Origin of the sequence: Aquipuribacter sp. SD81, from assembly GCF_037153975.1 — a bacterium.
Lineage (GTDB): Bacteria > Actinomycetota > Actinomycetes > Actinomycetales > JBBAYJ01 > Aquipuribacter.
The window spans coordinates 1-113,530 of sequence record NZ_JBBAYJ010000004.1; the positions used below are offsets into that span (position 1 = coordinate 1).

Annotated in this window: 110 protein-coding genes and 1 tRNA gene (1 of these 111 cut by a window edge); 49 read left to right on the top strand and 62 right to left on the bottom strand. The window is 76.6% G+C overall.

The genetic code is table 11. The annotated features are described in order from the left end of the window. The 3 genes from WAA21_RS03075 to WAA21_RS03085 form a co-directional block, all read left to right on the top strand. A partial coding sequence (locus WAA21_RS03075) for a sucrase ferredoxin (protein ID WP_336921283.1) occupies positions 1-952 on the top strand: 952 nt, incomplete at its 5' end. Between the two features lie 87 nt (positions 953-1,039). Continuing rightward, positions 1,040-1,984, top strand: a complete 945-nt coding sequence (locus tag WAA21_RS03080) for a hydroxymethylglutaryl-CoA lyase (RefSeq protein WP_336921284.1) — start codon at positions 1,040-1,042, stop codon at positions 1,982-1,984. Between the two features lie 25 nt (positions 1,985-2,009). Beyond that, complete coding sequence (locus WAA21_RS03085; RefSeq protein WP_336921285.1) at positions 2,010-2,948, top strand: hypothetical protein; 939 nt, start codon at positions 2,010-2,012, stop codon at positions 2,946-2,948. Here WAA21_RS03085 and WAA21_RS03090 read toward each other — a convergent pair. From WAA21_RS03090 to ftsH, 4 genes are read right to left on the bottom strand one after another with little or no spacing between them, the layout of a single operon-like run. Next, complete coding sequence (locus tag WAA21_RS03090; RefSeq protein ID WP_336921286.1) at positions 2,930-3,427, bottom strand: DUF3180 domain-containing protein; 498 nt, start codon at positions 3,425-3,427, stop codon at positions 2,930-2,932. The two genes, WAA21_RS03085 and WAA21_RS03090, sit on opposite strands and share 19 nt — an antisense overlap. Before the next feature lie 10 nt (positions 3,428-3,437). Next, a complete protein-coding gene (folK, locus tag WAA21_RS03095) occupies positions 3,438-4,409 on the bottom strand; it encodes a 2-amino-4-hydroxy-6-hydroxymethyldihydropteridine diphosphokinase (RefSeq protein ID WP_336921287.1) in 972 nt (323 codons plus the stop codon). Next, positions 4,406-5,305 carry a dihydropteroate synthase gene (folP, locus tag WAA21_RS03100; RefSeq protein ID WP_336921288.1) on the bottom strand — a complete coding sequence of 300 codons (900 nt, stop codon included), beginning with the start codon at positions 5,303-5,305 and terminating at the stop codon, positions 4,406-4,408. Before folP ends, folK begins: the two co-directional genes overlap by 4 nt. Positions 5,306-5,310: 5 nt before the next feature. Continuing rightward, positions 5,311-7,482: an ATP-dependent zinc metalloprotease FtsH gene (gene ftsH, locus WAA21_RS03105; protein WP_336921289.1), complete on the bottom strand. Its 2,172-nt coding sequence runs from the start codon at positions 7,480-7,482 to the stop codon at positions 5,311-5,313. A gap of 364 nt (positions 7,483-7,846) precedes the next feature. On the opposite strand from ftsH, the gene WAA21_RS03110 reads away from it, so the two are divergent. Continuing rightward, positions 7,847-12,019, top strand: coding sequence for an OmpL47-type beta-barrel domain-containing protein (locus WAA21_RS03110; RefSeq protein ID WP_336921290.1), 4,173 nt, complete (start codon positions 7,847-7,849; stop codon positions 12,017-12,019). Positions 12,020-12,134: 115 nt separating this feature from the next. After that, the gene (locus tag WAA21_RS03115) at positions 12,135-12,581 is read left to right on the top strand and encodes a response regulator (RefSeq protein WP_336921291.1); all 447 of its coding nucleotides are present in this window, start codon (positions 12,135-12,137) and stop codon (positions 12,579-12,581) included. On the opposite strand, the gene WAA21_RS03120 is transcribed toward WAA21_RS03115, so the two are convergent. The 6 genes from WAA21_RS03120 to WAA21_RS03145 all read right to left on the bottom strand — a co-directional run bounded on the left by WAA21_RS03120 (position 12,491) and on the right by WAA21_RS03145 (position 19,235). Continuing rightward, positions 12,491-14,305: a PAS domain-containing sensor histidine kinase gene (locus WAA21_RS03120; RefSeq protein ID WP_336921292.1), complete on the bottom strand. Its 1,815-nt coding sequence runs from the start codon at positions 14,303-14,305 to the stop codon at positions 12,491-12,493. The two genes, WAA21_RS03115 and WAA21_RS03120, sit on opposite strands and share 91 nt — an antisense overlap. Further along, the gene (locus WAA21_RS03125) at positions 14,302-14,979 is read right to left on the bottom strand and encodes a response regulator transcription factor (RefSeq protein ID WP_336921293.1); all 678 of its coding nucleotides are present in this window, start codon (positions 14,977-14,979) and stop codon (positions 14,302-14,304) included. The genes WAA21_RS03120 and WAA21_RS03125 overlap by 4 nt, the downstream gene beginning before the upstream one ends. 68 nt (positions 14,980-15,047) lie before the next feature. Further along, complete coding sequence (gene hpt / locus WAA21_RS03130) at positions 15,048-15,599, bottom strand: hypoxanthine phosphoribosyltransferase (protein WP_336921294.1); 552 nt, start codon at positions 15,597-15,599, stop codon at positions 15,048-15,050. Beyond that, positions 15,586-16,650, bottom strand: coding sequence for a tRNA lysidine(34) synthetase TilS (tilS, locus tag WAA21_RS03135; RefSeq protein WP_336921295.1), 1,065 nt, complete (start codon positions 16,648-16,650; stop codon positions 15,586-15,588). Before tilS ends, hpt begins: the two co-directional genes overlap by 14 nt. Further along, positions 16,626-17,741: a zinc-dependent metalloprotease gene (locus WAA21_RS03140; RefSeq protein ID WP_336921296.1), complete on the bottom strand. Its 1,116-nt coding sequence runs from the start codon at positions 17,739-17,741 to the stop codon at positions 16,626-16,628. Before WAA21_RS03140 ends, tilS begins: the two co-directional genes overlap by 25 nt. Positions 17,742-17,810: 69 nt before the next feature. After that, a complete protein-coding gene (locus WAA21_RS03145) occupies positions 17,811-19,235 on the bottom strand; it encodes a D-alanyl-D-alanine carboxypeptidase (protein WP_336921297.1) in 1,425 nt (474 codons plus the stop codon). 165 nt (positions 19,236-19,400) lie between these two features. Between WAA21_RS03145 and WAA21_RS03150 the strand changes: the two genes are divergently transcribed. Then, entirely contained in the window at positions 19,401-19,901 is a 501-nt protein-coding gene (locus WAA21_RS03150; protein WP_336921298.1) for an inorganic diphosphatase, read from the top strand. 24 nt (positions 19,902-19,925) lie between these two features. On the opposite strand, the gene WAA21_RS03155 is transcribed toward WAA21_RS03150, so the two are convergent. From WAA21_RS03155 to WAA21_RS03165, 3 genes are read right to left on the bottom strand one after another with little or no spacing between them, the layout of a single operon-like run. Next, a complete protein-coding gene (locus tag WAA21_RS03155) occupies positions 19,926-21,224 on the bottom strand; it encodes a bifunctional alpha/beta hydrolase/OsmC family protein (RefSeq protein WP_336921299.1) in 1,299 nt (432 codons plus the stop codon). Positions 21,225-21,229: 5 nt separating this feature from the next. Then, the gene (locus WAA21_RS03160; protein ID WP_336921300.1) at positions 21,230-22,210 is read right to left on the bottom strand and encodes a prolipoprotein diacylglyceryl transferase; all 981 of its coding nucleotides are present in this window, start codon (positions 22,208-22,210) and stop codon (positions 21,230-21,232) included. A 51-nt stretch (positions 22,211-22,261) separates the two neighbouring features. Continuing rightward, entirely contained in the window at positions 22,262-23,053 is a 792-nt protein-coding gene (locus WAA21_RS03165) for a phosphatase PAP2 family protein (protein ID WP_336921301.1), read from the bottom strand. Positions 23,054-23,115: 62 nt separating this feature from the next. On the opposite strand from WAA21_RS03165, the gene def reads away from it, so the two are divergent. Then, positions 23,116-23,601 (top strand): peptide deformylase, encoded by a 486-nt coding sequence (gene def, locus WAA21_RS03170; RefSeq protein ID WP_336921302.1) that lies wholly within the window; start codon positions 23,116-23,118, stop codon positions 23,599-23,601. A gap of 68 nt (positions 23,602-23,669) precedes the next feature. Here def and WAA21_RS03175 read toward each other — a convergent pair whose 3' ends face one another. Then, on the bottom strand, positions 23,670-24,266 hold the full coding sequence (locus WAA21_RS03175) for a VTT domain-containing protein (protein WP_336921303.1): 597 nt from the start codon (positions 24,264-24,266) through the stop codon (positions 23,670-23,672). Between the two features lie 4 nt (positions 24,267-24,270). Next, positions 24,271-25,269: a methylated-DNA--[protein]-cysteine S-methyltransferase gene (locus WAA21_RS03180; protein ID WP_336921304.1), complete on the bottom strand. Its 999-nt coding sequence runs from the start codon at positions 25,267-25,269 to the stop codon at positions 24,271-24,273. A 138-nt stretch (positions 25,270-25,407) separates the two neighbouring features. Between WAA21_RS03180 and WAA21_RS03185 the strand changes: the two genes are divergently transcribed. Together WAA21_RS03185 and WAA21_RS03190 are read left to right on the top strand one after the other, a co-directional pair. Beyond that, positions 25,408-27,174, top strand: a complete 1,767-nt coding sequence (locus WAA21_RS03185) for an alpha-amylase family glycosyl hydrolase (RefSeq protein ID WP_336921305.1) — start codon at positions 25,408-25,410, stop codon at positions 27,172-27,174. A gap of 302 nt (positions 27,175-27,476) precedes the next feature. Further along, positions 27,477-27,665 (top strand): DUF2795 domain-containing protein, encoded by a 189-nt coding sequence (locus WAA21_RS03190; protein WP_336921306.1) that lies wholly within the window; start codon positions 27,477-27,479, stop codon positions 27,663-27,665. A 36-nt stretch (positions 27,666-27,701) separates the two neighbouring features. On the opposite strand, the gene WAA21_RS03195 is transcribed toward WAA21_RS03190, so the two are convergent. The 7 genes from WAA21_RS03195 to WAA21_RS03225 form a co-directional block, all read right to left on the bottom strand. Next, a complete protein-coding gene (locus WAA21_RS03195) occupies positions 27,702-28,385 on the bottom strand; it encodes a hypothetical protein (RefSeq protein WP_336921307.1) in 684 nt (227 codons plus the stop codon). 107 nt (positions 28,386-28,492) lie between these two features. Further along, positions 28,493-30,202, bottom strand: coding sequence for a thiol reductant ABC exporter subunit CydC (gene cydC / locus WAA21_RS03200; protein ID WP_336921308.1), 1,710 nt, complete (start codon positions 30,200-30,202; stop codon positions 28,493-28,495). Next, positions 30,199-31,911 (bottom strand): thiol reductant ABC exporter subunit CydD, encoded by a 1,713-nt coding sequence (gene cydD, locus WAA21_RS03205; protein WP_336921309.1) that lies wholly within the window; start codon positions 31,909-31,911, stop codon positions 30,199-30,201. Before cydD ends, cydC begins: the two co-directional genes overlap by 4 nt. Beyond that, positions 31,904-32,959, bottom strand: coding sequence for a cytochrome d ubiquinol oxidase subunit II (gene cydB, locus WAA21_RS03210; RefSeq protein ID WP_336921310.1), 1,056 nt, complete (start codon positions 32,957-32,959; stop codon positions 31,904-31,906). Before cydB ends, cydD begins: the two co-directional genes overlap by 8 nt. Positions 32,960-32,987: 28 nt before the next feature. Beyond that, entirely contained in the window at positions 32,988-34,418 is a 1,431-nt protein-coding gene (locus tag WAA21_RS03215; protein WP_336921311.1) for a cytochrome ubiquinol oxidase subunit I, read from the bottom strand. Positions 34,419-34,567: 149 nt separating this feature from the next. Beyond that, entirely contained in the window at positions 34,568-35,341 is a 774-nt protein-coding gene (locus tag WAA21_RS03220) for a hypothetical protein (protein WP_336921312.1), read from the bottom strand. Between the two features lie 41 nt (positions 35,342-35,382). After that, entirely contained in the window at positions 35,383-35,718 is a 336-nt protein-coding gene (locus tag WAA21_RS03225; protein WP_336921313.1) for a YnfA family protein, read from the bottom strand. Between the two features lie 59 nt (positions 35,719-35,777). On the opposite strand from WAA21_RS03225, the gene WAA21_RS03230 reads away from it, so the two are divergent. Together WAA21_RS03230 and WAA21_RS03235 are read left to right on the top strand one after the other, a co-directional pair. After that, complete coding sequence (locus WAA21_RS03230; protein WP_336921314.1) at positions 35,778-37,241, top strand: cytochrome P450; 1,464 nt, start codon at positions 35,778-35,780, stop codon at positions 37,239-37,241. 79 nt (positions 37,242-37,320) lie between these two features. Continuing rightward, positions 37,321-39,492 (top strand): cation:proton antiporter domain-containing protein, encoded by a 2,172-nt coding sequence (locus WAA21_RS03235; protein ID WP_336921315.1) that lies wholly within the window; start codon positions 37,321-37,323, stop codon positions 39,490-39,492. 12 nt (positions 39,493-39,504) lie between these two features. Here the strand turns inward: WAA21_RS03235 and WAA21_RS03240 are convergent, their stop codons facing one another. Further along, positions 39,505-39,714 carry a DUF2945 domain-containing protein gene (locus tag WAA21_RS03240; RefSeq protein WP_336921316.1) on the bottom strand — a complete coding sequence of 70 codons (210 nt, stop codon included), beginning with the start codon at positions 39,712-39,714 and terminating at the stop codon, positions 39,505-39,507. A 115-nt stretch (positions 39,715-39,829) separates the two neighbouring features. On the opposite strand from WAA21_RS03240, the gene WAA21_RS03245 reads away from it, so the two are divergent. Both WAA21_RS03245 and glsA read left to right on the top strand, forming a co-directional pair. Further along, the gene (locus WAA21_RS03245; RefSeq protein WP_336921317.1) at positions 39,830-40,243 is read left to right on the top strand and encodes a hypothetical protein; all 414 of its coding nucleotides are present in this window, start codon (positions 39,830-39,832) and stop codon (positions 40,241-40,243) included. A gap of 62 nt (positions 40,244-40,305) precedes the next feature. Further along, positions 40,306-41,625: a glutaminase A gene (glsA, locus tag WAA21_RS03250; protein WP_336921318.1), complete on the top strand. Its 1,320-nt coding sequence runs from the start codon at positions 40,306-40,308 to the stop codon at positions 41,623-41,625. 13 nt (positions 41,626-41,638) lie between these two features. Here the strand turns inward: glsA and WAA21_RS03255 are convergent, their stop codons facing one another. Further along, on the bottom strand, positions 41,639-42,595 hold the full coding sequence (locus WAA21_RS03255) for an alpha/beta hydrolase family protein (protein ID WP_336921319.1): 957 nt from the start codon (positions 42,593-42,595) through the stop codon (positions 41,639-41,641). Positions 42,596-42,648: 53 nt separating this feature from the next. On the opposite strand from WAA21_RS03255, the gene WAA21_RS03260 reads away from it, so the two are divergent. Then, on the top strand, positions 42,649-43,185 hold the full coding sequence (locus tag WAA21_RS03260) for a helix-turn-helix domain-containing protein (RefSeq protein WP_336921320.1): 537 nt from the start codon (positions 42,649-42,651) through the stop codon (positions 43,183-43,185). Between the two features lie 32 nt (positions 43,186-43,217). Here the strand turns inward: WAA21_RS03260 and WAA21_RS03265 are convergent, their stop codons facing one another. From WAA21_RS03265 to WAA21_RS03280, 4 genes are all read right to left on the bottom strand, one after another. After that, positions 43,218-43,802: a hemerythrin domain-containing protein gene (locus WAA21_RS03265; protein ID WP_336921321.1), complete on the bottom strand. Its 585-nt coding sequence runs from the start codon at positions 43,800-43,802 to the stop codon at positions 43,218-43,220. Positions 43,803-43,867: 65 nt separating this feature from the next. Then, positions 43,868-44,071 carry a hypothetical protein gene (locus WAA21_RS03270; protein ID WP_336921322.1) on the bottom strand — a complete coding sequence of 68 codons (204 nt, stop codon included), beginning with the start codon at positions 44,069-44,071 and terminating at the stop codon, positions 43,868-43,870. 134 nt (positions 44,072-44,205) lie between these two features. Beyond that, the gene (locus WAA21_RS03275) at positions 44,206-44,946 is read right to left on the bottom strand and encodes a maleylpyruvate isomerase family mycothiol-dependent enzyme (RefSeq protein WP_336921323.1); all 741 of its coding nucleotides are present in this window, start codon (positions 44,944-44,946) and stop codon (positions 44,206-44,208) included. A gap of 3 nt (positions 44,947-44,949) precedes the next feature. Continuing rightward, the gene (locus tag WAA21_RS03280) at positions 44,950-45,267 is read right to left on the bottom strand and encodes a putative quinol monooxygenase (RefSeq protein ID WP_336921324.1); all 318 of its coding nucleotides are present in this window, start codon (positions 45,265-45,267) and stop codon (positions 44,950-44,952) included. Positions 45,268-45,304: 37 nt separating this feature from the next. On the opposite strand from WAA21_RS03280, the gene WAA21_RS03285 reads away from it, so the two are divergent. Further along, entirely contained in the window at positions 45,305-45,952 is a 648-nt protein-coding gene (locus WAA21_RS03285) for a uridine kinase (RefSeq protein ID WP_336921325.1), read from the top strand. On the opposite strand, the gene WAA21_RS03290 is transcribed toward WAA21_RS03285, so the two are convergent. The 3 genes from WAA21_RS03290 to WAA21_RS03300 form a co-directional block, all read right to left on the bottom strand. Beyond that, positions 45,942-47,807, bottom strand: a complete 1,866-nt coding sequence (locus tag WAA21_RS03290; RefSeq protein WP_336921327.1) for a sensor domain-containing diguanylate cyclase — start codon at positions 47,805-47,807, stop codon at positions 45,942-45,944. The two genes, WAA21_RS03285 and WAA21_RS03290, sit on opposite strands and share 11 nt — an antisense overlap. Before the next feature lie 113 nt (positions 47,808-47,920). Then, positions 47,921-48,955: a helix-turn-helix transcriptional regulator gene (locus WAA21_RS03295; protein WP_336921328.1), complete on the bottom strand. Its 1,035-nt coding sequence runs from the start codon at positions 48,953-48,955 to the stop codon at positions 47,921-47,923. Beyond that, positions 48,952-49,947, bottom strand: a complete 996-nt coding sequence (locus tag WAA21_RS03300) for a helix-turn-helix transcriptional regulator (protein ID WP_336921329.1) — start codon at positions 49,945-49,947, stop codon at positions 48,952-48,954. The genes WAA21_RS03295 and WAA21_RS03300 overlap by 4 nt, the downstream gene beginning before the upstream one ends. Positions 49,948-49,976: 29 nt before the next feature. Between WAA21_RS03300 and WAA21_RS03305 the strand changes: the two genes are divergently transcribed. Together WAA21_RS03305 and WAA21_RS03310 are read left to right on the top strand one after the other, a co-directional pair. Next, entirely contained in the window at positions 49,977-50,837 is an 861-nt protein-coding gene (locus WAA21_RS03305) for a hypothetical protein (protein ID WP_336921330.1), read from the top strand. Between the two features lie 56 nt (positions 50,838-50,893). Next, a complete protein-coding gene (locus WAA21_RS03310) occupies positions 50,894-51,355 on the top strand; it encodes a DUF2231 domain-containing protein (RefSeq protein ID WP_336921331.1) in 462 nt (153 codons plus the stop codon). A gap of 37 nt (positions 51,356-51,392) precedes the next feature. Here the strand turns inward: WAA21_RS03310 and WAA21_RS03315 are convergent, their stop codons facing one another. Together WAA21_RS03315 and WAA21_RS03320 are read right to left on the bottom strand one after the other, a co-directional pair. Continuing rightward, positions 51,393-51,557 (bottom strand): hypothetical protein, encoded by a 165-nt coding sequence (locus WAA21_RS03315; RefSeq protein WP_336921332.1) that lies wholly within the window; start codon positions 51,555-51,557, stop codon positions 51,393-51,395. After that, a complete protein-coding gene (locus WAA21_RS03320; RefSeq protein ID WP_336921333.1) occupies positions 51,554-52,153 on the bottom strand; it encodes a CDP-alcohol phosphatidyltransferase family protein in 600 nt (199 codons plus the stop codon). Before WAA21_RS03320 ends, WAA21_RS03315 begins: the two co-directional genes overlap by 4 nt. On the opposite strand from WAA21_RS03320, the gene WAA21_RS03325 reads away from it, so the two are divergent. Genes WAA21_RS03325 through WAA21_RS03345 form a run of 5 tightly spaced genes read left to right on the top strand, consistent with a single transcriptional unit; the run spans position 52,133 to position 56,601 of the window. After that, the gene (locus WAA21_RS03325) at positions 52,133-53,188 is read left to right on the top strand and encodes a dehydrogenase (protein WP_336921334.1); all 1,056 of its coding nucleotides are present in this window, start codon (positions 52,133-52,135) and stop codon (positions 53,186-53,188) included. The genes WAA21_RS03320 and WAA21_RS03325 overlap by 21 nt on opposite strands. Continuing rightward, positions 53,185-53,658, top strand: coding sequence for a 6-pyruvoyl trahydropterin synthase family protein (locus WAA21_RS03330; protein ID WP_336921335.1), 474 nt, complete (start codon positions 53,185-53,187; stop codon positions 53,656-53,658). Before WAA21_RS03325 ends, WAA21_RS03330 begins: the two co-directional genes overlap by 4 nt. Beyond that, complete coding sequence (locus tag WAA21_RS03335; protein WP_336921336.1) at positions 53,643-54,731, top strand: glycosyltransferase family 4 protein; 1,089 nt, start codon at positions 53,643-53,645, stop codon at positions 54,729-54,731. Before WAA21_RS03330 ends, WAA21_RS03335 begins: the two co-directional genes overlap by 16 nt. Next, the gene (locus WAA21_RS03340; protein WP_336921337.1) at positions 54,728-55,621 is read left to right on the top strand and encodes a class I SAM-dependent methyltransferase; all 894 of its coding nucleotides are present in this window, start codon (positions 54,728-54,730) and stop codon (positions 55,619-55,621) included. Before WAA21_RS03335 ends, WAA21_RS03340 begins: the two co-directional genes overlap by 4 nt. Next, positions 55,618-56,601 (top strand): lysylphosphatidylglycerol synthase domain-containing protein, encoded by a 984-nt coding sequence (locus tag WAA21_RS03345; RefSeq protein WP_336921338.1) that lies wholly within the window; start codon positions 55,618-55,620, stop codon positions 56,599-56,601. The genes WAA21_RS03340 and WAA21_RS03345 overlap by 4 nt, the downstream gene beginning before the upstream one ends. Here WAA21_RS03345 and WAA21_RS03350 read toward each other — a convergent pair. After that, entirely contained in the window at positions 56,515-57,387 is an 873-nt protein-coding gene (locus WAA21_RS03350; RefSeq protein WP_336921339.1) for a RibD family protein, read from the bottom strand. The two genes, WAA21_RS03345 and WAA21_RS03350, sit on opposite strands and share 87 nt — an antisense overlap. Before the next feature lie 130 nt (positions 57,388-57,517). Between WAA21_RS03350 and WAA21_RS03355 the strand changes: the two genes are divergently transcribed. After that, positions 57,518-58,693: a methyltransferase domain-containing protein gene (locus WAA21_RS03355; RefSeq protein ID WP_336921340.1), complete on the top strand. Its 1,176-nt coding sequence runs from the start codon at positions 57,518-57,520 to the stop codon at positions 58,691-58,693. A gap of 110 nt (positions 58,694-58,803) precedes the next feature. Here the strand turns inward: WAA21_RS03355 and WAA21_RS03360 are convergent, their stop codons facing one another. The 3 genes from WAA21_RS03360 to WAA21_RS03370 all read right to left on the bottom strand — a co-directional run bounded on the left by WAA21_RS03360 (position 58,804) and on the right by WAA21_RS03370 (position 61,372). Beyond that, the gene (locus WAA21_RS03360) at positions 58,804-59,532 is read right to left on the bottom strand and encodes a hypothetical protein (RefSeq protein ID WP_336921341.1); all 729 of its coding nucleotides are present in this window, start codon (positions 59,530-59,532) and stop codon (positions 58,804-58,806) included. Continuing rightward, positions 59,529-60,107: an RNA polymerase sigma factor gene (locus tag WAA21_RS03365; RefSeq protein ID WP_336921342.1), complete on the bottom strand. Its 579-nt coding sequence runs from the start codon at positions 60,105-60,107 to the stop codon at positions 59,529-59,531. Before WAA21_RS03365 ends, WAA21_RS03360 begins: the two co-directional genes overlap by 4 nt. A gap of 161 nt (positions 60,108-60,268) precedes the next feature. Beyond that, a complete protein-coding gene (locus WAA21_RS03370; protein ID WP_336921343.1) occupies positions 60,269-61,372 on the bottom strand; it encodes an FUSC family protein in 1,104 nt (367 codons plus the stop codon). Between the two features lie 160 nt (positions 61,373-61,532). On the opposite strand from WAA21_RS03370, the gene WAA21_RS03375 reads away from it, so the two are divergent. Further along, a complete protein-coding gene (locus WAA21_RS03375) occupies positions 61,533-63,041 on the top strand; it encodes a DEAD/DEAH box helicase (protein ID WP_336921344.1) in 1,509 nt (502 codons plus the stop codon). Between the two features lie 224 nt (positions 63,042-63,265). Here the strand turns inward: WAA21_RS03375 and WAA21_RS03380 are convergent, their stop codons facing one another. Beyond that, complete coding sequence (locus WAA21_RS03380) at positions 63,266-64,390, bottom strand: hypothetical protein (RefSeq protein ID WP_336921345.1); 1,125 nt, start codon at positions 64,388-64,390, stop codon at positions 63,266-63,268. A 100-nt stretch (positions 64,391-64,490) separates the two neighbouring features. Between WAA21_RS03380 and WAA21_RS03385 the strand changes: the two genes are divergently transcribed. The 9 genes from WAA21_RS03385 to WAA21_RS03425 all read left to right on the top strand — a co-directional run bounded on the left by WAA21_RS03385 (position 64,491) and on the right by WAA21_RS03425 (position 68,499). Further along, positions 64,491-65,051 carry an RNA polymerase sigma factor gene (locus WAA21_RS03385; protein WP_336921346.1) on the top strand — a complete coding sequence of 187 codons (561 nt, stop codon included), beginning with the start codon at positions 64,491-64,493 and terminating at the stop codon, positions 65,049-65,051. Between the two features lie 7 nt (positions 65,052-65,058). Continuing rightward, a complete protein-coding gene (locus WAA21_RS03390) occupies positions 65,059-65,529 on the top strand; it encodes a hypothetical protein (protein WP_336921347.1) in 471 nt (156 codons plus the stop codon). Between the two features lie 106 nt (positions 65,530-65,635). Next, positions 65,636-66,118 carry an Asp23/Gls24 family envelope stress response protein gene (locus WAA21_RS03395; protein WP_336921348.1) on the top strand — a complete coding sequence of 161 codons (483 nt, stop codon included), beginning with the start codon at positions 65,636-65,638 and terminating at the stop codon, positions 66,116-66,118. Then, entirely contained in the window at positions 66,115-66,429 is a 315-nt protein-coding gene (locus tag WAA21_RS03400; protein ID WP_336921349.1) for a hypothetical protein, read from the top strand. The genes WAA21_RS03395 and WAA21_RS03400 overlap by 4 nt, the downstream gene beginning before the upstream one ends. Further along, positions 66,426-66,698, top strand: a complete 273-nt coding sequence (locus tag WAA21_RS03405; protein WP_336921350.1) for a hypothetical protein — start codon at positions 66,426-66,428, stop codon at positions 66,696-66,698. Before WAA21_RS03400 ends, WAA21_RS03405 begins: the two co-directional genes overlap by 4 nt. A 32-nt stretch (positions 66,699-66,730) precedes the next feature. Next, positions 66,731-66,910: a DUF2273 domain-containing protein gene (locus WAA21_RS03410; protein WP_336921351.1), complete on the top strand. Its 180-nt coding sequence runs from the start codon at positions 66,731-66,733 to the stop codon at positions 66,908-66,910. Continuing rightward, positions 66,903-67,274, top strand: a complete 372-nt coding sequence (locus WAA21_RS03415; RefSeq protein WP_336921352.1) for an Asp23/Gls24 family envelope stress response protein — start codon at positions 66,903-66,905, stop codon at positions 67,272-67,274. Before WAA21_RS03410 ends, WAA21_RS03415 begins: the two co-directional genes overlap by 8 nt. Further along, positions 67,271-67,909 (top strand): DUF6286 domain-containing protein, encoded by a 639-nt coding sequence (locus tag WAA21_RS03420; RefSeq protein WP_336921353.1) that lies wholly within the window; start codon positions 67,271-67,273, stop codon positions 67,907-67,909. Before WAA21_RS03415 ends, WAA21_RS03420 begins: the two co-directional genes overlap by 4 nt. Beyond that, complete coding sequence (locus WAA21_RS03425; protein ID WP_336921354.1) at positions 67,906-68,499, top strand: hypothetical protein; 594 nt, start codon at positions 67,906-67,908, stop codon at positions 68,497-68,499. The genes WAA21_RS03420 and WAA21_RS03425 overlap by 4 nt, the downstream gene beginning before the upstream one ends. A 25-nt stretch (positions 68,500-68,524) precedes the next feature. Here WAA21_RS03425 and WAA21_RS03430 read toward each other — a convergent pair whose 3' ends face one another. The 7 genes from WAA21_RS03430 to WAA21_RS03460 form a co-directional block, all read right to left on the bottom strand. Beyond that, complete coding sequence (locus WAA21_RS03430) at positions 68,525-68,689, bottom strand: hypothetical protein (RefSeq protein ID WP_336921355.1); 165 nt, start codon at positions 68,687-68,689, stop codon at positions 68,525-68,527. A gap of 17 nt (positions 68,690-68,706) precedes the next feature. After that, complete coding sequence (locus WAA21_RS03435; RefSeq protein ID WP_336921356.1) at positions 68,707-69,807, bottom strand: 2Fe-2S iron-sulfur cluster-binding protein; 1,101 nt, start codon at positions 69,805-69,807, stop codon at positions 68,707-68,709. A 2-nt stretch (positions 69,808-69,809) separates the two neighbouring features. Beyond that, on the bottom strand, positions 69,810-70,331 hold the full coding sequence (paaD, locus tag WAA21_RS03440) for a 1,2-phenylacetyl-CoA epoxidase subunit PaaD (RefSeq protein WP_336921357.1): 522 nt from the start codon (positions 70,329-70,331) through the stop codon (positions 69,810-69,812). Positions 70,332-70,339: 8 nt separating this feature from the next. Continuing rightward, positions 70,340-71,167, bottom strand: a complete 828-nt coding sequence (gene paaC / locus WAA21_RS03445) for a 1,2-phenylacetyl-CoA epoxidase subunit PaaC (RefSeq protein ID WP_336921358.1) — start codon at positions 71,165-71,167, stop codon at positions 70,340-70,342. Beyond that, a complete protein-coding gene (gene paaB / locus WAA21_RS03450; RefSeq protein ID WP_336921359.1) occupies positions 71,164-71,448 on the bottom strand; it encodes a 1,2-phenylacetyl-CoA epoxidase subunit PaaB in 285 nt (94 codons plus the stop codon). The genes paaC and paaB overlap by 4 nt, the downstream gene beginning before the upstream one ends. Further along, the gene (gene paaA / locus WAA21_RS03455) at positions 71,445-72,491 is read right to left on the bottom strand and encodes a 1,2-phenylacetyl-CoA epoxidase subunit PaaA (protein WP_336921360.1); all 1,047 of its coding nucleotides are present in this window, start codon (positions 72,489-72,491) and stop codon (positions 71,445-71,447) included. The genes paaB and paaA overlap by 4 nt, the downstream gene beginning before the upstream one ends. Positions 72,492-72,648: 157 nt before the next feature. After that, complete coding sequence (locus WAA21_RS03460) at positions 72,649-73,674, bottom strand: NAD-dependent epimerase/dehydratase family protein (protein ID WP_336921361.1); 1,026 nt, start codon at positions 73,672-73,674, stop codon at positions 72,649-72,651. 298 nt (positions 73,675-73,972) lie between these two features. On the opposite strand from WAA21_RS03460, the gene WAA21_RS03465 reads away from it, so the two are divergent. The 6 genes from WAA21_RS03465 to WAA21_RS03490 all read left to right on the top strand — a co-directional run bounded on the left by WAA21_RS03465 (position 73,973) and on the right by WAA21_RS03490 (position 80,961). Beyond that, positions 73,973-74,611, top strand: a complete 639-nt coding sequence (locus WAA21_RS03465; RefSeq protein WP_336921362.1) for a TetR/AcrR family transcriptional regulator — start codon at positions 73,973-73,975, stop codon at positions 74,609-74,611. A gap of 95 nt (positions 74,612-74,706) precedes the next feature. Next, positions 74,707-76,620, top strand: coding sequence for a 3-hydroxyacyl-CoA dehydrogenase (locus tag WAA21_RS03470; protein WP_336921363.1), 1,914 nt, complete (start codon positions 74,707-74,709; stop codon positions 76,618-76,620). Beyond that, entirely contained in the window at positions 76,617-77,831 is a 1,215-nt protein-coding gene (gene pcaF / locus WAA21_RS03475) for a 3-oxoadipyl-CoA thiolase (protein WP_336921364.1), read from the top strand. Before WAA21_RS03470 ends, pcaF begins: the two co-directional genes overlap by 4 nt. A gap of 11 nt (positions 77,832-77,842) precedes the next feature. After that, the gene (gene paaZ / locus WAA21_RS03480) at positions 77,843-79,873 is read left to right on the top strand and encodes a phenylacetic acid degradation bifunctional protein PaaZ (protein WP_336921365.1); all 2,031 of its coding nucleotides are present in this window, start codon (positions 77,843-77,845) and stop codon (positions 79,871-79,873) included. Positions 79,874-79,876: 3 nt separating this feature from the next. Continuing rightward, positions 79,877-80,182 (top strand): hypothetical protein, encoded by a 306-nt coding sequence (locus WAA21_RS03485; protein ID WP_336921366.1) that lies wholly within the window; start codon positions 79,877-79,879, stop codon positions 80,180-80,182. Then, positions 80,179-80,961: a dimethylarginine dimethylaminohydrolase family protein gene (locus WAA21_RS03490; RefSeq protein ID WP_336921367.1), complete on the top strand. Its 783-nt coding sequence runs from the start codon at positions 80,179-80,181 to the stop codon at positions 80,959-80,961. The genes WAA21_RS03485 and WAA21_RS03490 overlap by 4 nt, the downstream gene beginning before the upstream one ends. Here WAA21_RS03490 and WAA21_RS03495 read toward each other — a convergent pair. The 3 genes from WAA21_RS03495 to WAA21_RS03505 all read right to left on the bottom strand — a co-directional run bounded on the left by WAA21_RS03495 (position 80,942) and on the right by WAA21_RS03505 (position 83,941). After that, on the bottom strand, positions 80,942-81,757 hold the full coding sequence (locus WAA21_RS03495; protein ID WP_336921368.1) for an MBL fold metallo-hydrolase: 816 nt from the start codon (positions 81,755-81,757) through the stop codon (positions 80,942-80,944). The genes WAA21_RS03490 and WAA21_RS03495 overlap by 20 nt on opposite strands. Positions 81,758-81,805: 48 nt before the next feature. Beyond that, a complete protein-coding gene (locus WAA21_RS03500; protein WP_336921369.1) occupies positions 81,806-82,870 on the bottom strand; it encodes an aldose epimerase family protein in 1,065 nt (354 codons plus the stop codon). Positions 82,871-83,050: 180 nt separating this feature from the next. After that, positions 83,051-83,941 carry a hypothetical protein gene (locus WAA21_RS03505; RefSeq protein WP_336921370.1) on the bottom strand — a complete coding sequence of 297 codons (891 nt, stop codon included), beginning with the start codon at positions 83,939-83,941 and terminating at the stop codon, positions 83,051-83,053. Between the two features lie 202 nt (positions 83,942-84,143). On the opposite strand from WAA21_RS03505, the gene WAA21_RS03510 reads away from it, so the two are divergent. Together WAA21_RS03510 and WAA21_RS03515 are read left to right on the top strand one after the other, a co-directional pair. Then, the gene (locus WAA21_RS03510) at positions 84,144-85,286 is read left to right on the top strand and encodes a methyl-accepting chemotaxis protein (protein ID WP_336921371.1); all 1,143 of its coding nucleotides are present in this window, start codon (positions 84,144-84,146) and stop codon (positions 85,284-85,286) included. 162 nt (positions 85,287-85,448) lie between these two features. Further along, on the top strand, positions 85,449-87,320 hold the full coding sequence (locus WAA21_RS03515) for an acyl-CoA dehydrogenase family protein (protein WP_336921372.1): 1,872 nt from the start codon (positions 85,449-85,451) through the stop codon (positions 87,318-87,320). 52 nt (positions 87,321-87,372) lie between these two features. On the opposite strand, the gene WAA21_RS03520 is transcribed toward WAA21_RS03515, so the two are convergent. Then, entirely contained in the window at positions 87,373-89,013 is a 1,641-nt protein-coding gene (locus tag WAA21_RS03520; RefSeq protein ID WP_336921373.1) for a peptide chain release factor 3, read from the bottom strand. 59 nt (positions 89,014-89,072) lie between these two features. Continuing rightward, entirely contained in the window at positions 89,073-90,119 is a 1,047-nt protein-coding gene (locus WAA21_RS03525) for a glutathione S-transferase family protein (protein WP_336921374.1), read from the bottom strand. A gap of 175 nt (positions 90,120-90,294) precedes the next feature. Between WAA21_RS03525 and WAA21_RS03530 the strand changes: the two genes are divergently transcribed. Then, on the top strand, positions 90,295-90,573 hold the full coding sequence (locus tag WAA21_RS03530) for an HU family DNA-binding protein (protein ID WP_336921375.1): 279 nt from the start codon (positions 90,295-90,297) through the stop codon (positions 90,571-90,573). A gap of 90 nt (positions 90,574-90,663) precedes the next feature. Here the strand turns inward: WAA21_RS03530 and WAA21_RS03535 are convergent, their stop codons facing one another. From WAA21_RS03535 to WAA21_RS03545, 3 genes are read right to left on the bottom strand one after another with little or no spacing between them, the layout of a single operon-like run. Further along, entirely contained in the window at positions 90,664-91,572 is a 909-nt protein-coding gene (locus WAA21_RS03535; RefSeq protein ID WP_336921376.1) for an NERD domain-containing protein, read from the bottom strand. A gap of 52 nt (positions 91,573-91,624) precedes the next feature. Beyond that, positions 91,625-92,590: an alpha/beta fold hydrolase gene (locus tag WAA21_RS03540; RefSeq protein ID WP_336921377.1), complete on the bottom strand. Its 966-nt coding sequence runs from the start codon at positions 92,588-92,590 to the stop codon at positions 91,625-91,627. Between the two features lie 48 nt (positions 92,591-92,638). Beyond that, entirely contained in the window at positions 92,639-93,373 is a 735-nt protein-coding gene (locus WAA21_RS03545; RefSeq protein ID WP_336921378.1) for a hypothetical protein, read from the bottom strand. Between the two features lie 210 nt (positions 93,374-93,583). Here WAA21_RS03545 and WAA21_RS03550 point away from each other — a divergent pair, with 210 nt between their 5' ends. The 3 genes from WAA21_RS03550 (at position 93,584) to WAA21_RS03560 (ending at position 97,380) form a co-directional block, all read left to right on the top strand. After that, complete coding sequence (locus tag WAA21_RS03550; protein WP_336921379.1) at positions 93,584-95,737, top strand: putative bifunctional diguanylate cyclase/phosphodiesterase; 2,154 nt, start codon at positions 93,584-93,586, stop codon at positions 95,735-95,737. A 70-nt stretch (positions 95,738-95,807) separates the two neighbouring features. Further along, positions 95,808-96,101 carry a DUF1330 domain-containing protein gene (locus WAA21_RS03555; protein WP_336921380.1) on the top strand — a complete coding sequence of 98 codons (294 nt, stop codon included), beginning with the start codon at positions 95,808-95,810 and terminating at the stop codon, positions 96,099-96,101. A gap of 190 nt (positions 96,102-96,291) precedes the next feature. Next, the gene (locus WAA21_RS03560) at positions 96,292-97,380 is read left to right on the top strand and encodes a M15 family metallopeptidase (RefSeq protein WP_336921381.1); all 1,089 of its coding nucleotides are present in this window, start codon (positions 96,292-96,294) and stop codon (positions 97,378-97,380) included. Between the two features lie 528 nt (positions 97,381-97,908). On the opposite strand, the gene WAA21_RS03565 is transcribed toward WAA21_RS03560, so the two are convergent. Together WAA21_RS03565 and WAA21_RS03570 are read right to left on the bottom strand one after the other, a co-directional pair. After that, positions 97,909-97,981, bottom strand: a tRNA-Thr gene (locus WAA21_RS03565). Positions 97,982-98,021: 40 nt separating this feature from the next. Continuing rightward, entirely contained in the window at positions 98,022-98,153 is a 132-nt protein-coding gene (locus WAA21_RS03570; RefSeq protein WP_336921382.1) for a hypothetical protein, read from the bottom strand. A 430-nt stretch (positions 98,154-98,583) separates the two neighbouring features. Here WAA21_RS03570 and WAA21_RS03575 point away from each other — a divergent pair, with 430 nt between their 5' ends. Continuing rightward, the gene (locus tag WAA21_RS03575) at positions 98,584-100,971 is read left to right on the top strand and encodes a putative bifunctional diguanylate cyclase/phosphodiesterase (protein ID WP_336921383.1); all 2,388 of its coding nucleotides are present in this window, start codon (positions 98,584-98,586) and stop codon (positions 100,969-100,971) included. Here WAA21_RS03575 and WAA21_RS03580 read toward each other — a convergent pair. The 5 genes from WAA21_RS03580 to topA all read right to left on the bottom strand — a co-directional run bounded on the left by WAA21_RS03580 (position 100,965) and on the right by topA (position 110,274). After that, positions 100,965-102,620 carry an alpha/beta hydrolase gene (locus WAA21_RS03580; RefSeq protein WP_336921384.1) on the bottom strand — a complete coding sequence of 552 codons (1,656 nt, stop codon included), beginning with the start codon at positions 102,618-102,620 and terminating at the stop codon, positions 100,965-100,967. The two genes, WAA21_RS03575 and WAA21_RS03580, sit on opposite strands and share 7 nt — an antisense overlap. Beyond that, positions 102,617-103,762, bottom strand: coding sequence for a DNA polymerase III subunit delta' (locus WAA21_RS03585; protein WP_336921385.1), 1,146 nt, complete (start codon positions 103,760-103,762; stop codon positions 102,617-102,619). Before WAA21_RS03585 ends, WAA21_RS03580 begins: the two co-directional genes overlap by 4 nt. Beyond that, a complete protein-coding gene (gene tmk, locus WAA21_RS03590) occupies positions 103,759-106,503 on the bottom strand; it encodes a dTMP kinase (RefSeq protein ID WP_336921386.1) in 2,745 nt (914 codons plus the stop codon). Before tmk ends, WAA21_RS03585 begins: the two co-directional genes overlap by 4 nt. A 150-nt stretch (positions 106,504-106,653) precedes the next feature. Continuing rightward, entirely contained in the window at positions 106,654-107,223 is a 570-nt protein-coding gene (locus tag WAA21_RS03595; protein WP_336921387.1) for a hypothetical protein, read from the bottom strand. A gap of 216 nt (positions 107,224-107,439) precedes the next feature. Then, positions 107,440-110,274 (bottom strand): type I DNA topoisomerase, encoded by a 2,835-nt coding sequence (gene topA / locus WAA21_RS03600; protein ID WP_336921388.1) that lies wholly within the window; start codon positions 110,272-110,274, stop codon positions 107,440-107,442. A 225-nt stretch (positions 110,275-110,499) separates the two neighbouring features. On the opposite strand from topA, the gene WAA21_RS03605 reads away from it, so the two are divergent. Continuing rightward, positions 110,500-111,804: an MFS transporter gene (locus WAA21_RS03605; RefSeq protein ID WP_336921389.1), complete on the top strand. Its 1,305-nt coding sequence runs from the start codon at positions 110,500-110,502 to the stop codon at positions 111,802-111,804. A 31-nt stretch (positions 111,805-111,835) separates the two neighbouring features. After that, positions 111,836-112,174, top strand: a complete 339-nt coding sequence (locus WAA21_RS03610; protein WP_336921390.1) for a hypothetical protein — start codon at positions 111,836-111,838, stop codon at positions 112,172-112,174. Here WAA21_RS03610 and WAA21_RS03615 read toward each other — a convergent pair. Further along, positions 112,134-112,829 (bottom strand): TetR/AcrR family transcriptional regulator, encoded by a 696-nt coding sequence (locus WAA21_RS03615; protein ID WP_336921391.1) that lies wholly within the window; start codon positions 112,827-112,829, stop codon positions 112,134-112,136. The two genes, WAA21_RS03610 and WAA21_RS03615, sit on opposite strands and share 41 nt — an antisense overlap. An 83-nt stretch (positions 112,830-112,912) precedes the next feature. Between WAA21_RS03615 and WAA21_RS03620 the strand changes: the two genes are divergently transcribed. Beyond that, entirely contained in the window at positions 112,913-113,257 is a 345-nt protein-coding gene (locus tag WAA21_RS03620) for a DUF2834 domain-containing protein (RefSeq protein WP_336921392.1), read from the top strand. Between the two features lie 11 nt (positions 113,258-113,268). Here the strand turns inward: WAA21_RS03620 and WAA21_RS03625 are convergent, their stop codons facing one another. After that, positions 113,269-113,530: the final stretch of a GXWXG domain-containing protein gene (locus WAA21_RS03625; RefSeq protein WP_336921393.1), read on the bottom strand. 278 nt of this gene lie beyond the right edge of the window; only the last 262 of its 540 coding nucleotides appear in the window; its start codon lies off the right edge, out of view; it ends in the stop codon at positions 113,269-113,271.

The window sequence follows — 113,530 nt, forward strand, 5'->3', positions numbered from 1 at the left end:
TTGGCCTCCCACTTGCTGCGCCGACGCCGCCGAGGAGCGGTGCGACCCGCGCACCGGCACCGCGGCCCCGGCGGCGCGGTGGCTGCTCGTGGAGCAGCCGGGCCCGTGGGGCCGCGACGCGCTCACGCAGTCGCGCCTCGACGCACGCGTGGGCGCCGAGCTCGCCCGGCGCGGGGCCGCTGCGGGCCTGCGCGTGCAGGTGGTGCGCCGGCACGGCCGGGTGGGCCACCACCCGCAGGGACGGCGGCACTGGGCGCTCGTCGACTCCCGCCCGGGGCACGAGGCCGCACGCTGGGGCCGCTTCGAGCACGACGTCGAGCTGCTCGACGTCGACCTGACCTCACCCGTCACGCCGGTGCCCGGTGAGGCTGTCCGGCCCGTGTACCTGGTGTGCACGCACGGTCGGCACGACACGTGCTGCGCGGTCCGCGGCCGCGACGTCGCGGCCGCGCTCGAGCCCCTCGCACCCGGTCGGGTGTGGGAGTGCTCGCACGTCGGCGGGTGCCGATTCGCCGCGAACGTCGTCGTGCTGCCGCACGGGCTGTACTACGGCGGGGTGACGCCCGCGCTCGCCACCGAGCTCGTCGACGCGACGGAGGCGAGCAGGCTCGTGCCCGACCTGCTGCGCGGGCGCAGCACCGGCGGCCCCGCCGAGCAGGCCGCCGAGCACCACGCCCGCCTCGGGCTCGACGGCGACGGCCGGACCAGGCTCGGCGCGCTCCGGCCCGTCGCCACGGAGCCGACGGCCGACGGCGCCGTCCGGGTCGTGCTCGCGCGCGACGACGCGCAGGAGGCCCTCGCGGTCACCGTGCGGCGCGTCGCCGCGGGCCCGCCCGCCCTGCTCACGTGCGCCGCGCGGCGCGCGAGCCCGCCCCAGGCCTGGCAGCTGGTCGACGTCCGCCCCGCACGACCCGCCGAGGGGTCGCTCCCGGCGCACGCCGATGGCCCCTGAGGTGCCCCGACCGTCCCCTCGGCGGGGCCCGGCGGCGGCGCGGGGGTCGGCGGGAGCGCGGGCACCGGGTGGGGCAGGCTGGTCCGCATGAGCGACAGGGCTGTCGACACGGCCGTCGTCCCCCGTCCCGCCGGCGTGCACGTCGTCGAGGTGGGTCCGCGCGACGGCCTGCAGAACGAGCGCCGGGTGCTCGACGTCGCCACGCGCGTCGAGCTCGTGCGCCGGCTCGTGGCGGCCGGCGTCCGCCGGTTGGAGACGGTGAGCTTCGTCAACCCCGCCCGCGTGCCGCAGATGGCGGGCGCGGAGGAGGTCATGGCCGCGGTGCCGCGCACCGCGCCCGACGGCTCCCCCGTCGCCCACATCGGGCTCGTGCTCAACGAGCGCGGGCTCGAGCGCGCGCTCGCGGCGGGGGTCGACGAGGTCAACCTCGTCGCGATCACGACCGAGACCTTCTCCCGCCGGAACCAGGGCGCGGGGGTGGACGACGTGCTCGCGGCGACCGTCCGCATGCTCGAGGCGTCGCGGACGGCGGGGGTGCCCGCGTCGGTGACGGTGTCGGCGTCGTTCGGCTGCCCGTTCGAGGGCGAGGTGAGCACCGAGCAGGTGATGCGGGTCGTGCGGGCGGTGCTGCCGGCCCGGCCGGTCGAGGTGGCGCTCGCCGACACCATCGGCGTGGGCGTCCCGGGCGACGTCCGACGGCTCGTGCGGGCCGTGGGTGCGGAGTCCGACGTGCCGCTGCGTGCGCACTTCCACAACACGCGCAACACCGGCTACGCCAACGCCCTCGCTGCTGCGGAGGAGGGCGTGCTCGCCCTCGACGCGAGCATCGGCGGGTACGGCGGCTGCCCGTTCGCCCCGAACGCGACGGGCAACATCGCGACGGAGGACCTCGTGTACGCCCTCGGCCGCTCGGGGCACGACGTCGGCCTGCGGGTCGACGACCTCGCCGACCCCCGCGACTTCGTCACGCAGGCCCTGGGCGCCGGTGAGGCGCCCGGGCTGCTCGGCCGGGCCGGGAACTGGCCCGGCTGAGAGATCCGCCCTCGTCCGGTCACACGTGCCGGAGACGCCGTACCTGTCCGTGGCGATGGACGGGTGCACGGCAGGAACAGGACGGACGGTCGGCGGGGTACGTGCGGCGGTGGGGGTGCTGCTCGTTCTCCTGCTGGCCGGCTGCGGTGGCGAGGCACCCGGCGCCGTCGCGACCTCCGGCGGCACGGGTGCCGGCCGCACGGGCGTCACCGTGTCGGCGGTCGGCCCCTCGGCGGGCGGCACGCCGCCCGCCGAGGGCGCCACCGCCGCGACCGGCGAGGAGGAGCCGGCGACGTCACCGCTCGCGGAGGCGCACCCGGAGGACGAGCCCACCGACGCGACCCGCACCCTGTCGACGAGCACGCCCTACGCCCTCGACCCGTGCGAGCGACCCGTCCGGCTGCAGCGGCGTGAGCACGTGCTCACGTCCACGTGGCGCGCCGACGGCCACACGCACGTGCGGCAGGTCGCCCTGCTCGACACGGTGGGCGGCGGGGCGAGCGAGTACGCATGGCTGCTGTCCGGTCTGCGCAGCTGCGTCGCGGCGCCGCCCGAGGCGCTCTGGGACGAGGACCGGGTCGCCTACATCCGGCAGAAGTCGGAGTGGGACATCAGCCTCGGGTGGGACGACGAGGCGCCGGACGACATCGACGCCTTCGCGGGCATCGTGCCGGGTCCGGGGGCGAGCTCGGACCTCCACTTCGTCATGCGCCGCGGCCGCGTCGTCACCGTCGCCACGGTGCGCACCCTCGAGGAGCGGCCGCACGGCGGCCTCGGCTCCGACGACGGTGACCTGGTGCTGGAGGACACCCTGGGTCCTCGGCTCAAACCCATGATCGAGGCGATGCACCCGCTGCTGTTCGAGCTGGCCGGGGACGAGGTGCCGCAGCTGTGGCCGGACGATCCCGAGGACGCGCCGACGGACCAGGACACCGGCGCAGGCGATCAGGCGGGGCTTGCCTGACCGCCCCCGTGACCGTGCCGGTCCTCGTCGTCGTCCTCGGGCGGGATCATGCACCAGCGCTCGGCGACGAGACCGGCGACGAGCAGCGCGAGCGAGGCGAGCAGCACCGCGGCCGTGGTGGCGACCCGCTCCGGCTGCGTCGGGATGGTGACGAGCGGCACGGCGACGACGGCGAAGCCCGTCCAGGCGCCCGTCATGACGGACCCCGCGAGCGCAGCGGACTTGGCGAGCGCCACGGTCCGCGCCGCCCGCAGCGGGTCCAGCGCGCGGTCCCGCTCGCCGGCGTTCCAGCGGCGCACAGGCCATGCCACGACGAGCACGGCGGCGGCGAGGGCCGCGAGGACGACCGCCGACACCGCGGGCGGCGTCGCCACCGCGCCGCCGCCGGCGCTGCGCACCTGGAGCACGGCGACGGTGAGCGCGAAGGCGACCGCCGCCAGCAGGAACAGCGGCGTCGCGCGCGTGGGAGCGAGCCTCACACCGACCGCCTCACCCGTTCGTCGGCAGCCGGAACGGGAGGGCGAGGTCCTCGCGGACGACGACGGCGTCCTCGTCCCCGTCCTCGGCGAGGTCGTCGAGCAGCTCGCGCACCGCCCGCTCCTCCCCCCACCACCACAGCCGGTCGTCCGGGGCGACCGCGGCCCACGGCGCCAGCACGAAGGCCCGGTCACCCGCCCGCGGGTGCGGCACGTCGAGGTCGGGAGCCGCGACGACGACGGGCGTGCCGTCCGCCTCGCGCAGCGCGACCACGTCGACGTCGAGGGTCCGGGCACCCCACCGGATCCGACGCGTGCGGCCGTGAGCCTTCTCGACGTCCTGGCACGCGTGCAGCAGCGCCCGCGGCGACAGCGTGGTCCGGACCAGCAGCACCGCGTTGAGGTAGCGGCCCTGCTCGGGTCCGCCGACCGGGGCGGTGTCGACGACCGGGGACGCCTCGAGCACCTCAAGGCCGTCGACCGCGGCGAGGTCGAGCACCGCCTGGTGCAGCGTGGCGTACGGGTCGCCGAGGTTCGCCCCGAGCGCGAGCACGCCGAGCAGCGGGGCGTCGGGCACGGCGTCGGCGACCGCGTCGTCCCGGGTACGCACGACGCGGACCGTCACGTCGTCGAAGGGGACGCCGACCGGCGCCTGCGGCTTGTGCACGACGACCGTCACGGCCTCGACCCGCTCGTCGGCGAGCACGGCGGCGGCGATCCGTTCGGCGACGGCCTCCACCAGGTCGAGCGACGGCCCGGCGAGCACGTCGTACGCCTTCCGGGCCACGACGGAGTAGTCGACGGCGTCGGCGAGGTCGTCGCTGCGCCCGGCCCGCGAGCGCGCCAGGTGCAGGTGGACGTCGCACGAGAAGTCCTGGCCGTCCCGCTTCTCCTCCGGCAGCACGCCGTGGAACCCACGGGCCCGGATGCCGGTGACGCTCACGCGGTCCAGCGCGCCGGTCGCGTCGTCGAGGTACTCGCTCACGGCGACCGATCCTGTCCGTCCTGACCTTCCCGCGCACGGCGCCAGGCCGCGCCCACCCTCACCGCGTCGGCCGTGGCCCGGGCGGTGTGCGAGCGGACGCCCCACACCCCGTGCGCGGCGAGCAGCGCCGCGGCGGCGTGCGACGCGTCGTCGCGCTGCTCGACCGGGCGCGGGCTGCCGTCCGGCGCGGCGAGCAGGGCACCGAGGAACCGCTTGCGGCTGACGCCGACGAGCACGGGCAGGCCGAGGCGGTCGAGGTCGTCGAGCGCCCCGAGCAGCGCCCAGTTGTGCCCGGCGTCCTTGGCGAAGCCGATGCCCGGGTCCACGACGAGCCGGTCGTGGCGGACCCCTGCCGCGACGAGGTCCTCGATGCGGGAGCGCAGCTCGGCGACGACCTCGGCGACCGGGTCCGCGTAGCGGGCGTGCTCCGCCATCGCGCGGGAGTGCCCCCGCCAGTGCATGACGACGAACGGGCAGCCGGCCTCGGCGACGACGCGCGCCATGTCGGGGTCGGCGGCGCCGCCGCTCACGTCGTTCACCAGCACCGCGCCGGCGTCCAGCGCCGCCGCGGCCACTCCCGACCGCATGGTGTCGACGCTGACCGGGACCCCTGCCGCCGCCAGCCTCCGCACCACGGGCACGGTCCGCCGGAGCTCCTCGTGCTCGGGCACGCGGTCGGCACCGGGCCTCGTCGACTCCCCGCCCACGTCGACGGCGTCGGCGCCCGCCGCGACCAGAGACAGGCCGTGCGTGACGGCCTCGTCCTCGCCGGCCCACAGGCCGCCGTCGCTGAAGGAGTCGGGGGTGACGTTGAGGACGGCGAGGACCGCCGGGCGCCCGAGGTCCGTGAGGCGCGCCCGGGCCGCGGCGGGAAGCCCCGCCGGACCCGCGTGCACCACGGTCAGGGACGCGGCCCGGGCGCGTCGCCGGGCGACGACCCGGGCGGCGACCACGACGGGGGCTGCGCCCCGGGGGCACCTGCGCCGCCGGCCGGGCTGCCGCCGGGCGTGCCGACGCCCTGGGAGCCGGTACCGGCGCCGTCGGTCGCGCCGCCGGCGGAACCGCCGTCCGCCGGGTGCGGACCGCCGTTGCTGCCGCCGTTCGAGCCGCCGTTCGACGAGCCGTTCGCGCCCGCGTGGGAGCCGTTGAGGCTGCCGTTCACCACCGTGCGCGGGGGCACTGCGACCGGCGGCTGGTCGGACACGGCCCGCCGGTCGCTCGACAGCCAGACCGGGCGCGAGGGTCGCTTGACGACGTCGTGGAAGACGGCCGCGATCTGCTCGGCGTTGAGCGTCTCCTTCTCCAGCAGCTCGGTGACGAGCCGGTCGAGGACCGCACGGTGCTCGACGAGCACCTCCCACGCCTCGTCGTGCGCGGCCTCGATGAGGCGTCGTACCTCGCGGTCGACCGTCGCGGCGACGGACTCGGAGTAGTCGCGCTCGTGGCCCATGTCGCGGCCGAGGAACACCTCGCCCGAGCCGGAGCCCAGCTTGATGGCGCCGATCGCCTCGCTCATGCCGAACTGCGTGACCATCTTGCGCGCGAGGGCGGTCGCCTTCTCGATGTCGTTGGCCGCCCCGGAGGTCGGGTCGTGGAAGACGAGCTCCTCGGCCACGCGACCACCGAGGGCGTACGCGAGCTGGTCGAGCATCTCGTTGCGGGTCGTCGAGTACTTGTCCTCGGTCGGCAGGACCATCGTGTACCCGAGGGCGCGGCCGCGAGGCAGGATCGTGATCTTGGCGACGGGGTCGGTGTTGGGCAGGGACGCCGCCACCAGGGCGTGGCCGCCCTCGTGGTAGGCGGTGATGAGCCGCTCCTTGTCGTTCATCATCCGCGTGCGCTTCTGCGGCCCGGCCATGACGCGGTCGATCGCCTCGTCGAGCGTCGTGTCGTCGATCTGCTGCTTCTCGCTGCGGGCGGTGAGCAGCGCGGCCTCGTTGAGGACGTTGGCGAGGTCGGCGCCGGTGAAGCCGGGCGTGCGGCGGGCGATCGACTCCAGGTCGACGCCCTCGGCGAGCGGCTTCCCCTTGCCGTGCACCTGGAGGATCTTGAGCCGGCCCTGCATGTCGGGGGCCTCGACGGTGATCTGCCGGTCGAAGCGGCCAGGACGCAGCAGTGCCGGGTCGAGGATGTCCGGGCGGTTCGTGGCGGCGATGAGGATGACGTTCGTCTTGACGTCGAAGCCGTCCATCTCGACCAGGAGCTGGTTGAGGGTCTGCTCGCGCTCGTCGTGGCCGCCGCCCATGCCGGCACCGCGGTGGCGACCGACGGCGTCGATCTCGTCGACGAAGATGATCGCAGGAGCGTTCTGCTTGGCCTGCTCGAACAGGTCGCGGACGCGGCTCGCGCCGACGCCGACGAACATCTCGACGAAGTCCGAGCCGGAGATGGAGTAGAACGGCACGCCCGCCTCACCCGCCGTCGCGCGGGCGAGCAGCGTCTTGCCGGTGCCGGGCGGGCCGTACAGCAGCACGCCCTTGGGGATCTTGGCGCCGACGGACAGGAACTTCTGGGAGTCGGAGAGGAACTCCTTGATCTCCGTCAGCTCCTCGACGGCCTCCTGGGCGCCGGCGACGTCGGCGAAGGTGACCTTCGGCATGTCCTTGTTGACGAGCTTCGCCTTGGACTTGCCGAACTGCATGACGCGGTTGCCGCCGCCGCTCATGCGCGTGAGCACGAACCAGAACAGTCCGAGGATGAGCACGAGCGGGAGGATCGTGAACAGCAGCCCCGTGAGGACGGAGCTCTGCGGGTTCTCCTCGTCGACGCCCTCCGGCGGCGGGAACCGGTCGAGAAGGTCGAGGATCTCCTCGCCGCGCGGGGCGATGTAGTTCGCGCGGACCGTGGTCGCGCCGTCCACCTCCTCGCCCTCGACGAGGGTGAGGTCGAGCCGCTGCTCCTGGTCGACGACGAGGGCGGAGGCGACCCGCTCGTCGCGGATCAGCTGCAGCGCCTCGCTCGTGTCGACCTGCGTGACGCGGTCGCTGGTGATGAGCCGCGCGCCGAGGAGCACGATCACGATGGCGAGGACGATCCAGATCGCCCCGCTGCGGAGGAACCCGCGCATCTTCATGTGGTCACCAACGGGGTGCGAGCCCCGTCCTCCCTGCTCTCCGTGTCCGAACGGCCGGCACGTCCTGCCCGCGGCGTCCCTCGTCGAGGGTACAGCGGGCCGTGCGGACGCACCCGGTCGTGACGGCGGGGCCTCGTGCCCGCCACCTGCTCCAACGGGGGGTACGGCGCAGGCGTTCCGGCCGGGTGCGGTGTTCGCCGGGGGCGAAGGGCGGCACCCGGCATCGTCCGGACGGATGAGTCCGGTATCCGCTGCTCGTACCGACCTCGTGGGTCTTCAGGGGAACTTCCACCCGCCTTCAACCGACCTTCAGGCTCGGCTCACAGGGTCGGCGTGACAGGACCCCCATGTGAAGGAGACGCCCGTGCGTCACGCTCTCTCCCGCGGCCGATGGCGACCGCTGGCCGCAGCCCTGAGCCTCGCCGTCGTCGGCTCGGCGCTCACCGTCATGCCGGCCGCGAGCGCGGCCACCATCACCGGCGCGACATTCAGCGGCAGCGCCGGAACCGTCGTGTACGACGGCACCCTCTACGCCCGGACGGGCAGCCCGCTCACGCTCACGGTCGCCACCGGCGACGGTGCGAGGTGCGTCGAGGTGTCGAACCCGCACGCCGGGACGCAGACGACCAACAACGCCCGGACGAGCTGGACCTTCACGATGAGCGCGCTGGCGGGCGAGGGCGCGAAGAACGTGACCGTGGCGGCGCGGGACACCTTCAACAACAACGGGCAGTGCACCTCGCAGCAGGTCTCCACGCAGGCCGCCTACACGGTCGACAACACCGGTCCCGTCGTCACCGGCGTCGTCTCGCCGGCCCCGAACGCCGCGGGCTGGGTCAAGGAGAACGCGACCGTGACCTGGTCGGCAGTCGACCTGGGCTCCGGCGCCCCGTCCGGGCCGACGCCGTCGACGACGACCGTCTCCGAGAACACGGGCACGTCCGGCCGCGTCGTCACCGCCACGGCCACCGACCGCCTCGGCAACGCGGGCAGCGGGTCCGTGACGGTCCGCGTCGACAAGGCCACCCCGACGATCTCCGCGGCTCAGACCGAGAACGCCGACGGGACGACGACAATCACCTTCACGTGCGCGGACGCGCACTCCGGCATCACCTCGTGCCTGGCGTCCGGCTCGACGACGAACGCGCGGACCGTGCCCGGCGGCACGACCGTCACCGGCACCGCGACCGACGCCGCGGGCAACACGACGACGCTCGCCTCGACCGCGCCGGTGCGCGACACCACCGGACCGGTGCTGACCGGCACGCCCCGCGCGGCGCCGAACGAGGCGGGCTGGTACCGCGGCGACGTCGTGGTCGGCTGGACCGCGTCGGACCCGGAGTCGGGCGTCGTCGCCACGCCCGCCGACACCACCATCACCGGTGAGGGCCGCGGCCTCACGAGCTCCGCGACCGCGACCAACGGCGTGGGCCTCCGCACCACCGCAGAGAGCAGCCCCGCCGTCGACATCGACCGCACCGCGCCGACCACCACGGTCACCGGCGCCTCCGACGGCTGGACGAACGGCAGCGTCACCCTCGGGCTGTCTGCGAGCGACGCCCTGTCCGGCGTCGCCACGACCACGTACTCCGTGGACGGCGGCGAGACCCGCACCGGCACGTCGGTCGTCCTCGACACCGAGGGCCAGCACACCGTGCGCTACGCCAGCACCGATAAGGCCGGCAACACCGAGGCCGAGCGCAGCGTCACGGTCCGCATCGACCGGACCGCGCCGAGCATCGCCCGCTCCTTCACCCCCGGCGACTACGCGGACGGGAGCTGGACGAACGGCGACGTCAGCGTCACCTTCACCTGCTCCGACGAGGGCGGCTCCGGCCTCACCTCGTGCAGCGCCCCGGTGACCCTGACCGCCGAGGGCGAGCACCCGGTGACGGGCACCGCCGTCGACGGCGCGGGGAACACCGGGACGGCGACCGCGTCCGTCCGGATCGACCGCACCGCGCCGGTGGTCTCCGCCTCGCTCGACCGCGAGCCGAACGAGGCCGACTGGTTCCGCCAGCCCGTCACCGTCTCCTTCTCCGCCGAGGACGCGCTGTCCGGCGTGGTCCGCAGGGACGAGCCGGTCGAGCTCGGCGAGGGTGAGGGGCAGTCGGCCACCGGGACCGCCACCGACGCCGCCGGGAACACCGGGTCCGCGACGGTCGGCGGCATCGACGTCGACCTCACCGCTCCGACGCTCGTCGGCACCGCGCCGGAGCGCTGGTCGCGCGGCGACGTCACCGTGACGTGGGCCTGCGCCGACGCGCTGTCCGGTCCCACCGGCGACCCGGCCGACACCACCGTCACCGGCGAGGGTGACGACCTCACCGCGACCGCGTCGTGCACCGACGTCGCGGGCAACGGGACCTCTACGACGGTCAGCGGCATCCAGATCGACCGCACCGCGCCCGTCACGACGGCCTCGGCCGCCGGCTCGCCGGTCAACGGCTGGTACGCCGCTCCGGTCGAGGTGACCCTCGCCGCGAGCGACAACCTGTCCGGCGTCGACAAGACGACCTACCGCGTCGACGGCGGTGAGCCGCAGCCCTACGAGGGGTCCTTCACGGTCTCCGGTGACGGCAGCCACCACGTGACGTTCTCCAGCACCGACGTCGCGGGCAACGAGGAGGAGGTCGGCACGCCCCTCGCCTTCCGGATCGACACCACCGACCCCGTCACCACCGTCCTCCAGCCGCAGAGCCCGACGGGCGGCTGGTTCACCACCAGCGGCATCCCCGTCGCCTTCTCGGTCGCTGAGAACGGCTCGGGCGTCGCGGCGACCTACTACCGCATCGACGACGGCGAGGTCCGCACGTACGGGAAGCCCTTCACCGAGTCGCTCGCCGACGGCGTCCACACCATCCAGTACTGGACGGTGGACATCGCGGGCAACGAGGAGGGCCGCAAGAGCGTCAAGGGCACCGTGACGGTGAGCGTCGACACGACCGCGCCGTCCGTCACCCCGGGCGACGTCGAGGACACGACGTGGCGGAACACGCCCCGCAGCGCCTCGTTCTCGGCCTCCGACGCGGGCTCCGGCCTCGCCGACGACGCGGACAGGGCGTTCACGCTGACCGCCTCCTCCGAGTCGACCCGAGACGCTAACGGCACCGTGGTGCCGACCCAGGTCGAGCGCGCCGTGCGCGACGTGGCCGGCAACACCACCACCCGCCGGCTCTCCGCCCTCATCGACACCACCCGTCCCGTGATCAGCGGGACCGACGTCGACGACACCACCTGGCGGAACACCGCCCGCTCGCAGGCCTTCACCGCCGACGACGCCCTGTCCGGGCTCGCCGACCCCGCGGACGCGGCCTTCGAGCTCACCGCCACCGAGGAGTCCACCAAGGACGCGAACGGCAACGTCGTGCCCACCCGGGTCCGGCGCACCGTCACCGACAAGGCCGGCAACTCGAGCACCCGCTCCGTCTCCGTGCTCATCGACACCACCCGTCCCGTGATCAGCGGGACCGACGTCGACGACACCACCTGGCGGAACACCGCCCGCTCGCAGGCCTTCACCGCCGACGACGCCCTGTCCGGGCTCGCCGATGAGCGCGACGCCGCCTTCGAGCTCACCGCGACCGCCGAGTCGACCAAGGACAACAACGGCACGGTCGTGCCCACCCAGGTGCGGCGCACCGTCACCGACAAGGCCGGCAACACCAGCAGCCGCGTCCTGTCCGCCCGCATCGACCGGACGAACCCGGTCATTAGCGGCAGCGACGTCACCATCGCCGCCTGGCAGAACACGCCGCTGACGCGGGCGTTCACGGCCTCCGACGCCCTGTCCGGGCTGAAGGACGACCGCGATGCCGCCTTCGAGCTCACCGCCTCGGCGGAGTCCACGAAGGGCGCGAACGGCACCGTCGTGCCCACCCGGGTCCAGCGCACCGTGGCCGACGAGGCCGGCAACACGAGCACCCGCTCGGTGTCGGCGCTCATCGACCTCACGGGTCCGACCGGGGTCAGCTTCGTCGGCGGTCCCGCGGCGGGCGCCCGGTACCTCACGAGCACCGTCCCGGCGGCACCGACGTGCGAGGCCGTGGACGCGCTGTCCAGCGTGAGCTCGTGCGTCGTCACCGGTTGGTCCACGGTCGCCGGGGAGCACACGCTCACCGCGACGGCCAAGGACGCGGCTGGCAACGTGACGACGGCGACGCGGACCTACACCGTCCGCAACTGGACGACGGCCGGGTTCTTCGCCCCCGTCGACATGGGCAGCGGCGTCTGGAACACCATCAAGGGCGGCAACACCGTCCCGCTGAAGTTCCGGGTCTTCGACGACGGCCAGCAGCTGACGTCGACCTCGGCGGTCAAGGGCTTCTCCGCGCTCAAGGTCAGCTGCACGGGCGGCACCGAGGACGCGATCGAGGTCTTCAGCACGACCGGCGCCACCGAGCTCCGCTACGACACGACGGGCCAGCAGTTCGTCCAGAACTGGAAGACCCCGACCGGCAGCGGCTGCTACAAGGTCACTCTGTCGCTGGCCGACGGGTCAACGACGGTGGTCGCGAGCTTCATGACCAAGAAGTAGTCCGCACCGCCCCCACGAGGCCCCGCCCGGCGAACCGCCGGGCGGGGCCTCCGCCGTCGGCGGTGCCGACGGCCGGCTTCAGCCCGCGTTAAGCCCGGACTGCCACCCTGGGGCGATGGGAACGCTGCGAGGGGTCGTCGCCGACGACCGTGCGGCGACGCGCCGCGTCCTCGCCGCCGTCCTCACCCGTTGTGGCCTCGACAACGCCGGCGAGTCCGCGGACGGGCAGGAGCTGTCCGAGGTCATCGCGCGCTCCGGCGCGGACGTCGCCGTCGTCACCGTGCCCATGGCCGGCCTGCAGGACCTCGCCTCGGTGTCCGCGCTGCACCGGAGGCACCCGCACTGCCGGCTCGTCCTCGTCTCGCCCTTCCGCTCCCTCGCCGCCGCGGCCAGGGCGGCGGGCGCGACCGCCCTCGTCGCCGACGACGACCTGCCGGCTCTCGTCGCTCTCCTCAGCGGGCTGCTGCCCGCTCAGCCGTCGGCCACCGCCGCGGGGTCGCTCGGCACGGTCGAGGACCTGCCTTCGCCTCGGCCGGGCCTCTCGGGCGTGGTGGCCCCCTGAGCCGGCAGGCTCAGCACGAAGCCGCCGTCGCACACGAGGTCGCCGCCCATCGCCCGCGCGAGCCCCCGGGCGATGGGCAGCCCGAGCCCCGACCCGCCGCGCCCGTCGAGGCTCGCGAACCGCTCGAAGACGAGGTCACGGTGCTCGGGCGCCACGCCGGGGCCGTCGTCGCGCACCGCCACCACCACGCACCCGTCACGCGCGGACACCTCGTAGCGGACGGTCGTGCGGGCGTGCCGCCGGGCGTTGTCGCCGAGGTTGGACAGCACCTCCTCGCACGCGGCCCGGTCGGCGAGCGCCCGTACCCCGTCCGCGCCGGCCCCGACGCGGACGTCGAGGTCCGGCGCGAGCAGGCCGAGCCGCTCCGCGTCGGCGCGGCACAGCGCGACGAGGTCGACGTCCTCCGACGCGAGCTCGACCCCCCGGTCCAGGCGGGCGACCCGCAGCAGCGAGGCGATGAGGCGGGCGGCGCGGGACGTCTCGCGCACGAGCGTGACGAGGAGCCGGTCGGCGTCCTCGCCACCGACGCCGCGGAGCAGCGCCTCGGCGCTCGCGCGGATGCCCGCCATGGGGGTGCGGAGCTGGTGGGCGGCGTCGGCGAGGAAGCGCCGCGCGGCCTCCTCCGCCGCCCGGGCCTCGTCGGCGGCGGCCTGCAGCCGGGCGAGGGTCTCGTCGAGCGTGGCGGCGAGCCACCGCTGCTCGGTGACGTCGCGGGCGCCCACGGCGATGGCGGTGATGGTCCCCTCCTCGTCGCTGACCGGGGACAGCCGGACGGACACCGGCAGCAGCTCGCCGCCGCGCGTGGTGTGCCGGGCCTCGTACCCGCGGACCCCGGCTCCCGCCGCCACGAGCTCGGCGACGAGCGAGGAGTGGGTGCCGAGCGCGTCGGCCGGGACGAGCTCCGACACGTGGCGCCCGACCGCCTCCTCCGCCGTCCACCCGTACACGAGCACCGCGGCCGGGTTCCACGTGAGGACCGTGCCGTCGAGGCCCTGCACGAGGATGGCGTCGGTGGAGCCGTCGACCACCGCGGCAACGAGCGAGCGGGCGCGCTGCGCGGCCCGCGCCTCGTCGAGGCTCGCCTCGAGCGCGTCGAGCATGCGGTCGTACGACGTCGCCATGCGCCCGAGCTCGGTGCCGGGCCGGTCCGGGCGCAGCCGCTCCCCCACGCTCCCGGCTGCCGTGCGGGCGGCGGCCGCGGCGACCTCGGACACGGGGCCGAGGGCACGCCGGGCGGCCAGAGCCAGCAGCGCCGCGGCAACCGCGAGCCCGACGAGCGACACGATCACCTGCAGCACGAGCAGCTGGCGCAGCGCGTCGGACACCCCGCCGACCCCGACGAAGACCTCGACCGTCGTCCCGTCGTCGAGCTCGACGACCCGGCTGCGCTGCGCCTGGCCCCCGGTCGAGGGCAGGCCGCCCTGGACCACCGGCGACGCGGGTGCCGCCTCGACGGTCGTGCCGTCCGGGCCGCATACCACGGCGCGCAGCCCACGGCCCTGCAGCCGGGCCGCGAGCTCGGCGGGCCCGCCGCCGGAGGCGGTCACGTCCGCCCCCTCCGCGCGGACCACCTGCTCGCGCTCGAGGAGCAGCTCGGTGACCGTGCCGTCGAGCCGCTCGGCGAGCAGCGTGTGGACCACGACGTTCACCGCGACGAGGACGAGGGCCGTCACGAGCACGCCCCACACGACGACCGTGCGGACGAGCGGTGGGGTGCGGGTCATGCCCGCAGCACGTAGCCGGCGCCCCGCACCGTGTGGACGATCCGCGGCCCCGCCGCCTCGAGCTTGCGCCGCAGGGCGCTCGTGTGGACCTCGACGAGGTTGGTGTCGTACGCGTCGAAGCCCCACACCTGGCTGAGCAGCTGGGTCTTGCTCAGCACCGTCCCCACGTGCCGGACGAGCACGACGAGCAGGTCGTACTCGGTCCGCGTCAGATCCAGGGCCGTCCCGGAGCGCGTGACGGTGCGCGCGCTGTCGTCCACCACGAGGTCACCCACCTGCCACGTGGCCGACACCAGCCGCCCCGACCGGCGCAGCATGGACCGGACCCGCGCGAGCAGCTCCGCGACGGAGAACGGCTTGACGACGTAGTCGTCGGCGCCCGCCTCGAAGCCGGCGAGCCGGTCCTCGACGGCGTCGGCCGCCGTGAGGAAGCAGATCGGCAGGGTGCTGCGCGCCCGCAGCGTCCTCGCGACGGCGTAGCCGTCGGGCCCCGGGCCGAGCCGCACGTCGAGGACGGCGACGTCCGGACGGAAGTCGGCTGCGGCCGAGGCGACCGTCGTGCCGTCGGGGAGGGCGAGCACCTGGTAGCCCTCGGCGCGCAACGCCACCTGGAGCGCGTCGCGGATCGGCCCGTCGTCCTCCACGACGAGGACGCGGGGCTGCTGCGTCACCACGTGCCCGACTCTCGCACGAGGCGGCCCGTCACCTGTCCCGTTCGCAGGACCCGCCCGCGCGCCCCCCGTCAGGAGTAGACGTGCTCCGCGAGGACCCCGATGTCGCGGAGGTTGCGGTAGCGCTCGGCGTAGTCCAGCCCGTAGCCCACGACGAACTCCTCGCCGATGTCGAACCCGACCCACGACACGTCGACGTCGACCTTCGCGGCGGTCGGCTTCCGCAGCAGGGTCGCGATGCGCACCGACGCCGGGCCGCGCGAACCCAGGTTGGCGCTCAGCCACGACAGCGTGAGCCCGGAGTCGATGATGTCCTCGACGATGAGCACGTGCCGGCCGGTGAGGTCGGTGTCGAGGTCCTTGAGGATCCGCACCACCCCGGACGACTTGGTGCCCGAGCCGTAGCTCGACACCGCCATCCAGTCCATGGTCACCGGCACCGTCAGCGCCCGGGCGAGGTCGGCCATCACCATGACGGCGCCCTTGAGGACACCGACGAGCAGCACCTCCTGGCCCGCGTAGTGGGCGTCGATCTCCGCCGCCATCTCGGTGAGCCTCGTCTGCACCTGCTCCTCGGTGAGGAGCACGCGGTCGAGGTCGTGACCGGCGTCACGCGCGTCCATGGGGGTCCTCTCCGGGACTCGGGGTGGGCGTCGCCCGAAGCCTGCCACAGCCGTCGTGACCGCTCACCCGGCGGACCCCGACGCCGCCCGGCAGCGCGACCTGCCCCTGCCCGCGCCACGCCGCGACGAGCGCGTCGAGCGCCGCGGTGTGCGCGGCGGTGAGCCCGCCGGCGCCCGCCGCGGCCGCCAGCAGGCGCAGCACCCGGCGCCGGACGGCCGGCGGCAGGTCGGTCAGGCCGTCGACCGGCGTGCCCTCGAGGAGCGGGGGCAGCCCGGCGGCCACCTCCCCCGCCCACGCGTCGAGGGCGTCCGCGTCGGCGCGGGCGAGGTCGGCGCTGCGTGCGAGCCCCGTCACCGCACCGGCCCCGAGCACGTCCTCGAGCACGGGCAGCGCCCGCGCACGGACGTCGGCCCGCAGGTGGGCGGGGTCGGTGTTCGCCGGGTCGGTCCACGGCAGCCCGAGCGGCGCGAGGACGTGCCGCAGCGCCTCGCACGCGGCCGCGGTGGTGGCGCGCCGCACGCCCAGCAGCGGGCGGACGACCCGGCCGCGCACCGCGGGCATGCCCGCGAGGCTGCGGGTGCCGGAGCCCCGGGCGAGGCCGAGCAGCACCTGCTCGGCCTGGTCGTCGAGGGTGTGGCCGAGCAGGACGGCCGCCGCCTCGTCGCGGGCCGCAGCGCCCAGCAGCGCCGCATACCGCGCCGTGCGTGCCGCCTCCTCCGGCCCGCCTGCACCGGCACCGCCGCCGGGCCGGGACGGCACGACCCGCACGACGCGCACGGGACCGGCCCCCAGCGACAGGGCGGCGCGGGCCGCGCGTGCGGCGACGTCAGCGGTACGTGGGTGCCAGCCGTGGTCCACGACGACCGCACCGACGCGGCGCGAGAGCCCGTTGGCCACGTCGAGCGCCCCGGCGAGCAGCGCGCACGAGTCGGGCCCGCCGGACAGCCCGACGAGCACCGGCCCGGCGGGCAGGTCCCGCAGCGCCGACCGGACCGCGAGCGCCACCTCGCGTCCGGCGCCGGCGCTCAGCCGTGGACCCGGGCCACCCACGCCGACGGCTCGCGGAGCTCCGCGGCGCTCGGCAGCGCCTCCGGACCGCCCCACACCGCGTTGAAGCCGCCGGTGCCGACCCGGTCGGTGACGGCGCGGACGAAGCGGGCCCCGTCGCGGTACTGCGCGGCCTTGGCCTCCAGCCCCAGCAGGCGCCGCACCACCCGGTCCACCGGGCCGGTCCCGCGGCGGCGGGCGTCGAAGCGCGAGCGGATCTGCGCGACGGTGGGGACGACGGCGGGGCCGACCTCGTCCATGACGACGTCCGCGTGGCCCTCGAGGAGGCTCATGACGGCCGTGAGCGCGTCGAGCCGCTCCTTCTGCTCCGGCGTCTGCACGAGGTCGAGGAGGCCGCTGGAGGCGGAGCCCGCCGGGGCTCCGGGGCCGGGGGCCGGGGCCCGCAGCAGGTCGGGCAGGCGCCCGAGACCCTCGAGCAGCCGCTCGACGCTGGACGTGGGGTCGGCGAGCAGGTCGTCGAGCAGCGCGACGACCTGCTCCCGGAACCACGACGCGAGCCACGGGTTGGCGCCGAACTGCACGCGGTGGGTCTCCTCGTGCAGGCACACCCACAGCCGGAAGTCCGAGGGGACCGCGCCGATCTCCTGCTCGACGTGCGCGACGTTCGGCGCGACGAGGAGCAGCCGGCCGCCGTCCGGGGCGAGGACGTCGTACTGGCCGAGCACCTTCGTGGCCATGAAGGCGAGCAGGCCGCCGGTCTCCGCCGCGTTGAGCACCCGGCTCACGCGCAGCACCGGGTCCGGCACGCCCCGGCCCTTCTTCCTCTCCTGCTCCTGGACCGCTCGGCGGAGCACCGGGTCCATGAGGTGGCCGAAGGAGCGGGCGTTCGCGCGCGCCCAGCCGGCCCGGTCCACGACGAGGACCTCGCCCGCGTCGGCGCCGGCCTCGAGCTCCGCGGTCTCCGCGACCGGGTCGACGGCGAGACCCGCGCACTCGCGCAGCTCGGCGACGAGGTCGGCGATCTCCTCCCGCGTCAGCGGCGGTCCGGGCGGGGCGAGGGCGGCCGCCGCGTCACCCGCCGCGGCCCAGTCGACCAGCGACCGGCTGCCCGGCGGGCTCGTGGTGGCCGTCATGCACCGAGGGTAGGCGCTGCCCCCGTCGGCCTCACGACCGCTCCGGGGAGCGCCCGTCCGCCGGGCCGCTCAGCAGCACGCGGCGACGGCGGCGGCGATGCGGTCGGCGGCCACCCGCGCCGCGACCGTGTCCGTGGCGGGCACCTCGTCGGTGAGGACCGCGAAGGCGAGCCCGCGCCCGTCGGCGCTCGTCACGACCCCGCTGAGGGAGGTGGTGCCGGTCAGCGTGCCGGTCTTCGCGCGCACGACCCCGCGTCCGGGCGCCTGCAGCGTGCCCCGCTCGAAGCGCCCGGCGAGCGTGCCCTCGAGCCCGGCGACCGGCAGCAGCTGCGGCAGCAGCACGAGGTCGCTGTCGTCGGGGGCGGCGGCGGCCACCGCGAGCAGGCCGCTGAGCGCGGCGGCGGTCGTCACGCTGCCGTCGGACAGCCCGCTGCCGTCGACGAGGCGGGTGGGACCGAGCGCGACGCCGAGCCCGGCGACCACGGCGGCGACCTCGGCCCCGGCCGTCGCGAGGCCCGGCCCCGCCCCCCGCTCGGCGGCCACGAGCCCGGCGACGCCGTCGGCGAGGGTGTTGTCGCTGGTCACGAGGAGCAGGGCGAGCACGTCGACGAGGTCGGCCGAGCGTCCCTCGGCGAGCGCCACGGGCGTCGCGACGGGCTCCGTGACGACGTCGACCGTCCCCACCTGCGGTGCGCCCGCTCCGAGGACGTCGGTGAGCGCGGCGCCCAGCGCCGACGCGAAGGCGTCACCGGCGGTGCCGGCCGGGTCGCCGTCGCGGCCCTCGCCCGCGCCGCGCCGTCCCGCCGCGACGGCGAGCGAGGCGGGCGGCGAGGCGAAGAAGGCGTCCCCGGCGGAGCGGCCCGGCAGCGCCTGCGGCGCCCCGAGCAGGGAGTCGTCCACGACGACGTCGACCTCGGTCGTGCCGGGGGCGAGCAGCCTGGCAGCCTCGCCACCCTCGGCCAGGGCGAGCACCGCGGAGCGTGCGAGGTCGGCGAGCCCCACGCGCCCGTCGACCGCCGTGGGGTCGCCCTCACCCGCCGCGAGCAGCAGGTCGCCCCCGCCCACGAGCACGACGGCGGGGCGTCCGCCCGGGCGCTGCCCGGCCGGCACCCAGCCGACGCGCGTCACGCTCCGGTGCTCCGCGCCCAGCACCTCCAGCGCCGCGGCGGCCGTCAGGAGCTTGAGCGACGACGCCGGCTCGACGGGCTCGGCCGAGCCGCGCTGCACGACCTCGGCCCCCGTGGCGAGGTCGCGGACGCTGACGCCGGGCGAGGGACCGAGGGCGGGGTCGCCGACCAGCGGCCCGAGGGCGGCGGCGAGCACCGCGGCGTCGACGGGCTCGGGCGCCGCGGGGTCCAGCGCGGCGTCCGCGGGCGGGTCGAGGGTCACCTCCGGCGCGTCGAGGACCGGCTCGCCGTCGGCTCCGCCGGCCCACAGCACGACCGCCAGCAGGGGCGCGAGCGTGAGTCCCGCCACTGTGCGACGTGCGGCCATGCGCTCCCCTCCGCGGCTGCGCCACAATGGGCCGCCCGGTCACGGTGAGCCCCGTGCCCGCCCACGGCCGGGCGACGGTCCGACCGCACCGTACCGGCGTGCGGGTGCCGCCGTGGCCGCGCAGCAGCGACCGACGGGTACGACGAGGAGAGGGTCCGCACGGACATGGAGTTCGACGTCACCGTCGAGGTGCCCAAGGGGCAGCGCAACAAGTACGAGGTGGACCACGCCTCCGGCCGGATCCGGCTGGACCGCATGCTGTTCACCGCCACCCGCTACCCCGCCGACTACGGCTTCATCGAGGGGACGCTCGGTGAGGACGGCGACCCGCTGGACGCGCTGGTGCTGCTCGACGAGCCCACGTTCCCCGGGTGCCTCATCGCGTGCCGGGCGATCGGCATGTTCCGCATGCGCGACGAGGCCGGCGGCGACGACAAGGTGCTGTGCGTGCCCTACAACGACGTGCGCATGGCCCACATCCGCGAGCTGAGCGACGTCGCGGACTTCCACCGCCTCGAGATCCAGCACTTCTTCGAGACCTACAAGGACCTCGAGCCGGGCAAGAGCGTCGAGGGCGCGCACTGGACGGGCCGCGAGCAGGCCGAGCGCGAGGTGCAGCGCTCGGTGGTCCGGGCGCGCGAGGCGGGGTACTCCACCTCGCACTGACCCACCCGGACGGGCGGGCGACCCTCAGGCGAGGCTCGTCCGCACCGTCACGCCCTGCTCGAGGGTGCGGTGCACCGGGCACTTGTCGGCGATCTCCAGCAGGCGCCCGCGCTGCTCCTCGTCGAGGTCGCCCTCGACATCGACGACGCGGTCGAACTCGCGCGCGCAGCCGTCCTGCCCCGCGACGCACGCCGTGGCGTCGTCACCGTGCCGGTGCTCCTGGGTGAGGCGGACCGTCACCTTGCGCAGCGGCCACTTCTTGCGGTCGGCGTACATGCGCAGCGTCATCGCGGTGCAGGCGCCGAGGCCCGCGAGCAGCTGGTCGTAGGGGGTCGGCCCGGTGTCGGTGCCGCCCGGCACGTCCGGCGGCTCGTCGAGGGTCCACACGTGCCGGCCGGCGCGGACCTCCTGCGCGAAGGGGCCCTCTCCCGTCTCGGTGACGACGACCTCGCCGGCCGAAGTCGCCTTCGCGGGGTCAGCCGGCGCCGCCCCGGGCCTGCCCGTCGTACCCTCCGACGGCGCGCTCGCGGTCGAGGTGCCCGACACGGTCCGCTGCGGCGGGGTCACCGGGACGTAGCGCGAGGCCCACGCGCTGATGACGTCGGCGGCGTACAGCGAGTCCTCGCGGCGCGACAGCAGGTGGTCGGCGTCGTCGAGGGAGACGTAGGAGCGCGGGTGGCGCGCGGCGGCGAAGATCCGCGCGGCGTTGTCGACGCCCACCTCCTCGTCGAGCGGGGAGTGCAGGACGAGCAGGGCCGCGTCGAGGTCGCCGACGCCCTCGAGCAGCCGCTGGTCGCGCAGGTCGTCGACGAGGCCCTGCCGCACGCGGAACTCGCGGCCGGCAATCCGGACGCACGCGCTTCCCTCGGCCCGCAGCTCCTCGCTGTCCGCCGCGAGCAGGCGCGTCACGTGCTCGGGGTCCGCGGGGGCCGCGATCGTGGCGACCGCGCGGACGGAGGCCAGGCGCGGGGCGGCCGCGAGGACCGCGGCCCCGCCCAGGGAGTGCCCGACGAGCAGCGACACCTCGCCGCGCCGCTCGCCGAGCCACGTCGCGGCGGCGACGAGGTCGGCGACGTCGCCGCTGAACGTCGCGTCGGCGAACTCGCCGTCTGACTCCCCGAGGCCGGTGAAGTCGTAGCGCAGCACGCCCGTACCGCGCTCGGCGAGGCCGCGGGAGATGCGCGTCGCGGCGTGGCTGTCCTTGCTGCACGTGAAGCAGTGGGCGAACACCGCCCACGAGCGCACGGGCCCGTCCGGCAGCTCCAGCACCCCGCTCAGGGTCTGCCCGTGGGCCCCCTGGACGTCGACCTGCTCGCGCGCCACGACGGTCAGTCCTTCCGCTCGGTCGGGACCTCGTTCCGCTGCTCGTCGCCGGTCGCGACCTCGTCCGACGACGACTCGCGCGCGTCGGTCACGGCGACCCGCTCGGCCTCCTCGGTGGCTGCCTCCGCCCGCAGCCGCGCCTGGTACAGCGCGGGGCTCTCCCGGTGGCGCGCGGCCCGGAGGAACCACATGCCGACCGGGAACAGCAGCAGGCACATGTACTGCGCGCCCGTCAGCCCGTAGAACGTGTCGTCGTAGGTGCGCAGGAAGTCCGACGCGAAGCGCGTCACCGCGTAGCCGACGCTGAAGACGCCCGCGAGCGTGCCCGCCCCGGCCTCGCCGGTGCGGTCGACGAGCAGCATGACGAGCAGCACGACGCCCACGTAGAGCATCTCGATGATGGGCAGCGCCCAGTACGTCTCGCCGGGCACGAGCGGGCCCTCGACGGTGTCGCCGGGGGTCCCGCGGTAGGTGATGCCGAGCGGGAACGACGTCGTGCCGCCGAGGTGCTCCCCCACCGCCAGGCAGCCGACCCGACCGACGATCATCCCGATGGCCAGGCCGATGGCGGCGCCGTCGAGCAGGTGCCAGCGCTGCTCCTTCGACATGTTGCGCACGAGGAAAGGCGACAGCAGCAGGGCGGCGATGAACCCGCCGGAGAACTGCAGCCCGCCGTCCCACACCGCGACGACGTCGATCGGGGACCGGATCTGGTCGAGGTTCGTCAGCACCCACAGCAGCCGTGCCCCGACCACGCCGACGAGCACGAGGGCGATGACGATCTTCTCGGTCTGCTCGGTGGGGATGCCGAGGCGGGCGTTGCGCCGGGCCGTCACCCAGCCGCCCAGCAGCACCCCGACCGCCACGCACAGGCCGAACACCTGGATGGTGACCGGACCGAGCTCGATCGTCGGGAACGGCTCGTAGGGGATGCCCGCGGGCACGGCGGACACGACCGGCAGGACGGCCGGGAGGGCAGGGCTCACGCGGCAACGGTAACCGCGCCGCCTGGGAGCCCGGTGGCAGCGGCCTCGGCGTCAGCCGGTGCCCGGGCGCCGGGACCGGCGCCCGGTGCGGGCCAGGACGAGCTGGTGGACGGCGACCACGAGCGCGAGCCAGCCGATGCCGAGCACCCACGCGACGACGACGTCGGTGAACCAGTGGTGGGCGAGGTACACGCGTGACATGCCCATGAGCACCGCGTGGACGACGGCGCCGACAAGGACCAGGACGCGCACGAGCCGCGAGCGGACGTGCATCCACACGAGGTAGGCGATCGTGAAGGCGATGACCGTGGCGTTGAGGGTGTGCCCGCTGGGGAACGCGGCCGAGGTCTCGAAGGGCGGCACGGCGAGGGAGGTGTCGGGCCGCGCGCGGGCGACGACGACCTTGCCGACCGACGTCATCGTGAGCGAGCCCGCGGTGGCGACCACCATGAGCACGACCGGGGTCCACGACCGCCAGAGGACACCCAGGCCCACGACGAGCAGGAGCGTGAACACCGGCGCCCACACCGTCCCCCCGAGGTCGGTGTAGAGCGTGACGGCGCGGTCGAGCTCCGGGGTCCGCCACGCGAGGAACGTGTCGAGCAGCGGCTGGTCCACCGCGGCCAGGTCGTCACCGTCCTGGACGGCCTCGTAGATCTCCTCGGCCGCCGCCACCATGGCCCCGAAGACGCCCAGCGCCACGACCAGCAGCAGCACGAGGTGCCACTGCGAGCGCAGCACCTCCACGACGCGTTCCCACCCGGTCGCCACCTCCTGCGGGGTCGGCGGCTGCTGCAGGCCCGGGGCGTCCGGGCCCGCTCCCTCCCTGGTGCGCTGGGTCATGAGGTCTGGGGTACCCCGTGAGCGGCCGGGCGCAACGTCCCGGCCGACGCCAGGATGGACAGGTGCCCACGCCCTCGACCGCGATACGCCACGTCGGCGACCCGGTGCTGCGGACGCGGGCGACGCCCGTCACGGCGTTCGACGACCGGTTCCGCGCCCTCGTCGCGCGCATGTTCGAGGCGATGGCCGCCGCCGACGGCGTCGGGCTGGCCGCCAACCAGGTCGGCAACGACCTCGCCGTCTTCGTGCTCGACTGCGACGGCGTGCGCGCGGTCGTCGCGAACCCCGAGCTCGAGCTCGTCGGGGACCTCGTCGAGACCGAGCCGGAGGGCTGCCTGTCGGTTCCGGGGCACTCGTGGCCGACCCCGCGTCGTGCCCGGGCGACGGTGAGGGGCCAGGACGAGCACGGCCGTCCGGTCGTCCTGGCGGGCGAGGGGCTGCTCGCGCGCTGCCTGCAGCACGAGGTCGACCACCTGGCCGGGCGCGTCTACCTCGACCGGCTGCCCGGCCCGCTGCGCCGACGGGCGTGGGCCGCCGTCACGGGCTGAGCCGGCCGCAGGCGCGGCGCCCGCACGTGCGTCTGCGTCCCTGTCGACGGCCGACACGCGCGTCTGCCTCAGAAGGGCCAGAGCGCGAGCAGCGACGGCGCGGCGAGCGCGAACAGCAGGAAGCGGACGAGGCGGCCGAGGAACGTCGCGGTGAGGAAGTGCCAGTAGGGCAGGCCGGCGGTGCCTGCGACCAGGCCGGCCACGTCGAAGGCCGGGTTGGGCACGGCCGCCAGGCCCGCGAGGGCGAAGAAGGCGGGCACCCGCCGCTCGCTCAGCGCGTGCAGCCGGCGGACGACCCGGCCCGCCCGCCCCTGCTGCGGCAGCACCGCCCGCCCCCGGCTGCCGACCCACCAGCCGGTCGACTCCCCGAGGGCCGCGCCTGCGGCTGCGAGCACGGCGACGAGCACCGGCCACTGCACGGTCGTCATGAGCTGCAGCACGACGGGGTTGTACGGGACGGGCACCGCGACCGTGAGGTTCGTGACGAGCGAGAGCACGAAGGAGCCCGCGTAGGAGTACTCCTCGACCGCGCGCAGCCAGCCGCGGACCGTCTCGGTGGCGAGCAGCGCGTACGCGCCGACGTTGAGGGCCACCACGAGCACGACGAGCGCCCACGCCCGCAGGCGGCGCGAGCGGCCCGGAGCCCGCGCCGCGACATCGCCCACCGGCTCAGCGTAGGGTCGCGCGCTCGCGCTCCGCGTCGAGCAGCGACTGCTTGACCGCGAGCCCCCACCGGTAGCCGGCGAGGGAGCCGTCGGAGCGGACGACGCGGTGGCAGGGCACGACCAGGGCGACCGGGTTGGTCGCGCAGGCCCGCGCCACGGCGCGCACGCTGGTGGGGCTGCCGATGCTGCGGGCGACCTCGGTGTACGTGCGCGTCTCGCCGGCGGGGATCTCCTGCAGGGCCCGCCACACCCGCGCCTGGAACGCCGTCCCGGCCACGTCGAGCGGGAGCCCGGACCCGGACCCGTCGCCCCGGTCGGCGGCGCGCCCGGCGGCGAGCGCCCGGACGGCGTCGAGGACGTGGACGAGAGCCGCGTCGTCGCGGTCCAGGTGCGCGTGCGGCAGCTCGTCGGCGACCTCGGCGAGCAGGTCCGCGACGGCCTCGTCCGCCCCGGCCCCGTCCGCGACGGCCTCGTCCGCCTCGGCCGCGCCGGGCAGGCCGGTCGCGGGGGCGCCGATGCGGACGGCGCAGATGCCGTCCGGGCTCACGACGACGAGGACGGGCCCGACGGCCGTCGGCGTCCAGGACCACTGCAGGTGCCGCCCGCGCCCGCCGTCGGCGTACTCCGCCGGGCTCATCCCGAGCCGGCGGCCGACCTCCTCGTAGAAGCCGCGCGCCGAGCCGTAGCCGGCCTCCCACACGGCGTCGCCCACGCTGCCGGCGGCGCGCAGGACCTCGCGGGCCCGACCCGTGCGGACGGCCCGGCCGTACTGCAGCGGGCCGACGTCGAGCACGGCGGCGAAGGCGCGGTGCAGCTGGCGCGGGCTGCACGCGGCCGCCCTCGCGAGGTCGGCGGCCGGGACCGGGCCGCCCGCGTCGTCCATCACCCGGCAGGCCGCCGCGACCCTCGCCCGGTCGTCGGCCGCCGCGCCGCGCGCCCCGGCGCCCGCCGCGCCGGTCGCGGGGCTCGGCGCGGCAGCAGGGGCGGGGCTCGTCGTCGTCACGTCGTCGACGGTAGGCCCGTCGGGGCGCGTCTCCCTCCCGATCTCCGCCGTCCGGCTTGACCGACGGCGCGTTCCTGCCGTTATGTAGGCGGTGACCCCCATCCCTGCCCAGGCTGCCGCACGGGACGTGCTCGTAACATGACGGAAACATCTCTCGGGCGCGCGCTCGCGCCCGCCCGCGACCGCGTCCGCGCGACCGCCGGCTCGCGCCGGCGGCACCTGCTGGGGCTGCTGTACGGCGACCACCTCGACGCCGCCGGGCTCGACGCGGTGGCCGACCGCCTCGACGCGCTGCTGCTCGAGGCGCCGCGGCCGACGCCGACGCGGCCGCTGGACGAGACCGACGCGTGGCTCATCGCCTACCCGGACCACGTGCGGGACACCTCCGGGGCCCGCAGCCCGCTCACGGCCCTCGCCGAGCTGGTGGACGCGCACCTGTCGCCCGCCGTCACGGGCGTGCACACGCTCCCGCTGCACCCGTCGAGCTCCGACGGCGGCTTCGCCGTCATGGACCACTCGCTCGTCGACCCCGCCCACGGGACCCGGCAGGACGTGCGCCGCCTCGCCGCGGGCGCCACGTGGATGGCGGACGCGGTCGTCAACCACGTGTCGGCGCAGGGCACGTGGTTCCGCGGCTGGCTCGCGGGCGACCCCGCCTACGACGGCTTCTTCCTCGTCCTCGACGACGCCACCGACACGCGCGCGGTGACCCGTCCCCGCACCAGCCCGCTGCGCACGGTCGTCGACCGGGTCGACGGCTCGACCGGGGTGTGGACGACCTTCTCCGCCGACCAGGTCGACCTCGACTACCGGGAGCCGCGGGTCCTGCTCGCCATGGTGGGCGCGCTGCTGGACTACGTCGGCCAGGGGGCGCGCGCCATCCGGCTCGACGCGATCGGCTTCGCGTGGAAGGACCCGGCGACGTCGTCGCTCAACCTGCCGGGCGCGCACCACCTCGTGCAGCTGTTCCGGGCGTGCCTGGACGAGGTCGACCCGGGGCTCGTGCTCGTGACCGAGACCAACGTCCCGCACGCGGAGAACGTCGCCTACCTGGGTCTGGACGGCGAGCGCGAGGCGCAGGCCGTCTACCAGTTCGCCCTGCCGCCGCTCGTGCTGCACTCCTTCGTGTCCGGCGACGCGCGCGTGCTGCGGCGCTGGGCCCGCGACCTGTGGTTCGCGGGGCCCGGCCGCACGTACCTCAACTTCCTCGCGAGCCACGACGGCATCGGCGTGCGCGCGGTCGAGGGCCTGCTCGACGACGAGGAGGTGCGGGCCCTCGTCGCCGCCACCGAGCGCGCGGGCGGTGCCGTCAACGCCCGTGCCCTGCCGGACGGGACCACCCGCCCCTACGAGCTCGCCACCACATGGGCGGCGGTCATCGGGGCGGGCCACGACGAGGCGACGGCGATGCGGCGGCACCTGTCGTCGTACGCGCTCGCGCTCGCGCTGCGCGGCGTGCCGCTGGTGTACCTGGGCGCTCTGCTGGCCGCCGGCAACGACACCGCGACCGCGGCGCGCACCGGCCACGCGCGCGACCTCAACCGGGCCCGCTGGGACGCCGCGGACCTCGAGCTGCTCCTCACCACCCGCGGCACGCGCGAGGAGGCGTCGCTGGCCGGGCTCAGCGACATGCTCCTGCTCCGTCGCTCCTACGCGGCCTTCTCCCCCGACGCCGAGCAGCGCGTGCACGGCGAGGACCCGGCGATCGTCGTCGTGGAGCGGGTGCCGCAGAGCGGCTGCCGCGCCGTCGTCGTCGTCAACACGGGCGACCGGGCGGTGCCGCTGGAGCTGCCCGAGGGCCGGTGGGCGCGCGTCGACTCCGGGGCGGACTTGCCCGGCGCGGCGCTCCTCGCCGGCGACCCGCTCGAGGCGTGGGGCAACGCCTGGTTCGTCGAGGTCCGCTGAGACGAGGGTCCCGACGGTGCCCGACGGGCCGTGACGGCGCTCGACGGCGCCCGGCGTCGGCGGCCGGTCCGTCGCGATCGGTCGTGGACGACCGGTTGCGGGACCACCTGTCCCGCCGTCGGTCACGCACGACCGTCTCGCGCACGACCGGCTCGCGCACGACCGGCTCGCGCACGCCACGGTCGTGCGTGAGGGACGGCCGTGCGCACCTCCACCACCCGTGGTCGTGCACGACCTACCCGCGCACCGGCACCTGGGCACGGGCGGGTGTACGGCGGCACCGGCCGGGGTAACCCCCCGCCATGGCGAACGCGATCGACGTGCAGAAGTACCTCTCCGGGGTCGACTACCCCGCCGACCGGGACGCGCTGGTGGCCCACGCGCGCGACAACGGCGCCCCCGACGACGTCGTCAGCCTCATCCAGGGCATCGACGACCGGGAGTACGACGGCCCGAGCGGCGTGAGCGGGCAGCTCAGCGGGGTGAGCTGAGCCCGTCGCGGACCACGCCGGCAGCCCGGTCGCCGGTCACCCGGACGCCTGCTCACGCAGCCCCATGAGCACCGTCTCGGTGCCGTAGACGACGAGCGAGTCCCCGGGTGAGAGGTGGGCGTCCCGTGCGGGCGCCCCCTCCCACCGACCGTCGGCGTGCTCGGTGCCGAGCACCGTGACCCCGTCGTCGGTGAGGCCGAGGTCGGCCAGCGGGGCGGCGGCGAGGCGGTCGCCCTCCGCGACCCTCACCTTGGCGACGCCCCACGGCCCGCGGAGGTGCAGCAGGGCGGTGTAGTCGCGCACCTCGAGGTCGGTCCAGCGCGTCAGGAGCCGGCGGATGACGCTCTCGAGCACGCGCCCGACCAGTCGGCTCCGCGAGAGCCAGACCAGCGCCGAGAGCGAGACGAGCAGGACCGCCACCCGCCGGAGACCGCCCACCGCCGTGTCGACGCCGGCGAACCCGAGCACGACGGCGCCGACCGCCGACACGGCGCCGGCGCCACCCAGCAGCATGAGGACCATGACGATGCGCCGCCGGGCCGGGTGGCCGACCACCGCCTCGGCCTCCGTCGTCGTGAAGCCCGTGCCCGTCAGCGCCGAGCGCGCCTGGAAGCGCGCCGTGTCGGGTGACATGCCGGTGAGGATGAACGCGATCGTCGCGACGCGCGTGATGACCATGCCGAGGACGGCGACGACGACGACGAGCAGGACGGCGGTCACGGGGCTCCCTCCCTCGGGCCTGCGGACACCCTGACCGCCGCAGCGCCTCGGCCGTCACCACGACACGCCGGGCCGGCGCGAGGCGGGGGCCGCTCACGACCCCACTGTCACCGCGGCGCGCCGGCAGGGGCGGCCGACAGGCGCCCGTCCAGGCGCCCGTCGCGGACCTGCACCACCTCGTCGAGCAGGCCCTCGGCGCGCAGCGCGTCGAGGTCGTCGAGGCGGTGGGTGACGAGCACGACGGTCCGGTCGCGCGCCGCGTCGAGCAGGTCCCGGACGAGGGCGTCCGCCGTCGCGGGGTCGAGGTTCGCGGTCGGCTCGTCGAGCACGACGACGGGGGCGTCGGCGAGCAGCACCCGCGCGAGCGCGAGCCGCTGGCGCTGACCACCCGACATCGCCGCGCCCCGCTCGCCGAGCCACGTGCCCAGCCCGTCGGGCAGGCGCTCCACCCACGCCGCCAGCCGTGCCCGGCGCAGCGCGTCCAGCAGGTCGTCGTCGGACGCACCGGGCCGGGCCAGGCGCAGGTTCTCCCGCAGCGTGGAGTCGAAGACGTGGGGCTCCTGCGCGCACAGCCCGACGACGCGCCGGACGTCGTCCCCGGCCACCGTGCGGACGTCGACGCCGTCGACGGTCACCGCCCCGGCCTCGACGTCGACGAAGCGCACGAGCACGGCGGCGAGGGTCGACTTGCCCGCGCCGCTCGGCCCGACGACCGCGACGTGACGACGGGGCGGCAGGTCGAGGTCGACGCCGACGAGGGCGGGCGAAGCCTGCCCCGGCCAGCGCGCGGCGACGCCGCGCAACCGCACGTGCGGCACCCCCGCGGGCTCGAGCGGCCGCGGTGCCGCGGGGTCCGGCACGGGCACGGGCGTGGTGACGACGCCGAGCAACCGGGCTCCCGCGCGGTGCACCCGCCGCCACGACGACAGCACCGCCGGCAGCAGCTGCACGACCTCGAACGCCGCGAGCGGCACGAGCACGACCACCGCGAGCCACACCCCGCCGAGCTCGCCCCCGCGCACGGCCGGCACCGCGACGAGCAGCATGACCCAGACGGTGGCGCCCGCGAGCAGCGCGGCCAGCCCCGCCCCGAGGCCGGCGGCGCCCGCCTGCGTGCCGGTGAGCGCGACGAGCGCGCGGTCACGTCGCTCGAGCGCGTCGAGACGGTCGGCCACCGCACCGGAGACGACGAGGTCGGGCAGGCAGCGCAGCAGCTCGACGACGTCGGCGGCGACCCGGCCGCGCTCGGCCGCGAGCGCGGCGTCGGCCCGCCGCGCGGCCCACGCCGTCGCGAGCGGCACAGAGACCCCCGCGACCACGAGCGCCGCCGCCAGCACCGCTCCCGCGACCGGCAGCACGAGACCGACGAGCAGCACCGACCCCGCCCCGACGACCGCGGCCGTGACGGCGGGACCGACCACGCGCAGCGGCAGGTCCTGCATGGTGTCGACGTCGTCGACGAGCCGGCTCAGCAGGTCGCCGCGGCGGAAGGCGGGCAGCCCGGCGGGTGCGAGCGGCTCGAGAGCGGTGTGCACCCGGACGCGCAGCGCCGCGAGCATGCGGAAGGCCGCGTCGTGCGAGGCGAGGCGCTCGAGGTAGCGGAAGGCCGCGCGCGACAGCGCGAGCGCACGGACGCCGACCACCGCGAAGGTGAGCGTGAGCACCGGCGGCTGCTCCGCGGCACGGGAGATGAGCCACGCCGCGCACGCCATGAGCCCGACCCCGCTGCCGAGCGACAGGACGCCCCACAGCACGCCGACCGCGCCCCGGCGGTGGTCGACGGGCACGAGGGCGAGGAGGCGGCGCAGGTCGCTCACGCGGTCACCGCCGCGACGGGCGTGCGCCCGAGGTCGACGACCCGGTCCGCCGCGGCCGCCACCGCCTCCCGGTGCACGACGACGAGCACGCAGCGCCCCGCGGCGAGCGCCCGGAGCGAGGCGACCACCCGCGCCTCGGTCGCCGCGTCGAGCTGCGACGTCGGCTCGTCGAGCAGCAGGACGTCCGCGCCGCCCGCGACGACCCGGCAGAACGCGCGGGCGAGACCGATGCGCTGCCGCTGCCCGCCCGACACGCCCACGCCGTCCTCCGCGAGCGCGCGGTCGGGGTCGAGGTCCTCGGCGGCCGCGAGCCGCAGCGCCAGGCGCACCGCGTCGTCGCCGGCGTCGGCGAGCCCCAGCCGGACGTTGTCCGCGAGGGTCCCCGCGACGAGGCCGGGTCGCTGCGGCGCCCACGCGACCCGGGCGTGCCACCGTGCGGGGTCCACCGCGGCGAGGTCGGTGGCGCCGAGGCGCACGGTGCCGGACGCGGCCGGCACCAGCCCGAGGACCGCGTGGAGCAGGCTCGTCTTGCCGCACCCGCTCGGGCCGGTGAGCGCGACGACCTCCCCGGGCGAGACGGTCAGCGAGGTCGGCGGCAGCACCGTGCCGCGGCCCTCGAAGGCGACGGACACGCCCTCGACGGCGAGGGCGGCCGAGCCGCGAGGCACGTCGAGCGGGCCGGTGCCGCGCGCCGGGACGGGCAGGTCGAGGACGTCGAGCGCGTGCGCGCTCGCGGCGACGCCCTCCGCCGCGGCGTGGTACGCGGCACCCACCTGCCGCAGCGGCAGGTACGCCTCGGGAGCGAGCAGGAGCACGACGAGCGCGGTGGTGAGCGTGACGTCGCCCGCGGCGAGGCGCAGCCCGACCGAGACCGCGACCAGCGCGACGGACAGCGTCGCCGCGAGCTCGAGCACGAAGGCGGACAGGAACGACACCCGCAGCACCGTCATGGTGCGCTGCCGGTAGTCGTCGGTGACCGCGGCGATGCGGTCGGCCTGCGCGCGGCCGCGCCCGAACGCGCGCAGCGTGGGCAGGCCGTCGACGACGTCGAGGAAGTGCGCGCCGAGCCGCTCCAGCGCCCGCCACTGCCTGCGCTGGGCGACCTGGGTCGTGAGGCCGACCAGCGCGAGGAAGAACGGCACGAGCGGCAGGGTGAGGAGCACGATCACGGCGCTCAGCAGGTCGGCCCACCCCATGGCGAGCAGCACCGCGCCGGGCACGAGGACCGACAGGACGAGCTGCGGCAGGTAGCGGGCGAAGTAGCCGTCGAGGGCGTCGACGCCGCGCCCGGCCACCTGCGCGAGCTCGCCGCTGCGCTGCCCCGACAGCCACGCGGGGCCCAGCCCGACGACGCGGCGCAGCAGCGCCGTACGCAGCTGCGCGCGGACCGCGGCGGCCGCGGCCGCGCTCGCGGCGTCCTGGCCCCACACCAGCAGACCGCGGGCCGCCACGACGACGGCGAGCGCGACCAGCTCGGCGCGCAGGTCACCGACACCCAGGCCGCCGAGGAAGACCTCGCTCAGCACGCGCGCGAGGAGCACGGCCTGCGCGACGACGACGAGCGCCTGCAGCGCCCCGAGCGCGACGGTGCCGAGCAGGAACGGCCACGTCGCGCGGGCGTGCCGCAGCAGCCGCGGGTCGAACGGCCGCCGACGGGCCGTGGGCGTCCCGGTGCCCGCGCCCGCGCCCGTGCTCGTCGCCTCAGGCACGCTGCGCGGGCACCGCGTCCGCCGCCCGCGCCCGCGGCACCAGCCCCGTGGCGGCCGGGATGTGGTCGGGCGCGATCCGGCGCCGGAACACGCGGTAGGTCCACACCTGGTAGGCGAGGACCACCGGCAGCATGACGACCGTCACCCAGGTCATGATCGTCAAGGTGTACGTCGTGCTCGACGCGTTCTCGACCGTGAGGCTGAAGGCGGGGTCGAGCGTGGAGGGCAGGACCGCGGGGAACAGGGCGACGAAGAGCGCCGCAACCGCCGCGAGCACCGTCGCCCCGCTGAGCGCGAAGCCCCAGCCCTCCCGCCGCGCCCACGTCGCGGCGAGCGCCCCGACGAGGCACACCGCGGCGACCCCGGACAGCACGAGCGTGGCCGTCGAGCCGTACGCCAGCGACGTCCACAGCAGGAAGACGACCGCGAGCGCCGCCGCCGCGACCCCGACCCGCAGGGCGACGACGCGGGCGCGCTCCCGCACCGGTCCCTCGGTCCGCATGGCGAGGAACACCGCGCCGTGGGTGAGGAACAGGCTGAGCGTCACGAGCCCGCCGAGCAGGCCGTAGGGGTTGAGCAGCGTGAGCAGCGGGCTGCCGACGTAGTTCATGTCGGCGTCGACGGGCACCCCCCGCACGATGTTCGCGACCGCGACGCCCCACAGCAGCGCGGGGAGCAGGGAGCCCACGACGATCGCGAGGTCCCAGCGGGCACGCCAGCGCGGGTCGTCCACCTTGCCGCGGTACTCGAAGGCGACGCCGCGGGCGATGAGCGCGAGCAGGATGACCAGCAGGGGCAGGTAGAAGCCGCTGAACAGCGTCGCGTACCAGTCGGGGAAGGCGGCGAACATCGCGGCGCCGGCCACGATGAGCCACGTCTCGTTCGCGTCCCACACCGGTCCGATCGTGTTGATCATGACTCGGCGGTCGGTCTCGGTCCGGCCGACGACGGGCAGCAGCCCGCCGACGCCGAAGTCGAACCCCTCGAGGAAGAAGTAGCCGGCGAAGAGCACGGCGACGGCGACGAACCAGATCTCGGGCAGCGACATGTCGGTCCTTCCTGCGGTGTCGTCGGGCTCAGTAGGCGAAGGCGAGGGGACGCCGTGCGCCGGTCCCGTCGGGCTCGTCGGTGTCGTCCTCGGAGGCGGCGGGGCCGCTCTCGAGCACCGGGGGGCCCGCCTTGGCGTAGCGGACGAGCAGCACGCCCTCGACGACGGCGAGCGCGGCGTACACGAGCGTGAACGCGGTGAGCGAGGTCAGCACCATCCAGCCGGCCACGGTGGGGCTCACGCCGTCGCGGGTGAGCTGCAGGCCGAAGACGATCCACGGCTGGCGGCCCATCTCGGTGAAGACCCACCCGATGATCGAGCCGAGCAGCGGCAGCGGGAACAGCCAGACGGCGGCCTTCCAGAACAGCGGGTGCTCGGGCAGCCTCCCGCGGCGCGTGAGCCACAGCCCGAGCGCGGCGAAGGCCACGTTGACCAGGCCGAGGCCGATCATGAGCCGGAACGACCAGTACGTGACGGGCACGATCGGCGCGTAGTCGCCGGGGCCGTACTGCTCCTCGTACAGCGCCTGCAGGTCGTTGATGCCCTCGACCTCGCCGTCGGGCGTGCCGGTCGCCATGAACGACAGCAGGTTGGGCACGCGCACGCTCCACAGCTCCTCGGAGCCGTCGAGCGTGCCGATCGTGAACACGGAGAAGGACGCGCTCTCCTGCGTGTCGTACAGGGCCTCTGCGGCGGCCATCTTCATGGGCTGCACCTGCGTCATGACCCGGGCGAGCAGGTCGCCGGAGGCGGCGAGCCCGAGGCCCGCGACGAGCGCGGTCACCATCGCCATGCGCAGCGAGGTGCGCATGAGGTCGGTCTCGCTGCGCCGCGCGAGGTGCCACGCGGCGACGGCCATGACGAGGGCGGCGGCCACGAGGTAGCACGCGAAGATCGTGTGCGGCCACGTGACGAGCGCGACGGGGTTGGTGAGGACGGCGACGACGTCGGTGAGCTCGGCGCGACCGCGCTCGGCGTTGACGGTGAACCCGACGGGGTTCTGCATCCACGCGTTGGCGGCGAGGATGAAGTACGCGCTCAGCGCCGTGCCGACGGCGACGAGCCAGATGCTCGCGAGGTGGACGAGGCGGGGCAGCCGGTCCCAGCCGAAGATCCACACGCCGAGGAAGGTCGCCTCGAGGAAGAACGCGAGCATGCCCTCCATCGCCAGCGGCGCCCCGAACACGTCGCCGACGAAGCGGGAGTAGTCCGACCAGTTCATGCCGAACTGGAACTCCTGGACGATGCCCGTCACCACGCCCATGGCGAAGTTGATGAGGAAGAGCTTCCCCCAGAACTTCGTCATGCGGAGGTACTTCTCCTGCCCCGTCCGCACCCACAGGGTCTGCATGACGGCGACGAGCCCGGACAGCCCGATCGTGAGGGGCACGAAGAGGAAGTGGTAGATCGTCGTCGCGCCGAACTGCAGCCTCGCGAGGAGCAGCGGGTCGAGGTCCATCGGTCCTCCTGTCGCACGGGCGGGTGGGGCCGGCCCCGTCGGCGACAGGTCCGAGCGTACGCCTGGCTTGTGAATGCATTCACAAGGGGGCTGCCACTCGAAGTGTCGACGGGCCGCCCCGCGTGCGCTCGGGACCTAGGTCCTGTCGATCACCACAGCCGCGCGGCCTCCAGCAGGCCCGCCGGCAGCCCGGCCGTGACGGCGACGAGGCCGACACGTGCCTGCACGTGGTCGAGCAGGTGGTGGGGGTGCCCGCCGCAGCCGGGCAGCCAGCCGGAGTCGTCGGCGACCTGGAGGACACGCTGCCCGTCGAGCAGCAGCGCCCGCGCGCGGCTCAGCACCCCTTCGTCCGCCTGTGCGAGGTCGGCCCGCGCCCACAGGTGGTCGGCGGCGGAGGCCTCCATGACGGCCGCCCCCACGTGAGCGGGCGCCACCAGCGCGTCGCAGCGCAGCGAGTCCGCGACGTCGGCGGCCGCCGGGCGCGCCGCGACGTCCGCCGCCCGGACGGCCTCGTGCACGAGGCGGGAGGCCACCGTGGCCGCGGCCGCGGCCGACACGTGCCAGCCCGCCCCCACGCAGGTCTCGACGGTGTCGGCGAGCCGCGCGTCGTCGGCCGGCCAGTCGAGCACCGCCGGCAGCCCGGCGGCCCGGGCCCGCACCGCCAGCCCCGCGTCGGAGACGAGGTCGGCGGTGCCGACGCCCGAGCAGCAGGCCGGCGCCCCCCACCGGTGCAGCGCGACCACCGCGTCGAGGGCGGAGTCCCCCTGCCACTCCAGGCGCTGGAAGCCGAGGCCCCGCGGGTCGAGCACGAGCGCGGCGTCGGCGTCGGCGACGGCCACGCCGAGCAGCGCGGCGACCCGCTCCCGCTCGGCCGGGGAGACGCCGTCGCGCAACGGACCGGACCGGCTGCCGCGTCGCACCACGCGACCAGCCTGCCAGCCGCCGCCCGCCCGGGCGCCCGCGGTCAGGCCGGGCGGGGCGCGTACATGATGACCGCGACGCCGACGAGGCAGACGGCGGCGCCGGTGAGGTCGTAGCGGTCGGGCCGGAAGCCGTCGACCGCGGCACCCCACGCGAGGGACCCGGCGACGAAGACCCCGCCGTAGGCCGCGAGCACCCGGCCGAAGGCCGCCTCGGGCTGCATCGTCGCGACGAGGCCGTACAGACCGAGCGCGGCCACGCCGAGCCCCACCCACAGCAGGCCCCGCTCCTCGCGCACCCCCTGCCACACGAGCCAGGCGCCCCCGATCTCGCAGAGCGCGGCGAGCACGAACAGCAGCACGGAGCCGAGGACCGTCATGGGCCCAGCCTGGCGCGAGCGCCCCGCTTCGTCCCGTCCCACGGGGGTACCCCGTCACCATGGACGAGCAGACCCACGCGAGCGGCACGACCGACGCGACGTCGCGGACGCCGCACTCCGACCCCGCGGCCCGCGACGCGACAGCCCGCACGGCACCCGGACGCGCCCTCGACGGCGGCACGGGGACCGGCGGGGAGCCGGCGCCGACGCAGCAGGTGCCGCGCGCCTCGTTCCGCGACGGCGTGCGCGCGCTCGCCACGGTGTTCCTCCCCGTCGCGGGCCGGGGCGCCATCACCCGCCGACCCGGCGTCGTCGGCCTCATCGAACGGGTCCAGGGCGACGCCGCCGCCGTCCGCACCATGCAGCACCTGCGCGACACGTACGGCCCCGGGCCCGTGCAGGTGGACCTCCGCCTCCGTCGGCTCGTGTTCGTGCTCGACCCCGGCGACGTCCACCGCGTCCTCGACGGCACGCCCGAGCCGTTCCGGGCCGACACGAGGGAGAAGCGCGCGGCCCTCGGGCACTTCCAGCCCGAGGGCGTGCTCGCCTCCGCCCCCGAGGAGCGCACATACCGTCGGCCCTTCAACGAGGCCGTCCTCCAGTCCGGGCGGACCGTGCACGAGATCGGCGGGCGGACGCGGACGACCGTGGCCGAGGAGGTCGCGGTGCTGCGCGAGCAGCTGCGACACGACCCGGAGCTCGACTGGGACCGCTTCGTCGCCACCTGGTGGCGCGTCGTGCGGCGCGTGGTGCTGGGAGACGGCGCGCGCGACGACGAGGCCCTCACCGACCGCCTGCTCGCGCTGCGCCGCCACGGGAACTGGGCCTACCTGCGCCCGGCGGACCGCACGCTGCGGAACCGCTTCCTCGACGGGGTCCGCTCGCGCGTCGAGGCCGCCGACGACGGGAGCCTCGCGGCGGTGGCCCGGCGCACCCCCGCCCCCGACGGCACCGAGGTGCACCAGCAGGTGCCGCAGTGGCTGTTCGCCTTCGACGCCGCCGCCTGGGCGACCTTCCGCGCCCTCGCGCTGGCCGCGACCCACCCGGAGGCCGTCGAGCGGCTGCGGGGCGAGCTCGACGACGCACCCGACCTGCCCTACGGGCGCAGCGTGGTGCTGGAGTCGCTGCGGTTGTGGCCGACCACGCCGGCGATCCTCCGCGACACCGACGCCGACACCGTGTGGCACGGGCGCACGCTCCCCGCGGGCGCCTCGCTCATGGTCTTCGCCCCGTTCTTCCACCGCGACGGCGAGCGGCTGCCCGAGGCCCACCGCTTCGCCCCCGCGCTCTGGCTGCGCGACCGCGGGCACGACGAGCACCCTCTCGTCCCGTTCAGCGGCGGCGCGGCGATCTGCCCGGGCCGCAACATCACCCTGCTCGTGGCGAGCCAGGTGCTCTCGCAGCTGGTGGCCGAGCACGACCTCCGGCTGCTGCGCGGCCCGCTGCGCCCGGACCGCCCGGTGCCGGCGACGCTCGACCCGTTCCGGTTGCGCTTCGCCCACGCGCCCCGCGCGACCGCCTGAGGCCGGGCGGACCGCTGCCCGCGCTCGCCGACAGCGGAACCCTCTCGACACCCGTCCGCCGGTGGCCTTCACTGCGCCCGTGGAGGCCACCCCGCTCGCCCTGTCCGCCGCCGTGCTCGCGGCCGAGGCGGAGGGGCCCCCACCCTTCCTCGTCTCCACGGCCGTGCTCGTGGTGGCCGCGGCCGTCATCGGCTACGTGTCGGTTCGCGCGAAGGTCGTGCCCATCGTCGGGTTCCTGCTCGCCGGCGTCGTCATCGGCCCCGCCCAGCTCGGCATCGTCGGCGAGGTCGAGACCGTCGAGGCGGCGGCCGAGGTCGGCGTCATCTTCCTGCTCTTCATCATCGGCATCGAGTTCTCCCTCGAGCGCCTCACGGCCATGCGCACGTGGATCGTGCTCGGCGGGCTGCTGCAGGTCGGCCTCGCCGTGGGGGCGGTCGCCGGGATCTGCCTGGCGCTCGGGGTCGGCTGGCGCGACGCGGTCTTCACAGGCTTCCTCGTGTCGCTGTCGAGCACCGCGATCGTGCTCAAGCTGCTGGGCGACGCGCGTGAGACGACGACCGTGCGTGGTCGGCTGGCCGTCGCGCTGCTGGTGTTCCAGGACCTCGCCGTCGTCGCGATGGTCCTGTTCGTGCCGCTGCTCGGCGCGGGAGCCGGCGAGGGCGAGGGCTCCTCGACCGGCGAACTCGTCCTCGCGCTGCTCACGGCGGTCGGCATCATCGCGGTGGTGCTCGTCGGCGCCCGGCGCGTGCTGCCGCCACTGCTGGAGCGCGTGGCGCGCACGTGCTCGCCGGAGGTCTTCCTGCTCACCGTGCTCGCGGTGTGCTTCGGCACGGCGACCCTGACGGCGCTGGCGGGGGTGTCGGTGTCGCTCGGCGCGTTCCTCGCCGGTCTCCTCGTGAGCGAGTCGCGGCTCAGCTCGCAGGCGCTCGGGGAGATCCTGCCCCTGCAGATCCTCTTCTCCGCCGTCTTCTTCGTGTCGGTCGGCATGCTGCTCGACGTCCGCTTCGTCCTCGCCAACCTCCCGGTCGTCGTGGCGGGCGTGCTCGGGCTCTTCGTCGTCAAGCTGCTGACGACGTGGCTCGCGGTCGGGGTGCTGAGACGCGCGTCGAGCGGCATCGGGGCGGGGCCCGCCCTCGGGTCGGCGCTGCTCCTCGCGCAGATCGGCGAGTTCTCCTTCGTGCTGGAGACCGTCGGGCGCACCTCCGGCCTGTCGCCGGCCGGCCTGGGCGAGGACGGCTCGCAGGCGTTCATCGCGGCCTCGGTCATCCTGCTCATCGCCACGCCCGCGATGGCCGCTCTCGGCCGGCGGGTCGAGGCCCGGCTCGAGGGCCGCGACGACGCCCGCCGGCAGGCGGCGGCCGCGGCGGCCCGCGCAGAGTCCCCGGCCGGTCAGGCCGCGGACGACGGCACCGGCTCCCCCGGTGGACCGGGCGACCGGGACGACGGCCAGGTGCTGCTGTCGGGCTGGGGGCCCGCGACCCGGGCGGTCGCGCGGGAGCTGCGGGCCCGCGGGGTCGACCTGACCGTCACGACGCTCAACCCGGACGGGGCGGCGGAGGCCGAGGCGGACGGGCACCGCGTCGTCATGGGCGACTCCAGCAAGCAGGCCGTCCTGGAGATGGCCGGCCTGGAGCGGACGCGGCTGCTCGTCGTGGCCGAGGACGACTCCGAGCAGACCCTGCAGATCGCGGGGGTCGTCGCGGGCCTCGCGCGCTACGACGTACCCGTGGTCGCCCGCCCGCTCGGCGGCACGGACGTCCGCCGGCTCGTCGGGGCCGGCGTGCACCGGGTCGTCGACCCCGAGGGCGCGTCGCGCCACGCCCTCACCAAGGCGGTGCTCAGCGCCCTCGGCGACGCGGGCGGGCCGCTGCCGCGGGTGCTGCTGCCGGTGGCCGGAGAGGCCGGCGAGGGGGCCACGAGCACGGTGGACATGTCCCGGGTCGTCGTCGTCCACCCCGACCCGCAGCAGCCGGCGTGCCGCCACCTCGACCCCGTGCCCCCCGTCCTTCCGACCGCGGTCGGGTGCGAGGAGTGCCTGCGCCTCGGTACGTCGTGGGTGCACCTGCGGGTGTGCACGGCGTGCGGCACGGTCGGCTGCTGCGACTCCTCCCCCGGCCAGCACGCCCGTGGCCACGCCGGCGAGTGGGGCCACCCCGTGGTGGCCTCGCTGGAGCCGGGCGAGACCTGGGCGTACTGCTTCGAGGACCGCATGACCGTCGACGGGCAGGACGGCGGCGCGGGGTCCGCCTAGGAGCCTGGGCGGCTACTCCTTGTCGAGCGAGGACGGCTTGTGCACCGCCTCCTTGCCCGACTTGTCGCTCTTGACGAGGTACTGCGGGTCGTCGTCGGAGGCCTTCACCGTGCGGCCCGCCTCCTCGGTCTCCGAGGTGATCTTCTTCTCCACCTCGCCGTGGGTGGTCGTGCCGTGCGTCTTCCAGCTGACCTCGTCGCCCTTTTTCAGGTTGTCTGCCATGCCAGGGGATACCCCGGGGCCCGCCGGCCGACACACCGGCCCGGGTCCCGGGGTTGTGTCCGGGGTGGGCGGACCCTTGACCACGTCCTGCCGACGCCCCGACCGAGGAGGCCCCGTGCTCCTGCTCTCCGCCGCCGACGTGCACGACCGTGCCGACGCCGAGGCCCTCGCCCGCCTCGAGGAGCGGCCGGGGCTGCGCGAGGCGTTCGAGGCCGAGCGCGCCGAGGCCCGCCCCGACCGGCGCACGCTGTACTTCGAGGCACGCGGCGGCTGGCGCTGGGTCGACCTGTGCGACGCGTGCGGCACGGAGCTCGGCGAGCTCGAGGACAAGCCGTCGCTCGTCGCCCTGTGCGAGGACTGCGACGCCGAGCACGCCTCGCTCGACGTCGTCCTGGACGGCGACGCGGCCGCCGAGCTCGACGCCGCGCTGCGCGACGACGACGCCGACGCCGACGGGCTGCTCGGCCTCGGCCCGGGGCTCGACGACAGGAACGTGGGAACCAGCCAGTCCCTCCACCGCGCCGGCTGACGGCGGCGCGCACCGGGACCGCACCGGGTGCCCCGACCCGGCCGGCGGTGTTGGCTGACGCCATGGCGGTCGACGAGCAGCCCCTGCACCCGATCACGCGCCGGCTGCAGGAGGTGCACGACGAGCTGCTCGACGACAGCGGCGGCGAGATCCGCTCGAGCATCCCCGCGCTGCAGGAGGCCGACCCCGAGCAGCTCGCGGTGGCCCTGTGCACCGCCGACGGCCACCTGCACGGCGCAGGCGACGTCGAGGCCCGCTTCACCATCCAGTCGATCGTCAAGCCCTTCGTGTACGCCCTCGCCCTCGCCGACTCCGGGCACGACGCGGTCCTCGAGGCCGTCGGGGTCGAGCCCACGGGCGAGGCGTTCAACGCCCTCGTCCTCGAGGAGGTGACGGGGCGCCCGCCCAACCCGATGGTGAACGCCGGGGCGATCCTCACCGGCTGCCTCGTCGCCGGCGACGACGCCGAGGCGCGCAGGGCGCGGATCCGTGACGGCGTGTCGGCCTTCGCCGGTCGTCGCCTCGACGACGACGAGCGCGTCAGCGAGTCGGAGAAGGGCGCCGGGGAGCGCAACCGGGCGCTCGCCTGGCTCATGAAGGCGGAGGGGTCCCTGCCCTACGACGTCGAGGAGGCGCTCGACGTCTACGTCTTCGCGTGCTCGCTGCTCGTCGACGTCCGGGACCTCGCGGTCATGGGCGCCACCCTCGCCGCGGGCGGGCTCAACCCGCTCACCGGGGAGCAGGTCGTGCCGGCGACGGTCGACCGGACCGTCCTGTCGGTCATGGCGACGTGCGGCATGTACGACGGCGCCGGCCGCTGGTTCACCGAGGTCGGGCTGCCCGCCAAGTCCGGCGTCGCGGGCGGCATCGTCGCCGTGCAGCCGGGCCAGCTCGGCATCGGCGCCTTCAGCCCCCGACTGGACGAGCACGGCAACAGCGTGCGCGCCGCGAGAGCGTGCCGGCTGCTGTCGGACCGCCTCGGCATGCACGAGCTCCGACCGGCCGGCAAGGGGCTGCCGGTCGTCGCCGGCCACGAGCGGCACGAGGGCGGTCGCCTGCACGTGCTGCGGCTGCAGGGCCCCCTCACCCTGCGCAACGCCGACGAGGCGTGCTCGGCCCTGCTCGCGGCGCGCACGCAGCTGCTGGCGGACGGCGGCGGCTGGCTCGTCGTCGACCTCACCGGGGTCGGCTGGCTGCACGAGCCCGCGGTGGACCTGCTGGAGGAGACCGTGCGGACCGTGGAGGACGCGGGCATCAGGGTGCGGCTCGTCGACCGCGACCGGGGCAACTCCCCGGACTGGGAGGGGTCGACGCCGAACAGCACCGAGGACAGCCTCGAGGCCGCGGTGGGCGCCTGCGAGGAGGAGATGGCCCGGACCTGACGGACCGAGGGGCTCAGGGCCTCGGTGCGGCGGCGGTGCGGGTGCGGACCCACGTGACGACGGCGTCGAGCACGCGCGGGTCGAGCGGTCGGCGCACCTCGCTGCGGTAGTGCCGCAGCGAGGCGGTGCCCGGCTGGTGCCGCAGCAGGTGCGACACGTCCGGCACGACGATTGTCTCGACCGGGCCGTCGACGAGGCGTCCCACCACCGCGACGTCGGCGGGGTCGCTCTGGACGTCCTTGCCCCCACCGACGGCCAGGACCGGCACCCGGATCCGGCGCAGGTCCTCGCGCGGGTCGTAGGCCATGAACTCCCGGTGCCAGCGGGCGTTGACGCGGGCGCCCCCGATGCGCGCGACGTCCGTCGTCGTCGCCCGGATGCGGTCGTGGTTGCGCCGCACGCTGCGGACGAGGTCGGTGCGCAGCAGCCGGAGCACGAGGCGGACCGGAGCGGGCAGCGTCGGGGCGATCTGCTCCGCCTGCCACACCAGCACCTCCTCGCCGGGGCGCGCGGTCGGGCTCAGCAGCACCACACCGGCCACCGGCGTCGTGGGCCGCGCCGCCAGCACGGTGGCGAGCAGGGCGCCCTCGCTGTGGCCCACGAGCAGCAGGTGCCCGGCGTCGACCGCAGGGTGCGTCGCGAGCAGGTGGAGCGCCGCGCGGGCGTCGTCGGCCGCGTCCACGAGCCCCGGAACGCGCCAGTCACCGGGGCTGTCGCCCGTGCCGCGCTTGTCGTACCGGAAGCTCGCGACGCCCGCTGCCGCCAGCGCCTCCGCGAGCGCCCGCGTGATGCCGAGCGGCATGCGCCGGGCGTCGGAGTCGCGGTCGACGGGACCGGACCCCGGCAGCAGGAGGACGGTGGGGAACGGACCCGCCCCGGGGGGCAGCAGGAGAGTGCCCGCGAGGGGGCCGGCAGGCCGCTCGACGACGAGTGGGACGTCCGAGACGGTGGGCGGGGCGGGCGCGGTCACGGGGTGATCGTTCTCGGCGTTGCGACCGATGTCAATCTCGATAACAATCAAGGGTGGCGTCGGCCGACCTCCTCCTGCACCCGGTGCGCATCCGCGTCGTCCAGGCCCTCCTCGGCGGCCGTGACCTCACCACGGCCGGCCTGCGGGAGCTGCTGCCGGACGTCGCCGTCGCGACGCTGTACCGGCACGTCGCAGCGCTGGTCGAGGGCGGCGTCCTCCGGGTCGTCGAGGAGCGTCCGGTCCGCGGCAGCGTCGAGCGCACGTTCGGACTGGTCGCCGGGGCGGCGAGCATCGGCCCCGAGGAGCTGCGTCGGATGACGGCGGAGGAGCACCGGGCCGCGTTCCTCGCCTTCTCGGCGATGCTCATCGCGGACTTCGACCGCTACCTGGCCGACGGCACGCGCGACGGCGGCTCGCTGGACCCGGCCGCCGACCGCACCGGCTACCGGCACGCCGTCATGCACCTCAGCGACGAGGAGGTCGACGGCCTGCTCGGGGAGCTCGCCGAGGTCCTCGGGCGCTACCGCGAGCTGCCCGAGGCGCCCGGCCGGACGCGCCGTGCGCTGAGCACGGTGCTGCTGCGTGGCTGACCGCCCTCGTCCGCGCGCGCGGCGCGGAGCGGTCAGCCCGTCGGGTCGGAGCTCCGTGAGGACAGCGCGTCGCGGAGCCGGTCGACCATCCCGGCCCCGAGGCCGACCGTCTTGTGGAACAGCTCGCTGTTCGGCGCCGAGGGGTGCGGCCGCGTGGGCGACACCTTCTTCGCCTTCGCCACGCGCCGGGCCATGTCCACGAGCTCGTCGTGCGGGACGTGCGCCCGGAGCTCGGGGAACTGCTCGGACTCCTCGTCGGCGACGTGGTCGCGCAGCACCTCCTCGACGCGCGCGACGGTGGTGACGAACTCGTCGTCGGCGGGGTCCGCGGCCTCCAGCCGCTTCAGCAGCACCTCGAGCTCCTTGTGCTCCTCGGTGTCGTGCTGCACCTTCGCCTCGCCGTCGGGCAGGTGGTCGCGCATGGCGGGGTACACCCACATCTCCTCCGCGACCGCGTGCCGCACGAGCTCGGCGACGAGGGTGTCCGCGAGCTCCTTCTGCTGCTCCGCGTCACGCGTGGAGCGGATCTGCCCCAGCAGCCCGAGGAACTCCTCGTGGTCGGCGCTCAGCAGGTCGACGACGTCGGGCTCGGACGTGGTGTCGGCGGTGCTCGTCATGCGGGGGCCGTACCCCCGGCGCCGGCCGCCATGCGGTGGGCGCCGGGGAGCCCCGTCACACGTGCTCAGCGGCCGAGCAGACCCCCGAGACCGCCCCCGCCGCCGAGCTTCGCGAGCAGGTCGGACGGGTCGAGGCCGAGCCGCTGCAGCAGGCCGCCGTGCTGCTCCGTGTCCACCTGCTGAGGCAGCTCCTGGTCCGCCTGCTGCGCCTTGTCGTGGTCGCCCTGCTGACGGAGCAGGTCGAGGATCTGCGACTTGTCGATCTGCACGGTGCCTCCTGGGTCGGGTCGGCACCGGGCGTGCCGACGCCTGCGGCGTACCCGCGCCCGTGGTGTCCACACCTCGCCCTTGCGTCGGGCGGTCGTGGTCCTCCGTGCGACCGGGGCGCGCCCTGCTGGTCCCTCTACAGCCAGCGCGGCAGGGTGGGTAGGTCGCCATCGTCGGTGGCGAGCCGCGACCTGCCGGCGTCACGGCCCGCGAGCCACAGGACGAGCTCGGCGCGGGTGCCGCGGACGGTCGGGCCCGGCTCCGCCCCGAGCCGCGCCGTCACCTCGGCGTCGGTGGCGGCGAGCACGACGTTCGGGCAGCCGGCCTCGCGCGAGAGGGTGGCGGCCACGTCGGAGAGCAGCTCCTCGAGCAGGCCCGGCGGTGCGTCGGCGAGCGCGTCGGCGGGGTCGCCGAGCCCGAGGTCCGCGGCGTGGAGCCACACCTCGCGCGTGCGCAGCCACGGCAGCAGCGCGGCGCGCACGCGCGCGCCACGCCGGCCCCGTACCTCCGCGTCCCACGCGCCGTCCTCGCCCACCCCGACCAGGGCCCGGTCCAGCGCCGCCGCGCTGTCGCGCACGTCGGCGGCGAGCGCCGGCGCGGGCGCCGCGGCCGTCCGCGCGATGTCCGCGTCGCGCGCCTCCGGCGAGGCGTACATCGGGGTCTCGTCACCGGTGCGGGCCCAGTGCGCGAGCCGGCCGAGCGCCTCGGCGTTCCGCGCGACGTGGGCGACGACGTGCGCCCGCGTCCACCCGGGCAGCAGGCTCGGGGCACGCGCCGCCTCGTCGTCGAGCCCGTCGACGAGCCCGAGCAGCCGGCCGGTGCCCTCGCGCGCCCAGCGCAGCGTGGTGCCGGGGTCGTGGCGCGCCGCCCCCGCCACGCCTCAGCCCTCGAGCCGGCGCAGCCGCGTGACGTCCGGGTCGCCCTCGATGAGCCGCGGCAGGTGCTCGCGGAGGTCGAGCACCCACGGCGTGCGGTCGTGGGCGGCGTGCGCGGCCGCGTCGGCCCACTCCTCGACGAAGGTGAGACGCAGCGGGTCGTCGGGGTGCTCGTGGAGGTCGTAGCGCAGGCAGCCGTCCTCGGTGCGTGTCAGCCCGGCGAGCGTGAGCAGGCGCTGCCGCAGCTCCGCCAGGCCGTCGGCACGCGCCGTGAAACCCACCACGAGCACGAGGGGACCGTCCGTCACCACGTCGTCACCCACGCAACCAGCGTACGGGGCGCACGCCTACCCTGCCCCGGTGCCGACCGCGACGCCCGTGAGCCCGAGCGCGCTCGCGGGCCTCGTCGTGTCGCGCTGCGGACCGCTGCTCGACACCGCCCGCGAGCGCGGCGTCGCCGTGAGGGTGGGCGTCGACGGCGCCCTCGACGACACGACCGGGCCCCTCGCCGACCTCGTCGCCGAGGCGGCTCTCGCCGCGGGCGTCGGGGTCGTGAGGGTCCGGGCGCGGGACTTCCTCCACCGCCGCTCGGTGCGCCTCGAGCACGGCGCCGGCGACGTCGACACCGCCTACGAGCGGTGGGTGGACTGGGCCGCGCTGCAGCGGGAGGTGCTGGAGCCGCTCGCCGACCCCGCGCGGCTCGGTTGGCTGCCGCGCCTGCGGGACCCGGACGACGACCGTCCCGCCCGCGAGGCCGTCCGGCCTGCGGCACCGGGCGTGCTGGCCGTCGTCGACGGGCCGTACCTGCTGCGCTGGGAGCTGGCCGGGGACCTCGACCTCGTGCTCCACCTCGACACCTCCGACGCGGCCCTGCGGCGCGCGGTCCCGGAGGGGGACCCGAGGCCGGGGGCGTGGCGCCGCTACGTCGAGGAGACGGACCCGGCCGGGCGCGCCGACCTCGTGGTGCGGGCCGAGCACCCGGGGCGACCGGCGCTGCTCAGCGGCTGAGGACGGTCTCCTGCCGCGCGGACGGCACGACGCCCTCGCGCTTGGAGCGGTACATCTCCCGGTCGGCCCGGGCGAGCACGACCGACGCGTCCTCGGGCGCGCTGCCGCCGGACGGGTGCGCCACCCCGATGCTCATGCCCACCTCGACGAGACCCGCGCTGGTGGCGATCGGCGCCCGCACCGCCGCCCGCAGCCGGTCGGCCACGACCGGCACCTCGGCGGGCGCGAGCCCCTCGCACAGCACGACGAACTCGTCGCCCCCGAGCCGGGCGACCGTGTCGCTCGGCCGGACCGCGCCGTGCAGCCGCTCCGCGACCGTGACGAGCACCTCGTCGCCGACCGTGTGGCCGTGGGTGTCGTTGACGTGCTTGAAGCGGTCGAGGTCGCAGAACAGCAGGGCGTGAGTCGACCCGTCGCGGGCCGCCACCGCGAGGGCGTGCCCGAGTCGCTCGACGAGCAGCACCCGGTTCGCGAGGCCGGTGAGGGCGTCGTGCAGCGCCATCGCCGTCAGGCGCTCCTCGACGGCCCGGCGCTCGCTGAGGTCCTCGACCTGGCACACCAGCTGCCGCCCGCCGTCCGCGGCCGTCACGGCCCCGACCGACACCGCACCCCACAGCTCGTCGCCGCGGCGGTGCGCGAAGCGCAGCGTCACCCTCGCGTTCGCGCGCTCGCCCAGGAGGACGGCGCGGCGGACCTCGTCGGCCTCGGCGACGTCGTCCGGGTCGAGCACCGCCGCGAGGGGGCGGCCGAGCAGCTCGCCGCGGCTGCGGCCGAGCCACGCGCAGCAGGCGGGGTTGACGTCGACCCACGTGCCGTCGCCGTCGACGACGGCCATCGGGGTCGGCGCCTGCGAGAAGGCGCTGCGGAAGCGCTCCTCGCTGCTGCGCAGCGCCGCCTCGCGGCGACGGCGCTCGGTGACGTCCTCCATGACGACGACGGCGCCGAGGAGCGTGCCGTCGGAGGCGACGAGCCGCCGCGCGTCGGCCACGGCCGTGCGCGGCCCGTGCCCGGTGGCCACGATGACGAACTCCGCCCCCTCCACCTGCCCCTCGACGAGCGCCCGCAGCAGCGGCACCCGCTCCGGCGTGAGCGGCGTGGTCCCGTCGGGCTCGAACAGGTCGTAGTGCGCGGGCAGGTCGGAGGGGGCGAGGGTGGGGTCGGCGTCCACGCCGTGCCAGCCGCGGGCGGTCCGGTTGAAGTGGGTGACGTGCCCGCCGGCGTCGCACACGACGATGCCGACCGCCACGGACTCCAGGACGGTGTCGAGGAGCTCGGCGCGCTCCTCCAGGGTCGCGTGCACGAGGGCCATGAGGTCGCGCTGCTCGGCGAGCTCCACCGCCTGGTGGGCGTGGGACCGGCTCTCGCGCTGGCGCTCGAACAGCGCCACGACGAGCGCGGCGCAGTCGTGCAGCCGCTGCAGCTGCCGCTGCGTCAGCGTGCGGGCGACGGTGTCGAACACGCACAGGGTCCCGAGCACGTGCCCGGCCGGGGTCAGCAGGGGCACCGAGGCGTAGAAGCGCACGGCCGCGTAACGGCCCGTCACCCACGGGTTGGCCGCGAAGCGGACGTCGAGGCTGGCGTCCGGGACCCAGACCGCCGCGCCCGCGCGCACGGTCACGTCGCACATGGAGTCCGCGCGGGCCGAGTCCGCCCCGTCGAAGCCGACGGTCGTGAGCTGGCACTGCCGGGACGCGTCGAGCAGGTTGAGCGTGGCGGTCGGCACGCCCGCGACGTCCGCGGCCAGGCGGACCACGGCCTCCAGCTCGGCGGAGGCGGGGGTGTCGAGCACCCCGTAGCCGTGGAGCTCCTCGAGCCGCGCGCGCTCCCGCGCGTCGTACACGTCCTCAGCGCCCACCGTCCTGCTCCTCCTCCCCCTGGTCGAGGGAGGTCATCGGCACGACGGTTGGTCCTCCTGAGCGACCCGCGCTGGGCCGGACGGGTGACGTCCCGACGGGTCGGGCGGGCGGGTCAGAGCCGGTGGTGCGCGAGAAGCCGCCGGGCGGTCTCCTGGTCGCTGTCGCGCAGGGCGGGCGGGTCGAGCACGAAGGAGCCGGCGCCCGCCACCGCGAGGACGAGGCCGACGCGCTCGGCCACGGGCGGCAGGACGTCCGCCGCGAGCAGGACACCGTCCTCGTCGGCGGCCTCGACGCGGACCTCCTCGGCGAAGCGCTCGACCACCCAGGCGCGCTCGGCGGGCAGGACGAGGCGCACGGTCGTCGGCGTGCGGGCGGCGGCCATGCGCTCCTCGGCGTCGGCCGGCCGCTCGAAGGTCTGCTCGAGGACCTCGTGCTCGCGCACGCCCGAGACGAGGTACGTGCGGGGACGCCCGTCGGCGTCCAGCGGGCCGGCGTCGACCTCGTAGCCGCGTCGCGTGCTGACGACCCGGTACGGCTCCACGACCCGCTCCACCACACCGGGGTGCCAGGCTCGCGCGTACACCAGCCGGACGCGTCGGTGCGCGGTCGCGGCGGAGCGCAGGTCCGCGGCGACGTCGGCACCGACGAGCACGGACCCCCCGAGGACCGGCTGCCCGTCGGGGCCCGCCGCCGTGGCGAGCCCGTCGACGCCGCCGAGCACCGACGCACCGAGCCGGTCCACCGCGGACGCGAGCGCGGCGTTGCCCGGCTCGAGCGCCGACAGCTCCGAGGCCGCGCGGTACAGCACGCCGAGCTCGGCCGGGGAGAGGAACGCGACGCCGAGCTCGTCGAGCGGGCTGTCGTCGACGAGCCGCACGGTCGTGGCCGCCGCGAGGTCGGCCTCGGCGAGGTCGCCACCCGGTCCGGGGGCGAGGAACTCCAGCGCGCACGAGCGCAGCCCGACCGCGCCGGCGTCGACGACGTCGGCGAGGAAGAACACCTCGAGCTCCTCGCGCAGCTGCGCCTCCCCCACCTCCAGCTCGGCGGCGAGGTCCCCGATAGGGAGGCCGTCGGGGTGGTGGCGCAGCACGTGCAGCGCGCGCGGCACGTGCGCGAGCCGGCTCGCGTAGCGGGCGACGCCGCTCACCGCGCGCCACCCAGCACGCCGAGGAGGTGCGTCCGCACCTGCTCGCGCAGGTCCTCCGGCCCGACGAGCCGCACGCGGCTGCCCAGCTCGTACAGCCGGCCGCGGAACGCCTCGCGGTGCGTGACGGGCACGCGCAGCAGCACGGGCAGGTCGACGTCGTCGGGACCCGGTGGGTCCGGCAGCACCTCGGCCGCACCCAGCATGGCCCGCACGTGCGGCACGTGCTCCGGCGCCGTCCGCAGCAGCGCGTCCACCGGCGGGTCGACCTCCCACGTGACGGGGTCGATGGCGAGGTGCGCGCCGGGGGGCACAGGCTCGGCGGTGCCGGGTCGGTCCAGCCTCACCCCCGTCATGCGGTCGAGCCGGAAGGTCTTCACGTCCGCGCCCCGCCCGTCCTGCGCGGCGCCCACCACCTCACGGGCCCGCAGGTACCACCCGCCCGCACGGAGGTGGACCTGGTACGGGTGCACGACGCGGGCGGTCCCGCGGTACGTGAAGCGCAGCAGGCAGCGGCGCGCGACCGCCCGCTGGACCGTCTCCGGGTCGCCCGCACCCGAGGTGCGCGGCACGAAGCCCGCTTCACGGTCGGCGTCGTCCCCGAGGCCGGACAGGTCGGCCGCCCGCGCGACCCGCTGCAGCTCGGCCTGCTCCTCCACGGAGAACTGCACGCGCAGGCGCAGGTCCGCGGCGAGCAGCCGGTAGGCGGCCGGGTCGCCCGGCGACGCGACGTTGCGGATCTCCCAGCCGAGGCGCGTGAGGTGGCCGATGTCGCGCGTCAGCTGCCGTCGACGGTCCTCGACGTCCTCGGCGCCGTACCCGACGTGGGCGAGGAGCCGGTCTGTGGTGGCCGTGCGCCCCGGCGAGCGCGACAGCACGAAGAGGATCTGCGTGAGCCGCTCCATGGGCCCGCGCTGGTCCCGCCCGCCCGCGGCGGGAGCCCGCCCGGCCGCCCCCGAGCCGGCGCGCACGTCCGAGCCCACGTCCCCGTCCACGCGTGCATGCTGCCCGTAGGGTGCGGGCCGTGCACGTGGCGGGTCTGGGTGCGAGCCTCCTCAAGGGCTGTGCGCCGGCCCACCCGGACGTGCTCCGTCTCACCGGCTCGGGCCCGGTCGGGGACCGCCGCTACTGCGTCGTCGACCTCGACGCCCGCGGCGGGGCGCGCGTGCTGCGCACCGTGCAGAACGGGCCGCTGCTCGCGCTGCGCGCCGCGGAGCGGGACGGCGTGCTGACCGTGACCGTGCCGGGGCGAGGACCCGTCACCGGCCGTGTCCCCGACGAGGCGGCGGCGCCGGGGCGCACGGTGACGGCGGAGTACTGGGGCCGCCCGCGCGAGGTGGAGCTCCTCGACGGGCCGTGGGCCGCCGCGCTCGGCGCCCACCTCGGCCGCCCGGTCGCGCTCGCCCGGGCCCGACCCCGCGACGTCGTGTACGGCGGCGGGGTCACCCTCGTCACGACGTCGGCGCTCGCGGAGCTCGCGCGTCGTGCGCGCTCCGCCGGGCACGCCGGCGTCCCGGACCCCGACGACGAGTCGGCCCTCGTCGCCGACGCGGAGCGGTTCCGCGCCACCGCGGTGCTCGCCACCGGCCCGGACGGCGACGTCGGGGCCTTCCCCGAGGACGGGTGGTGCGGTCGACGTCTCGTGCTCGGCGACGGGCCGGACGCGCCCGTCCTCGCCGTGTCCGCGCCGGTCGCCCGGTGCGCGGTCGTGCGCATGCGACCGGGCGACGGCCGGCGTGAGGCGTGGGACCCGCTCGCCCTGCTCGCGCCCGACCGCACGCGGGACACCGCGACGGGCCGGGAGGTCGTCATGGGGGTCGAGGCGGAGGTCGTGCGGCCCGGGCTCCTCCGGGTCGGGGCGCCGGTCACGGTGCTCCCCGGGTAGGACCGGCCGACGGGGACGGACGGACCGGGACGGGTCGGGGCTGCGAGACTGGGTGCGTGTTCGAGCAGATCGGCGGGCTCCCCCTGCACCCCCTGGTCGTCCACGCCGTCGTGGTGCTGCTGCCGCTGGGCGCGCTCGGGGCGGTCGCGGTCGCGGTGCGGCCGCGCTGGGCCCGGCCCTACGGCCCGCTCGTCGCCGGTGTCGCGGTCGTGGCCGCGCTCGCCGCCGTCGTCGGGGTCGAGGCCGGCGAGGCGCTGGAGGCGCGGCTCGGCTACACCGGGGACGCGCTCGAGCTCTTGAGCGAGCACGGGCGCTGGGGGCTGTGGACGCGCAACCTCACCCTCGCCTTCGCGGCCCTCGCGGTGGCGGCGAGCGTGCTGCAGCGCCGCACGCGCACCGCCCCGGCACGGGTCGCGGCCGCGCTCGCCGCGCTCGTCGGCGTCGCCGCCACGGTGTTCGCCGTCCTGGCCGGCGACTCCGGCGCGCAGTCGGTGTGGGGGTTCGTGCTGCAGGCGTGACGCCTCGGCCGCGCTGTCCGGCCGCGCGCCGAAGGGGTCAGTCGCGGGCGACGGTGGACCGCAGCCGCAGCCAGCCCCACACGGCCGTGCCGACGAAGAGCACGAGGCCGATGACGAGCAGCCAGAACAGGCCCTCGATGACGGCGCCGAGCACGGTGACCACGAGCCACAGCACGAGCAGGAGGACGAGCAGCGCCTTCATGGTCCGCCACGGTAGGCGCCGAGGAACAGGTACGCGACATCTCGCCCGAACGACCACACGAGCGCGGCCAGCGCCGCGGCGCACGCCGTGACGGCGACCGCGACCGGGACGGCCGGCGCCGCGACGACCAGCACCGACGTGAGCAGGGCCGGCCCCTGGAGCGCCGCCACCACCCGCCGTGCGAGCGAGTACGGCAACGGGCGCCGCAGCCGCGGCTGCACGAGCCCCGCCGTCACGAACGCGTAGCGGGCCAGGCCCGCAGCCAGCACCCACCAGCCGACCACGGGGGCCGCGGCGACCGCCAGGACGAGGACCGTCGCCGCGTCGGTCTCCTCGTCGAGACGCGCCCCGCGCGCCGTGACGACCGTGCGACGGGCCACGGCGCCGTCGACGGCGTCGAGGACGAGCATCGGCACGGCCTGCGCGAGCAGGACCCACGCCCACATCTGCGCCGCGAGGCCCTCGAGCGCCGGCCACACCGCGCCGCCAGGGCGCAGCAGCACGAGCGCGGCGGCCCCGACGAGCAGCCCGGCCCGCGTGAGGGTCACCCGGTCCGCCGGTGTCAGAGTGAGCCCGTGGACCTCGCGCGCGAGCATGCGACCAATGTCACCCGCCGCGTCGACGCCCGCACGCCCGCCGAGCCCGCGTTCGCTCGTGCGCTGTGGCTGGAGGAGCCCGGCCGCTACACGCTGCGCGAGCAGCCGCTGCCCGTGCCCGGACCCGACGACGTCGTCGTCCGCACGCTGTTCTCCGGCGTGAGCCGTGGCACGGAGCGGCTCGTGCTCACCGGGGCGGTGCCGCCCGTCCACGCCGCGCGCATGCGGGCCCCGTTCCAGCAGGGCGACCTGCCCGCGCCGGTCAGCTACGGCTACCTGGCCGTCGGCACGGTCGAGGCCGGACCCGACGGGCTGCTCGGGCGGACGGTGTTCTGCCTGCACCCGCACCACGACCGCTTCGTCGTGCCCGTCGGCGCCGTCCGGGCCGTGCCGGACGCCGTGCCCGCGCGGCGGGCCGTGCTCGCGGGGACGGTGGAGACCGCCGTCAACGTGCTGTGGGACGCCGGGGTCCGCCTCGGCGACCGGGTCGCGGTCGTCGGCGGCGGCATGGTCGGGGCGTGCGTGGCCCGGCTGGCGGCGCAGGTGCCGGGGTGCGTCGTCGACCTCGTCGACCCGGCGCCGCAGCGCGGCCCGCTCGCGGCGGCGCTGCGGGTCGGGCACCGCCACCCCGACGAGCTCGGCGGGCACGAGGCGGTCGGCGCCTACGACGTCGTGGTCCACACGTCGGCGACCGCGGCCGGGCTCGCGCTCGCGCTGCGGCTCGCGCCCGAGGACGGCGAGGTCGTCGAGGCGTCGTGGTTCGGGACGAGCGCCCCGGCGGTGCCGCTCGGGGAGGACGTGCACGTGCGCCGCGTCGCCATCCGACCGAGCCAGGTCGGGGCGGTCGCCGGGGCGCGGCGCGCGCGCCGCTCGACCGGCGACCGGCTCGACCTCGCGCTGCGGCTGCTCGCCGACCCCGCGCTCGACCACGTGCTCGGCGACGACGTGCCCTTCGCGGACCTGCCCGGCCGACTGCCCGACCTGCTGCTGCGCGGTGGCGCGGGGCTGTGCCCCGTGGTGACCTACGGACCGTGAGCCCCGCGCGCCCCGTCGCCGTCGAGCACGCCGTCACCGTCGAGGACTCGATGATGGTGGCGCACTCCCTCGCCGGGGAGGTGTTCGGCCCAGCGCAGCGGCTGCACGGCGCCACCTACGTGGTGCGGGCGACCTTCCGCCGCGACCGCCTCGACGCCGACGGCATCGTCGTCGACATCGGGGCCGCGGGCACCGTGCTCGGCGAGGTGCTCGCCGACCTCACGTACACGAACCTCGACGAGCACCCCGAGCTGGCCGGCGTGGTCACCACCACCGAGGTGCTCGCCGGCTTCGTCGCCTCGCGCCTCGTGGCGCGCGCCGCGGCCGGGGACCTGCGGGGCGCGGGTGACGACCTCACGTCGGTCGAGGTGTGGCTCGGCGAGAACCCGCGCGCGGCTGCGTCGTGCCGGGTCGTGCTGCGCGAGCCCGGCCCGGGCGCACCCGACGCGTGGCCGTGGGCAGGTCGCTGAGGTCGGGGCGCGAGCCGCTCACGCTGCTCGTGCCGGGCGACGTGGACCGGCCGACCGGCGGGAACGTCTGGGACCGGTGCGTGCGCGACGCCCTGGTCGCGGCGGGCGTCGACGTGCGGTGGCGTCCGGTCAGGGCTGGCTGGCCGGTGCCGCCCGACGGGCCGGACGCGCTCGAGCACGCGCTGGGCGAGGTGCCGGACGGCGGGGCGGTGCTCGTCGACGGCCTCCTGCTGTGCGCGTGGCCCGACGTCGCCCGCCGGCACGCGGGGCGGGTGCGGCTGTCGGTCGTCGTGCACCTGCCGCTCGCGCTGGAGAGCGGCCTCGACCTGGCCGAGGCGGAGCGCCTCGCGACCGCGGAGGAGCAGGTGCTGCACGCCGTCGCGCTCTCCGGCGCCGTCCTCACGACGTCCCGGTGGTGCGCCGTGCGGGTCCGTGGCGGGCTGGACGGCGTGCAGCCGGTCGTCGCCGTGCCCGGCACGACCCGGGCGCCCACCGCGTCCCCGGTGCGCGACAGCGGGTTCGCACGGCTGCTCGGCGTGGGCTCGCTCACGTCGCGCAAGGGCCACGACGTCCTGCTCGAGGCGCTGGGCGACGTCGGGGACGGGTGGCAGCTGCGTCTCGTCGGACCCGCGCCCGACCCGGCCCACGCGGCGGCGCTGCGCACACGCGCGGCCGACCTCGCTCGCAGCGGCGTCGTCGTCGAGCTGCCCGGACCCGCAGAGGGCGCGGCGCTCGAGGAGCACTACGGGTGGGCCGACCTGCTGGTCGTGCCGTCGCGTCAGGAGACGTACGGCATGGTCGTCGGCGAGGCCCTCGTCCGCGGGCTGCCGTGCCTCGTGACGGCCGGTACCGGCCTCGTCGAGGCGCTCGGGACGGTCGGTGGCGCGACCCCCGGGCTCGTGGTGCCGCCGGAGGACCCGGCCGCCCTCGCGGAGGCGCTGCGGCGCTGGCGGGAGGGACCCGACCTGCGCGCACGGCTGCGGGCGCTCGCCCGCGACCGCGGCGACGCCCTCGCCCGGCACGGCTGGGACGCGTGCGCCGACGTCGTCCGCCGCGCGGTGCTCGCCGCATGAGCCCCCTCGCGGGCGCGGGCCCCACCGGCGGACCGGCGGACGGACCGGCGGGCTGGGCGACGACGTGGCTCGACCTGCGCGGCGAGGCGGACAGCCGCAGCCGCTCCGCGGAGCTGCTGACGACGGCCTTCGCCGCCGCGAGGGCGGCGCGACCCGGCCCGGCACCCGCCGACGGCGTGCCGCTCCGCGTCGTCGACGTCGGCTGCGGCGCGGGGGCGATGGCGCGCTGGGTCGTGACGCGGGCCGACGGCGTCCCGACCCGGTGGGTGCTGCTCGACCCCGACCCGTCGCTGCTGCGGGTCGGCCGCGGCCGGCTCGCGGACGCAGGCGCCACGGTCGACGCCGTGCGGGTCGGCACGAGCGACGACCTGCCGGACCTGCTCGGCGGGGAGCACGCGGTCGACCTCGTCGTGGCGAGCGCCCTGCTCGACGTCCTGCCCGGGCCGGCCGTCGCGCGCCTCGCGTCCGCGGTCGTCGCCGCCGGGGTGCCGCTGCTGTGCGCGCTGACCGTGACCGGCGAGGTCGTCCTCGACCCTCCCGACCCCGTCGACGCCCTCGCCCGCGACTGCGTCGCCCGCACGGCCACGACCGGCGGTGCGCTCGGTCCCGGGGCCGCCGACACGCTCGTCGCCGCCGCGAGCGCGGCGGGGGCCGGGGTCCGCAGCCGCGCCACGCCCTGGCGGCTCGACCCGACGCGTGACGCCGACCTGCTGCGGGCCTGGTGGGACGGCCACGCGGCCGCCGCCCGCCACGGAGCCGGGCCCGAGGAGCGGTCGACCGTCGAGGCGTGGGCCCGTCGGCGCGACACCGCCGTGGCCGTGGGCGGGCTCCGGGTCGTCGTGGCGCACACCGACGTCCTGCTCCTGCCCGTGCCGTGGGCGGGCCGGTGAGGGCGGCGGCACCCGTTCCCGGCGCGTCCCGGCGGCCGCGGCTGCTGTGGCCGGCCGTCCGGCTCGGCGCGACGGTCGCCGTCCTCGGCACCGTCGCGGCGGTCGTCGGGGGCGACGCCGTGCGGGCGGGCGCCGCGGTGCTGGCCCCGGGGCCGGTCCTCGCCGCCCTCGGGCTGGGGGCGCTGTGGCGGGCGCTGGCGAGCCTGCGCTGGCTCGTGGTCTCCCGCGCGCTCGGGGCGGCGCTGCGTCCCGCGGACGCGTACGCGGAGTACGCGCGCAGCGAGCTGCTCAACGCGGTGGTGCCCGGCGGCGTGGTCGGCGACGTGGACCGGGCGCGGCGCCACGCCCGAGGCGTCGGCCGGCTCACGGCGGCGCGGGCGGTCGTCGTCGAGCGCGGCCTCGGCCAGGTGACCCTGCTGACCGCGACGGGCGGCGCGCTCGCGCTGGACCCGCGCCTGCTCGGCGTCACGGCCGGCGTCGACCGCCGGACCGTCGGGGTCGCCGTCGTCCTCGTGCTCGTCCTCGGCGCGGTCGTGCTCGCGGTGTGGCAGCCGTGGCGGGCCCGACCGGCGCGACCGGCTCACGGCGTCGCCGGTGACCGGGGCCGGCTGGCGGCGGCGCTCGGGCTGGGCCTGGTCGCCTCGGCAGGCGTGCTCGCGTGCTTCGTGGCGACGTTCCTGCTCGCGGCGGCCGTGACGGGTCTCGACGCGCCCGCGACGCAGGTGGTCCCCGCGGTGCTCGTCACCCTCGTCGTCTCCGCGGTGCCGTTGACGGTGAGCGGCTGGGGCGCCCGGGAGGCCGGCGCCGCGCTCGCCTTCGCGGCCGTCGGGGTCGGCGCCGCCGACGGGGTCGCCGCGTCCGTCGGCTACGGCCTGCTCGCGCTCGTCGCGGCGCTACCTGGCCTGCTCCCGCTGGCGCTCGCGCACCGCCGCGAGGTCGAGGTCGAAGCACACGTCGTCACCGAGCCGGAAGTTCCGTGACGGCGGGCGGAGCGCGTCCCGGGCGAGCGCCGGGCCGGGCAGCCCGAGGCCGGTCGTGCCGTCGGCGCCCAGCAGCACCGGGGCGACGCTGAGGTGGAGCCGGTCGAGCGCCCCGGCGCGCACGAAGGCCGTCACGGTGCGCCCGCCACCCTCCACGAGGACCCGGCCGAGGCCGAGCCCCGCGAGCAGGTCGAGGACCGCGGGGGGCGGCACGGGTGCGCCGGCCGGACCCGCCGGCAGCCCCACAACCCGCACGGCAGCCCGACCCGCAACGGCCCGGCGGGCCCGCCGGACCCCTGCGGCGGAGACGAGCCACGTCGTGGGGGCGCCGTCGGCGAGCACGCGGCTGCCCACGGGGCAGCGGCCGGCCGGGTCGAGGACGACGCGGTGCGGGTGGGGACCGGCGACCGCGCGCACCGTCAGCCGCGGGTCGTCGGCGCAGACCGTCCCCACGCCCACGAGGACGGCGTCGACCAGCGCGCGCAGCCGGTGCAGGTGCGCGCGGTCGGCGTCCCCGGTCACGTACCGGGCGTCGCCGGTGCGGGTCGCGATGCACCCGTCGAGGCTCTGGCCGAGCTGGCCGACGGCCAGGCGCCCGCGGGCGGTCGCCACCGGCCCGTACAGCGCGAGGAGGTCGGCCGCGTCCTCGTCGGACGGCTCGGGAGCGGCGTCGTCCGCCACCCGGGGAGCCGGCGGCCGTGCCCCGCCCGCCCGGGCGTCGCCCGGGGCACGGCCCGCGCGGGACAGCAGCCAGCGCCACGCGACCTCGGCGTCCGCGGCGACCACGACCCCATCCTCACCCGGCACCGGCCCGCACCGCACCGCCGCCGGGCCCGGTGACCGCTCACCTACCCTCGTCCGGGCACGACCGGCCGGGCACGGGCCGTGCCGCGAGCCGCCGGAGAGGAGCCCCCGCATGCAGTGCGACTACTACGACGCGGGGTCCTGCCGCTCGTGCGAGTGGATGGGTCGGCCCCACGACGAGCAGCTCGCCGACCTGCAGCGGCTGAGCGCGGCCGCGCTGGCCCGCCACGGCGACCTCCTCTGGGAGCCGCCCGTCGCCGGGCGGGAGTCCGGGTTCCGGTCGAAGGCGAAGATGGTCGTCGGCGGCAGCGTCGAGGCGCCGACGCTCGGCATCCTCGACGAGCACCGCCGCGGCACCGACCTGCGTCGCTGCGGCCTGCTGACACCTCGGCTCGCGGCCGCCATGCCCGTGCTCGCCGAGCTCGTGACCCGGGCGCGGCTCACCCCGTACGACGTGCCCGCCCGACGCGGCGAGCTCAAGCAGCTCGTGTGCCTCGACGCGGGCGACGGCCCGGCGGGCGACGGCGGCCTCATGGTGCGCGCGGTGCTGCGCTCCACCGAGGCGGTGCCGCGGCTGCGCCGGCAGCTGCCGTGGCTCACCGGGGCGCTCGCCGGGGTAGGCGCGCGCCTGGTCGTGCTGAGCGCCAACCTGCAGCCGCTGCACGCCGCGCTGCCCGAGGGCCCGGACGAGGTCGTCCTCACCGAGGCACGGACGCTGCCCGTCCCGGTCGGTGACGTCGTCCTCCACCTGCGCCCGCAGGGCTTCGTGCAGACCAACCTCGAGGTGGCGGGCGCGCTCTACCGGACGGCTGCCGCGTGGGTGTCGGCGCTGGTGCCGGCGCCCGCGGTGGTGTGGGACCTGTACTGCGGCGCCGGGGGGTTCGCGCTGCACCTCGCCGGACCGGGCCGGGAGGTGGTGGGGGTCGAGGTGAGCGCCGAGTCGGTCGCCGCCGCGTCACGCTCGCGCGACGAGCGCGGTGTGCCGGTCGGCGGCGACGGCTCGGCCCGCTTCGTCGTGGGCGACGCGACGGCCCTCGACGGCTCGGCGGACCTCCCCGCCGCCGACCTCGTGGTGGTGAACCCGCCGCGACGCGGGCTCGGCGACGCCCTGTGCGCGGCCCTCGAGCGCTCCGGCGCCCGGCACCTGCTCTACAGCAGCTGCGCCGTGCCGAGCCTGGCCCGCGACCTCGACGCCCTGCCGTCGTGGCGCGCCGTCCGGGGCCGGGTCCTCGACATGTTCCCCCAGACCGCCCACCAGGAGGTCCTCGTCCTGCTCGAGAGGCGGTGAACGGGTCCCCTCTCGCGCCGTGTGCCCCCACTCGGGGTACACCGCGTGCCCGGACCCCGTCCCCGGCAAGCCGGCGGGCCGGCGGGCCGGCGGGCCGGCGGGCCGGCGGCTCAGTAGAAGCAGTCGGCCGGGCGGATGCCGGCCTCCCGCAGCTGCTCGGCGAGCCCGTCCGCGGTGTCGCGGGGCGCGATGCCGCGCTCCTCGAGGCACTCGCGCATCCAGCGGGTGCGCGACGGGGCGTCCTGGAACTCCGGGCGGGTCTGGAACAGCGTGTCGGTGAGCGCCCACTCCCGGTCGTAGCACTCGGCGTCGACGCCGCTGCGCACCGCGGCGTCGGGGACCCCGCCCATGAAGGTCCCGTCGGACTGCAGGATCGGGTCCTCGGGGACGTCGAACCCCTCGGCGGCGAGGCACTGCCGGTACCGCTCGTACGCGGCGCGGTTCTCCGCCTCCGTGGCCACGCGGTCGTCGATCTCCGCCGCCTGCGCCTCGGAGATCCCGCTCAGGTCCGCGCCCAGGAGCGGGTCCGTCGTCGGCCCCGCCGGGGCCCCGTCCGCGGCGACCCGCCCGAGGAGGGGGTCCGTCACGCCGGACACCACGGCGGCGGTGCCGGTCACGAGGAGCGCGACGGCGGCGGCCACGAGCAGCGTGCTCGCGCGGCGGGGCCGCGGCGGGGGTGTCGCCCGCCGGGCGAGGACGCCGGACGGGGGCGCATCGTCGGCGTCGGTCCACACCCGGGCGAGGGCCCGGCGGCGACCTCCCGTGGTGTCGCGGACGTCGGCGTCACGGACCGGGTTGCGAGCGGCGAGCGCGTCCAGGTGCTCCTCCGTCGTGCTCATGCGTCCTCCGCGTGGGTGGTGCGTGCGAACGGGGCCGGTTCCTCGCTGCGGCGGGGGGTCGCGGCGGGCGCGGAAGGGACGGACCCCAGGTGCCCCCGGAGCCGTCGGCGGGCCCGGTGCAGCCTGACGTGGACCGCCGCGGTGCTGACCCCGAGGACGCGGGCGACCGAGGCCGCGTCCAGCTCCTCCCAGACGGACAGGCGCAGCAGCTCCTGGTCCGGCTCCGACAGCGACCCGAGCGCCGCCAGCACCCGGTCCTCCGGGCCGCTCGCGTGCGGGTGGCGGGCGGCCGCGTAGTTGACGCGGGCGTCGGCCAGCAGCCGCTCGTCGAGGGCCTCGCGACGGGCCGAGCCACGCCGGTGCGTGCTCAGGACCCGGCGCGCCGTCCCGTACAGCCACAGCCGCGCCCGGTCGCCCGGCGGCACGTCGTCGATCCGGCGCCACGCCACGGTGAAGGTGTCGGCGACCACGTCGGCAGCGTCCTCGGCCGAGCCCGCGCGACGGATCGCGTAGGCCAGCAGCGGGCCGTAGCAGCGCTCGAACAGCTCCTCGAAGCGTTCGCGGTCGGTCGTCACCCGTCCTCCTCCCCGGCGTCCCCGATGGTCCCTCACCCCGTACGTGGCCGGCCGGGCGAGGAGACTTACACCCGGCCCGTGACGACCCGTCCCGGGCGGCCGCGGACGGCGGTGCGCGCACGACGCGAGCCCCCCGGCCGTCCGGGCCGTCCGGGTCGCGCTCAGGCACCCATGCGCGGGACCAGGGCGAGCGCCTCGCCCACGCTCAGGCCCGTCAGCCGGAGCAGGTCGGTGACGACCGAGCGGGCCTGGGCGAGCACGGTCGCCCCGGACAGGCCCGGCGGCACGCCCAGGGCAGACGAGCGCTCCGCGACGGCTGCGAGCTCGCGGCGCAGGACTGGCTGCTGGGCCGGGTCGTCGTAGCCCGCGGCGAGGTGGTCGACGACCACGGCGAGGTCCTCCACGAGGCGCAGCACCTCCTCCGGCACCGGGTCGTCCCGCTCCACCGCCACGTCGGCGCGCCGCACGAGCACGCGGACGTTGCGCACGGCGAGGTCGAGGGCGGCCCCGGCGTCGGCCTCCAGCCGGGTGCGGCGCGTGCGCAGCGGCCGCAGCACCGACAGCGCCGCCGCGTCGGCCCGCTCGGCGGTCACCTCGCGCAGCAGCGTGAGGGAGTACTCGGTCGCACGGGAGCGCTCGAGGGTCCGCCGGGCGAGGTCGGCGTCGGAGGTGCGGCACGCCGCCACCGCGTCCCGCAGCAGGGAGGCGACGGTGCGGAGCACCTCCACGACGGTCTCCCGTGGCCGGCGCAGCGGGCCGACCGGGCTGAGCGCGGCGACGACGAGCGCGGTCGCCCCGCCCACGACGGCGTCGAGCCAGCGGTCGACCCCCTGCTCCGGGGTCGCCACGAGCGACGTGACGATGGCCGCCTGCACCCCGGCCTGCACCACCACGAGCGTGCCCGCGTCGAGGAGCACCGCGAGCGCCATGGCGACGAGCACCGCGAGCACGAGCACCGACACGCTCGGGCCCACGAGCGCGACCACGAGGTCGCCGACGCCCACGCCGATCGCCACGCCCACGACGACCTCCGCCGCCCGCCGCCACCGCTGCCGGTACGAGGCCCCGAGGCCGATGATGGCGGCCGCGGGGGCGAAGAACGGCTGGGTGTGACCGAGCAGCGCCGTCGCCACCCAGTACGCGATGCCGGCCGCGACGGCGGACTGCACGAGCAGCGGCGCGGTCCGGCCGAGCCGCCGCACGCGCTCCGGCACGGACCGGCCCGTCGGGCGGCCCCGGGACGCGGGACCGGGGCGGCGTGCCATCGGACCTCATCCTGGCGTGCGAGACTGGTCCCGGCGAGGCCGTCCGAGGCCCGCCCCGTCGTGGAGCAGCCCGTCCCCCGGCCCGCAGGCCGGGTGAGGACAGTTGGCAGAGCCGGTCCGCGGCGCCCCGACCACCGCCTGAGAGGCGAGAACCCTTCGCATGACGCTGCTCGACGCCGCACCCGCGGCCCCCCGCTCCCCCGAGTCCACCCGCCCCGCGCCCGGCTTCGCCGCGCTCGGCGTGCCCGCCCCCCTCGCCGAGGCGCTCGCCCGGCAGGGCATCACGACCCCGTTCCCCGTCCAGGCCGCCTCGCTGCCGGACTCCCTCGCCGGGCGCGACGTGCTCGGCCGCGGCCGCACCGGCTCCGGCAAGACCCTCGCGTTCGCGCTGCCCGTGCTGGCGCGCCTGCTCGGCGGCGCGCCCCGCGCGACCCGCCGCGCCGAGTCCTCCCGGCCCCGCGCGCTCGTCCTCGTCCCGACGCGCGAGCTCGCCACCCAGGTGGCGGCCACGTTCACCCCGCTGGCCGAGGCCGTCGGCCTGCGCGTGACGACCATCTTCGGCGGCGTGCCGCAGGGCCGTCAGGTGCAGGCGCTGCGCGGCGGCGTCGACGTCGTCGTCGCGTGCCCCGGCCGCCTCGAGGACCTCATGGGCCAGCGCGAGATCCGGCTCGACCAGGTCGACGTCACCGTGCTCGACGAGGCCGACCACATGGCCGACCTCGGCTTCCTGCCCGCGGTCCAGCGCATCCTCGACGCGACGCCGAAGGGCCGCCAGCGGCTGCTGTTCTCCGCGACGCTCGACAACGGCGTGGACCGCCTCGTCCGCCGGTACCTGCAGGACCCCCGCACGCACTCGGTCGACCCGGCCGTCGCGCCGGTCTCCACCATGACCCACCACGTGCTGACGATCGCCGACCGCGACAGCAAGCCCGCCGTGGTCCGCGAGCTCGCGAGCGGCACCGGGCGCCGGGTGCTGTTCCTGCGCACCAAGCACGCGGCCAAGAAGCTCGCCCGCCAGCTCACCGCCTCCGGCATCCCCGCGGTCGACCTCCACGGCAACCTGTCGCAGAACGCGCGGCAGCGGAACCTCGCCGCGTTCTCCGGCGGGGAGGTCGCCGTGCTCGTCGCGACCGACGTCGCCGCCCGCGGCCTGCACGTCGACGACGTCGAGCTCGTCGTGCACGTCGACCCGCCGACCGAGCACAAGGCGTACCTGCACCGCTCCGGGCGCACCGCCCGGGCCGGCTCCGGCGGGACCGTCGTCACCCTCGCCCTGCCCGAGCAGGACCGGGACGTCCGCACCCTCATGCGGCAGGCCAAGGTCACCCCTCGTACCGACGCCGTCCGGCCCGGCTCGCCGGTCCTGCGCGACCTCGTCGGCGAGGTCGCGGCCCTGCGCGAGTGGACGCCGCCGAACCAGCGCGAGGAGCAGCCGTCGCGCCCGCGCCGCTCCGGCGGCGAGGGCCGCGGTCGGCGACCCGGCGCCCGGCAGGGCCAGGGCACGCGCGACGGCGTCGCACAGCCGTCGACCCAGGGCTCCTCGGCCCGGCACGGCGCGCGGCCCTCGTCCGGGCCGGGCGACGTGGCCCGCGAGGCGGGCCGACCGGGTGCCCGGCGCAGCGGCCGCCGTCGCGGCGGCCGCGGCCGGGGCGCCGCCGAGCGCGCCTGAGCCCACCGCGGGTCCCTGTCGCGTCCCAGGCCGACGGTGACGGCGTAGGTCGACATCCCTGTCGACACATGACGCGTACGTCGACATTCCTGCCGACACCCGACGCGTACGTCGACATCCCTGTCGACGCACGACGCGTACGTCGACGTTCCTGTCGACGCACGACGTGTACGTCGACGTTCCTGCCGACGCACCCGACGCGCCCCGCCCCTCCGCCGACGGCGTCAGGGGTAGGGCGCGTCCCGGCTGCCGTCGAGCAGGCGGCGCGTGGCGGTGAGCACGCTCGCCGCCACCGGCAGCGGATCCGGCCCGTCGTCGCCCGCGCCCCCGGACTCCTCCGCGACGAGCCGCTGGCGCACGGCGAGCGACAGCTCGCGGACCGCCTCGTCACCGCGGTCGCGCACGACCTCGTGCGGGGCCGCGCACCGCTCCGGCGCGACGGCCCGACCGACCGCGCGCAGCGCCGCCCCCGTCCTCGCACCCAGCACCGGGTCGGCCCCGAGGACCCCCAGCTCGGCGTCGCTCAGCTGCTCGACGAGGTCCACGACGACGACGGCGAGCCGCTGCTCGCGCTGCAAGGCCGCCTGCTGAGCCGTCAGCTCGGCGGAGCGCCGGGACAGGCGCACGTTGCCGCGGGCCGCCTTGCGGGCGGCGGTCGCCGACGACGCGGCCTCCGTGATGCCGTCGCGGACCGCCCCGACCCGTTCCTGCACCGTCCGCGAGCGGCTGCCGGTCTCGACGTCGTCCGCGAGGTCGCCGAGCAGGACGGCGGCCTCGTGCAGGGCCGAGCGGTTCTGGCGCTCGGCCCTGCCCTGCAGCGACGACGGCGCCACGAGACCCACGACGACGCCGACGAGGGCGCCGAGCAGGACGAGCCCTGCGTACGCCGCGAGGTACTCCACGGGGTCGCCGCTGCCGACGAGGAGGGTGAAGAGCGCGGCCGTCGGCACCCACGCGCGCTGCGAGCCGAAGGCGGGCACCCCGGCGAGCAGCACGCCGACCCCGACCGCCAGCGCCAGGCCGAGGCCGTAGCGCTCCGGCAGCAGCAGGCAGACCGCACCCAGCAGACCGCCCGAGGCGACGGCGAACAGCGACCGCCAGGCCGAGGACACGGTGTCCACGACGGTCGGGTAGGTGACGAGCAGCGCGCCGAGCGGGGCGTAGTAGAGGTAGTCACCGGCGCCGGGCACGAGCGCGGCCACGTGCCAGGCGACGACGGCGGCGAGGGCGCTGCGCGCGGCCAGGGCCAGCCGCGTGCCGCTCGGCAGGCGCGACCGGGACACGGCACGGCGCACCCGCGCCGCGACGGGTCGACGGGCGGGGCCGGGGGTGGCGTGCGAGCCGGGCACGCTCGTGCCCTACCCGTCTCGGCCGTGCGGACACGTGGGCCGTCGTGGACGGCGGCCCGCTCGGTTTGCGGGGGCGCCCCGGTGACGGTCTGCTGTGCCCGTGTCGGCAGGGCGGTCGCGGGAGGCGGACCTGGCCCTCGCGCGCGCGGCCGCCCTCGGCGACCGCGAGGCCTTCGAGGAGGTCGTGCAGCGGCACGGTCCGGTCATGCTCCGCTACGCCCGCCGCGTGCTGCGCGACCGCGGCGACGCGGAGGAGGCGGTGCAGGACGCCCTCGTCGCCGCCTGGCGCACCATGGAGCGCTACCGCGGCGACTCGGCGCTGCGCACGTGGCTGCTCGGGCTCACCTCGCACAAGGCGCTCGACGTGGCCCGGCGGCGCCGGCCGCAGCCCGTGGACGACGAGGTGCTGGCCGCCACGCCGGCCGACGACCGCAGCGACCCGTGGGCGGCCACGAGCGGCAGCGAGCTCGCCGCGGCCCTCCAGGAGGCCCTGCTCGCGCTGCCCTACGGCCAGCGGGCCGCCTGGGTCCTCGTCGAGCTCGAGGGGATGACGCAGCAGGAGGCCGCGGACATCATGAGCACCACGCCCGACTCCGTGCGCGGGAACCTCTACCGCGCCCGTCGACGGCTCGAGGAGAGGATGGCGCGATGGCGACCGTGACGGCGGCATGACGGCGCCGGACCCCGGGCCGGGCCCGGGCGCCGACGCGCTCGCCCGCGCCCGCGACGAGCTCCGCCGGGCCCGCCCGGACGACGCCGAGGGCTGGACGGCCTTCGCCGCCACCCTCCAGCGGCGCCTGCGCGACGTCGCCCGTCCCGGCCGGGCGCTGCGGGTGCTCGAGGACGGCCCGGCCGCGGCGGGCGCCGGCGTGCTGCGGGTCGACGAGCGCGTCGTCGCCGACGCCGCCCGACGGGCGGTGGCCGCCACCGGTGCGCGGCTCGTCGGCCTCTTGCTCGATGTCACCGACGAGGTGCCGACCCGGGTGGCCCTCCAGGTGTGGGCGCCCTACGGCACCGACGTCCGCGAGGCCGCCGACGGGGCCCGCGCCGCGGTGGCCCGGGTCGTCGAGGAGGTCCTCGCCCGCCGCTGCCCCGTCGACGTCGACGTCGTGGACGTGTGGACCGACGAGGCGTCGTGACGCAGGTCACAGCCGCAGGGCGTGCGGATCGGGCCGTCCGGCGCGACCCACTACCGGACGCGTCGGCAGCCCGCCGCCGCCCCGCCCCACGAGAGGACGCACGCCGATGACCCAGAGCACCCCCGAGACCACGACCCGCTCCCGCGGGACGGCCGGCGGCGGCACCGTCGCGACGACCGGTTCCGCCGCCCTCGACAGCGGCCAGGGCCGCACGACCATCGCCGACACCGTCGTGTCGAAGATCGCCGGCATCGCGGCCCGCGACGTCGTCGGCGTGCACAGCCTCGGTGGCGGCGGCGCCCGTGCCGTCGCCGCGCTCCGCGAGCGCATCCCCGGCGGTCGGACCAACTACTCCCAGGGCGTGGCCGTCGAGGTGGGCGAGCGGCAGACCGCCGTCGACGTCGACATCGTCGCGGAGTACGGCGTCGCGATCGCCGACCTCGCCGCGGGGATCCGCGAGAACGTCATCACCGCCGTGGAGCGCATGACGGGCCTGGAGGTCACCGAGGTCAACATCGTCGTCCACGACGTGCACGTCGAGAGCGACGACGACACCGACGACCAGGGCGAGCCCGCCCGGGTGCAGTGAGCCCGTCGGACCACCGGACCGCCGGCCGGCACGAGGCGGACGTCGTCCGCGAGACCGTGCTGTCGGTCCCGGGCGTGGTCGACCTCCACGGCGGCTCCCTCGGCGAGGTCGGCACCTACCTGCCGGGCCGACGGGTCGTGGGGGTACGGCTGCGCCCCGAGCGCACCGAGGTGCACGTCGTCGTGACGCACGGCTCGCCCGTTCGGGCGACCGCGGACCTCGTCCGCGGCGCCGTGGCGCGGGTGCGGCCCGGCGCCGTCGACGTCACCGTCGAGGACGTGGCCCCCGCCCCGGCGCCGGGCCCGACGTGAGCGAGGCCGCGGCGCTCCGGTCGGCCCGTCGCCAGCTGGCGCGCCGGCTGCACCCCGACCTCGGCGGGGACCCCGAGGCCTACCTCGAAGCCATGGCCGCGCTCGACGCGCACGCGGCCCGCGCCGCCTCCCACGACGCCGTCGTGGTGGGGCGGACCGGGCGCCTGAGGCGCGCGCTGCCCGTCCGGCGCGTCCGCGGCGCCGTCCGCCGCGTGCAGCAGCACCTGCCGCGCCACCTGCCCGGCGCCCGTCGCTGGGCACGACTCTGACCACCCGCACTTCCCCACTCCTGGAGGACCACATGAGCTCCACCGCGACCGGGCTCCTCACCGGCCTGCTCCTCGCCATCGCCTGGACGACCGGCGGCTTCACCGGCTTCCTGCTGGCGGTCGTGCTCGGCGCCGTCGGCGCCGTCGTCGGCCTGTGGCGGGACGGCAGGATCGACTCGTCGTCGTTCGGCCGCGGGCGACCGCGTGCCTGAGCCGCTCGCCGCACCGGCCGACCGCGGCCACCTCGAGGTGCGTTCCGTGGTGCTGGACCGCGTCGCCGGTCGAGCCGCCGGCGGCGTCCGCGGGGTCGTCCCGGGGAAGGTCGGCCGCCTCACCCGGCGGCGGCTGCCGCACGTCGAGACGCACACCGAGACGCGCGCCGACGGTGAGCACGCCCGCCTGCGGGTCGAGGTCGCCGTCGCCTGGGGGCACCGCCTCGACGTGGTGGCCGGCGGCGTCCAGTCCGCCGTCGTCGACACGGTCCGGCGGCTCACGGGGGTGCAGGTCGACCGGGTCGACGTCAGCGTCGACGACGTCGTCGTCCCGGAGCAGCCCGAGGAGAGGAGGGTGTCATGAGCGCCGAGACCGCGGCGCCGGCGCACGAGGAGACGCCGACCCGTCCCGACGCCGCCCGAGAGGCCACGGTGCCGACCGCCGGCGTGCCGCTCGGCGTCCCCGCCGTCGCGGGCGTGGCCGTCGTGCTCTGCCTCGCCCTCGTCGCGGCGGGCGTGGTCCTGCTGCGCGAGGTGCTCGTCGACCGCGTGGTCGCTGGTCGTGTTCTTGTCCCCGGCGAGCCGTGGCTCGCCCCGGCCGCCGAGGAGGCGACCGGCGTCGTGCAGGGCACGCTCACGGTCGGCGTCGGGGCGGTGTCCGCCCTGGTCGGCCTGCTCCTGCTCGTCCTCGCCGTGCGTCGCCGACCGCGGCTCGGGACCGCGTGGCGCCCCGCGGACGCGGAGCTGCCGCTGTGGGTGTCCGGGGCCGGCGTGGCCGCGGTCGCGGCGGACGCCGCCCTCGCCGCGGACCCCGTCGAGACGTCCCGCGCCCGGGCCCGACGGCGCCGCGTGGACGTCGACGTCAGCGTCGACCCCCGCGACGGCCACGGCCGCAGCGCCGTCGAGACCGACGTCCGCGAGCGCGTCGAGCAGGCCCTGCGCGGTCTCGCGACGCAGCCGCGGGTGCGGGTGCACGTGCACGGGGCGGTGGCCCGGTGAGCCGCGGGGCGCTGGCCCTGGACCGGGTCGCCGTGGCGCTCCTCGGTCTCGTGCTCCTGGTCGGCGGCGGGCTGCTCGCCGTGTGGGGCCTCGGGCGCCTGCCCGGCACCGTCGACGAGATCGACCTAGGTGTGCTGCGCGGCCTCCCCGCCCACCCATGGTGGCCGTGGGCGGTCGGGGTCGCGGGCGCGGTGGCCGTCCTCGCGGGGCTCCGGGCGCTCTTCGCCCACACGGTGCGACCGCGCGTGCGGGACGTGACGTTCGCCGCGGCCGGCGACGGCACCGACGACGCACGTCGCCCGGGCGGGCGGCTCCAGGCCGACCTGCCCGCGGTGGCGGACGCCGCGGCCGAGGTGCTCTCGCAGGCCCCCGGCGTGCACGGCTGCCAGGGCCGGGCGGTGCCGGGACGGGACGGTGCCGTCGTGGACCTGCGGGCGCGGGTCGCCGCGGAGACCGACCCCGCGGCCCTGCACCGGGCGGTGCAGGCGGTCGCGGACGGCCTCGCCCGGACACTGCCCCCGGGCACCGCGTCGCTGCGGGTGAGTCTCGACGTGCGACGCGGCCGCTACGAGGCGCCGCGCGTCCGCTGACCGCGGTCGCGCACCGGGACCCGCGTCACCTCGGGTGGCGCGGGTCCTTCGTGCCGGCGCTGCCGCCGCGGCCGCGGTTGGTCAGCGACCGGAAGGCATTCTTCAGCCGGCGCTGGTTCTCGGGCTTGCGCGCCTCCTTGGCGACGAAGCCGACGACGGCGCCCTTGGCGAGTCCACGGAAAAGAGCCATGCCGGGGACTACCCCGCTCAGACGAACTCCACACGCAGCGTGGGGGTGGTCGGCCGCGACTGGCACATGAGCCGCAGGCCGCGCTGCAGCTCGTCGGGCTCCAGCGCGTAGTTGGCGTCCATCTCGACCTCGCCCTCGACCACCTGGGCGCGGCACGTGCCGCACACCCCGCCGCGGCACGCGTACGGCGCGTCGGCGCGGGCGCGGAGGACGGCGTCGAGCACGGTCTCGTCCCCGCCGGACATGTCGAGCGACGTGCGCCGCCCCTCCAGCAGGACGTCCACCTGCGTCGTGCCGGCCGCGTCGGCGGCCCTCGGCCGCGGCGCGACGGGCTCGGCGTGGAACAGCTCGACGTGCACGCGGGCGCGGTCCACCCCCAGGTCGCCCGTCAGGGTGTCGCGGACGGCCGTCACCATCTCCAGCGGCCCGCACAGGAACCACTCGTCGACGTCACCGACATCGAGCAGCGTCCCCGCGAGCGCGAGCAGCCGCTCGCGGTCGATGCGCCCGCTGAGCAGCGGCGACTCCTGCTCCTCCCGGCTCAGGACGTTGAGCAGGCGGAACCGCGCGCCCCACCGGTCCCGCAGGTCGTACAGGTCCTCGAGGAACATGACGTCGCGCGCCGTGCGGTTGCCGTACAGCAGCGTGACCCGGCTGCCCGGCTCACCGGCGAGGACGGCTCGGGCGATGCCGAGCACCGGCGTGATGCCGCTCCCGGCGACGACACCGGCGACGTGCCTGGCCCGGGCGGGGTCGACGTCGGTGCCGAAGCTGCCACCGGGGGCCGCGACGTCGAGCGTGTCGCCGGGGCGCAGGTCCTGCGTGGCGTACCGCGTGAAGACGCCGTCCGGGATCGCCTTGATGCCGACGGTCAGGTGCTCGCCGTCCGGCTCCCCGCACAGCGAGTACGTGCGGCGGACCTCCTGCCCGCCGAGCACGGCGCGCAGCGTCAGGTGCTGCCCGGGCCGGGCGGCGAAGAGCGGCCGCAGCCGGGCCGGCACCCCGAGCGAGACGGCGACGGCGTCGTCGGTGAGGCGCTCGACGGCCGTGACGGGCAGGGCGTGGAACGCGCCCTGCGGCAGCTCGGCGGCGCTCGCGCCCGTGCTCGTGTCGGTCACCCTCAGAACTCCTTGAAGTGGTCGAACGGCTCGCGGCAGGCCCGGCACCGCCACAGCGACTTGCACGCCGTCGACGCGAAGCGCGCGAGCTCCTCGGTGTCGCGGGAGCCGCAGCGCGGACAGGTCGGGGCCGGGGTGCCGTCGCCCGCCCCGAGACCGGGCCGGTAGCCGAGCTCGAGCGGCACGGGGCCGCCCGACGGCCGCGGCCCGGGCGGGGCGATGCCGTACTCGGCGAGCTTGCGACGGCCGTCCGCGCTCATCCAGTCCGTCGTCCACGACGGCTCGAGCACGAGCCGCACGTCGACGCCGGCGGCCCCCGCGCCGAGCAGCGCCGAGCGCACGTCGGCGGTGATCTCGTCCATGGCCGGGCAGCCGGAGTAGGTGGGGGTGATGTCGACGCGCACCGTGCCGTCGTCGGTCACCGTCACCCCGCGCAGGATGCCGAGGTCGGCGATGGTGAGGACCGGGATCTCCGGGTCCGTCACCTGCTCGAGGACCCGGACGGCGTCGTCGGGGGTGAGCACCGGCACCGCTACCAGCCGGCGCCGGGGTGGGAGCGCGCGACGTGCTGGAGCTCCGCGAGCAGGTAGCCGAGGTGCTCGGTGTGCACGCCCCGCCGCCCGCCGCTCGGCTGCCAGCGCGTGCCGGGGCGCTCCAACGTCGCGTCGGCGAGGACCGCGTCGACCGTGCCGTCCCACGTCGCGCGCAGCGGGGCCGGGTCGGGGGCGGCACCGGCGGCGACGAGCCGGTCGAGGACCTCGTCGCGCTCCCACAGCTCGGCGGCGTGGGGCCACACGGTGTCCAGACCCGCCTGCACGCGCCGCCGGGACTCCTCGGTGCCGTCGCCGAGGCGGACCACCCACGTCGCGGCGTGGTCGAGGTGGTAGCGAGACTCCTTGACGGCCCTGCTCGCGACCGCGGCGAGCACCGGGTCGGTGCTCGAGCGGAGGGCGGCGAAGAACGGCACGTGCCACGCCGACACGAGCAGCTGCCGCGCCATGGTCTGCCCGAAGTCGCCGTTGGGCAGCTCGACGACCTGCGCGTTGAGGAAGTCCCGCTCGTCGCGGAAGTACGCGAGGTCGTCCTCGCTGCGTCCCGTGCCGTCCAGCTGCCCGACGCGGGTCAGCAGGGTCCGGGCCTGCCCGAGGAGGTCGAGGCCGATGTTGAGGAGGGCGACGTCCTCCTCGATCGTCGGTCCCCGCGCGGCCCACTCCCCCAGGCGCTGGCCGAGCACGAGGGCGTCGTCGGCGAGGCGGAGCGTGTACGTGGCGAGGTCCCCGACATCGACGCCCTCCGGCGCCGGCTCGGTGGTCGCGACCGCCGTGGGGTCCACCGCGCCGGTGGGGGCGTTCCCGCTCACAGGTTCTGCACCTCGTCGGGGACGGCGTAGAACGTCGGGTGGCGGTACGGCTTGTCCCCCGCCGGGTCGAAGAAGGCGTCCTTCTCGTCCGGGCTGCTCGCCGTGATGTCCTCGGCGCGCACCACCCAGATGCTCACGCCCTCCTGACGGCGCGTGTAGACGTCGCGGGCGTTGCGCAGCGCGAGGTGCTCGTCGGCGGCGTGCAGGCTGCCGACGTGGGTGTGGGACAGGCCGCGCCGGCTGCGGACGAACACCTCCCACAGCGGCTCACGGTCGCTCACGCGGCCCCCGTCGTCACGGCAGCGGTGCCACCGACCTTCGCGTCGGACCGCGTCCGCGCCGCACGCCGCGCGGCGTGGGCCGCCGCGGCCTCGCGCACCCAGGCGCCCTCGTCGTGCGCGCGGCGCCGCTGCTCCAGACGCTGCCGGTTGCAGGGGCCGTCGCCCTTGACGACGCGCATGAACTCGTCCCAGTCCGGCGTGCCGAAGTCGTAGTGGCCGCGCTCGGCGTTCCAGCGCAGGTCCGGGTCGGGCACGGTGAGCCCGAGGTAGTCCGCCTGCGGGACGGTGACGTCGACGAACTTCTGCCGCAGCTCGTCGTTGCTGAACCGCTTGATCCCCCACGCCATCGACTGCGCGGAGTTGGGCGAGGCGTCGTCGGGCGGACCGAACATCATGAGCGAGGGCCACCAGAACCGGTCGAGCGCGTCCTGGGCCATCCGGCGCTGCGCCTCGGTGCCGCGCGAGAGCGTCACCATGCCCTCGAAGCCCTGCCGCTGGTGGAACGACTCCTCCTTGCACACGCGCGTCATCGCGCGGGCGTAGGGCCCGTACGAGCAGCGGGACAGCGGCACCTGGTTCATGATCGCGGCGCCGTCGACGAGCCAGCCGATCGCCATGGTGTCCGCCCACGTGAGCGTGGGGTAGTTGAAGATCGTCGAGTACTTGTGCCGGCCCTCGTGCAGCGCGTCGAGCAGGTCGGCCCGGTCGGCGCCGAGCGTCTCGGCGGCGGAGTAGAGGTACAGCCCGTGGCCCGCCTCGTCCTGCACCTTCGCGTAGAGGATGGCCTTGCGGCGCAGGCTCGGCGCCCGGGTGATCCAGTTGCCCTCGGGCTGCATGCCGATGATCTCGGAGTGGGCGTGCTGCGCGATCTGGCGGACGAGCGTCCGGCGGTAGCCGTCCGGCATGGCGTCGCGCGGCTCGATGCGGCCGTCGTCGGCGACGACCCGCTCGAAGGCGGCGTGCTGCTCGGCGTCGAGGCCGTCGAGGAGCTCCTGGCCCGCGGGGGCGCCCGCGACAGCGGGCGCGGTGGTGGCGCTCGTCATCTCGTCCTCCCAATCCCTACCGATCGGTCAACAATACTGTCGGCCCTGGTCCGGCGTGTGTCAAGGTGCCCAGAGGAGTACCCACCCGAGCAGCCGGCCAGACGTGCCCGCCCTCCGGCGGCCCCGTCGTCCTTCTCCCGCGACCCTCTCGCACTCCTCACCGCCCGGGTCGCAACGGCTCCGAGCCCGGCCAGCCCGACGTCCGCCGGGTCCCCTCCACCGTCTCGGACACGGCGGCGAGCGCGTCGTGCGCAGGCCGCCAGCCGAGCTCGGCGCGTACGCGCGACGTGTCGAGCAGCGGCGTCCAGACCGCCATGTCGAGCCACCCCGGGTCGACGGGCTGCAGCCGCAGCCGCCACGTCGCCCCGACCACGCCCCGCAGGACCGAGGCGTCCACCGGCACGGCGCGGCGCGCGCCGAGGGCGCGGACCAGGTCCTCGCCGGACACGACCGGCTCACCCGTCACGTTGAGCGCACCGCCCGGCCGGGCGGCCGCGGCCAGCCGCAGCGCCTCGGCGAGGTCCTCGGCGTGCACGACCTGGGTCCGCAGCCGGGCAGGGACCGGGAGCACGGGCGCCGCGAGGCGACCGACGACCGAGCGCGGGACGAGCGGGCCGAGGAAGTAGCGCCCCACCTCGGCGCCCGCAGCCCGCTGCACGACGATGCCCGGGCGGACCCGGGTCACGCCGAGCCGGTCCTGCCCGGCCTCCACCTCGTCGAGGTAGCGCTCCGCCGCGGCCTTCTGCCGGCTGTACGGCGACCCCGCGATCCCGCCCGTGGGCCACGACTCGGGGACCCTACGGTCCTTGGGGCCGGGGCTGTAGGCGCCGAGGCTGCTCACGTGGACCAGGTGCGGCACGCCGGCGTCGAGCAGCCCCGCCACCACGTGCTGCAGGCCGCCGAGGTTGACCCGCCGCTGCAGGTGCTGGTCGTGGCTCGGCTGGATGCGCCACGCGAGGTGCACGGCGACGTCGCAGCCCCGGGCGGCCGCCGCCACCGCCGCCCGGCTCGAGGGGTCGGCGAGGTCCGCGCTCACCCAGCGCACGCCCGCCCAGGGCGCCGCACCCGGTTCGGGGGAGCGCCGGGCCAGCCCCACCACCTCCTCCACGGCGGCGTCGGCGCGCAGGGCGCGCACGAGCATCGAGCCGACGTTGCCGGTGGCACCGGTCACGAGCACTCGCACCCGCCCAGGCTCGCGCCGGCCCCGGCCGGGCGCACCCGGACGGGACGCACGCGCGGCGTCGCGGCGGTGGCGACGCCCTCACGACTGCACCGCAGCGCCCACGGCACGCGCCGGGCGGGGCGGCCGACCCCGAGGGCTGCACGGCAGGGCTGAGGGCCCGTCGGCATGACCCTCGGCAGCCGCACGGTCACCCTCGGGTGACGATCCGCGCCCGCGACGCCCCGACCGTCCCCAGATGTCGCGAGCCGCTGCCCCGCGGACCACGCTGCGGCGTACGGTTCCCGGACAGGGAGGACGCATGAGCAGCACGGACGCGGTCAGACAGCGGGGGCGACCTGCGCGCCACTCGCTGGACGAGCTGGTGCACATCGTCGCCGAGGAGTTCATCGAGCGCGGCTACGACGCGACGTCGATGGAGGACCTCGCGCGCGCCACCGGCCTCACGAAGGCGGCGCTCTACCACCACGTGCCGGGCAAGGAGCAGTTCCTCCGGCTGGCGGTGTCGCGGGGCGTCGACGCGCTCGAGGAGGCGGTCGAGGAGGCGGAGCAGCTGCCCGTGCCGGCGGTGCAGCAGCTCGAGCACGTCGTGCGCCGCAGCGTCGCCGTCCTCGTCGACCAGCTGCCGTACGTGTGCCTGCTGCTGCGGGTGCGGGGCAACACCGAGACCGAGCAGTGGGCGCTGGCCCGGCGGCGCGACCTCGACGCCCGCGTCGCCTCACTCACCGCGAAGGCGGTCGCCGACGGCGACCTCGACCCCGACCTCGACCCGCGGCTGGCCACGCGGCTGGTGTTCGGGGCCGTCAACTCGGTGACCGAGTGGTACCGGCCCGACGGCGGGGTCGGCCCCGACGAGGTCGCCGACGTGCTGTGCCGCATGCTGGTCGACGGGCTGCGGCCCCACGGCACGGCGCCGGTCGTCGCGCCCCGTCGGGCCTGAGCCGCGCCCTCGCCCGACGAGGGGCCGCCCGGCCCGCGTATGCTCCCGACCGCGCGGTCGGTAAAGCCGCGCGACCCGTTCGCGAGGAGGCGCCGGTGACGTCCGAGGACGACGTGACCTCCCGCGCCGCCCCCGGCGTCGTGGTCGAGGTGGGCGTGGTGGGCGCGGGCACGATGGGCGCGGGTATCGCCCAGGTCGCCGCGGCGGCAGGTCACCCGACCCTGCTGCTCGACGCCCGGTCCGGGGCCGCCGAGCGCGCCGTCGAGGCGGTGGCCGCCCGGCTCGAGCGCTCGGTCGCGAAGGGGCGGACGAGCCGCGAGGACGCCGACGCCCTGGTCGCGCGGCTGCGCCCGGTGGCCGCCGTGGCCGACCTCGCCGCCTGCGACGTCGTCGTCGAGGCCGTCGTGGAGGACCTCGACGTCAAGCGCCGCGTGCTCGCCGACCTCGAGGCGGTCGTCGCGCCGACCGCGCTCGTCGGCACGAACACCTCCTCGCTGTCGGTGGCCGACCTCGCCGCGACCGCCGCGAGGCCGCAGCGGGTCGTGGGCCTGCACTTCTTCAACCCGGCGCCGCTCATGCGGCTCGTCGAGGTCGTGCGGACCGACGCCGGCGACGACGCGACCGTGCGACGGGCCCTCGAGCTCGTGCGGGCCTGGGGCAAGGAGCCGGTCCTGTGCGCCTCGACGCCCGGCTTCGTCGTCAACCGGGTGGCCAGGCCGTTCTACGGCGAGGCGTTCCGGCTGCTCGCCCGCCCCGACCGCGACGGCCTCGACCCCGCCACCGTCGACGCGCTGCTCACGGGCGCGGGCGGCTTCCCGATGGGCCCGTGCGCGCTCACCGACCTCATCGGCCACGACGTCAACGCCGCGGTCAACCGCTCGGTGTGGCACGGCTTCGGGCAGGACCCGCGCTTCGAGCCGTCGAGCGTCCAGGACGCGCTCGTGGCGGCCGGGCACCTCGGCCGCAAGAGCGGCCTCGGGTTCTTCGACCACACCGAGGGCGCCGTACCCCCCGGACCGGCCACCGTGGAGCCCGCCGGCACGGGCGACGGCACCACGACGCCGGCGCTCGTGGCGGGACCCGGCCTGGCGGGGCTCGCGGCCCGCACCGGCTGGTCGCGTCCCGCCGACCCGGCCGCCGTCGAGGTCCGGCTCACCGACGGCCGGACGGCGGCGGACGTGGAGACGGCCACCGGCCGCCCCGTCGTGCTGCTCGACGCGGCCCGGGACTGGGACGCGGTGACCCGGGTCGGCGCGACCGCCTCCCCCGGCTGCCCGCCGGGCGCGCTGGGCGCGCTGGCCGCGGTGCTGTCGCCCGCGGGGGTGGCGCTGAGCCCGCTGCCGGACGTGCCCGGCCTGGTGGTCGCGCGCACGGCCGCCGCGCTGGTCAACGCGGCGGAGGACGCCGCCGAGGCGGGCGTCGCGAGCCGCGCGGACGTCGACCGCGCGATGGAGCTCGGCGCCGGGCACCCCGCGGGCCCGCTCGCGTGGGGCCAGGACCTCGGCGACGCCTGGGTGGTCGGCGTCCTCGACGCCCTGCACGCCGCCGAGCCGACCGGCCGCTACCGGGTCGCGGCGACCCTGCGCGCCCGCGCGATGCTCGCGGCGGACCGGGTGTCGACCGCGCTCGGCGTCGAGCTGGTCGAGGCCGGTCCGGGCCGCGGCGTCGTGCGCGCGGAGGTCACCGAGGAGCTCCTCAACGGCTTCGGCATCGTCCACGGCGGCGTCGTGTGCGTCGTCGCGGACACGGCCATGGCCGTCGCGTGCAACAGCCACGGGCCGCTGACGGTCGGCTCGGGCCTCGACGTCGTGTGGTGCTCCCCCGGTCGGGTCGGCGACGTGATCGTCGCGGAGGCCGTGGAACGGGCGCGATACGGCTCGGGGCGGCGCAACGGCGTGTACGACGTCACCGTCAGACGGGCCGACGGCACCCTCGTCGCCGAGGTCCGGGGACGCACGAGGACGGTCGGCCCCGTCGCCGACCCGGACGACCGAGGAGGTCACCCGTGACCGAGGAGAGCAGCACCGCCTGGCTCGTCGACGGCGTCCGGACGCCCGTGGGCCGCTACGGCGGCGCCCTGGCGGCCGTCCGCCCCGACGACCTCGCCGCGCACGTGCTGACCGCGCTGCGCGAGCGGCAGCCCGGCGTCGACTGGGACGCGGTCGACGAGGTCGTCCTCGGCTGCGCGAACCAGGCCGGCGAGGACAACCGCGACGTCGCCCGCATGGCGCTGCTGCTCGCCGGGCTGCCCGACACCACCCCCGGGATCACCGTCAACCGGCTGTGCGCGTCCGGCGCCGACGCCGTCGCGCACGCCGCGCGCATGGTCCGCACCGGGGAGGCCCACTGCGTCGTCGCGGGCGGCGTGGAGTCGATGAGCCGCGCCCCGTTCGTGATGGGCAAGGCGGAGACCGCGTTCGACCGGCGTGCGGAGGTGCACGACACGACGATCGGCTGGCGGTTCGTCAACCCCCGCATGCGCGAGGCGTACGGCACGGACTCGATGGGTGAGACCGCCGAGAACGTCGCCGAGGACCACGGCGTCGCCCGCGAGGACCAGGACGCGTACGCCCTGCGCTCGCAGCAGCGCTACGGCGCGGCGCGGGACGCGGGGTGGTTCGACGGCGAGGTCGTGCCGGTGCCCGTCGCCCAGCGGAAGGGTGAGCCCGTCGTCGTCGAGGCCGACGAGCACCCCCGCCCGGGCACGACCGCCGAGCAGCTCGCCCGGCTACGGCCGGCGTTCCGCGCCGGCGGGAGCGTCACCGCCGGCAACTCCTCCGGGGTCAACGACGGTGCGGCGGCGCTGCTCGTCGCGAGCGAGGCCTTCGTCGAGCGGCACGGCCTGGAGCCCCTCGCGCGGGTGAGCGGGGCCGCGAGCGCCGGGGTCCCGCCCCGCGTCATGGGTGTCGGCCCGGTGCCGGCCACCGAGAAGCTGCTCGGGCGCGCCGGGCTCGGGATCGGCGACGTCGACCTCGTCGAGCTCAACGAGGCGTTCGCCGCACAGGTCCTCGCCGTGCTGCGCGGGCTGGGCCTGCCGGACGACGCCGAGCACGTCAACCCGCACGGCGGCGCCATCGCGATCGGGCACCCGCTCGGCATGAGCGGGGCCAGGCTCGCGCTCACCGCCGCACGCGCGCTCGCCCACCGCGACGCCCGCCGCGCCGTCGTCACCATGTGCGTCGGGGTCGGGCAGGGCGTCTCGCTGCTGCTGGAACGCTGAGAAGGAGACCCGTGGCCGTGCTCGAGAGCTACGTCGCCGGCGCGTGGCGCACCCCGGACGACGAGGGCGCCCCCCTGCTCGACGCCGCGACCGGCGTGGAGGTCGCCCGCATCTCGCAGCGGCCCGTGGCCGCCGCCGACGCGGTCCGGCACGCCCGCGAGGTCGGCGGTCCCGCCCTGCGGGCGCTGACGTTCCACGAGCGCGCCATGCTCGTCAAGGAGCTCGCGCTCGCGCTCAAGCAGCACACCGAGGAGCTGTACGAGCTGTCGTACTCGACGGGCTGCACGGCGCGGGACACCGCGGTCGACGTCGACGGCGGCATCGTCACCATGCTCGGCATGTCGTCGGTGGCGCGGAAGACGCTGCCCAACGACGTCGTGGCCACCGACGGGCCCGTCGAGCGGGTGAGCCGCGGCGGCACGTTCCTCGCCCAGCACGTGTGGACGCCGCTGCGCGGTGTCGCCGTGCAGGTCAACGCCTACAACTTCCCGGTCTGGGGCGCGCTGGAGAAGCTCGCGCCCGCGCTCGTCGCGGGGGTGCCGAGCATCGTGAAGCCGGCCGAGCAGACCTCCTACGTCACCGAGCGGATGGTGCGGCTGGCGCTGGGGACCGGGATCCTCCCCGAGGGCGCGCTGCAGCTGCTCGTGGGCGCTCCCGACGGCCTGCTCGACGCCCTCGACGCCCAGGACCTGCTCGGCTTCACCGGCTCCGCCGAGACCGCGGCCGTGCTGCGCGCCCACCCGGCCGTGGTCCACCGCGGGGTCCGGTTCACCGCCGAGGCCGACTCGCTCAACGCGGCGGTCCTCGGCCCGGACGCGACCCCCGGCACGCCGGAGCTCGACCTCTTCGTCAAGGAGGTCGCCCGGGAGATGACGGTCAAGGCGGGGCAGAAGTGCACCGCCGTGCGGCGGGCGTTCGTGCCGTCGTCGCTCCTGGCCGACGTCGAGGAAGCCCTCGCCGCGCGGCTCGCCGGCGCCCCGCTCGGCGACCCGAGGGACCCCGCCACCCGGGTGGGCGCCCTCGTCGACCTCGAGCAGCGCGACGCGGTGCGCGAGGCCGTCCGGCGGATAGCGGTGGACGCCACCGTCGTGCACGGCTCGCTGGAGCCGACGGTGGTCGACGGCCTCGAGCGCGGCGCGTTCATGGCGCCGGTCCTGCTGCGCGCCGGCGACGCGCGCCGCAGCGCCGCGCACGAGGTCGAGCCGTTCGGGCCCGTCGCCTCGCTCATGGCCTACGACAGCGCCGAGGAGGTCGTCGACCTGCTCGCCCTCGGCCGCGGCTCGCTCGTCGCGAGCGTCGTGAGCCACGACCCGGAGTTCGTGCGGAGCGTCGTGCTCGGGTCCGCGGCGTACCACGGCCGGATCCACGTGCTCGACCGCGACGACGCGGCGGAGTCGACCGGGCACGGCAGCCCGCTGCCGCACCTCGTGCACGGCGGTCCCGGTCGCGCCGGCGGCGGCGAGGAGCTCGGCGGCGTCCGCGGGGTGTTCCACCACATGCAGCGCACCGCCGTCCAGGGCTCCCCCGACATGCTGACGGCCGTCACCGGGCAGTGGGTCGCGGGCTCGGTCCGCCGCACCGAGGGCCCGCACCCGTTCCGGAGGTCGATGGCGGAGCTGACGGTCGGCGACGGGTTCGTGTCCGGCTGGCACGACGTGACGGCCGAGGACATCGACTCCTTCGCCGCCATGACCGGCGACACGTTCTACGCCCACACCGACCCCGAGGCCGCCGCCGCGAACCCGATCTTCGGCGGCATCGTCGCGCACGGGTACTGGGTGCTGTCGCGCGCGGCCGGGCTGTTCGTCGACCCGGCGCCCGGGCCGGTGCTCGCGAACACCGGCCTGGAGAACCTGCGCTTCACCGAGCCGGTCCGGGTCGGCGACCGGATCCGGGTCGCCCTCACGTGCAAGGCGCTCAACCCGCGCGAGCACGCCGACTACGGCGAGGTGCGCTGGGACGCGCAGGTCACCAACGACCGCGACGAGCTGTGCGCGACGTACACCCTGCTCACGATGGTGAACAAGCGCCCGGGCGGCTGAGTCGTGCGGAACCGGGAGGGGCCCACCGCGCGTCCCACCGGCGTGAGCAACGAACGGCTCTTCTGGACCGCGGCGGTGATCGGGGCGCTGCTGCCCTTCCCCGTCGCGCTGCTCGCGCTCGTGTGGCGACCCGCGGAGGCCGTCGCGCCCCTGCTCACGCCGGGCCTCGTGCTGCTCGCCCCGCTCGGCGGCGTGACGGCGGGCTGGCCGGCGCTCGTCACCGTGCTGCTGGCCTCGGCGGCGAACGGCCTCGTCGCGGGGGTGGGCGCGCTCCTCGTGCGACGCGTGTGGGGCATGCTGCGCCGGTGACCCTGCCGCTCGCCCTCGTCCGCCCCGTCTCGCCCCGGCTCGCCGAGGCCGAGCTCAGCTTCCTCGACCGCGTCGCCATCGACCCCGAGCGGGCGGCGGCGCAGCACGCGGGCTACGTCGACCTGCTCCGGCGGCTGGGGCACGACGTCATCGAGGTGGCCGCGGCGCCCGAGCACCCGGACGGCACGTTCGTCGAGGACGCGGCCGTCGTGGTGGACGACCTCGCGGTCTGCACCCGGCCGGGCGCCGCGAGCAGGCGCGGCGAGGTCGACTCCGTCCGGGCCGCGCTCGAGGGGCTCGGGCTGCGGACGGTCCGGATGAGCGAGCCCGCGACCCTCGACGGCGGCGACGTGCTGCAGGTCGGCCCGACCGTCTTCGTGGGGCTCGGCGGGCGCACCAACGCCGCGGGCGTCGCGGCCCTGGAGGAGGCGCTGGCCCCGCTCGGCCGCACGGTCGTGCCCGTGACGGTCACCGGCTGCCTGCACCTCAAGAGCGGCGCGACGGCCCTGCCCGACGGCACCGTGGTCGCGGTGACGTCGTGGCTCGACACGGCGCCCTTCGAGGCCGCGGGTCTGCAGGTCGTGGAGGCGCCGGAGCCCGCCGGGGCGGACCTGCTGCTGAGCGGCGACCGGGTCGTGGTGTCCGCCGCCGCCCCGCGCACCGCGGCGATGGTCCGCACGCTCGGCTTCGAGGCGCACCCGGTCGAGATCGACGAGCTGGAGAAGGCCGAGTGCGGCGTCACGTGCCTCTCGGTGCTCGTCAGCCCTCCGGCCGGCTGAGCGCGCCCGGACCGAAGGCGTCCGTGACCCACTCCCACCCCGGCGCGGGCGAGTCGACCCGCGGGTCGGCGACGGACCGCCCGTCGCGCCGGGCCTTGACGACGGCGCGGTCGAGCGCCAGGCGCGCCCGCACCTCCTCGCCCACCGCTACCGAGCCGTGCCCGGGCACCGCCGCACGCACCCGGTCGGCGACCCCGTCGAGGGCGTCCAGGCCCGCGAGGTACTCCCCGAGCGGGTCGTCGGAGTCGTCCGGCATGGGCGGCAGGACGTCCGACAGCATGTCGCCGGCCACGAGCACGCCCGCGTCCTCCACGAGCAGGGCGGCATGGCCGGGGCTGTGCGCGGGGTGCTCGATCACCCGCACGGGCGGGCCGTCCCACGGCACGCGCGTCGCCCGGGCGGGCAGCGCGGTGAGCAGCCCGTACAGCTCGACCGGCACCTCGTCGGCGATCTCGGACGGCAGGCCCTCGGCCACGCGCTCGCGCCAGGCCGGGTCGGCGCGCAGCGAACGGACCTGCTCGACGCAGCGGGTGGTCCCGTAGCGCGGCACGTCGCCGAGCGCCTCGTGCCACAGCACGTGGTCCCAGTCCGGGTGCGTGGCGAACCCCGCGACGACGCGCCGGCCGCTGCGCGCGAGGTCGTCGGCGAGGCACGTCAGCTCGCTCGCGGTGAGGCCGGGGTCGACGAGCAGCACACCCGTCGGGCCGTCGACGACGACGGCGTTGTTGGCGAGCAGGGCGCTGCGGTGGACCAGCACGCCGTCGGCGACCGGTTCGAGCCCGTGGGTGTCCGTCACGACCGTTTCGACCACCGGTCCCGCCAGGACTCATCGGCGGGCCGCCGCCTACGAGGTGGTGCCGAAGGTGTGCAGCGTCGTGGAGCGGAGCACCTCGCCCGGGCGGAGCACGGTCGAGGGGTACGAGGGACGGTTCGGCGAGTCCGGCCAGTGCTGGGTCTCCAGGCACAGCCCGTCGCCCTGCCGCATGACCCGCCCGTCGCGGCCGGCGACCGTGCCGGGCAGCTGGTTGCCGGTGTAGACCTGCAGGCCGGGCTCGTCGGTGCGGACCTCGAGGGTGCGCCCGCTCGCGGGGTCGTGCACGCGGGCGGCGAGCGCGAGGCCGTCGGCGCCGTCGTCACCGCTGTCGGCCCCGTCGAGCACGTAGCAGTGGTCGAACCCGCCGGCCAGGCGCAGCTGCTCGTCGCCGTGCCGCACGCGGTCGCCGAGCCGCGCGCCGTCGCGCAGGTCGAACACCGTGCCCTCGACCGGGACCGGGTCGCCGAGGGGCACGAACGCGTCGTCGACGGGCAGGTAGCGCGCCGCGGGCACCGTGAGCACGTGGTCGTCGACCGTGCCGGTGCCCGGACCGGCGAGGTTCCAGTACGCGTGGTTCGTGAGGGTGACGACGGTCGGGGCGTCGGTCGTCGCCTCGTACGCCAGCCGCAGGCCGTCGTCGTCGAGGGTGACGGTGACGGCCACGTCGACGGCCCCCGGGAAGCCCATGTCGCCGTCGGGGCTGCGGAGCCGCAGCGCGACGCCGTCGGCGGCCTCCTCGGCGTCCCACACCCGTGTGTGGAAGCCGTCCGCGCCGCCGTGGAGGGTCGCGGTGCCGTGGTTCTGCGGCAGCCGGTGCTCAGTGCCGTCGAGGGTGAACCGCCCGCCGCCGATCCGGTTGGCGTAGCGCCCGACGGTCGCGCCGAGGAAGGCCCGGTCCCCGAGGTACCCCGCGAGGTCGTCGTAGCCGAGCGTCACCTCGCCGGGGCGGCCGTCGCGGTCGGGCACGACGACCGACTGCAGCCGGGCGCCGTAGGTGAGCACCGTGACCGCGAGCGGACCATGGGACAGGTCGAGCGCGTGGACCTCGACGCCGTCCGGCGTCGTGCCGACCGGGCGTCGTACGAGCTCGCTCACCGCTGGACCCCCGTCGCCGTCACGGCCGCGAGCATAGGGCGACGGTCGGGCCCCGGACCCCGGTGCCCTCGGTCGCGCCGGCCGTCGGGCGGCCACGACGTCACACCCGACGGCCCCCGCCGCCGACGAGGGACGTGCGGGGGCCGTCTCAGGTGTGGCTGTGGCGGGCGGGTCGCCGCCTCAGCGGCGCTCGTCGGACGAGCCGGCCCCGGCGGGGCGCGCAGCCAGGCCGTCGGCCTCGCGCACGTCGACCTCGTGCGGGCGGTCCGCCCGGTGCCGGCCGTCGGTCGAGCCGTCGGTCGAGCCGTCGGTCGAGCCGTCGTCGAGCCTCGCCGTGCCCGCCTGGTGGTCGGCGTGCGTCCGGTCCTCGTGGGTGCGGTCGTCGGACCGGCTGTCGTCGGCCTGTCCGACGTGGCCGCGCTCGTCGTGGCCGTGCCCGTCGTCGCCGCGCCCGTCGTGCCCGGCCGCCACCGGCCCGCCGTCCCGGGCCGCGGCGGCGCCCGGCGCGTCGGCCACGTCGTCGACGAGGGTGTCGAACAGCCGCCGGTAGAAGACGAAGGCCTGCCGCAGGTCCTCGGTGCCGCCCTCTCCGGAGCGGTAGCGCTCCCGGTACGCCTCGGCCCCTCGGTGGTTCTCCACGACGTCGCCGTGGTCGGCGCGGTCCGCCGCGAGCATGCGCGCCCGCTCGTCGGTGTCCTCGGTGGGGTAGCCGCGCTCGTGCATGACGTCGAGCACGAGGCTGCGGGCGCTCTCGACCGCCTCGACGGGCGCGTCGACGAACATCGCCTGCACGGTCGACCACTGCTCGGTGCGGCGCGCCCGCGAGGAGCTCGTGAGCGGACGGATGTCGAGCCCGTCTCGGCGCTCGGCCGCCTGCTGCAGCTCGCGCTCGGCCTCGCGGCGGTCGTCGGCCTCGCTCACGGTCCGCTCGTACTCGGGACCGAAGCGCTCCTGCAGCTCCTCGCTGCGGCGCCGGTCGTCCTTGCGGCGCACGGCGCGGCCGACGACGGCGACCGCGACGAGCACGAGCACGGCCAGCACGACGACCGTGACGACGGTGGCGGTGTCCATGGTGTCCTCCCTCGCGCGGTCGGCGCGGAGGTGGGGCCACCTCCGGGCGACGTCGGCCCGCGCGCGGTCGGAGTACCCGGATCGCCCGCTGTCAACCCCTGGCGCGCACGGATCGCCCGGGAGGGCTCAGGTGTCGGGCCCCGCGGCCGATGAGGCAGGTGCGGGCCGACCGGCCCGGCCCACCGAGACGACGAGGCGCTCCATGACCTTCGCCCAGCTCCTGCAGAACGGCTTCCGTCCGTCGACGACGCAGGCCGACATCAACGCGGCCCTCGCCGACGAGGGCAACCCGCTGCGAGCGACGCTCGACAGCCTGGCCGGCAACTGCTTCATCGCCGACCTGTCGCTCACGCTCGTCTACATGAACCGTCGAGCGCGCACCACGGTGCAGGAGATCTCCGGCGCGGTCCGCCAGGCGTTCGGCATGAGCGTCGAGCAGCTGCTCGGCGGCTCCATCCACCGCTTCCACAAGGACCCCGCGCGGATCGACCGGATCCTCGCCGACCCCGCCCAGCTGCCCCGCGAGGCCGTCTTCGGCTTCGGCGGCAGGACGCTGCGCACGAGCATCAACGCCATCACCGACCAGACCGGCAACCGCCTCGGCTTCGTCGTGCTGTGGGACGACGTCTCGGGCCGCAACGCCTCCGCCGACGCCGCCTTCGCCGACGTGCGGCAGGCCACCGAGCGCATCGGCACCGTGTCCGGGCGCCTCCTCGAGGTCGCGGCCGACACCTCCGGGCAGGCCGACAGCGCCGCCGCCGCGACCGAGGAGATGCGCGCGGCCGTCGGGTCGATCTCGCAGTCCTCGGTGCACGTCGGCTCGCAGGTCCGCGAGACGATGGCCGCCACCAGCGAGGGCGTGCAACGCATGGAGGACCTCCAGCGCTCGAGCCAGGAGATCGGCGACTTCCTCCGCCTCATCACGACGGTCGCCGACCAGACGAAGCTGCTCGCGCTCAACGCGACGATCGAGGCGGCGCGCGCGGGCGAGGCCGGACGCGGCTTCGCCGTGGTCGCCGAGGAGGTCAAGCAGCTCGCCGGCACCACGTCGAGCTCCATCAGCGACATCGAGCAGCGCATCGAGGCCATCCAGCGCGCCGCGCAGGAGGCCGTCACCACCCTCGCGCGCATCTCGAGCCTCGTCGACGGCATCAACGAGTCGCAGGACACGGTCGCGGCCGCCATCGAGCAGCAGTCCGCCGTCACGTCCGAGATCGCGGCCGCGATCGCGCACATCGCCTCCGGCGCGCGCGAGACGGTCGAGCAGTCCGAGCTGATCCCGCAGGCCGCCGCCGAGGTCACCGCCGAGGCGACGACGCTCCACGAGATCATCCTCAAGTCCTGACGCGCGCCCGTCAGGCCCACCGACACGGCCGCCCCGGGGTATCCCGGGGCGGCCGTCGCCATGCGGGTCGGACCCGGGCGGGTCGGCCCGCCGCGACGCACTCCCGGCGCCATGTTACCGTCGAGTAACCTACGTGGACGTAGGTAGAAGGAGGCGGTTCCCGTGGTCGACGTCCCCACCCTGGTCCGGCTGCTCGACGGTGAGCACCACACGCTGCGCACCGAGCTGCGCGAGGTCCACCGTGCCGAGTGGTTCACCCCCCGCGAGCACGCGGAGCGCGAAGCGCACCGGGCCTGGGTGCTCGAGGCGATGCACCGGATGGCGGACCTGCCCCAGCAGAAGCTCGGGTTCCCGCGCGAGTTCGGCGGGCAGGACGACGTGGGCGCCTCGGTCGCCGCCTACGAGATGCTCGCGACGGGCGACCTCTCCCTCACCGTCAAGGCGGGCGTGCAGTGGGGCCTGTTCGGCGGGGCGGTGCAGGCGCTCGGCGGACCCGAGCAGCACCGTCGTCTCGTGCCCGGGCTCATGAACATGTCGGTGACGGGCTGCTTCGCCATGACCGAGAGCGACCACGGGTCCGACGTGTCGTCGCTGCGGACGACGGCCACCTACGACACCGAGGCCGAGGAGTTCGTCGTCCACACCCCGGACCGCGGCGCGTGGAAGGACTACATCGGCAACGCCGCGCGCGACGGGGACACCGCCGTGGTGTTCGCCCAGCTCGTCGTGGGCGGGCAGGAGCACGGCGTGCACGCGCTCGTCGTGCCGATCCGCGACCCCGACGGCCGCCCGTGCCCCGGCGTGACGATCGAGGACTGCGGGGGCAAGGCCGGTCTCGCCGGGGTCGACAACGGCCGGCTCGCCTTCGACTCGGTCCGGGTGCCGCGGGAGGCCCTGCTCGACCGCTTCGCGCAGGTGTCGGCCGACGGCACGTACGCCAGCGACATCAGGTCCCGCAACGCCCGCTTCTTCACCATGCTCGGTGCGCTCGTGCGGGGCCGGGTCAGCATCTCCGGCGCCGCCCTCAGCGCCACGAAGGTCGGGCTCGCCGCGGCCGTGCGCCACGGCGACCGCCGTCGCCAGTTCACCGACCCGGTGGCCGGGCACGAGATCCTGCTGCTGGACCACCCCGCCCACCAGCGCCGGCTGCTGCCGCCGCTCGCGCGGACCTACGCCGTCGCCTTCGCGCAGCAGCAGCTCGTCGCCGACCTGCAGGCCGTGCACGAGGGCCGCCGCGACGAGGCCGCGCGCCGGGTGCTCGAGACCGACGCCGCCGCGCTCAAGGCCGCGAGCACGTGGCACGCCGTCCGCACGCTGCAGACGGCGCGCGAGTCCTGCGGCGGTGCGGGCTACCTGTCGAGCAGCCCGCTCGGGCGCCTGCGCGCCGACACCGACGTGTTCGCCACCTTCGAGGGCGACAACACCGTGCTGTGCCAGCTGGTCGCGAAGAACCTCGTCGGCGACCTCGCCGCCCGCTCCCGGGGGGCGGCCGGGCAGGCGCGCTCGGCCCTGCGGGCCCTGCGCCTGCGCCTCGGTGACCGGCTGCCGCCGCTGGCCCGCGGCGGGCTGCGTGGCGACGCGGCGACGGAGCTGCTGCACGAGCGGCGCGAGCACCTGCTCGCCTCGCTCGCGGCCCGGCTGCGCCACGCCCGCGCGCTGCCCGACCCGGCCGCGGCCGCCCGGGCGACCGCCGCCACCCAGCAGCACATGGTCGCCGTCGGGCTCGCGCACGCCGACGTGCTCCTCGCGGCCGGCTTCGACCGGGCGGTGGCCCGGGCCGAGGCGGTGGCCGACGACGCGACCCTCGCGGTGCTGCGGCAGGTGCGTGAGCTGTTCCTGCTCGCGACCGTCGAGGAGGACCTCGGCTGGTTCCTCACCCACGGCCGGGTCCGCCGGCACGAGGCGCGCGTCCTGCGCGACCGGATCACGGGGCTGTGCGCGGCCCTGCGCCCGGTCGCGGTCGACCTCGTCGACGGCTTCGCGGTCGAGCCCGTCCGGGCCGCCGACCGGGAGACGGCCGGGCTCGCGGCCTGAGCCGCCCAGGGCACGCGTCCGGCCCCGCGAGGGGCCCGGGCGCGTCCGCGTCTCAGGCCAGCGAGTCCGCCGCGAGCGCGTCGAGGACCACGTCGGGGTTCTCGCGCTCGATGCGCTGCAGGCGCCACCGGTCGGGGAAGAGCGCGAAGTGGTCCCCGTCGAGGCTCGTCAGCACCTCGACGCCGGGCACCGCGTCGAGCAGCGCGCGGTGCTCGGCCGTCGTGCGCCGGGCGATCTGGTACGGCAGCGGCTCCAGCGTCACCTCGCAGCCGAACTCGCCGGCCATGCGGTGCTGCACGACGTCGAACTGCATGGGCCCGACCGCGGCGAGCACCGGTGCGGGCTCCCCGCGCAGGTCGGAGCGCAGCGTCTGCACGACGCCCTCGTGGTGCAGCTCGGTGATGCCCCGCTGGAACTGCTTGTAGCGGCCGAGGTCCTTGGCCCGGCACACCGCGAAGTGCTCTGGGGCGAACGTCGGGATCGGCGGGTACTCGACCTTGCGGCCGGAGTACAGCGTGTCGCCGACCCGCACGCCGGTCGCGTTGACGATGGCAACGACGTCACCGGGCCACGCGTCCTCGACCCCGGAGCGGGTGCCGCCGAAGACGCGGTGGGCGTACTTGGTGCCGACGGCCTTGCCCGTGCGGGCGTTGACGACGTTCTCCCCGCGCTGGAAGCGTCCGGAGCTCACGCGGATGAAGGCGACGTGGTCGCGGTGCGCCGCGTCCATGCCGGCCTGCACCTTGAACACCTGCCCGCTGAACGGCTCGGTTACCGCGCGCACGCCGCCGCCGGCCGCGGGCCGGTCCGCGGGCGGGGGCGCGGTGTCGACGAGCAGGTCGAGCAGCTGCTCGACGCCGCGGTTGAGCACGGCGGCGGCGAAGACGACCGGCGTGGTGCGTCCGGCCCGGAAGGTGGCGTCGTCGTGGCGGCCGTTGCTGTCCAGGACGAGCTCGACCTCCTCCTGCGCGGTCGCGAGGAGGTCGCCGTCGCGGTCGAGGCCCGCCTGCAGCGACATGGGCGTCCACGTCGTACGGGTCGCCCCGCCGGAGCCCTCGTCGAAGGCGATGTAGGCGGCCTCGGCGGGCGTGCCATCACGCAGGTCGAGCAGGCCGCGGAAGTCCCCGCCGATGCCGACCGGCCAGAGCACGGGCGTCGGGACCATGCCCGTGACGGTCTGGAACTCGTCGAGCAGCTCCAGCGCCTCCCGGCCCGGCCGGTCCCACTTGTTGACGACCGTCACGATGGGCAGCCCGCGCAGCCGGCACACCTCGAACAGCTTGACGGTCTGCCGCTCCATGCCCTTCGCGGCGTCCACGAGCATGACCGCGGAGTCGACGGCGGTGAGGACGCGGTAGGTGTCCTCGGAGAAGTCGGCGTGGCCGGGGGTGTCGAGCAGGTTGACGACCCGGTCGCGGTAGGTGAACTGCAGCGCCGCGGAGGTGATGGAGATGCCCCGGGCCTTCTCCATGTCGAGCCAGTCGCTGACGACCCCCCGCCGACCGCCCTTGCCCTGCACGATGCCGGCCTGCCCGATCGCGCCACCGTGGAGGGCGAGCGCCTCGGTGAGGGTCGACTTGCCCGCGTCGGGGTGGCTGATGACGGCGAAGGTGCGCCGGCGGGAGGCGGCCTCCAGCGGCGCGGTGCCGTCGGCGTCGGTCGCCGGGGGCGCCGGCAGGTCGGTGGCGGTCATCGCCTCCAGGGTACGGCTCGGGGCGACCGCGACCGCCGGGTCGCCCGGGCCGGTCCGCCTCAGCGGTGCGACAGCCCGAGCAGCTCCAGCGCGCGGTTGTGCGCGGCCGGCACCGCCTCCGCCTCGCTCACCGGGCCGGGCGGCGTGCCGTCGCCGAACGGGCTGCCACCGAGCTCCTCACGGTGGTGCGGGGTCGCCCACACCCGCTCGTCGGGCCCCTTCGGCACGATGCCGGTCGGGTTGATGTCGAGGTGCGTGGCGTAGTAGTGCTGCTTGATCTGCACGAAGTCCTGCGTGTCGCCGAAGCCGGGGGTCTGGAACAGGTCGCGGGCGTAGGCCCACAGGACCGGCATCTCCGTCAGCTTCGACCGGTTGCACTTGAAGTGGCCGTGGTACACGGCGTCGAAGCGCGCGAGCGTGGTGAACAGGCGGACGTCGGCCTCGGTGATCGAGTCGCCGACGAGGTAGCGGCGCCGCTCCAGCCGCTCGCTCAGGGCGTCGAGCCGCGAGAACAGCGCGTCGTACGCGCGCTCGTAGGACGCCTGCTTCCCCGCGAAGCCGCACTTGTAGACCCCGTTGTTGACGTCCTCGTAGAAGGAGTCCGCGACCTCGAGGATCTCCTCGCGGTGCTCCTCGGGGAACAGGTCGGGCGCGCCGTCGCGGTGGTGCGCGATCCACTGCGTCGACAGGTCGAGCGTGAGCTGCGGGTGGTCGTTCGTGACGACCTCGCCGCTGCGCTCGTCGACCAGCGCCGGGACGGTGATGCCCTTGGGGTAGCCGGGGAAGCGCTTCTCGTAGGCGTCCTTCAGCCGCGGGACGCCGAGCACCGGGTCGACCTCGCCCGGGTCGAGGTCGAAGGTCCACGAGTCGGCGTCGTGCACCGGCCCGGCGACGGCGAGGGAGATGGCGTCCTCGAGGCCGAGCAGGCGCCGGTCGATGAGGGCGCGGTTGGCCCACGGGCACGCGCGGGCGACGACCAGCCGGTACCGGCCCGCCTCGACCGGCCACTCCCCGTCCCGGGTGGGCTGGGCCACCACCCGGTCGGGGATGTACTGCGTGTCACGCTGGAAGGAGTCCTCGATGTACTTCTGCTGCGCGGGAGCCACACCCCGACGCTAGGCAGCGCGAGGCCCGACGGCACGTCGAGGACCGCGACGCGCCCCGTGTCCTGCTGGCGCCCGGGGCAAATGCCCCTACGGTGGCCGGTGAAGACCGTTGTCACGGGCCGGACCAGCAGGCGAACGCGCCGTCGGGCCGTGACGACCCCGACCAGGAGGACACATGAACCGCAAGGAGCTCATCAGCGCCGTCGCCGACAAGTCGGGCGTCTCGCAGGCCGACGCCGACAAGGTGCTCGCGGCCTTCCAGGACGTCGTGTTCGACGTCGTCGCCAAGGGCGAGGACAAGATCACCCTCCCCGGCTTCCTCTCCTTCGAGCAGGGCTCGCGCTCGGCACGTGAGGGCCGCAACCCCGCGACGGGCGAGACCATCCAGATCCCGGCGTCCAAGACCGCCAAGGTCAGCGCCGGCAGCAAGCTGAAGGCTGCCGCGGCCGGCTGAGCCGCGCGGCACGGCGGGTCCGCGACCCGCCGGCGAGCACGCCACGGCCCGTGCGCCGGGGGACCTCCCCGGCCACGGGCCGTCGCCGTGTCAGGCGACGGCGGAGCGGACGGGGTCCTCGTGGCCCGGCCAGCGGCGGGCGTCCTCGAGGACGCCCGCCAGACGGGCGACGTCGGTGGAGGCGAGCACCGCGGGTCGGGCGCGCAGCCACTCCAGCAGCCCACCGCCCGGCAGGACCGCGACCCCCGCCGCGGGCCGGCGGACGTCCACGGCGCGCGGCCCGACGAGCACGAGGACGGGCTGCACCGGCACGGACGCGGCCAGGGTCCCGGAGACCACCGCGGCCACGGCCGCGGCACGGCGGCGGCTGTCGCGCACGTACGTCTTCGGCTGGCCGCCCACCCGCAGCCGGTCCCCGTCGAGCCACGCGGTCGGGACGGCGTGACTGCGGGTCGTCACGGCGAGCACGCCGCCGGGCCCGACCAGGACGTGGTCCACGACGGCGCCGCCGCCGAGGGGGGCCGCGTGGAGGACCTGCCAGGTGGGGCCGAGCCCGGCGAGGGCGTCGCCCACGAGGCGCTGGCCGTGGGCGGCCTGCAGCCAGGGCAGCGCCTCCCGGGGCGGGCGGGAGCGGCCGAGCAGCCGCCGCGGCTGGGGTGCACGGTCGAGCAGGACGCGCGCGCGGTGCGCCGCCGGACCGCCGGGCTCGTTGAGCCGCAGCGACGGCGCCGCCTCCACGAGCGGCTCGGACGCCGCGCGCGGTGCCGGGACGCGGACGGCTGCGGCGGTCGGGTCCCCCGCCGCGCGCAGCGTGGTCGGCAGCGGCCGGCGACGCAGCGGGCTCTCGCGACGCACCCAGTCGTCGACGGCCCCGCGGACGGCCTGCTCGTGACCGGGGGCGGAGCGGACGTCGCCGCTGGAGAGGTCGTACCAGCCGACGGTGCGACCACCGCGGCTCACGTACAGCCGGCCCTGTCGTCGCACCGTGGTGGTCCCCATGGGGACCCCATCGGCACGACGGGCGACCGGCTTGAGCGGCGGGTCCCGCCCCTCACGCCTCCAGCTGCTCGAGGAACCCCAGGAGCAGGGCGTCGAGGGCCGAGGGCGCGCGCACCGGCACCCAGTGGTCGACGCCGACGAGCGTCTCGTAGCGCCACGGGCCGGTGACGAAGCGGGCGCTGGCGGTCATCTGCCGCTCGGTGAGCGCGGGGTCCCGGTCGGACCACACCCCCATGACGGGACGGTCGACCACGCCCCTGCGCACGCCGGGCCCCTGCGCACCTACCGCGGCGCTCCCGGCCCGCCGCCGGCGCCGGCCGGGCGTCGCGTTGGCGCGGTACCAGGCGAGCCCGGCGGCGAGGCGACCCGGGCGGGACAGGTCCGCCACCTGCCGGGCGAGGTCGGGCTCGTCGGCCGGCCGGGCACCCCGCCAGGCGAGCGCGCGCCACAGCCACCACCCCCGCCACGGCAGCAGCCGCTCGGCGAGACCCGGCACGAGGAAGGCGAGCACGTACAGGCCGCGCCACAGCTGGGCGGGACCGCCGGCGGCGCGTGCCCCCGGGTGCCCGACGCTCACCGCGACCAGCGCCCGCACCCGCTCGGGGTGGGCGGCGGCGAGCCGCCACGCGACCAGGCTCCCCCAGTCGTGCCCGACGACGACCACCCGGTCGAGGCCGAGGGCGTCGAGGACCGCGAGCACGTCGTCAACGACGAGCCCGAGCCGGTAGGCGCCGACGCGGTCGGGCGCGTCGGTGTCGCCGAAGCCGCGCAGGTCCGGCGCCACGACCCGGTGGCCGGCGTCGGCGAGCGCCCGCACCTGGTGCCGCCACAGCCGCCGCGAGTCGGGGAAGCCGTGCAGGAGCAGGACCGCCGGCCCCGACTCCGGCCCGGCGTCCGTCACCGCCACCTCGACCGGGCTGGTGATGCCGTCTCCGACCCGCGCGCCGGGCACCCGCCGCTCGCGCGCACCGGGCACCGCCTCGTCGGCCGTCGTGCTGTCCGAGGAGCGGTCCGTCACGGGCCCCAGCGTGGTCGCCGTGCGGCGACCACGCCACACCGCGCGGGCTCAGTCCTTGCCGCCGCCCGTGCCGCCGCCTCTGCCGCCGCCCGTGCCGCCCTCGGCGCCCGCGCCGCCGCCGGCGCTCCTCGGGCCCTCGTCGGAGGCCTCGTCCACCTCGACCGGCTCCTCGGCCTCACCGTCGTTCGCGGGCTTCGCCGCCTTCGCGGGCTTCTCCGTCTTCCCGGGCTTCTCCGCCTTCGCGGGCTTCTCGGCCTTCGCGGGCTTCTCCATGTCGTCCTCGCCTCGCGAGCCCCGCCCGGCCGCCTGGTCCGCGAGGACGGTCGCGCAGTACCCGTCGACCGCGTCGGCGCCGCCGGCGGCCTCGACGAGGTTCGCGCGCGCGACGGAGGACGCCCCGAGGCCGCCCTTCGACCACGCGGTGCACAGGCCCTTCGCCGCGGGGCCGGTGGCGTCGGGTCCGACGGGGCCCTCCTCCGGCGCCTCCGACGGCTCCGGCGACGGCTCCACCGAGGGCGCGACGGACGGCTCGATCGACGGCTGCACCGGCGGCTCCACCGACGGCTCCACCGACGGCTCCACCGACGGCTCCACCGAGGGCTCGGTCGACGGGTCCACCGACGGCTGCCCGGTCGGTTCCGCCGAGGGTGCGGCCGACGGCTCCGACGTCGGCTCGGTCGGCTCGGCGAGCTGCGCCGACGCGGCGAGCGAGCCCGTCACGACCAGGACGCCCGCGGCGGCGAGGACGACGGCGTGCTTCGTGACGAACGTGCGGACCTGCATGTGGACGCTCCTGCGCTTGGGGCCGCTCGACGACCCGGTCACCTCGAGCATCGGTCCCGTCGCGACCGCCGTTACCGCGCGAACGGGTGAGCCGGTGACGTCACCGCCCCGGCGGGTGACGCACCGCGTTCATCCCGGCCCGCGTCCTGCCGATCGTGCACGGGACAGCGACGAGGACGCCGGACCCCGGCGTCACGGGAGGAGTGGGCCGTGCAGCCGGGCGACACCACCGCGCCACCCCGGCGCCTCGGGCTGCCGGTCCCGCGTCGGGACCGCACGGCCCTGCCGCTGCCCGGGGCCACGGACCGTTTCCGCGTCCTCGTCGAGACGATGCCGGGCGTCGCCTACGTCGCCGCGCCGGGCGAGGCCGGCGCGTGGCACTACCTGAGCCCCCGCCTCACCGACGTGCTGGGCCACGACCCCGCCACGTGGCTCGACGACCCGTCCGCCTGGGTGCGCCTGCTGCACCCCGAGGACCGCGACCGCGTCCTCGCGGCGGAGGCCGGGTGGGGGCGGGACGTCGACTGCGTGCACGTCAGCGAGTACCGGCTGCGGGACGCGAGCGGCCGGTGGCGGTGGATCCAGGACGCCGTCACGGCCCGCGCCGGCGGTCCCGACGGGACGGACGTCGTGTGGTTCGGCGTGCTCACGGACGTCACGGAGGTCCGCGAGTCCCAGCAGGCGCTGCGGGTGAGCGAGCAGCAGCTCCGATCGGTGCTGGAGACGGCCCAGGACGGCTTCGTCAGCCTCGACGAGGCCGGCCGCGTGCTGGAGTGGAACGAGCGGGCGGAGGAGATGTTCGGCCGTCGCCGCGCGGAGGTGCTGGGCCGGGTGTTCGCCGACGTCGTCGTGCCGCCCGCGAAGCGCGCGGCCCACACGGCGGCGCTGGGGCGGCTGGCCGGGCGGCCCGACCGTCCGGTGGTGCGGCGCAGCGTCGAGACGACCGCCCTGCGGGCCGACGGCTCGGAGTTCCCGGTCGACCTCGTCCTGTGGGAGACGCGTGCGGGCGGGGTACGCCGCTACAACGCGTTCGTCCGCGACATCACGGAGCGGCGCCAGATGCAGGACGACCTGCGCTCGCTCGCCTACAGCGACACCCTCACCGGCCTGGCGAACCGGACGCGGCTCACCGAGCGGCTCCAGGACGCCCTCCGGCGGCCCGCGCGGGCCGGCGGGCGCCCCGCGCTGGTCTTCCTGGACCTCGACGACTTCAAGGCCGTCAACGACAGCCTCGGGCACGTGGCAGGTGACCGGGTGCTCACGACCGTCGCCGCGCGCCTGGTCGCGGTGTGCCCGGCCACGGCCACGGTCGCGCGCTTCGCCGGCGACGAGTTCGCCGTCCTGCTGCCCTCGGTGCCGGGCACCGACGCCGCCCTGGCCGTGGCCGAGCAGGTCGCCGCCGTCCTGCGCGAGCCCGTGACGGTCGACGGCCGGCGGCTCGTGCTGGGTGCGAGCGTGGGGCTCGCGGTCGCCGGCCCCGACACCGGGGCGACCGAGGTGCTGCGGGACGCCGACGCGGCCATGTACGAGGCCAAGCGCGCCGGCAAGGACCGCTGCACGGTCTTCGACCCGGAGGTGCACGCGCGTGCGCTCGCCCGCCTGGAGCTGCGCAACGACCTCGAGCACGCGCTCGAGCGCGAGGAGCTGTCCGTCGTCTTCCAGCCGTACGTGCGGCTGAGCACCGGCCGCATCGCCGGGTTCGAGACGCTCCTGCGGTGGCGTCACCCGCAGCGTGGCGCGGTCCCGCCGCTGGACTTCGTGCCGCTCGCGGAGGAGACGGGCCGCATCCGCGAGATCGGCGCGTGGGTGCTGCGCCGGGCGTGCGCCGCCGCCGCGGGCTGGCCCGCGGCCGCGGACGGCGGTGCACCCACGGTGAGCGTCAACGTGTCCACCGTGCAGCTGCGCGACACCGGCTTCGCCGCGACCGTCACCGACGTCCTCGCCACGACGGGCCTGCCGCCGAGCCGGCTCGTGCTGGAGATCACGGAGTCGGTGCTCCTCACCGACGTCGACGGCAGCCGCGAGCAGCTGGAACGGCTGCGCGGGCTGGGCGTGCGGGTCGCGGTCGACGACTTCGGCACGGGGTACTCCTCGCTGCGCTACCTCCAGGACCTGCCCCTGGACATCCTCAAGATCGACAAGTCGTTCGTCGAGCACCTGACGGGCGACCCGGACCGCACGTCCATGGCCGAGCTCGTCGTGCTCATCGGTCGGGCCCTGGGGCTGAGCGTCGTCGGCGAGGGCGTCGAGGGCCCCGACCAGGTCGAGGCGCTGCAGCGCCTCGGCTGCGACCTCGCGCAGGGGTACCACCTCGGCCACCCGGTCGACGGCGTCACGGCTCTGGCCCTCGCCTCGGGACGCTGACGCCCCCCCGCCCGCGCGCCGCGCGGCGGGACCCGTGGCCGGCCGCGGGCGGGTGGGGCAGGCTTGGCCCGTGCCCGGTGCCTACTGGATCAACTGCGTGCGGCAGGTCCGCGACCCCGAGCGGCTCGCGGCCTACGTCCGCCTCGCCGGCCCCGCCGTCGCCGACGCCGGCGGCACGTTCCTCGCCCGGGGGACGGCCGCGGCCGCCTTCGAGGACGGCGTCGCGGAGCGCACCGCCCTCATCGGCTTCGACAGCGTCGAAGCCGCCGTCGCCTGCTACGAGAGCCCCGCCTACCAGGAGGCGCTCGCCGCCCTCGGCGACGGCGCCGTGCGCGAAATCCGGATCGTGCCCGCCGCCGGCTGACGGACCCCTACCCGGCCCGTTCGCGGCACCCGGGCGCGCCCGGGCGACCACGACGACACACCGGGACGCTCGGGCGGTCGCCGGACGCCGCGCAGGGTCGTCGGAGGTGTCGTTGTGGCCGCGACAGTGCCGCGACAGTGCCGCGACAGTGCCGCTCGGCGAGCGGGACCCGGCGCGTACCGTCGTCGGGGTGAGGGGCGCACCGGGGGTCGGCGCGCGCGGCCGTGGTCCGCACCGGGCGGGCGTCGCGCTCGCGGCCGTGCTGTGCCTCCTGCTCCCCGGCTGCGGCACGGGAGCCGGGTCGTCGGGCCCGGCGACGGCCGCGGTGTCACCGCGCTCGACGGCCGGGCCGAGCGAGCCGGTCGCCGGTCCGCCCGTGCCGTCCCCGGCCACCTCGGTGGCCACGCGCGAGCCGTCCGTACCGGCCGGCAGCGGGCCGTCGTCGACGGTCGGGGGCGCGACGCCGCCGTCACCCGGCGCACCGACGGGCGGTGCGACGAACGGGCCCGGTGCGTCCCCGTCGCGCCCCGTCGCCGGGGCCGGCCCCGGCGGGGGTACCACGGCCACGCCGGCGCCGGACTGGCTCGGCACGCGGGCCCTCGCCCCGCCGGGCGGCGGCCCGGTCGCCCCGCAGGAGACCCCGCCGGAGCTGAGGGACCGGCGCATCGTGACGGTCGACCGGCTGCCCCCGCCGTCCGACGGGCAGTTCCACGCCTCCGTGGAGCAGGTCCCCGACGACGTGCTGGCCCGCTCGACGTGGCAGCCCGCGTGCCCCGTCGGGGTCGAGGACCTCCGGTACGTGCGGGTCGCGTTCTGGGGCTTCGACGGCCGGCCGCACACCGGCGAGCTGCTGCTGCACGCCGACGCGGTGGACGCGGTCGTCGGCGCGTTCCGGGCCATGCACGCCGAGCGGTTCCCGCTGGAGGAGGTGCGGGTCGTCCGCGCCGACGAGCTGGACGCGGCACCCACCGGCGACGGCAACGTGACGTCGGCCTTCGTGTGCCGTCCGGTGACCGGGGGCAGCGGGTGGTCACAGCACGCGTACGGGCGCGCCCTCGACGTCAACCCGTTCCACAACCCGTACGAGCGCGGCACCGGCGGCGACCGCGTCGTCATCCCGGAGCTCGCCACCTCCTACACCGACCGATCCCGCGACCTGCCCGGCATGGTGGTGCCCGGCTCCGTCGTCGAGCGCGCCTTCGCCGACGCGGCATGGGGCTGGGGCGGGGACTACCGGTCCTCGAAGGACTGGATGCACTTCTCGGCGACGGGCGGCTGAGCCCCGGGCGAGGCGGCCCCGGGCGAGGCGGGCCCGGGCGAGGCGGCGTCGCCCGACGCGACCGGGACCGCCACCGCCCCCGCGACGCGACCTCGACGACGCCGTCGTCGACGACGAGCGCGGTCTGCTCGCCAACGGCGTAGGCCGGGACCCCCATGCCGGCCGCCCTCGACTCCGCCGCCGCCATGGTGTTCGTCGGGACAGCGTCGAGGTGCGGGAAGAGCGTGAAGTCGACCAGCCCGAGCGTGCGGTCGTCCACCGCGGCGTGCCGGGACCGCACAGCGGGTGCCCCCACCGCGCCGTCGGCACGACGAGCGCGACGCACTCGTCGACGGGCCGGCCGAGCAGGCGGACCAGCGCAGCGTGGGCCTCGGCGTTCGTCACGCCACCGGACGACAGCAGCAGCCTGAAGGGTTCCTCCGGGGGTCGGCACGGTCGTGCGACCCGGCCGGGAGCGCGGACCCACCGGTCGCCGGACACGACACGGCCCCCGCGACGCACGTCGCGGGGGCCGGACCTCCACCTGGGAGCCGCCTCGGGGAATCGAACCCCGGACCTATTCATTACGAGTGAATCGCTCTGCCGACTGAGCTAAGGCGGCCGGCGCACGCGCGCGTGCGACCGCTGACGAGTGTAGAGGGTCAGCGGCGGTGCCGCGGTCCACCCGCCCCCACCCCGGCCCCCACCCCGGCGTCCACCCCGGCGTCCACGGCGGCCTCGGGCGTCGGCTCCCGCAGGTCGACGACGAGCACGCGGTGCCGCGGGGAGGGCACCGGCGCCCCGAGGGCCGCAGCCGGGGCGACGGACGTCGCTGCCTCCCTCGCCGACGGACCCCGGGTGGCCGGGTCCTGCGTCGCAGCCGGGGCGGTCACGTCGGCGGGCCGTCGCAGGGACCGCCTGTGCAGGGACCACCCCCGCGGCCGCGCACCGCGGTCCCGCGCCCACCACCCGTCGGCCTGCACCAGGTGCGTGCTCACCATCGCCCGTGCCGACATCGCGCCCTCCTCGTCCTGCCGACCAGGAGCAGCATGACCGCCGGGCGATACAGGGCACATCGGGGCCAGCACGGCACCGCGTCGGGGCCAGCACCACGTGGGCGGCGACACCGAGGGACACGACCACGTGGACGGGGGCGTTGACACCGGGGCGTCCCGCCCCCGAGGTTGACCCCCAGCGCCCGGGTGCACCGAAGGGAGGACGCGGATGCCGTCCGCCGTGGTCGCGCCCGCACGAGGCCGGGCGCTGGTCGCCGCCCTCGCGGTCGCCTGGCTGGTCGGCCTCGCCGTCTTCGTCGCCACGACGGTGCTCGTCGGCCGCGACTCCCGCAGCGAGGCGCTCGACACGTGGCTGTACTCCGCGCTGGCGCTCGGCGCGGCGGCGCTAGCGGTCCTGCGCGTCGTGCTCGTCCGCGGCGAGCGGCGGCTGTGGTCGCTGAACGCGCTCGCCCTCTGCGTCTACACGGCCGGCGACGTGACGTACAGCTTCTGGGTGGTCGGGCTCGACCCTGAGCCGTACCCGTCGCCGGCCGACGGCCTCTGGCTCGCGTACTACGTGCTGGCGGTCGCCTTCCTCGTCGCCCTGCTGCGCCGCCACGCCCGCGACGTGAGCCGCAGCACGGCCGTCGACGGCGTCGTGGTCGGGCTCGGTGCGGCCGCGGCCACCGCGGCGGTGTCCTTCGACACGATCCTCGCGGCGACCGAGGGCGGCGGGCCGGAGACCGTGGCGACGCTCGCCTACCCGGTGGGGGCGCTCGTGCTGCTCGGGACCGCGGGCGCCGCGCTGGCGGTCCTGGGGTGGCGCGTCGGCCGGCAGTGGTGGGCGCTCGTGCTCGGCGGCCTGCTGTTCGCGGCCGCCGACACGGTCTACGCGTTCCTCAGCGCCACCGACGGCTACACCGACGGCGGTCCCGTGGACGCGATGTGGCTCGCGGCCCTCGGCCTGCAGGCGGGCGCGGCGTGGCTGCGGCCACGCACCGCCCGCCACGCCGCGGACCGCAGCCTCGCCACGCTCGTCGTCCCGCTCGCCTTCGCGGGCGCCGCGCTCGTCCTGCTCGTGCTCGAGCACTTCCAGCGCCTCAGCCTCCTCGCCCTCGTCCTCGCCGCGGGGACCGTCGCGGCGGCGCTGCTGCGCATCACGCTCACGGTCGAGGAGACGCGGCAGCTCGCGGTCGTGCGCGTGCAGGCCGTCACCGACGACCTCACCGGCCTGCCGAACCGCCGGCGCCTGGACCAGTCGCTGCGCGCGGCGACGACCCGCGAGGGCCGGCCGGTGGGGCTGCTCATGCTCGACCTCGACCGCTTCAAGGACGTCAACGACGCGCTCGGGCACCCCGTCGGCGACGCCCTGCTCGTCGAGGTGTCACGCCGCCTCCAGGGCGCGACCAGCGGCGAGGAGCTCGTGGCCCGGCTCGGCGGCGACGAGTTCGCCGTGCTGCTGCCCGGCGTCCGCGGCGAGGAGCTGCTGGAGCGCGCGCGGGCGGTGGCGGCGCTGCTCGGTCCGCCCGTGGACCTCGGCCACATCAGCCTGCACGTGAGCACGAGCGTCGGGGCCGCCGCGTACCCGGACCACGCCGGCGACGCCTCGCACCTCATGCGTGCCGCCGACGTCGCGATGTACCGCGCGAAGCGACGCGGCACCGGCGTCGCGCTGTACGAGTCCTCTGCGGACACCGCCACGCCGGAGCACCTGCGGGTCATCGAGGAGTTCCGCACCGGCTTCGCCGAGAGCGGCGTGCGCTGCGTGTACCGCCCGGTGCGGGACCTGCGGGACGGGCGCGTGCTGCGCTGGCTCGCGGAGCCGCGCTGGACCCACCCCCGCCTGGGTGACGTGCCGACGCGGGAGCTGCTGGAGATGGTCGAGCGCACGGGACTCGTGCGCGAGCACACCACCCACGTGCTGCACCGCGCGCTCGCGGACCTCCCCCTGCTGCCCGCACCGCTCACGGGACGCCACGGCGGCGGGGGACGGGGCGACGGGGCGGGCGGGGAACGGGTCGTCGTCGTCCGCCTGTCGGCGGTCGAGCTCCTCGACGCCCGCCTGCCCGGGACGGTCGTGACCGCCCTCGAACGCAGCGGCACGGGCCCGGGCTCGCTGCTGCTGGAGTGCGAGGAGAGCACGCTCGTGGCCGAGCCGGAACGGTGCACCCGGGCGCTGCTGGCAGTACGGCGCGTCGGCGTGCGGATCGGGGTGACGGGGCACGGCACGGGGCCGACGTCGCTGCCGCACCTGCGGAGCCTGCCGCTGAGCAGCCTGGCGGTCGACGGCGCGCTCGTGGGCGCGGTCCAGCGCGACAGCGCGGCGCTCGCGGTCCTCAAGGCGGCGGTCGTCCTCGGCCACGAGCTCGGCGTCGAGGTCGTCGCCTCCGGCGTGCCCGACGAGCGGCTGCTCGACGAGCTCGCGGCGCTCGGCGTCGACGCCGTCGACGGCCCCGCGCTCGGCGACCCGGTCGAGCCGGCGGTGGTCACGACCGCGTCGCCAGGCGGGGCGAGCATCGACGGCACGCAGGACGGGACGCTCGACGGCACGCTCGGCGGGTCGCCCGAGCGGTCTGTCGACGGCAGCCGGTCCAGCCGGGAGGCGCAGCCTCAGTAGGCCGCCTCGCAGGTCGTCCCGTCCGCCGGCACCTCGCCCTCGAGCCAGAACGCGTCGAGCAGCTCGTCGACGCACCCCGAGCCCGCGCGGCCGTAGGCGGTGTGCCCGTCGCCGTCGAAGCGGACGAGGACCCCGGTGTCGAGCTGGTCGGCGAGCCGTTCCGCCCACACCATCGGCGTCGCCGGGTCCCGGGTGGTCCCCACGACGACGACCGGGGGCGCGCCCTGCCCGTCGACCTCGGGCCACGGCACGGCCGTGTGCTCCCAGTCCAGGCACGGCAGCGCGCCGTAGGCGAGCTGCGGGCCGAACGTCGGCGCCGCCTCGGTCAGCTCCCGGGAGAGCCGGTCGAGGTCGTCGGGCCCGACCGAGCCGCGGCGCACCGGGTCGCCACCGCGGTCCAGGCAGTTGACGGCGTAGATGGCCTCGCCCGCGTTCGAGCGGTACGACCCGTCGGGCTGCCGCTCGCGGAAGAAGTCGTTGAGCCGGAGCAGCACCGAGCCGTCGCCGGTGTAGGCCAGGCCGAGCGCCAGCCGGAGACCGGGCCAGAGGTCGTAGTTGTAGAGCGGGCTGATCAGCCCGGCGAGACCCAGCCCCTGGTTGACCTCGCGGTCGTCGCCCTCGGCGGGCAGGGGCGCGGTGTCGAGCGAGGCGAGCAGCGCCCGCACCTGGCCGACGCCCTCCTCCGTCGTACCGGCGAGGGGGCAGTCGTCCTGCTGCAGGCAGTCGGCGACGAACGCCTCGAGCGCGACCTCGAAACCACCGGCCTGCTCCAGCGCCCGCGTGAAGTCGTCCGGTGCGCGGGGCGTCAGGTCGACCGCCCCGTCGAGCACGACCCGGCCGACGCGGTCGGGGAACAGCTCGACGTACAGCGCCCCGATGACCGTCCCGTAGGACTTGCCGAGGTAGTCCAGCTCCGTCTCGCCGAGCGCCGCGCGCAGGACGTCCATGTCGCGGGCGACGCTCACCGAGTCGACGTGCGGCGCCACGGGGTCGTCGCCGCACCCGGTGGCGAGCTCGCCCGCGAGAGCCTCGAGCGCGTCGAGCTCGCGCGGGTCGTCGGGGCTCGGGTCCGCGGCCACGAAGGCGTCGTACGTGCCGTCGTCGACGCAGTCGACCGGCGCGGAGCGGGCGACGCCGCGCGGGTCGAAGCCGACGACGTCGTAGGCGGCCCGCAGGCGGTCGGTCGTGACGAGCTCGGCCTGCAGCGCGTAGTCCACACCCGACCCACCCGGACCGCCCGGGTTGAGCACGAGGGAGCCGGCCCGCTCGCCGGAGGCGGGCAGGCGGGCGAGCGCGAGCCCGATCGTGTCGCCGTCGGGCTCGTCGTAGTCCAGCGGCACCTCGAGCGTGCCGCACTCCTGGCGCGTGAGCTCCAGCCCCTCGGGCGGGCGGACGTCGTCGCAGGGGCCCCACTGCACCCGCTGGGCGTAGAAGGGGGCGAGGGCGTCGTCCGGCGCCGCGGTGACGGCGGGGTCCGTGACCGGCGGCACGGAGCCGGCGGTCCCGGGCTGCCCGGCCCCGCCGGCGTCGGGCGGGGCGGCGAGCGAGCAGCCGGCGAGGGCGAGCGCGGCGAGCACCACCGCCGGCGCCGCTCGCGGGAGGCGTCCGGCGCCGGACGCGGGCCGGCCGGAGGCGGTCGCGTGCCTCACGCCGGCTCGCCCAGCCGGAGCGTCATGCCCTCGAGCGCGAGCGGCAGGGCCGCGTTCTGCGTGAGGCGCCGGCGCGTCGTGGTGATGACGTCGCACGTGCGCAGGACGTCCGCGGGCGGGGTGCGCCGCGCCAGCCGCTCCACGTCGGCGCGCAGGTCGGCGTTGACCAGCGGGACGCTCGCGCCGGCCTGGACGAGCAGCACGTCCCGGTACAGCGACAGCAGGTCGAGCAGGGCGCGGTCGAGGCCGTCGGTCGCGCTGCGGCGCGCGCGCCGGCGGTGCTGCTCCTGCAGCTCGCGCCACTGCGCCCGCACCTGCCGCGGCAGCTCCTCCGGAGCGCTCACCCCCATCGCCCGCAGCCACGCGGCGTTCTCGTGCTCCTGCTGCGCCTCGACCGCGGCCGTCGACTCCTCGGTGGCGATCTCGCGCAGCTCCTGCGCCGCGTCGACGGCGCCGGGCACCCCCACGGCCCGGCCCGGCACCTGCAGGACCTCGCGGCGACGGCGTCGTGCGTCCGGGTCGAGGGCGAGCCGGCGCGCGACCCCGATGTGGCCCTGCGACGCGGCCGCCGCCCACGCCGCCTCGGCCGCGCTCACGCCGTGCTGCTCCACGAGCACCCGCGCCACCGCGTCGGCGGCGGGGACGCCGAGGCCGACCTGGCGGCAGCGGCTGCGGATGGTGGGCAGCAGGTCGTCGGGCGAGGGCGCGCACAGCACCCACACCGTGTGCGGGGGCGGCTCCTCCACCTCCTTGAGGAGCATGTTGGCCGCGACGTCGCGCAGCCGGTCGGCGTCCTCCACGACCACGACGACGTGGCGGCCGCGCGTCGGGGCCATGGCCGCGCGGCGCACCAGCTGGACGACGACGTCCTTGCGCAGCTGCATCTCGTCGGTGGCGAGGACCGTGACGTCGGGGTGGGACCCGGCGAGCGCCTCGATGCAGTCGGGGCAGCGCCCGCACCCGTCGTCGGGGCACTGCAGGGCCGCCGCGAAGGCGCGGGCCGCGACCGAGCGCCCCGACCCGGGCGGGCCGGTGACGAGCCACGCGTGCGCCAGCCCCGACGGCTCGAGGCGTCGCGCGACGGCCCGCCGCAGCGTCGCCACCGCCCGCTCCTGGCCGACGACCGCGTCCCAGACGCTCACCGGCCGCGTTCCCCCCGCTCGGCCTCGCTCGTGCCGGGCAGCTCGATGACGTGCGGGCGGGTCCCGCCCGGACCCGTACCGTCGTCGGGCCCGTCACCGCCGCCGGCCCGGCCCCAGCCGTCCTGCCCGTCCCGGTCCTCCTGCCCTTCCCAGCCGTCCTGCCTGTCCCAGTCCTCCCAGTCGTCCCAGCCGTCCCCGGCGCCGTCCCGCTGCCCGGTGGGCGGCGCGTCCACCAGCACGGGAAGCACGTCGGTGTCGCCCTCGTGCAGGTGCCGGCGGTGCTCCTCGGCGCGGGCCCGCATGCGCTCGGCCTCGGTGGCCAGCCGCTCCCGCTCCGCCTGCTCCTGCCGCCGGCGGTCGACCGCGAGCCGCTCGCGGACGTCGGCCCGGACGGCCTCCTCGGCGGACGCCTCCTCCACCGCGCGGGCCTCGCGGTGCTCGCGGCGGCGGGCGTCGGCGGCGAGCCGCTCGGCCATCGTGTCGCGCTGCCGCGGCGACAGCGGGAGCATGCGCCGCACCCGCCGGTCCACCTCGCGCAGGACCTCGGCCTCCGGGCGGGACGCGTCGACGACGAGGTAGCGGCGCGGGTCGAGCGCCGCCCGCTCGAGGAAGGTCCGGCGCACGCGGGCGTGGAAGTCCGCCCCCGCCGACTCCAGCCGGTCGGCGCCGTCGGCGCCGTCGCGCTCCTCCAGACGTCCGCGCGCGGTCGACGGGTCGATGTCGAGCACGACGGTGAGGTCCGGCCGCAGCCCGTCGGTGGCCCACCGCGACAGCCGTGCGACCTCCGCCCCCTGGAGGTCCCCGCGCGCACCCTGGTAGGCGACCGAGGAGTCGACGTAGCGGTCCCCCACGACGACGCGCCCCGCCGCGAGCGCCGGCCGCACGACCGTCGCCACGTGCTGGGCGCGGTCCGCGGCGAACAGCAGCGCCTCCGCGCGGGGCACCGGTCCGAGGGCGGGGTCGCCGGGGTCCAGGACGAGCCGGCGCACCTCGCGGCCCAGCGGCGTGCCGCCCGGCTCGCGGGTGAGCAGCACGTCGTGCCCGAGCTCGTCGACCAGCACGCGCTCCAGCGCGGTGACGAGGGTCGACTTGCCGGAGCCGTCCCCGCCCTCGACGACGAGGAAGAAGCCGGGGTGCGGCCGCTCGACGTCGAACGGGTCGCCGGTCCCCCGACGCACCGCCTCCACGACCTCCGCGCGCAGCGACAGCCCCGGGCGGTCGTCGAGCTGACGGAAGGTGACCACCCCGACGACCACTGCGAGCGCGCCGGCGAGGGCGAGCACGGTCCCCGGGCCGCCGAAGGTCCACGTCAGGGTGTCGGTGACGTCGAGGGAGCGCTCGCCCACGACGCTCGCGAGCGCGGGACCGGCGGCCATGACGCCCACGAGGACGATGCGCACCGCGGTCTGCACGAAGGCGAAGGTCCTGCCCCGGACGGTGTCGTCGACCTCGGCGCCGAGCAGCGTCATGCCCGTGACCCACGCGAGGCCGGCGAAGAAGCCGAGCACCGTGACGACGAGGACCGACAGCACGATGTCCGCGGACAGCCCCACCACCACGAGCACGACGCCCGCCGCCGCGATCGAGGCGCCGAACAGGCGGCGGCGCGACACGTCGCGCAGCGTCCGGGGGCCCTGCCAGACCCCGAGCGCCATGCCGACGAAGACCGCACCGAAAAGGACGCCGTAGCCGGGTGCCCCCGCCCCCAGGCGCGCGACGTAGGGGATGCCGAGGCCGATGACGAAGCCGCCCGCCGCGAAGGCGCCGATCATGCCGCCGACCAGCCCGCGGACCACCGGCGTCCGTGCGATGAACGACCAGCCGTCGAGCACCTGCCGCCACACCGACGGCCTGGCCGGCGCCGCGCCGGGCATGCCGTCGTCGGTGACGTCGGCGCGCGCGTCGGGGGCGGCCTCGTGGCGCAGCGCGGGTCCGCGTGCACCGGGCGGCAGCGGGAGGCGGGCGATGACGACCGCCGCCACGAGGAACGTGACGCCGTTGACGTACAGCGCGAGGTCGACGGGGCTGACGAGCGCGTCGGCGAGGCCGCCGAGGACGTCGTCGAGCATGTTGCTCAGCCACACGAGGACCACGAAGAGCAGCGCGGCGACCGGTGCGGTGCCGTAGGTGGCGACGACGCCGAGCTGGTTGGCGGCCTCCAGGCGCCGGCGCGGCACGAGGTTGGGCACCATCGCGTCCTTGGCCGGCATCCAGAACAGGGCCGTCACCTCGACGAGCACCGTCGCCACGTACAGCCACCACAGCTCGCCGACTAGCGGTACGGACAGGAACAGCAGACCGCGGACGACGTCGCCCACCACGAGGGTCGTCCGCCGGTCGAGGCGGTCCGCGAGCACGCCCGCGAGTGGCCCGAGCAGCAGGGCGGGCGCGAGCCGGGCGACGAACACGAGCGAGACCGCGACGCCCGCCTGCGCGCTCGTGAGGTCGACCGAGCCGAGGTCGAGCAGGTCGGCGTCGCCGGCGGAGCCCGCGAGGACGGCCGCGAAGAACGTGACGGCGAGCAGCCCCAGCCAGTCACCGAGGCTCGACAGCCCGAGCACCACCCACAGGCGCCGGAAGGCGCGGTGGCGCAGCACCCCGGACGGGCTGTGGTCGGGCAGCCCGGAGCCGTCCGCCGGGTCGACGGTCTCCGGGTCCGCGAGCACGTGGCCGTGGCCCTCGTGGCCCCCGGAGCCGTCCGGGCCGTCGGGTCCGCCGGGTCCGTCGAGGCGCGCGCTCACGTCGCCAGGGTACGTGCGGCCCCCGTCACGACGGCGCAGCCGCCGCCACCCTGTGGGTGACGGCGGCTGCGTGACGGCCGGTGAAGGGGGCCGGCCGTCCGGGTGCCTGCCCGGGACCCCGCCGTCCTCACGGCCGGGCCCGTCGTCGGGTCAGTGGAGGACGGGCAGTGCCCGCACCCCGGGCAGGTCCCGCCAGCGACGGCCCAGCCCGAGCACGTCGCCGGCGTGGAGCACCACGAGGAGCACGAGGACCATCGCGTACACCAGGTGGTCGTCCATGAAGGGGTTGTTGGCGGGGGGCAGGACGGCCGCCCACATGAGGACGAGCATGACCGCACCGGAGGCGGCGGCGATCCTCATGCCGATGCCGAGCACGAGGGCGACACCGATGCCGAGCAGGCCGACCATGAACAGCCAGTCGGCCCAGGCGGCTCCGGCGATGCTGTTGAAGGTGCTCGCGAAGGGCCCGGTGGGGGCGTTGGCGAGGAAGCCCTCGGTGGGCGACCCGCCGGCGGTCCAGGCGCCCTCGGCGGGCGTCGCCCGGCCGAGGCCGAACGTCTTGTCGAGGAACGCCCAGAGGAACACGAAGCCGAGGCTGAGGCGCAGCGCCGCGAGCAGGTACCGGGCGGTGGTGGGCAGGCGGTCGGCCCGGCTCACGACCGTCGGCTCGTCGGTGTGCGTCGCACGCGGGGCGGTGCTGTGACGCTCGATGGTGGCCATGTCGACCTCCTGCAGGTCCGCCGGCCTGACGGCCGGGCCGCCACCGCGGGTCGGTGGCGCACTACGAGAGTGGCGCCTCCGCAGGGCCCTGACCTGGGACGAAGGTCCCCGGGACGTAGGTCCCGGGCCCGGCGCCGCCTCAGCGTCAGCCGCCACCAGGACTGCACCGCAGCCGACCCTGCCGGACTGCAGGGTCACCCGCTCGGTGCGCCGGACCTAGGCCCCGGTCGTCGTCTTCTTCGCGGTCGTCTTCTTCGCCGTCGTCTTCTTGGCAGTCGTCTTCTTGGCAGTCGTCTTCTTCGCGGCCGTCTTCTTCGCGGCGGTCTTCTTGGCGCCGCGCTTCTTGGCCGGTCCGGCGGCGCGCCGCTCGGCCAGCAGCTCGACGGCCCGCTCGAGGCTGACGGACTCCTTGGTGTCGTCGCCGCGCAGGGTCGCGTTCGTCTCCCCGTCGGACACGTAGTCCCCGTAGCGGCCCGAGCGCACGGTGATGGTGCCGCCGCTCACGGGGTCGGCGCCGAGCTCCTTGAGCGGGGCCGGCGCGGCACGACCGCCGCGTCCGCGCTTGGGCTGGGCGTAGATGGCGAGCGCCTGCTCGAGCGTGACGGTGAAGATCTGCTCCTCGCTCTCGAGCGAGCGCGAGTCGCTGCCCTTGCGCAGGTAGGGCCCGTAGCGGCCGTTCTGCGCCGTGATCTCCTCGTCGGTCTCGGGGTCGGTGCCCACGACGCGCGGCAGCGACAGCAGCCGGAGGGCGTCCTCGAGCGTGACGCTCTCCATCGACATGGACGCCAGCAGGCTCGCCCGACGGGGCTTGTCCGCGGACCCCTCGGGCAGCACCTCCGCGACGAACGGGCCGAAGCGGCCGGACTTCACGATGACGTCGTGGCCGGTGTCGGGGTCCTGCCCGAGCACGGTGTCGCCCTTGGCGGCGTCGGCGAGCAGGACGCGCGCCCGCTCGACGGTCAGCTCGTCCGGCGCGATGTCGTCGGGCACGGAGGCGCGCAGCTCCTTGCCGTCGGCACCGGCCGGCGCCTCCTCGTCCTGCAGGTAGGGGCCGTAGCGCCCGACCCTCAGCACGACGCCGTCGCCGATCTCGATGGTCGACACGGCCCGCGCGTCGATGTCGCCGAGTCCGTCGGCGAGGCCCTTGAGGCCCTCCGCGAGGCCCGTCAGCCCCTGGCCGGCACCCCCGGGCAGCGGCGGGAGGCCGCCGCCGCCCGCGGCGTCGCCGTGACCGCCCGCGCCGAAGTAGAAGCGGGCGAGCCAGTCGGCACCCGCCACCTCGCCCGCCGCGACGCGGTCGAGGTCGGCCTCCATCTCGGCGGTGAAGTCGTAGTCGACGAGGCGCGGGAAGTGCTCCTCGAGCAGCCGCGTGACGGCGAAGGCGAGCCACTCCGGCACGAGCGCCGTGCCCTTGTGCCGCACGTAGCCCCGGTCGATGATCGTCCCGATGGTGGCGGCGTAGGTGGACGGGCGACCGATGCCGCGCTCCTCCAGCGCCTTGACGAGGCTCGCCTCGGTGTAGCGCGACGGAGGGGTCGTGCGGTGCTCGGTGGTGAGGAGCTCCTCGGCGTCGACCCGGTCGCCCTCCTCCAGCCGCGGCAGGCGGGCCTCGCCCTTGTCGTCCTCCGCGGCCCCCGCGGCCGGCTCGGCGTACCGGTCGGCGTCGCGGCCCTCCTCGTACGCGGCGAGGAACCCGCGGAAGGTGATCACGGTGCCGGAGGCGGCGAACTCCGTCGCCCGGCCGTCGGAGGTCGTCGCGGCGAGGCGTACCGAGGCGGTCGTGCCGCGGGCGTCGGCCATCTGCGAGGCGACGGTCCGCTGCCAGATGAGCTCGTAGAGGCGGAACTCGTCGCCGCGCAGCGCGCCGGCGACCTGCGCGGGCGTCCGGAAGGAGTCCCCGGCGGGGCGGATCGCCTCGTGGGCCTCCTGCGCGTTCTTCGCCTTGGACGAGTACACGCGCGGCTGCGCGGGCACCGACTCGGCGCCGTACAGGTCACCGGCCTGACGGCGCGCGGCGTCGACCGCCTGCTGCGACAGGGCGGTGGAGTCGGTCCGCATGTACGTGATGAAGCCGCCCTCGTACAGCGTCTGCGCGACGCGCATCGCCTGCTTGCTGCTGAGGCGCAGCTTGCGGCTGGCCTCCTGCTGCAGGGTGGACGTGGTGAACGGGGCGGCGGGCCTGCGCGTGTACGGCTTCTCCTCGACGCGCGCGACGGTGACGTCCGCGCCGTCCAGCGCCGTGACGAGCCCGCGCGCCTCCTCCACCGTGAGCGCGACCGCGCTCTCGCCCCGCAGCCGCCCGCGGTCGTCGAAGTCGCGGCCGGTGGCGACGCGGGCGCCGTCGAGCGCGGCGAGCCGCGCGACGAAGCGCTGCCGGTCGCCGGGGGCGGCGAACGTGCCGGACACGCCCGCGTAGTCCGCGGCGACGAAGGCCATGCGCTCGCGCTCGCGCTCGACGACGAGGCGGGTGGCGACGGACTGCACGCGTCCGGCCGACAGGCCCTGCCGCACCTTGCGCCACAGGACGGGGCTGACCTCGTAGCCGTACAGGCGGTCGAGGATGCGCCGGGTCTCCTGCGCGTCGACGAGGGCGTCGTCGATGTCGCGGGTGGACTCCAGCGCCCGGCTGATCGCCTCGCGCGTGATCTCGTGGAAGACCATCCGCTTGACGGGGACCTTGGGCTTGAGCTCCTCGAGCAGGTGCCACGCGATGGCCTCGCCCTCGCGGTCCTCGTCGGTCGCGAGGATGAGCTCGTCGACGTCCTTGAGCGCGCGGCGCAGCTCGGTGACCTTCTTCTTCTTGTCCGCGTCGACGACGTAGTAGGGCTCGAACCCGTTCTCGACGTCGACCGCGAACTTGCCGAGCGGTCCCTTCTTCAGCTCCGGCGGGAGCTCCGAGGGCTGCGGCAGGTCGCGGATGTGGCCGACCGACGCCTCCACGACGTAGCCGTCGCCGAGGTAGCCCCCGATGGTCCGCGCCTTCGCGGGGGACTCGACGATGACGAGCGCACGGGTGCTCTGCCCGGCGGCGGTGGTGGTGCTGCGTGCCACGTGGTGCGTCCTCTCTCGCGGGCGGTGACCTCCGCCCGACCGCGCAACGGTAACGGCACGCCGTGCCGGCCGGTCCCGAGGCGGCCGCCTGTGGAGGACCGGACGGCCCCGGTGCGGACCCGGGTTAGGGTGCGGTGACGGTCGGGGGGCCAGTCACGCTCGGTCATGATCGCACCAGGCCGGGGTGGCGGGCAGGGACCCGGGGCGGTGGACGAGGGGACGGGCATGACGACCACGACCGCGCCCTCCCTCGCGCGCGGCGCGCGTCGTCGTCTGGTGGTGCTCACCGCGGTCCGTCACGTCGCGACCGGCACCGTCCTCGCCTCGTGGCTGCTCACGGCCGGCGCCCGCGGTCTGGAGCCGGCCGCCGTGGGCGCGCTCGTGGCGGTCGTCGGCGTCGGGACGGCGCTGCTCGAGCTCCCGACCGGCGCGCTCGCGGACGTCGTCGGTCGCCGGGTGGTGCTCGCCGCGGCGGCCGGCGCGGCCGGTGTCGCGTACGTGCTGCTCGCCGTCGCCGCGTCGCTGCCCGCCCTGTGGGCGGCGGCGGCCCTGCTGGCGGTCGCGCAGGCCCTGGCGAGCGGTCCGCTGGAGGCGTGGTTCGTGGACCGCGTGGGCCCGGACCCCGACGCCGTGCGCTCCGGGCTGGCCGCGGCGGGCACCGCCACGGGGCTCGGCCTGGCCGCGGGCGGCCTGCTCGCGGGCGCGCTCGCCGCGCTGGGGTCCGCGCTCGGCCTGCCCGAGCGGGGCGGGCCGGGGCTGATCGCCCTGTCCGTGCCCGTGCTGGGCGCCGCCGTCCTCGCCGTCGTCGAGGCCGTCCTCGTCGTCGTGCTGCTGCGGCGGGCGCCCGGTGCGCCCGGTCCGGCGGCCGCCGCCGGGTCACCCTCCGCACCCGAGGCGCCACCGACCGCCTCGGTCGGTGCGCTGCTGTCCGCGCTGCCACGCACGGTCGCCTCGGGGGCCGGGCTCGCCGTGCGGGACGGGGTGCTCCGGTGGTTCGCGGTGCGGTGGCTCCTCGTGCCGGTCGGCTTCCTCGCCCTGGAGCTGCTCGGTCCGCTCCGCCTCACCGAGCTGCTCGCCGACCCCTCCGCCGCGGCCGGGGTGCTCGGCCCCCTGACCGCCGGGTGCTTCGCGGGCGTCGGGCTCACCGCGGCCGTCGCGCCGTGGCTCGCGCGACGTCTCGGTGCGCTGCCGGCGGCGGCAGCGAGCACCGTCGTGGCCGGCGTCGCCTTCGCTCTCGCGGGGAGCGGCGGCGCCGCGCTCCTCGTCGCGGGCGTGCTGCTGGGCTACCTCGCATCCGGGCCGGGCAACCCGCTGCTGGCCCCGCTCGTGCACGAGCGGGTCGACGGGGCGCGCCGCGCGACGCTGCTGTCGGTGCGCTCGCTGACGGGCAACCTGGCGGTCGCGGCGGGCGCCCTCGCCCTGGGCGTGACCGGTGACCTCGCGGGCACGCCGTGGGCTTTCGTGCTCGCCGGGACGCTGACGGCGGCGGCGGCGCTGCCCCTGCTCGGCGTCGCCCGCGCACGGGGCTGACAAGGCGGGAGCCGCACCGCACACTGGTGGGATGGCGCCTGCGACGTCGCAGCGGACGCCGCGACCGCGAGTGCTGGTGCCGTGGTGGCGGCGCCCCTTCGTGCGGTTGCCCGCCCCCACCGCGCCGCCGCTGCACCGTCTCGTCGCCGACCTGCACCGACTGGAGCGCGAGGCCGAGCGGCTGCTGAGCGACGAGACGGTCCTCGCGCGCGGCCAGAAGCTGCTGGCGGTGCGGACCGCCTACGACCTCGTGCTGCTCGACGCGTGCAGCGCCGTGGGGGTCCCCGCCCCCCGCCAGCGGGCGCCCCTCACGAGCAGCGAGCGGCTGCTCACGACGGTCGAGCTGAGTCGGGCGGGCCTGGCCTGGTGAGGACCAGGTCGTCGAGGAGGTCCTCGACCTGGCGCAGCGCGAAGGACTCCGAGTCCGTCACCGCCCAGCGCAGCTGGCCGCTCACCTCTGCGGACACCAGGCCGACCATGCGGGACCAGCCGACGAGGAAGGCGTAGGCCTCGCCCGGCCGCACTGGCAGCCCGAGGGCGGCCACCGCCCCGGCCAGCTGGGCTCGCAGCCCGGGCTCGAGGTCTTCCTCGGGCACCGCCCGCAGCCGACCGACAGCGGCCAGACCGGCGAGGACGTCGGCGAACAGCCCGGCGAGACGGCGCGACGCGCGGTCCGTCGGCCCGCCGACCGGTGCGGCGTAGCCGGCGAGGGGCGTGCCGAGGGCGAGTCCGAACTCCGCCGGGTTGGCCAGCGCCCACGACCGGAACGCCAGCGTCGCCGCCCTCAGCCTCTCCTCGTGCTCGACCGCGCCGCAGCGCGCGACCGCATCCTCGACCGCATCGGCGACATCGTCGTAGCAGGCGGCGACGAGCAGGGTGAGCAGGTCGTCGCGGCCGCGCACGTGGCGGTACAGCGCGGGGGCGCTCACCCCCAGCCGTCGCGCGACCTCACGGACGACGACCGCCTGCGGCCCGGCCTCGGCGAGGAGCTCCCGGCTCACCCGCACGAGGTCGGCGGTGGTCAACCCCGGCCGATTCGCCCCTTGCACGGTTAACAACGTTAACCTAACGTCGTGGTTAACATCGTTAACCAACCTGAGGAGGCCTCGTGGTCGTCGTGTACGCAGTGCTCGCCGTCATCGGTCTGGCCGGCACGTGGTTCTTCAACATCCGCTCCATGACCGCGGGCGAGGACTACCTCGCCGGCTGGTTCGGCACCGCCGCCTCGAGCAGCGCCGCCGCCGACGTCCTCGTCGCGGCGGTCGCGGCCTGTCTGTTCCTGCTGGTGGAGGCACGCCGTCTCGGCATGCGGTGGGCGTGGGTGCTCGTGCCGCTCACCCTCGCGGTGGCGGTCGCCTTCACGTTCCCCCTGTTCCTCGCGTGGCGGGAGGTCGTGCTGCGCCGACGTGCCGAGCGGTCCACCCCCGGAGCCGCACACCACCTACCCGCCTGACACGGCGCGCCTCAGCCGGCCGTTCGGCCCGCGGCGCGCTCGAGGCGGAAGCAGAACGGCTCGGCGTGGCCCCGGCAGTCCATGAGCCCGAGCACTACGCGGGGCAGGTCACCGGTGTCGTCGGGGTCACGGCGGAACGCGTCGAGCACCGGCACGTGGTCGTAGACCATGGCCGCGCTCACCCGGCCGCGGACCTCGACGGCCCGCAGCCGCGCCCGCGGTCGGCGCGTCGCCAGCAAGGGGTGCGCGACGGCGGCCAGGCGGCCGGCCGCC

Bases quoted from the DNA above. Each gene is read 5' to 3' on its own strand.
- WAA21_RS03080 (WP_336921284.1), top strand. From the start codon at position 1,040: ATGAGCGACAGGGCTGTCGACACGGCCGTCGTCCCCCGTCCCGCCGGC.
- ftsH (WP_336921289.1), bottom strand. From the start codon at position 7,482: ATGAAGATGCGCGGGTTCCTCCGCAGCGGGGCGATCTGGATCGTCCTC.
- WAA21_RS03115 (WP_336921291.1), top strand. From the start codon at position 12,135: ATGGGAACGCTGCGAGGGGTCGTCGCCGACGACCGTGCGGCGACGCGC.
- WAA21_RS03120 (WP_336921292.1), bottom strand. From the start codon at position 14,305: ATGACCCGCACCCCACCGCTCGTCCGCACGGTCGTCGTGTGGGGCGTG.
- hpt (WP_336921294.1), bottom strand. From the start codon at position 15,599: ATGGACGCGCGTGACGCCGGTCACGACCTCGACCGCGTGCTCCTCACC.
- WAA21_RS03140 (WP_336921296.1), bottom strand. From the start codon at position 17,741: ATGACGGCCACCACGAGCCCGCCGGGCAGCCGGTCGCTGGTCGACTGG.
- WAA21_RS03145 (WP_336921297.1), bottom strand. From the start codon at position 19,235: ATGGCCGCACGTCGCACAGTGGCGGGACTCACGCTCGCGCCCCTGCTG.
- WAA21_RS03150 (WP_336921298.1), top strand. From the start codon at position 19,401: ATGGAGTTCGACGTCACCGTCGAGGTGCCCAAGGGGCAGCGCAACAAG.
- WAA21_RS03165 (WP_336921301.1), bottom strand. From the start codon at position 23,053: ATGACCCAGCGCACCAGGGAGGGAGCGGGCCCGGACGCCCCGGGCCTG.
- WAA21_RS03185 (WP_336921305.1), top strand. From the start codon at position 25,408: ATGACGGAAACATCTCTCGGGCGCGCGCTCGCGCCCGCCCGCGACCGC.
- WAA21_RS03190 (WP_336921306.1), top strand. From the start codon at position 27,477: ATGGCGAACGCGATCGACGTGCAGAAGTACCTCTCCGGGGTCGACTAC.
- cydB (WP_336921310.1), bottom strand. From the start codon at position 32,959: ATGTCGCTGCCCGAGATCTGGTTCGTCGCCGTCGCCGTGCTCTTCGCC.
- WAA21_RS03215 (WP_336921311.1), bottom strand. From the start codon at position 34,418: ATGGACCTCGACCCGCTGCTCCTCGCGAGGCTGCAGTTCGGCGCGACG.
- WAA21_RS03225 (WP_336921313.1), bottom strand. From the start codon at position 35,718: ATGACGGTCCTCGGCTCCGTGCTGCTGTTCGTGCTCGCCGCGCTCTGC.
- WAA21_RS03230 (WP_336921314.1), top strand. From the start codon at position 35,778: ATGGACGAGCAGACCCACGCGAGCGGCACGACCGACGCGACGTCGCGG.
- WAA21_RS03240 (WP_336921316.1), bottom strand. From the start codon at position 39,714: ATGGCAGACAACCTGAAAAAGGGCGACGAGGTCAGCTGGAAGACGCAC.
- glsA (WP_336921318.1), top strand. From the start codon at position 40,306: ATGGCGGTCGACGAGCAGCCCCTGCACCCGATCACGCGCCGGCTGCAG.
- WAA21_RS03265 (WP_336921321.1), bottom strand. From the start codon at position 43,802: ATGACGAGCACCGCCGACACCACGTCCGAGCCCGACGTCGTCGACCTG.
- WAA21_RS03315 (WP_336921332.1), bottom strand. From the start codon at position 51,557: ATGAAGGCGCTGCTCGTCCTCCTGCTCGTGCTGTGGCTCGTGGTCACC.
- WAA21_RS03320 (WP_336921333.1), bottom strand. From the start codon at position 52,153: ATGCTCGCGCGCGAGGTCCACGGGCTCACTCTGACACCGGCGGACCGG.
- WAA21_RS03340 (WP_336921337.1), top strand. From the start codon at position 54,728: ATGAGCCCCCTCGCGGGCGCGGGCCCCACCGGCGGACCGGCGGACGGA.
- WAA21_RS03355 (WP_336921340.1), top strand. From the start codon at position 57,518: ATGCAGTGCGACTACTACGACGCGGGGTCCTGCCGCTCGTGCGAGTGG.
- WAA21_RS03360 (WP_336921341.1), bottom strand. From the start codon at position 59,532: ATGAGCACGACGGAGGAGCACCTGGACGCGCTCGCCGCTCGCAACCCG.
- WAA21_RS03370 (WP_336921343.1), bottom strand. From the start codon at position 61,372: ATGGCACGCCGCCCCGGTCCCGCGTCCCGGGGCCGCCCGACGGGCCGG.
- WAA21_RS03375 (WP_336921344.1), top strand. From the start codon at position 61,533: ATGACGCTGCTCGACGCCGCACCCGCGGCCCCCCGCTCCCCCGAGTCC.
- WAA21_RS03390 (WP_336921347.1), top strand. From the start codon at position 65,059: ATGACGGCGCCGGACCCCGGGCCGGGCCCGGGCGCCGACGCGCTCGCC.
- WAA21_RS03395 (WP_336921348.1), top strand. From the start codon at position 65,636: ATGACCCAGAGCACCCCCGAGACCACGACCCGCTCCCGCGGGACGGCC.
- WAA21_RS03410 (WP_336921351.1), top strand. From the start codon at position 66,731: ATGAGCTCCACCGCGACCGGGCTCCTCACCGGCCTGCTCCTCGCCATC.
- WAA21_RS03420 (WP_336921353.1), top strand. From the start codon at position 67,271: ATGAGCGCCGAGACCGCGGCGCCGGCGCACGAGGAGACGCCGACCCGT.
- WAA21_RS03430 (WP_336921355.1), bottom strand. From the start codon at position 68,689: ATGGCTCTTTTCCGTGGACTCGCCAAGGGCGCCGTCGTCGGCTTCGTC.
- paaA (WP_336921360.1), bottom strand. From the start codon at position 72,491: ATGACGAGCGCCACCACCGCGCCCGCTGTCGCGGGCGCCCCCGCGGGC.
- WAA21_RS03465 (WP_336921362.1), top strand. From the start codon at position 73,973: ATGAGCAGCACGGACGCGGTCAGACAGCGGGGGCGACCTGCGCGCCAC.
- WAA21_RS03505 (WP_336921370.1), bottom strand. From the start codon at position 83,941: ATGGACACCGCCACCGTCGTCACGGTCGTCGTGCTGGCCGTGCTCGTG.
- WAA21_RS03510 (WP_336921371.1), top strand. From the start codon at position 84,144: ATGACCTTCGCCCAGCTCCTGCAGAACGGCTTCCGTCCGTCGACGACG.
- WAA21_RS03520 (WP_336921373.1), bottom strand. From the start codon at position 89,013: ATGACCGCCACCGACCTGCCGGCGCCCCCGGCGACCGACGCCGACGGC.
- WAA21_RS03530 (WP_336921375.1), top strand. From the start codon at position 90,295: ATGAACCGCAAGGAGCTCATCAGCGCCGTCGCCGACAAGTCGGGCGTC.
- WAA21_RS03535 (WP_336921376.1), bottom strand. From the start codon at position 91,572: ATGGGGACCACCACGGTGCGACGACAGGGCCGGCTGTACGTGAGCCGC.
- WAA21_RS03545 (WP_336921378.1), bottom strand. From the start codon at position 93,373: ATGCAGGTCCGCACGTTCGTCACGAAGCACGCCGTCGTCCTCGCCGCC.
- WAA21_RS03575 (WP_336921383.1), top strand. From the start codon at position 98,584: ATGCCGTCCGCCGTGGTCGCGCCCGCACGAGGCCGGGCGCTGGTCGCC.
- WAA21_RS03595 (WP_336921387.1), bottom strand. From the start codon at position 107,223: ATGGCCACCATCGAGCGTCACAGCACCGCCCCGCGTGCGACGCACACC.
- WAA21_RS03605 (WP_336921389.1), top strand. From the start codon at position 110,500: ATGACGACCACGACCGCGCCCTCCCTCGCGCGCGGCGCGCGTCGTCGT.
- WAA21_RS03610 (WP_336921390.1), top strand. From the start codon at position 111,836: ATGGCGCCTGCGACGTCGCAGCGGACGCCGCGACCGCGAGTGCTGGTG.